This is a genomic window from Pseudoalteromonas sp. PAB 2.2 (assembly GCF_001938575.1).
Classification (GTDB): domain Bacteria; phylum Pseudomonadota; class Gammaproteobacteria; order Enterobacterales; family Alteromonadaceae; genus Pseudoalteromonas; species Pseudoalteromonas lipolytica.
Window position 1 is genome coordinate 1 of sequence record NZ_LYPI01000019.1, and the last position, 110,945, is coordinate 110,945.

General features: G+C 41.4%; 109 protein-coding genes, 5 tRNA genes, 2 pseudogenes and 1 riboswitch. Of the genes and pseudogenes, 74 read left to right on the forward strand and 42 right to left on the reverse strand.

The window, feature by feature from the left end; translation table 11 throughout:
- The 8 genes and pseudogenes from BWD47_RS16340 to BWD47_RS16375 form a co-directional block, all read left to right on the forward strand.
- A pseudogene (locus tag BWD47_RS16340) lies at positions 1 to 260 on the forward strand (elongation factor Tu); the annotation flags it as partial.
- A 419-nt stretch (positions 261 to 679) separates the two neighbouring features.
- Positions 680 to 2,269 (forward strand): alkaline phosphatase, encoded by a 1,590-nt coding sequence (locus BWD47_RS16345; RefSeq protein ID WP_075594313.1) that lies wholly within the window; start codon positions 680 to 682, stop codon positions 2,267 to 2,269.
- An 11-nt stretch (positions 2,270 to 2,280) separates the two neighbouring features.
- Positions 2,281 to 4,080 (forward strand): alkaline phosphatase, encoded by a 1,800-nt coding sequence (locus BWD47_RS16350; RefSeq protein ID WP_075594314.1) that lies wholly within the window; start codon positions 2,281 to 2,283, stop codon positions 4,078 to 4,080.
- A 70-nt stretch (positions 4,081 to 4,150) separates the two neighbouring features.
- Complete coding sequence (locus BWD47_RS16355) at positions 4,151 to 4,867, forward strand: hypothetical protein (protein WP_075594315.1); 717 nt, start codon at positions 4,151 to 4,153, stop codon at positions 4,865 to 4,867.
- Positions 4,868 to 5,036: 169 nt separating this feature from the next.
- Positions 5,037 to 5,702, forward strand: coding sequence for an SDR family oxidoreductase (locus BWD47_RS16360; protein ID WP_074989869.1), 666 nt, complete (start codon positions 5,037 to 5,039; stop codon positions 5,700 to 5,702).
- Between the two features lie 139 nt (positions 5,703 to 5,841).
- Positions 5,842 to 6,222, forward strand: coding sequence for a hypothetical protein (locus tag BWD47_RS16365; RefSeq protein ID WP_036971539.1), 381 nt, complete (start codon positions 5,842 to 5,844; stop codon positions 6,220 to 6,222).
- A complete protein-coding gene (locus tag BWD47_RS16370) occupies positions 6,219 to 8,555 on the forward strand; it encodes a fatty acid cis/trans isomerase (protein WP_036971537.1) in 2,337 nt (778 codons plus the stop codon). Before BWD47_RS16365 ends, BWD47_RS16370 begins: the two co-directional genes overlap by 4 nt.
- Before the next feature lie 99 nt (positions 8,556 to 8,654).
- Complete coding sequence (locus BWD47_RS16375) at positions 8,655 to 10,403, forward strand: response regulator (protein WP_065978251.1); 1,749 nt, start codon at positions 8,655 to 8,657, stop codon at positions 10,401 to 10,403.
- An 18-nt stretch (positions 10,404 to 10,421) separates the two neighbouring features.
- Here BWD47_RS16375 and BWD47_RS16380 read toward each other — a convergent pair whose 3' ends face one another.
- On the reverse strand, positions 10,422 to 11,045 hold the full coding sequence (locus BWD47_RS16380) for a DUF4097 family beta strand repeat-containing protein (protein ID WP_075594316.1): 624 nt from the start codon (positions 11,043 to 11,045) through the stop codon (positions 10,422 to 10,424).
- A 128-nt stretch (positions 11,046 to 11,173) separates the two neighbouring features.
- On the opposite strand from BWD47_RS16380, the gene modF reads away from it, so the two are divergent.
- Positions 11,174 to 12,631, forward strand: coding sequence for a molybdate ABC transporter ATP-binding protein ModF (gene modF, locus BWD47_RS16385; RefSeq protein WP_075594317.1), 1,458 nt, complete (start codon positions 11,174 to 11,176; stop codon positions 12,629 to 12,631).
- Between the two features lie 24 nt (positions 12,632 to 12,655).
- Here the strand turns inward: modF and BWD47_RS16390 are convergent, their stop codons facing one another.
- Positions 12,656 to 13,534, reverse strand: coding sequence for a TraB/GumN family protein (locus tag BWD47_RS16390; RefSeq protein WP_036971526.1), 879 nt, complete (start codon positions 13,532 to 13,534; stop codon positions 12,656 to 12,658).
- Between the two features lie 526 nt (positions 13,535 to 14,060).
- Here BWD47_RS16390 and ilvG point away from each other — a divergent pair.
- From ilvG to can, 7 genes are all read left to right on the forward strand, one after another.
- Complete coding sequence (ilvG, locus tag BWD47_RS16395) at positions 14,061 to 15,710, forward strand: acetolactate synthase 2 catalytic subunit (protein WP_036971524.1); 1,650 nt, start codon at positions 14,061 to 14,063, stop codon at positions 15,708 to 15,710.
- Positions 15,707 to 15,952: an acetolactate synthase 2 small subunit gene (ilvM, locus tag BWD47_RS16400; RefSeq protein ID WP_036971521.1), complete on the forward strand. Its 246-nt coding sequence runs from the start codon at positions 15,707 to 15,709 to the stop codon at positions 15,950 to 15,952. The genes ilvG and ilvM overlap by 4 nt, the downstream gene beginning before the upstream one ends.
- Positions 15,953 to 16,061: 109 nt before the next feature.
- The gene (ilvD, locus tag BWD47_RS16405; RefSeq protein WP_075594318.1) at positions 16,062 to 17,918 is read left to right on the forward strand and encodes a dihydroxy-acid dehydratase; all 1,857 of its coding nucleotides are present in this window, start codon (positions 16,062 to 16,064) and stop codon (positions 17,916 to 17,918) included.
- 2 nt (positions 17,919 to 17,920) lie between these two features.
- Complete coding sequence (gene ilvA / locus BWD47_RS16410) at positions 17,921 to 19,474, forward strand: threonine ammonia-lyase, biosynthetic (RefSeq protein WP_065978247.1); 1,554 nt, start codon at positions 17,921 to 17,923, stop codon at positions 19,472 to 19,474.
- Positions 19,475 to 19,562: 88 nt separating this feature from the next.
- Complete coding sequence (locus tag BWD47_RS16415; RefSeq protein ID WP_230236836.1) at positions 19,563 to 20,597, forward strand: ABC transporter substrate-binding protein; 1,035 nt, start codon at positions 19,563 to 19,565, stop codon at positions 20,595 to 20,597.
- A gap of 51 nt (positions 20,598 to 20,648) precedes the next feature.
- Complete coding sequence (locus BWD47_RS16420) at positions 20,649 to 21,827, forward strand: methyltransferase (protein WP_036971512.1); 1,179 nt, start codon at positions 20,649 to 20,651, stop codon at positions 21,825 to 21,827.
- A gap of 18 nt (positions 21,828 to 21,845) precedes the next feature.
- Positions 21,846 to 22,508, forward strand: a complete 663-nt coding sequence (gene can, locus BWD47_RS16425; RefSeq protein ID WP_036971509.1) for a carbonate dehydratase — start codon at positions 21,846 to 21,848, stop codon at positions 22,506 to 22,508.
- Positions 22,509 to 22,553: 45 nt separating this feature from the next.
- On the opposite strand, the gene BWD47_RS16430 is transcribed toward can, so the two are convergent.
- Positions 22,554 to 22,817, reverse strand: coding sequence for an accessory factor UbiK family protein (locus BWD47_RS16430; RefSeq protein ID WP_036971505.1), 264 nt, complete (start codon positions 22,815 to 22,817; stop codon positions 22,554 to 22,556).
- Positions 22,818 to 22,927: 110 nt separating this feature from the next.
- Between BWD47_RS16430 and rep the strand changes: the two genes are divergently transcribed.
- Positions 22,928 to 24,940, forward strand: a complete 2,013-nt coding sequence (gene rep, locus BWD47_RS16435) for a DNA helicase Rep (protein WP_065978246.1) — start codon at positions 22,928 to 22,930, stop codon at positions 24,938 to 24,940.
- A 24-nt stretch (positions 24,941 to 24,964) separates the two neighbouring features.
- Here the strand turns inward: rep and BWD47_RS16440 are convergent, their stop codons facing one another.
- From BWD47_RS16440 to elbB, 3 genes are all read right to left on the reverse strand, one after another.
- Positions 24,965 to 27,544 (reverse strand): diguanylate cyclase domain-containing protein, encoded by a 2,580-nt coding sequence (locus BWD47_RS16440; RefSeq protein ID WP_036971496.1) that lies wholly within the window; start codon positions 27,542 to 27,544, stop codon positions 24,965 to 24,967.
- Positions 27,545 to 27,746: 202 nt separating this feature from the next.
- A complete protein-coding gene (locus tag BWD47_RS16445) occupies positions 27,747 to 28,139 on the reverse strand; it encodes a cytochrome c5 family protein (RefSeq protein ID WP_065978244.1) in 393 nt (130 codons plus the stop codon).
- Between the two features lie 181 nt (positions 28,140 to 28,320).
- Positions 28,321 to 28,971, reverse strand: coding sequence for an isoprenoid biosynthesis glyoxalase ElbB (elbB, locus tag BWD47_RS16450; protein WP_075594319.1), 651 nt, complete (start codon positions 28,969 to 28,971; stop codon positions 28,321 to 28,323).
- A 511-nt stretch (positions 28,972 to 29,482) separates the two neighbouring features.
- On the opposite strand from elbB, the gene polA reads away from it, so the two are divergent.
- From polA to BWD47_RS16465, 3 genes are all read left to right on the forward strand, one after another.
- Entirely contained in the window at positions 29,483 to 32,218 is a 2,736-nt protein-coding gene (gene polA / locus BWD47_RS16455) for a DNA polymerase I (RefSeq protein ID WP_075594320.1), read from the forward strand.
- A 527-nt stretch (positions 32,219 to 32,745) separates the two neighbouring features.
- On the forward strand, positions 32,746 to 33,333 hold the full coding sequence (locus tag BWD47_RS16460; protein WP_075594321.1) for a YceI family protein: 588 nt from the start codon (positions 32,746 to 32,748) through the stop codon (positions 33,331 to 33,333).
- Positions 33,333 to 33,851 carry a DUF1285 domain-containing protein gene (locus BWD47_RS16465; RefSeq protein ID WP_075594322.1) on the forward strand — a complete coding sequence of 173 codons (519 nt, stop codon included), beginning with the start codon at positions 33,333 to 33,335 and terminating at the stop codon, positions 33,849 to 33,851. Before BWD47_RS16460 ends, BWD47_RS16465 begins: the two co-directional genes overlap by 1 nt.
- A 4-nt stretch (positions 33,852 to 33,855) precedes the next feature.
- Here the strand turns inward: BWD47_RS16465 and yihA are convergent, their stop codons facing one another.
- A complete protein-coding gene (yihA, locus tag BWD47_RS16470; RefSeq protein ID WP_065978240.1) occupies positions 33,856 to 34,515 on the reverse strand; it encodes a ribosome biogenesis GTP-binding protein YihA/YsxC in 660 nt (219 codons plus the stop codon).
- Between the two features lie 283 nt (positions 34,516 to 34,798).
- Here yihA and BWD47_RS16475 point away from each other — a divergent pair, with 283 nt between their 5' ends.
- The 3 genes from BWD47_RS16475 (at position 34,799) to BWD47_RS16485 (ending at position 37,296) form a co-directional block, all read left to right on the forward strand.
- On the forward strand, positions 34,799 to 35,431 hold the full coding sequence (locus tag BWD47_RS16475) for a cytochrome c (RefSeq protein WP_036971475.1): 633 nt from the start codon (positions 34,799 to 34,801) through the stop codon (positions 35,429 to 35,431).
- A gap of 750 nt (positions 35,432 to 36,181) precedes the next feature.
- On the forward strand, positions 36,182 to 36,784 hold the full coding sequence (gene yihI / locus BWD47_RS16480; RefSeq protein ID WP_036971473.1) for a Der GTPase-activating protein YihI: 603 nt from the start codon (positions 36,182 to 36,184) through the stop codon (positions 36,782 to 36,784).
- On the forward strand, positions 36,781 to 37,296 hold the full coding sequence (locus BWD47_RS16485; RefSeq protein WP_036971469.1) for a DUF2489 domain-containing protein: 516 nt from the start codon (positions 36,781 to 36,783) through the stop codon (positions 37,294 to 37,296). Before yihI ends, BWD47_RS16485 begins: the two co-directional genes overlap by 4 nt.
- 63 nt (positions 37,297 to 37,359) lie before the next feature.
- Here BWD47_RS16485 and hemN read toward each other — a convergent pair whose 3' ends face one another.
- On the reverse strand, positions 37,360 to 38,733 hold the full coding sequence (gene hemN, locus BWD47_RS16490) for an oxygen-independent coproporphyrinogen III oxidase (RefSeq protein ID WP_075594323.1): 1,374 nt from the start codon (positions 38,731 to 38,733) through the stop codon (positions 37,360 to 37,362).
- A 365-nt stretch (positions 38,734 to 39,098) separates the two neighbouring features.
- Here hemN and BWD47_RS16495 point away from each other — a divergent pair.
- Positions 39,099 to 39,175, forward strand: a tRNA-Ile gene (locus BWD47_RS16495).
- A gap of 223 nt (positions 39,176 to 39,398) precedes the next feature.
- Here the strand turns inward: BWD47_RS16495 and BWD47_RS16500 are convergent.
- The gene (locus tag BWD47_RS16500) at positions 39,399 to 39,827 is read right to left on the reverse strand and encodes a RadC family protein (RefSeq protein WP_054552851.1); all 429 of its coding nucleotides are present in this window, start codon (positions 39,825 to 39,827) and stop codon (positions 39,399 to 39,401) included.
- Positions 39,828 to 39,829: 2 nt separating this feature from the next.
- On the reverse strand, positions 39,830 to 40,267 hold the full coding sequence (locus tag BWD47_RS16505; RefSeq protein WP_054552850.1) for a DUF6641 family protein: 438 nt from the start codon (positions 40,265 to 40,267) through the stop codon (positions 39,830 to 39,832).
- A 161-nt stretch (positions 40,268 to 40,428) separates the two neighbouring features.
- Between BWD47_RS16505 and BWD47_RS16510 the strand changes: the two genes are divergently transcribed.
- The 8 genes from BWD47_RS16510 to BWD47_RS16545 all read left to right on the forward strand — a co-directional run bounded on the left by BWD47_RS16510 (position 40,429) and on the right by BWD47_RS16545 (position 46,951).
- Positions 40,429 to 40,614, forward strand: coding sequence for a hypothetical protein (locus BWD47_RS16510; protein ID WP_054552849.1), 186 nt, complete (start codon positions 40,429 to 40,431; stop codon positions 40,612 to 40,614).
- A 164-nt stretch (positions 40,615 to 40,778) separates the two neighbouring features.
- Positions 40,779 to 41,777 carry a hypothetical protein gene (locus BWD47_RS16515; RefSeq protein WP_054552848.1) on the forward strand — a complete coding sequence of 333 codons (999 nt, stop codon included), beginning with the start codon at positions 40,779 to 40,781 and terminating at the stop codon, positions 41,775 to 41,777.
- Between the two features lie 118 nt (positions 41,778 to 41,895).
- Complete coding sequence (locus BWD47_RS16520) at positions 41,896 to 42,552, forward strand: hypothetical protein (protein WP_054552847.1); 657 nt, start codon at positions 41,896 to 41,898, stop codon at positions 42,550 to 42,552.
- Positions 42,553 to 42,638: 86 nt separating this feature from the next.
- Positions 42,639 to 43,394 carry a hypothetical protein gene (locus BWD47_RS16525; RefSeq protein WP_054552846.1) on the forward strand — a complete coding sequence of 252 codons (756 nt, stop codon included), beginning with the start codon at positions 42,639 to 42,641 and terminating at the stop codon, positions 43,392 to 43,394.
- A gap of 74 nt (positions 43,395 to 43,468) precedes the next feature.
- Positions 43,469 to 44,008 (forward strand): hypothetical protein, encoded by a 540-nt coding sequence (locus BWD47_RS16530; RefSeq protein WP_054552845.1) that lies wholly within the window; start codon positions 43,469 to 43,471, stop codon positions 44,006 to 44,008.
- Position 44,009: 1 nt separating this feature from the next.
- Positions 44,010 to 44,522: a hypothetical protein gene (locus tag BWD47_RS16535; protein WP_054552844.1), complete on the forward strand. Its 513-nt coding sequence runs from the start codon at positions 44,010 to 44,012 to the stop codon at positions 44,520 to 44,522.
- 51 nt (positions 44,523 to 44,573) lie between these two features.
- Positions 44,574 to 45,377, forward strand: coding sequence for a bifunctional DNA primase/polymerase (locus BWD47_RS16540; protein WP_054552843.1), 804 nt, complete (start codon positions 44,574 to 44,576; stop codon positions 45,375 to 45,377).
- Positions 45,374 to 46,951, forward strand: coding sequence for a phage/plasmid primase, P4 family (locus BWD47_RS16545; protein WP_054552842.1), 1,578 nt, complete (start codon positions 45,374 to 45,376; stop codon positions 46,949 to 46,951). The genes BWD47_RS16540 and BWD47_RS16545 overlap by 4 nt, the downstream gene beginning before the upstream one ends.
- 116 nt (positions 46,952 to 47,067) lie before the next feature.
- Here the strand turns inward: BWD47_RS16545 and BWD47_RS20150 are convergent, their stop codons facing one another.
- Complete coding sequence (locus tag BWD47_RS20150) at positions 47,068 to 47,220, reverse strand: hypothetical protein (protein WP_178387095.1); 153 nt, start codon at positions 47,218 to 47,220, stop codon at positions 47,068 to 47,070.
- Positions 47,221 to 47,368: 148 nt separating this feature from the next.
- Here BWD47_RS20150 and BWD47_RS16550 point away from each other — a divergent pair, with 148 nt between their 5' ends.
- On the forward strand, positions 47,369 to 47,560 hold the full coding sequence (locus BWD47_RS16550) for a hypothetical protein (protein ID WP_075594324.1): 192 nt from the start codon (positions 47,369 to 47,371) through the stop codon (positions 47,558 to 47,560).
- Here BWD47_RS16550 and BWD47_RS16555 read toward each other — a convergent pair.
- From BWD47_RS16555 to BWD47_RS16580, 6 genes are all read right to left on the reverse strand, one after another.
- On the reverse strand, positions 47,552 to 47,812 hold the full coding sequence (locus tag BWD47_RS16555) for a hypothetical protein (protein WP_075594325.1): 261 nt from the start codon (positions 47,810 to 47,812) through the stop codon (positions 47,552 to 47,554). The two genes, BWD47_RS16550 and BWD47_RS16555, sit on opposite strands and share 9 nt — an antisense overlap.
- Complete coding sequence (locus BWD47_RS16560) at positions 47,802 to 48,887, reverse strand: site-specific integrase (protein WP_075594326.1); 1,086 nt, start codon at positions 48,885 to 48,887, stop codon at positions 47,802 to 47,804. The genes BWD47_RS16555 and BWD47_RS16560 overlap by 11 nt, the downstream gene beginning before the upstream one ends.
- Positions 48,888 to 49,013: 126 nt before the next feature.
- Positions 49,014 to 50,033, reverse strand: coding sequence for a tyrosine recombinase XerC (gene xerC, locus BWD47_RS16565; RefSeq protein WP_161804349.1), 1,020 nt, complete (start codon positions 50,031 to 50,033; stop codon positions 49,014 to 49,016).
- A 124-nt stretch (positions 50,034 to 50,157) separates the two neighbouring features.
- Positions 50,158 to 52,041: a Dam family site-specific DNA-(adenine-N6)-methyltransferase gene (locus BWD47_RS16570; RefSeq protein WP_200909090.1), complete on the reverse strand. Its 1,884-nt coding sequence runs from the start codon at positions 52,039 to 52,041 to the stop codon at positions 50,158 to 50,160.
- A gap of 140 nt (positions 52,042 to 52,181) precedes the next feature.
- A complete protein-coding gene (locus tag BWD47_RS16575) occupies positions 52,182 to 53,450 on the reverse strand; it encodes an MAG4270 family putative restriction endonuclease (RefSeq protein WP_054552835.1) in 1,269 nt (422 codons plus the stop codon).
- Between the two features lie 147 nt (positions 53,451 to 53,597).
- On the reverse strand, positions 53,598 to 54,482 hold the full coding sequence (locus tag BWD47_RS16580) for a GIY-YIG nuclease family protein (RefSeq protein ID WP_075594327.1): 885 nt from the start codon (positions 54,480 to 54,482) through the stop codon (positions 53,598 to 53,600).
- A 138-nt stretch (positions 54,483 to 54,620) separates the two neighbouring features.
- On the opposite strand from BWD47_RS16580, the gene BWD47_RS20335 reads away from it, so the two are divergent.
- The 3 genes from BWD47_RS20335 to BWD47_RS16595 all read left to right on the forward strand — a co-directional run bounded on the left by BWD47_RS20335 (position 54,621) and on the right by BWD47_RS16595 (position 57,857).
- The gene (locus BWD47_RS20335) at positions 54,621 to 55,007 is read left to right on the forward strand and encodes an AlpA family transcriptional regulator (RefSeq protein WP_305954744.1); all 387 of its coding nucleotides are present in this window, start codon (positions 54,621 to 54,623) and stop codon (positions 55,005 to 55,007) included.
- 483 nt (positions 55,008 to 55,490) lie between these two features.
- Complete coding sequence (locus tag BWD47_RS16590; RefSeq protein ID WP_143474504.1) at positions 55,491 to 56,459, forward strand: hypothetical protein; 969 nt, start codon at positions 55,491 to 55,493, stop codon at positions 56,457 to 56,459.
- 282 nt (positions 56,460 to 56,741) lie between these two features.
- Positions 56,742 to 57,857, forward strand: a complete 1,116-nt coding sequence (locus BWD47_RS16595) for a hypothetical protein (RefSeq protein ID WP_075594329.1) — start codon at positions 56,742 to 56,744, stop codon at positions 57,855 to 57,857.
- A gap of 127 nt (positions 57,858 to 57,984) precedes the next feature.
- Here the strand turns inward: BWD47_RS16595 and BWD47_RS20285 are convergent.
- Positions 57,985 to 58,422 (reverse strand): annotated as a pseudogene (locus tag BWD47_RS20285) (site-specific integrase); the annotation flags it as partial.
- A 79-nt stretch (positions 58,423 to 58,501) separates the two neighbouring features.
- On the opposite strand from BWD47_RS20285, the gene BWD47_RS16605 reads away from it, so the two are divergent.
- Positions 58,502 to 59,227 (forward strand): zeta toxin family protein, encoded by a 726-nt coding sequence (locus tag BWD47_RS16605; RefSeq protein WP_075594330.1) that lies wholly within the window; start codon positions 58,502 to 58,504, stop codon positions 59,225 to 59,227.
- Positions 59,228 to 59,581: 354 nt separating this feature from the next.
- On the opposite strand, the gene galE is transcribed toward BWD47_RS16605, so the two are convergent.
- On the reverse strand, positions 59,582 to 60,595 hold the full coding sequence (galE, locus tag BWD47_RS16610) for a UDP-glucose 4-epimerase GalE (RefSeq protein WP_075594331.1): 1,014 nt from the start codon (positions 60,593 to 60,595) through the stop codon (positions 59,582 to 59,584).
- Positions 60,596 to 60,825: 230 nt separating this feature from the next.
- On the opposite strand from galE, the gene BWD47_RS16615 reads away from it, so the two are divergent.
- The gene (locus BWD47_RS16615; protein WP_075594332.1) at positions 60,826 to 61,332 is read left to right on the forward strand and encodes a DUF3016 domain-containing protein; all 507 of its coding nucleotides are present in this window, start codon (positions 60,826 to 60,828) and stop codon (positions 61,330 to 61,332) included.
- A 143-nt stretch (positions 61,333 to 61,475) separates the two neighbouring features.
- Here the strand turns inward: BWD47_RS16615 and BWD47_RS16620 are convergent, their stop codons facing one another.
- Positions 61,476 to 61,766: a prephenate dehydrogenase gene (locus BWD47_RS16620; RefSeq protein ID WP_065978238.1), complete on the reverse strand. Its 291-nt coding sequence runs from the start codon at positions 61,764 to 61,766 to the stop codon at positions 61,476 to 61,478.
- A gap of 72 nt (positions 61,767 to 61,838) precedes the next feature.
- On the opposite strand from BWD47_RS16620, the gene BWD47_RS16625 reads away from it, so the two are divergent.
- Entirely contained in the window at positions 61,839 to 62,051 is a 213-nt protein-coding gene (locus BWD47_RS16625; protein ID WP_036971451.1) for a hypothetical protein, read from the forward strand.
- Positions 62,052 to 62,054: 3 nt separating this feature from the next.
- Here BWD47_RS16625 and epmB read toward each other — a convergent pair whose 3' ends face one another.
- Positions 62,055 to 63,068: an EF-P beta-lysylation protein EpmB gene (gene epmB / locus BWD47_RS16630; protein ID WP_036971447.1), complete on the reverse strand. Its 1,014-nt coding sequence runs from the start codon at positions 63,066 to 63,068 to the stop codon at positions 62,055 to 62,057.
- 41 nt (positions 63,069 to 63,109) lie between these two features.
- Here epmB and efp point away from each other — a divergent pair, with 41 nt between their 5' ends.
- Both efp and epmA read left to right on the forward strand, forming a co-directional pair.
- On the forward strand, positions 63,110 to 63,676 hold the full coding sequence (gene efp / locus BWD47_RS16635) for an elongation factor P (protein ID WP_036971443.1): 567 nt from the start codon (positions 63,110 to 63,112) through the stop codon (positions 63,674 to 63,676).
- Positions 63,677 to 63,739: 63 nt separating this feature from the next.
- Positions 63,740 to 64,714 carry an elongation factor P--(R)-beta-lysine ligase gene (epmA, locus tag BWD47_RS16640; protein ID WP_036971439.1) on the forward strand — a complete coding sequence of 325 codons (975 nt, stop codon included), beginning with the start codon at positions 63,740 to 63,742 and terminating at the stop codon, positions 64,712 to 64,714.
- Between the two features lie 146 nt (positions 64,715 to 64,860).
- Here epmA and BWD47_RS16645 read toward each other — a convergent pair whose 3' ends face one another.
- On the reverse strand, positions 64,861 to 66,981 hold the full coding sequence (locus tag BWD47_RS16645) for a TonB-dependent receptor (protein WP_075594333.1): 2,121 nt from the start codon (positions 66,979 to 66,981) through the stop codon (positions 64,861 to 64,863).
- A gap of 150 nt (positions 66,982 to 67,131) precedes the next feature.
- On the opposite strand from BWD47_RS16645, the gene BWD47_RS16650 reads away from it, so the two are divergent.
- The 9 genes from BWD47_RS16650 to BWD47_RS16690 all read left to right on the forward strand — a co-directional run bounded on the left by BWD47_RS16650 (position 67,132) and on the right by BWD47_RS16690 (position 77,587).
- Positions 67,132 to 67,521: a thioesterase family protein gene (locus BWD47_RS16650; protein ID WP_036971432.1), complete on the forward strand. Its 390-nt coding sequence runs from the start codon at positions 67,132 to 67,134 to the stop codon at positions 67,519 to 67,521.
- A 123-nt stretch (positions 67,522 to 67,644) separates the two neighbouring features.
- Positions 67,645 to 68,049: an META domain-containing protein gene (locus BWD47_RS16655; RefSeq protein WP_075594334.1), complete on the forward strand. Its 405-nt coding sequence runs from the start codon at positions 67,645 to 67,647 to the stop codon at positions 68,047 to 68,049.
- Between the two features lie 85 nt (positions 68,050 to 68,134).
- Positions 68,135 to 68,236: riboswitch (TPP riboswitch) on the forward strand.
- 150 nt (positions 68,237 to 68,386) lie between these two features.
- The gene (gene thiC / locus BWD47_RS16660) at positions 68,387 to 70,339 is read left to right on the forward strand and encodes a phosphomethylpyrimidine synthase ThiC (RefSeq protein ID WP_036971427.1); all 1,953 of its coding nucleotides are present in this window, start codon (positions 68,387 to 68,389) and stop codon (positions 70,337 to 70,339) included.
- Positions 70,340 to 70,414: 75 nt separating this feature from the next.
- Positions 70,415 to 71,419, forward strand: coding sequence for an FAD-dependent oxidoreductase (locus BWD47_RS16665; RefSeq protein WP_075594335.1), 1,005 nt, complete (start codon positions 70,415 to 70,417; stop codon positions 71,417 to 71,419).
- Positions 71,420 to 71,428: 9 nt separating this feature from the next.
- Positions 71,429 to 71,626, forward strand: a complete 198-nt coding sequence (thiS, locus tag BWD47_RS16670) for a sulfur carrier protein ThiS (RefSeq protein WP_036971421.1) — start codon at positions 71,429 to 71,431, stop codon at positions 71,624 to 71,626.
- Between the two features lies 1 nt (position 71,627).
- Complete coding sequence (locus BWD47_RS16675; RefSeq protein ID WP_075594336.1) at positions 71,628 to 72,410, forward strand: thiazole synthase; 783 nt, start codon at positions 71,628 to 71,630, stop codon at positions 72,408 to 72,410.
- Between the two features lie 13 nt (positions 72,411 to 72,423).
- Positions 72,424 to 73,953 (forward strand): thiamine phosphate synthase, encoded by a 1,530-nt coding sequence (gene thiE, locus BWD47_RS16680; RefSeq protein ID WP_075594337.1) that lies wholly within the window; start codon positions 72,424 to 72,426, stop codon positions 73,951 to 73,953.
- Entirely contained in the window at positions 73,950 to 74,696 is a 747-nt protein-coding gene (locus BWD47_RS16685; protein ID WP_075594338.1) for a HesA/MoeB/ThiF family protein, read from the forward strand. Before thiE ends, BWD47_RS16685 begins: the two co-directional genes overlap by 4 nt.
- A 101-nt stretch (positions 74,697 to 74,797) precedes the next feature.
- Entirely contained in the window at positions 74,798 to 77,587 is a 2,790-nt protein-coding gene (locus tag BWD47_RS16690) for a hypothetical protein (RefSeq protein ID WP_075594339.1), read from the forward strand.
- A 26-nt stretch (positions 77,588 to 77,613) separates the two neighbouring features.
- Here the strand turns inward: BWD47_RS16690 and BWD47_RS16695 are convergent, their stop codons facing one another.
- From BWD47_RS16695 to rsgA, 3 genes are all read right to left on the reverse strand, one after another.
- The gene (locus BWD47_RS16695) at positions 77,614 to 78,531 is read right to left on the reverse strand and encodes an SUMF1/EgtB/PvdO family nonheme iron enzyme (protein ID WP_075594340.1); all 918 of its coding nucleotides are present in this window, start codon (positions 78,529 to 78,531) and stop codon (positions 77,614 to 77,616) included.
- 126 nt (positions 78,532 to 78,657) lie between these two features.
- Positions 78,658 to 79,524 carry an archaetidylserine decarboxylase gene (gene asd / locus BWD47_RS16700; protein ID WP_036971409.1) on the reverse strand — a complete coding sequence of 289 codons (867 nt, stop codon included), beginning with the start codon at positions 79,522 to 79,524 and terminating at the stop codon, positions 78,658 to 78,660.
- 18 nt (positions 79,525 to 79,542) lie between these two features.
- Positions 79,543 to 80,601, reverse strand: coding sequence for a small ribosomal subunit biogenesis GTPase RsgA (gene rsgA, locus BWD47_RS16705; protein WP_036971407.1), 1,059 nt, complete (start codon positions 80,599 to 80,601; stop codon positions 79,543 to 79,545).
- A gap of 122 nt (positions 80,602 to 80,723) precedes the next feature.
- Here rsgA and orn point away from each other — a divergent pair, with 122 nt between their 5' ends.
- The 5 genes from orn to BWD47_RS16730 all read left to right on the forward strand — a co-directional run bounded on the left by orn (position 80,724) and on the right by BWD47_RS16730 (position 82,371).
- On the forward strand, positions 80,724 to 81,269 hold the full coding sequence (gene orn, locus BWD47_RS16710) for an oligoribonuclease (RefSeq protein WP_036971404.1): 546 nt from the start codon (positions 80,724 to 80,726) through the stop codon (positions 81,267 to 81,269).
- A 267-nt stretch (positions 81,270 to 81,536) separates the two neighbouring features.
- Positions 81,537 to 81,612, forward strand: a tRNA-Gly gene (locus BWD47_RS16715).
- A 203-nt stretch (positions 81,613 to 81,815) separates the two neighbouring features.
- A tRNA-Gly gene (locus BWD47_RS16720) sits at positions 81,816 to 81,891 on the forward strand.
- Positions 81,892 to 82,019: 128 nt separating this feature from the next.
- Positions 82,020 to 82,095 (forward strand) — tRNA-Gly (locus BWD47_RS16725).
- A 200-nt stretch (positions 82,096 to 82,295) separates the two neighbouring features.
- Positions 82,296 to 82,371 (forward strand) — tRNA-Gly (locus BWD47_RS16730).
- 77 nt (positions 82,372 to 82,448) lie between these two features.
- Here the strand turns inward: BWD47_RS16730 and BWD47_RS16735 are convergent.
- The 3 genes from BWD47_RS16735 to BWD47_RS16745 all read right to left on the reverse strand — a co-directional run bounded on the left by BWD47_RS16735 (position 82,449) and on the right by BWD47_RS16745 (position 83,850).
- Entirely contained in the window at positions 82,449 to 82,874 is a 426-nt protein-coding gene (locus tag BWD47_RS16735) for a secondary thiamine-phosphate synthase enzyme YjbQ (RefSeq protein WP_075594341.1), read from the reverse strand.
- Positions 82,871 to 83,338 carry a chemotaxis protein CheX gene (locus BWD47_RS16740; protein ID WP_065978232.1) on the reverse strand — a complete coding sequence of 156 codons (468 nt, stop codon included), beginning with the start codon at positions 83,336 to 83,338 and terminating at the stop codon, positions 82,871 to 82,873. Before BWD47_RS16740 ends, BWD47_RS16735 begins: the two co-directional genes overlap by 4 nt.
- Positions 83,339 to 83,415: 77 nt before the next feature.
- On the reverse strand, positions 83,416 to 83,850 hold the full coding sequence (locus BWD47_RS16745) for a transcriptional repressor (protein ID WP_036971396.1): 435 nt from the start codon (positions 83,848 to 83,850) through the stop codon (positions 83,416 to 83,418).
- 95 nt (positions 83,851 to 83,945) lie between these two features.
- On the opposite strand from BWD47_RS16745, the gene BWD47_RS16750 reads away from it, so the two are divergent.
- The 9 genes from BWD47_RS16750 (at position 83,946) to BWD47_RS16790 (ending at position 90,165) form a co-directional block, all read left to right on the forward strand.
- Positions 83,946 to 84,566 (forward strand): MarC family protein, encoded by a 621-nt coding sequence (locus tag BWD47_RS16750; protein ID WP_036971394.1) that lies wholly within the window; start codon positions 83,946 to 83,948, stop codon positions 84,564 to 84,566.
- Positions 84,567 to 84,661: 95 nt separating this feature from the next.
- Positions 84,662 to 85,141: a hypothetical protein gene (locus BWD47_RS16755; RefSeq protein ID WP_075594342.1), complete on the forward strand. Its 480-nt coding sequence runs from the start codon at positions 84,662 to 84,664 to the stop codon at positions 85,139 to 85,141.
- A 223-nt stretch (positions 85,142 to 85,364) separates the two neighbouring features.
- Positions 85,365 to 86,342, forward strand: a complete 978-nt coding sequence (dusA, locus tag BWD47_RS16760) for a tRNA dihydrouridine(20/20a) synthase DusA (protein ID WP_075594343.1) — start codon at positions 85,365 to 85,367, stop codon at positions 86,340 to 86,342.
- 241 nt (positions 86,343 to 86,583) lie between these two features.
- Positions 86,584 to 87,258, forward strand: a complete 675-nt coding sequence (locus BWD47_RS16765) for a PspA/IM30 family protein (protein WP_036971361.1) — start codon at positions 86,584 to 86,586, stop codon at positions 87,256 to 87,258.
- A 10-nt stretch (positions 87,259 to 87,268) separates the two neighbouring features.
- Positions 87,269 to 87,475: a PspC domain-containing protein gene (locus tag BWD47_RS16770; protein ID WP_036971358.1), complete on the forward strand. Its 207-nt coding sequence runs from the start codon at positions 87,269 to 87,271 to the stop codon at positions 87,473 to 87,475.
- Positions 87,476 to 87,484: 9 nt separating this feature from the next.
- Positions 87,485 to 87,811, forward strand: a complete 327-nt coding sequence (locus BWD47_RS16775) for a hypothetical protein (RefSeq protein WP_036971355.1) — start codon at positions 87,485 to 87,487, stop codon at positions 87,809 to 87,811.
- 80 nt (positions 87,812 to 87,891) lie between these two features.
- The gene (locus BWD47_RS16780) at positions 87,892 to 88,398 is read left to right on the forward strand and encodes a copper chaperone PCu(A)C (protein WP_075594344.1); all 507 of its coding nucleotides are present in this window, start codon (positions 87,892 to 87,894) and stop codon (positions 88,396 to 88,398) included.
- An 8-nt stretch (positions 88,399 to 88,406) separates the two neighbouring features.
- Complete coding sequence (locus tag BWD47_RS16785; protein ID WP_065978189.1) at positions 88,407 to 89,393, forward strand: DUF2333 family protein; 987 nt, start codon at positions 88,407 to 88,409, stop codon at positions 89,391 to 89,393.
- Positions 89,394 to 89,397: 4 nt separating this feature from the next.
- On the forward strand, positions 89,398 to 90,165 hold the full coding sequence (locus BWD47_RS16790; RefSeq protein WP_075594345.1) for a TIGR04219 family outer membrane beta-barrel protein: 768 nt from the start codon (positions 89,398 to 89,400) through the stop codon (positions 90,163 to 90,165).
- 17 nt (positions 90,166 to 90,182) lie between these two features.
- On the opposite strand, the gene BWD47_RS16795 is transcribed toward BWD47_RS16790, so the two are convergent.
- Positions 90,183 to 91,070 carry a TIGR03899 family protein gene (locus BWD47_RS16795; protein ID WP_065978187.1) on the reverse strand — a complete coding sequence of 296 codons (888 nt, stop codon included), beginning with the start codon at positions 91,068 to 91,070 and terminating at the stop codon, positions 90,183 to 90,185.
- The gene (locus BWD47_RS16800) at positions 91,039 to 91,545 is read right to left on the reverse strand and encodes an SRPBCC family protein (protein WP_075594346.1); all 507 of its coding nucleotides are present in this window, start codon (positions 91,543 to 91,545) and stop codon (positions 91,039 to 91,041) included. Before BWD47_RS16800 ends, BWD47_RS16795 begins: the two co-directional genes overlap by 32 nt.
- Positions 91,546 to 91,799: 254 nt before the next feature.
- Between BWD47_RS16800 and BWD47_RS16805 the strand changes: the two genes are divergently transcribed.
- Together BWD47_RS16805 and BWD47_RS16810 are read left to right on the forward strand one after the other, a co-directional pair.
- Entirely contained in the window at positions 91,800 to 93,995 is a 2,196-nt protein-coding gene (locus BWD47_RS16805; protein ID WP_075594347.1) for an EAL domain-containing protein, read from the forward strand.
- Positions 93,996 to 94,116: 121 nt separating this feature from the next.
- Positions 94,117 to 96,294 (forward strand): YgiQ family radical SAM protein, encoded by a 2,178-nt coding sequence (locus BWD47_RS16810; RefSeq protein ID WP_075594348.1) that lies wholly within the window; start codon positions 94,117 to 94,119, stop codon positions 96,292 to 96,294.
- Positions 96,295 to 96,334: 40 nt separating this feature from the next.
- Here BWD47_RS16810 and mgtE read toward each other — a convergent pair whose 3' ends face one another.
- The 12 genes from mgtE to BWD47_RS16870 form a co-directional block, all read right to left on the reverse strand.
- Positions 96,335 to 97,693: a magnesium transporter gene (gene mgtE, locus BWD47_RS16815; protein WP_036971332.1), complete on the reverse strand. Its 1,359-nt coding sequence runs from the start codon at positions 97,691 to 97,693 to the stop codon at positions 96,335 to 96,337.
- 215 nt (positions 97,694 to 97,908) lie between these two features.
- Positions 97,909 to 98,181, reverse strand: coding sequence for an HPr family phosphocarrier protein (locus BWD47_RS16820; RefSeq protein WP_036971331.1), 273 nt, complete (start codon positions 98,179 to 98,181; stop codon positions 97,909 to 97,911).
- Positions 98,182 to 98,190: 9 nt separating this feature from the next.
- Positions 98,191 to 99,039 carry an RNase adapter RapZ gene (gene rapZ, locus BWD47_RS16825; protein ID WP_036971328.1) on the reverse strand — a complete coding sequence of 283 codons (849 nt, stop codon included), beginning with the start codon at positions 99,037 to 99,039 and terminating at the stop codon, positions 98,191 to 98,193.
- The gene (gene ptsN, locus BWD47_RS16830) at positions 99,040 to 99,492 is read right to left on the reverse strand and encodes a PTS IIA-like nitrogen regulatory protein PtsN (protein WP_036971327.1); all 453 of its coding nucleotides are present in this window, start codon (positions 99,490 to 99,492) and stop codon (positions 99,040 to 99,042) included. It abuts the gene before it with no gap.
- A gap of 3 nt (positions 99,493 to 99,495) precedes the next feature.
- Entirely contained in the window at positions 99,496 to 99,783 is a 288-nt protein-coding gene (gene hpf, locus BWD47_RS16835; protein ID WP_036971325.1) for a ribosome hibernation promoting factor, read from the reverse strand.
- Between the two features lie 26 nt (positions 99,784 to 99,809).
- A complete protein-coding gene (locus BWD47_RS16840; RefSeq protein ID WP_036971323.1) occupies positions 99,810 to 101,306 on the reverse strand; it encodes an RNA polymerase factor sigma-54 in 1,497 nt (498 codons plus the stop codon).
- Between the two features lie 114 nt (positions 101,307 to 101,420).
- Positions 101,421 to 102,146, reverse strand: coding sequence for an LPS export ABC transporter ATP-binding protein (gene lptB / locus BWD47_RS16845; protein WP_036971319.1), 726 nt, complete (start codon positions 102,144 to 102,146; stop codon positions 101,421 to 101,423).
- The gene (gene lptA, locus BWD47_RS16850) at positions 102,143 to 102,664 is read right to left on the reverse strand and encodes a lipopolysaccharide transport periplasmic protein LptA (RefSeq protein WP_036971315.1); all 522 of its coding nucleotides are present in this window, start codon (positions 102,662 to 102,664) and stop codon (positions 102,143 to 102,145) included. The genes lptB and lptA overlap by 4 nt, the downstream gene beginning before the upstream one ends.
- On the reverse strand, positions 102,654 to 103,208 hold the full coding sequence (gene lptC / locus BWD47_RS16855; protein ID WP_065978180.1) for an LPS export ABC transporter periplasmic protein LptC: 555 nt from the start codon (positions 103,206 to 103,208) through the stop codon (positions 102,654 to 102,656). The genes lptA and lptC overlap by 11 nt, the downstream gene beginning before the upstream one ends.
- Complete coding sequence (kdsC, locus tag BWD47_RS16860) at positions 103,205 to 103,756, reverse strand: 3-deoxy-manno-octulosonate-8-phosphatase KdsC (RefSeq protein WP_036971309.1); 552 nt, start codon at positions 103,754 to 103,756, stop codon at positions 103,205 to 103,207. The genes lptC and kdsC overlap by 4 nt, the downstream gene beginning before the upstream one ends.
- Positions 103,757 to 103,758: 2 nt before the next feature.
- Positions 103,759 to 104,730, reverse strand: a complete 972-nt coding sequence (locus tag BWD47_RS16865; RefSeq protein ID WP_036971306.1) for a KpsF/GutQ family sugar-phosphate isomerase — start codon at positions 104,728 to 104,730, stop codon at positions 103,759 to 103,761.
- A 3-nt stretch (positions 104,731 to 104,733) separates the two neighbouring features.
- A complete protein-coding gene (locus BWD47_RS16870) occupies positions 104,734 to 105,702 on the reverse strand; it encodes a calcium/sodium antiporter (protein ID WP_036971303.1) in 969 nt (322 codons plus the stop codon).
- 248 nt (positions 105,703 to 105,950) lie between these two features.
- Between BWD47_RS16870 and BWD47_RS16875 the strand changes: the two genes are divergently transcribed.
- The 8 genes from BWD47_RS16875 to BWD47_RS16910 all read left to right on the forward strand — a co-directional run.
- Positions 105,951 to 106,769, forward strand: coding sequence for an ATP-binding cassette domain-containing protein (locus BWD47_RS16875; protein WP_074989679.1), 819 nt, complete (start codon positions 105,951 to 105,953; stop codon positions 106,767 to 106,769).
- The gene (gene mlaE, locus BWD47_RS16880) at positions 106,762 to 107,541 is read left to right on the forward strand and encodes a lipid asymmetry maintenance ABC transporter permease subunit MlaE (protein ID WP_036971298.1); all 780 of its coding nucleotides are present in this window, start codon (positions 106,762 to 106,764) and stop codon (positions 107,539 to 107,541) included. Before BWD47_RS16875 ends, mlaE begins: the two co-directional genes overlap by 8 nt.
- A gap of 13 nt (positions 107,542 to 107,554) precedes the next feature.
- A complete protein-coding gene (mlaD, locus tag BWD47_RS16885; protein WP_036971296.1) occupies positions 107,555 to 108,103 on the forward strand; it encodes an outer membrane lipid asymmetry maintenance protein MlaD in 549 nt (182 codons plus the stop codon).
- A gap of 2 nt (positions 108,104 to 108,105) precedes the next feature.
- Positions 108,106 to 108,783 carry a phospholipid-binding protein MlaC gene (locus BWD47_RS16890; protein WP_036971294.1) on the forward strand — a complete coding sequence of 226 codons (678 nt, stop codon included), beginning with the start codon at positions 108,106 to 108,108 and terminating at the stop codon, positions 108,781 to 108,783.
- Positions 108,776 to 109,069 (forward strand): lipid asymmetry maintenance protein MlaB, encoded by a 294-nt coding sequence (locus tag BWD47_RS16895; protein WP_036971292.1) that lies wholly within the window; start codon positions 108,776 to 108,778, stop codon positions 109,067 to 109,069. The genes BWD47_RS16890 and BWD47_RS16895 overlap by 8 nt, the downstream gene beginning before the upstream one ends.
- Before the next feature lie 5 nt (positions 109,070 to 109,074).
- A complete protein-coding gene (locus tag BWD47_RS16900; protein ID WP_065978178.1) occupies positions 109,075 to 109,332 on the forward strand; it encodes a BolA family protein in 258 nt (85 codons plus the stop codon).
- 15 nt (positions 109,333 to 109,347) lie between these two features.
- Positions 109,348 to 110,607 (forward strand): UDP-N-acetylglucosamine 1-carboxyvinyltransferase, encoded by a 1,260-nt coding sequence (murA, locus tag BWD47_RS16905; RefSeq protein ID WP_075594349.1) that lies wholly within the window; start codon positions 109,348 to 109,350, stop codon positions 110,605 to 110,607.
- Between the two features lie 133 nt (positions 110,608 to 110,740).
- Positions 110,741 to 110,945, forward strand: a 205-nt coding sequence (locus BWD47_RS16910) for a transposase domain-containing protein (protein ID WP_178387078.1), incomplete at its 3' end; no start/stop codon positions are given.

Consider the following 110,945-nt stretch of genomic DNA (forward strand, 5'->3'; position numbering starts at 1 on the left):
TATACGTACTTTCTAAAGATGAAGGTGGCCGTCATACTCCATTCTTCAAAGGTTACCGTCCACAGTTCTACTTCCGTACAACTGACGTAACAGGTGACGTACAGTTACCAGACGGCGTTGAAATGGTAATGCCTGGTGATAACATCAAGATGACTGTAGAGCTAATCGCTCCAATCGCGATGGACGAAGGTTTACGCTTCGCTATCCGTGAAGGTGGCCGTACAGTTGGTGCTGGTGTTGTTGCAACTATCGTTGAGTAATCAACTATAGTGATGCATTAAGCATTCAAGAAAAACCCGAGCTTAGTCTCGGGTTTTTTTATGGATGAGAAAATAGATATTAGATATTAGAAATTAGATATTAGAAGTTAGATATTAGAAGTTAGATACCGAGCGGGGGTTACTTACTGGTGTAATTAAACATCAAAAAGTTTGCTTGAGGCTAACGTGGCTTTATTTTGTTCTCGCTACTCGCTACTCGCTACTCGCTACTCGCCTTTATTAACCACCTTAAAACAGTGCTTCTTTCTTTTGGCTGTTAATCAGTTGTTTAATATTTTCGTCATTAAAAGTCACTTATTCAGTCATAAATACTTCCTACCATAAGCTCGCTAATTATCCATGTGCAGCTTAATTAGTCGCATACAATTCTTAAAATAACGTACTAACGGAACGTAACGATGAAAATTAATAAAATTGCCTCAGCAATTGGCTTTACGTTGGCATTGTCAGCGACGGCGAATGCCGGTGTGTTACCAGATAGTCAAAAACAAAATGAGTGGTACAGTGCCGCTGAAGCTAAATTAATCAAGAAAGAACAGGTAGCTCAGTCAGAACAGGCATTTAAAGCGAAGAATGTGATCTTATTTGTGGGTGATGGTATGGGGGTGTCGACACTCACTGCATCACGCATCATGGCAGGTCAAATGAGCGGTAAGTCTGGCGAAGAAGGTTTTTTAAGTTTTGAAGAGTTCCCTTACTCTGCGCAAATTAAGACTTACAACGTGGATGCACAAACTCCTGATTCTGCGGGGACGATGACGGCGATTATCTCAGGAGTTAAGACAGACGTTGGCGTGATTGGTGTTAATGAAAATATTGAGCGTGGCAAGTGTGCGACAGTTGCTGGCAATGAATTAATCACCGCGACTGAACTGGCTGAAATTAAAGGCCTAGCAACGGGGGTAATATCAACAGCACGAATCACACACGCGACACCTGCTGCAACTTATGCAAAATCGGCGGATCGTAACTGGGAAGATATTTCTGATATGCCGGCTGATGCCGTTGCAGCTGGTTGTGAAGATATTGCATCTCAACTTGTTAACTTTGAGAAGAACTTAGAGGCACGTTTTGTCGGTACTGACGTGGATGGTTTAGAGGTTGTGATGGGCGGTGGTCGTCGTCACTTTTTACCGAAAGATGCGGCATTCAATTCAGCTGATGCTGTTAGTGAAGTCGAAGGGGACCGCACAGACGAGCGAGACCTAACTGCAGAATGGAAAACACTCTACCCAGAGGGTCAGTATGTCACGGATCAAGCTGGTTTCGATTCACTAAATGCAGATACAAAACGCGTGTTTGCACTATTTAATGAGTCACACATGCAGTATGAAGCAGACCGTAGTAACGATATTGCGGGCGAGCCTTCATTATCACAAATGACCTCTAAAGCTATCGACATTCTTAAAAATAATGATAAAGGATTTTTCTTAACGGTTGAGTCAGGACGTATTGACCATGCTCACCATGCGGGAAATGCTTACAACGCATTAAACGACACCGTTGAATTTGCAAAAGCAGTGCAAGCGGCTGTTGAAAACACTAACCCAGAAGAAACGCTTATTTTAGTCACCGCAGATCACAGTCATGTATTTACCATTGCGGGTTACCCAAAACGCGGTAATCCAATACTGGGTCAAGTGGTTGCCGTTGGTAAAGAAACGCCGACTCTAGCTGCAGACGGTATGCCGTATACAACAGTCGGGTATGCAAATGGTTTAGGCTTTCGTGATTTAGGCGATGAGACTGATGCAGATGCGTCATATAACGACGCTGCATTTGCTGGCCGTGTTGACTTAACGGGTGTTGATACAACGACCCCAGGTTACCACCAAGAAGCCACTGTGCCATTAAGTTCTGAGACACATGCGGGCGAAGACATTTCATTGCATGCAAAAGGTCCAGGTGCGCAGTTAGCGCAAGGCGTTGTGGAGCAAAATGTAATTTTCCACATCATAAATCAAGCTCTAGAACTAATTGAAGAATAATGGCGATGACAATGAAAAAACTAAATTTAATTTCTCTTGCTGTAGTAGTGGCATTAGCGGGTTGTTCTGATGATGATGACAAAGGCCCAATTGAAACAATCACAGTTGAAAACACCTTAGCTGTCGGGTCTGAGCAGTGTGTAAATGGTGGTACTGAAACCGTATTGGGTGAAGATACAAACCGCAATGGTGAGCTAGACTCAGCAGAAATCACAGAGACAACGGTTGCGTGTAATGACCCAGCCACATCACTGACCGCACAGCAGCTTGCGCCACTGACGAGCAATGATTGGTTTAAAGCCGCAAAAGTTAAGATGGCGGCAAGCGAAGAGAGCATCGCTGCGGTTGCTAAAGAGTCAGGGAAAGCGAAAAACGTTATTCTATTTGTGGGTGACGGTATGGGGATTTCTACCGTGACAGCGGCACGCATTATGGCGGGTCAGCTTGAAGGCAAGCTGGGCGAAGAGCATCAACTGAGTTTTGAAGCGATGCCGTTTTCTGGTTTTGCAAAAACATACAACGTTGACGCACAAACGCCGGATTCTGCGGGTACGATGACAGCAATGGCATCTGGTGTTAAAACAGATGCAGGTGTTATCGGCGTTGATGAAGATATCGAACGTGGTAACTGTGCGACGGTTGCGGGTAATGAGCTGGTAACAGCAACAGAGCTTGCTGAAATGGCAGGCAAATCGACTGGGATTGTATCAACAGCGCGAATTACACACGCCACACCTGCCGCCACCTATGCAAAATCGGCTGACCGTAACTGGGAAGATGTATCTGATATGCCAGAAGCGGCTGTCGCTGCGGGATGTGAAGATATCGCCTCGCAACTCGTTAACTTCGAAGCAAACCTTGAAGCACGTTATGCGGGATTAGATGTTGATGGCTTAGAAGTCGTGTTGGGCGGTGGTCGTCGTCACTTCTTACCTAAAGATGCCGCGTTTAACTCTGCGGACGCTGTAAGCAGTGTTGAAGGTGACCGTACGGATGGTCGCGACCTAACTGCTGAGTGGAAAGCGAAATACCCAGCGGGTCAATATGTTATGGACCAAGCAAGTTTTAATGCTGTGAATGCAGACACAACTGAGCGTTTATTTGGTTTATTCAATGAATCACATATGCAGTATGAAGCCGATCGCGCTAACGATATTGCTGGTGAGCCTTCATTATCTGAAATGACCGCAAAAGCAATTGACGTGCTTGATAACAATGACAAAGGTTTCTTTTTAACCGTTGAAGCGGGTCGTATTGACCATGCTCACCATGCGGGCAATGCGTACAACGCATTAAGTGATACGGTTGAGCTTTCAAAGGCTGTTCAAGTTGCATTGGATAAAACCAGCATTGAAGATACTTTGATCATTGTTACGGCTGACCACAGCCATGTGTTCACGATTGCTGGTTATCCAAAACGTGGTAACCCAATTTTAGGTAAAGTCGTGCCTGTGGGGAGTGATGAGCCATCACTCGCAGCGGATAATATGCCATACACTACTGTAGGATACACTAATGGCGGTGGCTTTCGTGACTTAGGTGATGAAACCGATGCGGATGCGGGCTATAACTTTGCACCCGTGACTGGGCGTGTTGATCTCACCGATGTTGATACAACCACACCGGGTTTCCATCAAGAAGCGGTGGTACCGCTTAGTTCTGAAACACACGCAGCAGAAGATGTCGGTGTGTATGCAGTAGGCCCAGGAGCCCATTTAGTTACTGGTACGAATGAGCAAAGCCTTATTTTCCATGTGATGGATTATGCGGCTGACCTTGTGAAACAAGCTGATGCTAAATTAGCCCAATAAATGTTAGCAGAGAGCCCTTAGGGGCTCTCCTTACATCGAATACAACACCTTTAAAAGAAAAGAGACTCCCGTGAAAGCTGCGATATTAATTGCTTCATTACTTAGCCCACTTGCTGTTGCAGGTCAGTGCGATATAAACACCGGTTATGCGAAAGCAAACTATACTGTCACAACCGATGCTGTTGCTAACAAACAGCACACAGAAAACGCCTTTACGCTTTGGCGTACGCCTCATCAAGTGGCTAAGCAAAACCCACAATTTATCGAGTTGTGGCAACAGTTACGTAATCAGCAAATGCGACCAATCCGTTACTTTCAACACGCACAGCGTGGTATTGAATATCAGCCTTCTGAGGTTCAGGGCGAACAGGATTGGAGTGCCAAATATCAGTTGGTAAGTAATGCACTGCTCGAAAAAATGACTTTAAAAAACAGTGCAGGCGAAGGTTGTGAGCTGACTGAACATTATCAATACCAGCAAGCAGAGACAAAAATAGAGTTAACGTGGCTTGCTAATCAGCAGCTGGTTAAAGAAATGCGTATTTCATCGCCTTCTTATAGTCGCACAGTTGCTTTAACCACGGTTGAGCACAATAAAGACGCGGTAACAGCACAATTTGCCAAGTGGGATAACTTTCAAACGACAGATTATGCCGACATTGGTGACAATGAAAGCGACCCCTTTTTAGCCAAGATGATTAATTTAGGGTTTGTAGAGCATGGCGCGACTGGTTTTTATGATGCGCAAGGTAATCAATTGCAAAGTGAGCATCAGCACCATCATTAACATGCCTTGCTAAACGTTGCCGCTGAATGTATTAAAGCGGCACACCCTTACAGCATGTGTTTGGCTGTGCGATTTATCATTTAAAGTACACAGTTCAATAAGCACCAGCCCTTGGTTTTTTGTTATCAGTCCCAAGGTATAGGGTATACGCTAACGAAGGAGCAGACGAATGACAAAACATGTGGTTGTAACGGGTGCCAATAAAGGTATTGGTCTTAATTTCTGTAAGCACTATTTAGCACTAGGAAACCGTGTTACGGCGGTTGTTCGCACGCCAAGTGAAGAGCTAAAAGCGCTCGATGTGAAAATAATCAGTGATATTGATGTCGCTAATCCAGACGATGTAACAACACTTGCCAATCATCTTCATGGCGACAAAATAGATATTTTGATCAACAACGCGGGTATTTTTCATAACGAAACCCTCGATGAGATGGATTTTGCTGCAATTGAAAAGCAAATAAGTGTGAATGCCATTGCGCCTGTTCGTATTACTCACGCGTTATTACAAAACTTAGGGATTGATGCCAAAGTAGCGATGATTACATCACGAATGGGCTCAATCGCTGATAACGGCTCGGGAGGTTATATAGGCTATCGTATGTCAAAAGCCGCACTCAATGCTGCGGGAGTGAGTTTGGCTCATGAGCTTAAAGATAAGCAGATAGCCGTTGGGCTATTTCATCCCGGGTTTGTACAAACAGAGATGGTAAATTTTGCAGGTGATATCAGCCCAGAGACAGCCGCTGAACGTTTAATAAAGCGCATCGATGAGCTAAACCTTGATAATAGTGGTGGTTTTTGGCACTCAAATGGTGAAACTTTACCTTGGTAAAGAGTGAGAAAATAAGTCATTAACAGTAAAGCAGTTAGCAATAAAAAAGCGGTTAACTGCTGATAACTTTCGCTAATTTTTGCTCTTTTTGTTTGCTATACTTCTACAATGACAGCCATATTGATGTAGAGAACAGCACATGGAACTAGAGCAAAATAGCGATTTAACCCTTCCCCTTTTTTATTTCGATGAGCATCTCAATAGTCGTGACATTGAGTCGCCTGATTTACTTTTACACGTCACATTAGATGAAAATCTCCTTACCCAGCTTTGCCAGAATCCTGCTGTTGATAGTAGTGTGGCTATTGCCTTAACTGATTATCGACTCGAAGCATTGGCTGAACAATATCAGTCACTGATAAAGGGTGAGCACCATGCTCAGCTAACCCTTGTTCGTGGGCCACTATTAAGTGCAATGCTCAGCGCTGAGGGCGACAGCAGTTTTGTATCGCCTCAAGTCGATATGATGCCAACCTTTGACTTAGGTGATGACCTAGAGGATAGCGAGGAAGAAGGATGAAAAAAACCTTCACGACACTATTCGGCTTAATCTTATTAAGTGGTTGCGCTTATTTAGGGGCAGCGCACTATGATGAGCTATTTGGTAAAGAGCAGCCTCAACAGCGTGTTGTTGCAGCATCAACCCCACAAGGTGCTGAGTTTTTGGCAGATGTAAAGCCAGTGCTTGATAGTCGCTGTGTGGTGTGTCATGGCTGTTATGATGCGCCGTGTCAATTGAAGTTATCCTCGGTTGAGGGCATCGACAGAGGCCTCAGTAAAGAACGTGTTTACGATGGAACGCGCTTACTGGCCCAAGAGCCTAGCCGACTGCTGTTTGACGCACTCGATACCACTGAGTGGCGAGAAAAAGGTTTTACACCGGTGCTTAATGAGCGTGTGCAAACTGAAGAGGCAAATCTGGCTGCCAGTGTCCTTTACAATGCGTTAGTGCTTAAACAAAGTAGCCCGCTTCCGACACAAGCAATCTTAGGTGATGAATTTGATTTTAGTCTCGATCGTGAGCAAACATGTACAACCATGAATGAGTTCGATGCGTTTGCAAAAGACAACCCGCACAGTGGGATGCCATATGGTTTGCCGGGTATTTCAAGTGAAGAATTTCAGCGTTTAGCAAAATGGTTAAAGCAAGGGGGCTATCTGGCACATATTGAGCCGCCAGAAAAAAACGTACTTAAACAAGTTGAGCGCTGGGAAGCGTTTTTAAACCAAGAGGGTTTAAAGCATCAACTTGCAGCTCGGTATATTTATGAGCACTGGTATTTAGCCCATATTTATTTCCCCGAACAGGGAGATAAACACAGCTACTTTAAACTCGTTCGCTCATCAACCCCACCGGGCCAAGACGTTAAAGTGATTAGTACGCGTCGTCCTTACGAAGATCCCAAGGTATCTCGGGTTTATTATCGTTTGATGCATGACCGTTCAACTATTTTGGCAAAAACACACCTTCCGCTTGCTCTTAATGATGAAAAACTTGCGCGTTTGCACGCTCAATTCATCGAAACAGAGTATCAGGTTGATAAGCTGCCAAGCTATAAACCGGATGTTGCTTCAAATCCATTTAAAGCATTTGCGGCCATCCCGGTAAATTCTCGTTATCAGTTTATGCTTGATGAAGCTGAACTGATCATTATGGGGTTTATTAAAGGCCCTGTATGTCGTGGTCAAATAGCCCTTAATGTTATTAACGATCAATTTTGGGTTGCCTTTGCAAAACCTGAAATGGCAGCAACCCCTAAGGTGGGTGAACTGTTATTACAGCATGAAGATGCACTGGCATTGCCCGCTGAAGAAGAAAGTAACGCACTGCCTATTTCAAGCTGGGTGAAATACTCAAAGAGTCAAAATAAGTATCTCTCTGCTAAAGTGGCTTTGGCCAACAAAATGTTCGCCAATGGCCAGCACTTAACCACCGATTTACTGTGGCGTGGCGATGGTCATAATCAAAATGCGGCACTCACCGTTTTTCGTCATTTTGATAGTGCAACCGTGGTTAAAGGCTGGATAGGCCAACAGCCTAAAACAGCATGGGTGCTTGATTATGCTTTGTTTGAGCGCATTCACTACTTGCTGGTGGCTGGCTTTGATGTGTATGGCAATATAGGCCATCAATTATTAACGCGTTTATACATGGACTTTTTACGCTTAGAGGGTGAGGGCAATTACTTAGCGTTACTACCAGAGAACAAACGAGAAGAAATCAAAGCCCAATGGTATCGTAAATCACCGCCAAGTCTCACGAGCTTTTTTGAAGATGAACTGTCCTTTAGTCAGCCATCGGGCATTGAATATAAAACCACAGACCCACAGGCAGAGTTATTCAACATCCTTAAAGCAAAGTTAAAGCCTATATTGAGTACGCGTTATGATTACACGCAAGTACCAGAGCCTCTCTCGCAGATTAATGAGTTACCGGTAAAAGCGATTAACTTATTGCCACAAATTTCATTTGTGTTAGTGAAAGAGGGGGCGGATGCGCATAAGGCATACACCATTATTCACCATAATGCTCATTATAATATTTCGAGCTTATTGAACGAAGAAGGTCAGCGTGCCTATGATGAAGATACCGTGACGATTGTGCCTGGTTTTATTGGTGACTACCCTGAAGCGATTTGGTACTTACACAATACTGAGCAAGTTAATGCGTTCGCATCAGGCCTTGCTAAAGTCACTGATGAAGCAGCGTACAGAGACTTGAAAAGTGAGTTTTCCATTCGTCGAACGCACCCACAGTTTTGGCAATACAGTGATATTTTGCACCACGTTGCCAAGCAATATCGCGGTGTTGAGTTTGGGCTATTTGATTATAATCGGCTCGAAAATAGATAAAGTAATTGATAGTGTTAACCGATAGTTTAAAGCCCACCGAGAGTGGGCTTTATTGTGAAATGTGAACTACAATTATGCTTAAAAATAAATGAGTAATACATGTTGAAGCTAGTTAAGGATATCCGACAACGATATCGGTGGGGGTTATCAGCCATTGCTATTTTGATAACCATCTCTGCTGCCCTAATGCAGACTCTTTTTTATGTGCAAAAAGGGGATGCGAAGGTGATCAACATTGCCGGTAAGCAGCGGATGCTTTCACAAAAAATAGCGCTGCATGGAAATGCCTTGATCTATCAGGATTCAGAGCGCCTAAAAGAGCAACATCGTAGGTTGTTACAGCAGGCTGTAGAACAATTTGTGTCAGGACATCAGTTTTTACTTGAACAAGACAATGGCGAATTTATTCATTTAAACTCTGCACTCGAAGCGCATTACTTTTCTCCTCCAAACCAACTTGATGCGCATGTTAAGCGCTACGTAAGTCAGGCTCAGCAGTTATTAAATAGTCGCACTAACTCCAGCAATATAGACAGTTCTATTTTTGTGAGCGAACAATTAGAGGCGCTGCTAACTAAGTTAGATCAAGCGGTAAAATTACTCGAGCAAGAATCGGTGTATAAAGTCACTATTATCTCGGTACTTGAGGTGGTGTTTTGGCTTGCTGCTATTGTGTTGTTAATCATAGAGCTTATTTTTATTTTTAAACCTATGGAAAAGCTGATTGCAAATACCATTCAGAAATACCAACAACAAAAAGAGTATGCAGAGCGGGTTAATAAAAATAAAGAGCGGTTTATTGCGCGAACAAGTCATGAGTTCAGAACCCCCTTGCAAGGTCTTACCTCGTCGATAGAAGCGCTTGATATTAGCGATAATCAACAACTGACGAAGCAACAAGCCATATACTGCGTTAACCGTTTGGTCGCTATGCTCGATGAGCTACTCGATTTACAACAGCTATCATCAGGCGACTGGCAGCTAAAGCCACATTCAAGCAACTTACTAACCACCTTGAATCAAGCTATTGCGCCTTATAAGTACGCGTGTAACGATAAAAATATTACGCTCAGTGTGAATATGTCTGAGGCATTAGACAAAGACGTGGTGACCGATCACGCAAGGCTACAACAAGTGCTTTCTGAGCTTATCAATAATGCGGTTAAGTTCACCCCTAAACAAGGTCGAATTGCCGTGAATGCGATTTGCAAAGGTCACAAACAGGTTATTCTGGAAGTGCAAGATAATGGCACCGGTTTTGAGCATCCTCCTGCTGAGCTGCTTGACTTTGAGCATGATAGCGAACAGCATTTTCAGGGCTTAAAAACAGGCCTTTTACGGGTTATGCATATTGTAAAAGCACTGAATGGCAAGATTGAGTTTCAAAACGTTCAGCCTCATGGGGTTAAAGTCGTTATTCATTTGGATCTCGAAAATGCCCCCAAATCTGAAATGCCAATGCAGTTACCAACAAACCTGCATTGCTTAATAGTTGAAGATAATCCTCTCAATGCCACAATTTTAGGGCGTATTATTAGTCAGTTTGACTTTAGTTATGACATTGCGAGTAATGGCTTAATTGCGACAAGTATGACAGCTGAAAAAAAATACGATGTGATATTTATGGATTTAAACATGCCAGTTATGGATGGTTTTAAGGCAACAGATATTATCCGCAATGAACAATCGCTATTAACGCCGATACTTGCCGTAACAGCCAACACCTCGAATGAGGACTTGCAACGAATTTATGACTTAGGCGCCGATATGCATGTGTATAAGCCGATTTCAGTCGAGTCAGTGCAAAAAGCCCTCGGCGCATTATTCACAGAGGGCAAACAGGGATAAGTTGTTTAAAATGAAGAGTTAGTGTCTAACTTTTATGTCACCAACGCCGACTTCTACGTCAATGTTGTACTGACCGTTGCCTTGGTAACTTGACTGTGAGCTCACCACTTTACGGTGCGTGTTAGCCTCATTTTTTAAGCCACGAATTTTGGTATCACCAACACCTGACTCTAATTCAATGCGTTTGTAGTCATCAAGTGCACTATCGATCCGCACTGCACCGACACCCAGTTCAATCTCAACCGAATTGCTCAGTTCATTAATCTCAATGTCACCCACACCTAATTCAACATCAATCGCCATTGATTTTGGCATTTTAACTAACCAATTTTGTTGAATGTCATCGTTATCTAATTTCAAACTTAATAGATTAGCGCGTTGAGAGTGGTTCAGTTCGATGTCTGACAAGTCAATCTCTGAGCCAAACCAGCCTTTGTCATTTTTTGGCTCAATACGAATGGTGACGTGTACTTCGCTGCCGTCATAGCTTTGTACTTCTAAGCTGCCCACCGGAAAGTCGATATCAAGCTGACTGGCATTATTAATCGCAAACGTGTGATTGAGTTCACGTGAATCTTTTGCCATTGCTTGTGAGGTTGTCAGTATTAAGCCCACTGCTGCTACACCCAGTAATTCTTTCATTGTATGTTCCTGTTAATGACCTTTTATACCTTAGTCGCAGCGGTGATTAAAAAAGGTTTAAACGGTTTTTAATTTTTTATTGAATGCGGTAACGTCGAACTAAACATAACGTGGAATGAGGGTTCAAAGTGCAACAAACGCAGTTGGTTAATGTTAAAGCCAGCCTAAAAGGGCAGGGCAATGATGTATATTGTGTAGACAATTTAAGCATGACAGTATCAGCATCGCAGCACTGGGTGTTACTAGGTGCAAATGGGGCCGGAAAGTCGGCAATAGCGGCTGTTATCGCTGGGTTTGCTACTATCGAACAAGGCCAGTACACAAATAGTTTTGAGCGCGTCGCGCTGGTATCGCCAGATAGACAAAAGCAATTACTTGCAGAAGAATTAAACAAAGATCAGGATGATATTATTGAAGGGGTGTCTTCATTCAGTCGTGTCAGCGACCTCATTTTAGCAGGTCGAAGCCCTCAACAAATCGACAATCAGCTGCTCAATCAGCTATTAGGGACCTTTGATTTTGAAAGTAAACTACATAAAGCGTTTCGTGATTTATCGACCGGTGAAACACGTAAATTAATGCTGATCCAAGCGTTAATAGGTCAGCCTGAGCTATTGATACTTGATGAGCCCTTTGATGGCTTAGATGTAGCAGCGATGACTGAATTGAACCATCAGTTAGCAAAGTTAAGTGAAACAACAACGATGGTTTTTGTGCTTAATCGCTTATCTGAGATTCCAGACTGTGTTGATCATTATGCGTTTATAAAAGACGGTAAAGTTACTCATCAATTAGTGCAGCCAAGTGCTGAACAGCGAGATGATTTACTTAAACTATTGCATCTAACACACACCGATTTAGAGATACCAGAGGCTGATAGTGACCATCAAGCGCCACCGCTCATTGACCCTATCCTGGTTAAACTCACGAATGCGTCGGTCAGCTTTGGCGGAAAAGCTATTTTTGAAAAGCTTAATTGGCAAATTAATCAAGGCGAGCATTGGCAATTAACCGGCAAAAACGGTTCTGGTAAAACCTGCCTATTAAACCTCATTACTGGCGATAACCCACAGTGTTATAACAACGACATCAAGGTATTTGGTTATCAGCGGGGGAGTGGCGAAAGTATTTGGCAAATAAAGCAGCATATTGGTTATATTTCTAATGCGTTACACATGGACTACCGTGTGGGTACTTCGGCGTTGAATACGATTATTTCTGGTTTTTATGACAGTATTGGCCTTTATCAAAAAGCGAGTGATAAACAGCTGGCTATAGCTAAAAATTGGCTAGCACTACTTGGCTTAAGTGATAAACAAAACAGTTCATTTACTCAGTTGTCATTTGGTGATCAACGCTTGTTGTTGATTGCCCGCGCGATGGTTAAGCATCCTAACTTACTCATTCTCGATGAGCCATGTTTAGGGCTTGATGAGGCAAACAGACAGCGGGTTTTATTATTAATCGAAAAAATTTGCAGCGCAAAAACCAGTACCGTGATTTATGTTAATCACCATGCAAGCGATCACATTGCTGGAATAGCGCATTATTTAGAGATGGAAAATGACATAAAAAAAGCGCCTTAGGCGCTTTTTGGACATGCAATTGATTTAAATGCGTGTCACCGTAAAGCCTTTATCGGCTAGCTGTTTAAGTAAACCGTGCTGCTCAGGCAAATGCAGTGCCCCGACTGCTATAAATAGCTTTTCTTTACCGATACGCTTAGATAATTGCTCAACCCAGTTGTTGTTGCGATCAATTAGCATCACTTGTTCACTGAGTTCACCATACTGTGAGTCATCAAAACTTTCGTTATAAAACTGAGTGAGTGTTTCCATATCACCCGACTTCCACGCGTTTATTAAACCAAAGAAATAGGTGTCGGCATCGGCGAGTTGCGCGAAAGTTTCTTCAATCATTTTATCATTCATGATTGCTAAGTGTTCAAACATTTCCATTTGTCGTTCTAGCGTTTCAAGCTCACCCACTGAAATTTTATGGTCTTTAGCGTAAGCAAGGACTTGCTTGTCAATTCCGTATTGGTCAGAAAACCCCACTTTTTGAAACTCCATTTGCATCATGGTTATCATGACGGCCCACGGTGCTAAGTTTTTAAACATAGCAATATCTATGGACTTATCTGCAAAGTATTTTTGCAGTTTGGCATAGTTAGCTTCAGAGAGTTCTGACTGTAATGTTTTGCCGTCTTTTAGCATCATAAAAGGCAATGAGCGACGTTGCATATCGACAGGAGATATCGCACTGATATCGACTTCAACGATGACTTTATCGGTCTTATCAAGTGCATTGGTTACTTTGCTTGGCAGTCCTTGCATACTTTTATCACCGACATGCACCGTGCCGAATAAATATGAGGCAATGCCGTTTTTCTCTACTTTCCAAAGTCCTGGTTCAGCAAATACTTGCTGGCTAAAGCCCAGTAGTAGTAGAACAAAAAACAGGGCATTAATACGCTGTATGAATTTCATAACTTTCCTTTTCATGCTGTTGTTGTTTTCAATACTAAACTAATTTTCACAGAGAGGTTTAATAAAATGAGAACAACCCGAAAAAAATCACCTATGAAAGCTAAAAATTAATCAATCATTTAATTGGTTATAACGAGGTATGAAATTTCAATAGCTAGCTATATGTGAATTTTTAATCTTAAATATAGTTAATTTTAGATATTTATTTCTTTAATTTCGTTTTTTGTGATGTTTTTTGAATTGATTTTTATGTTGACTTGAAGGGCTGGGCGCGGTACTAATAGAAAAAGGCAGCGGGATGGCTAGATTTCCGCAACAAATGACACGAATTTGGTATCAGTAAATGCTTACAAATAAACTATCTCTAATCCTAATTAACGTCGTGGTGATTATTATTACCGCGGGGGCTACTTAGTGCTTAGAGAAAAGTGAAGCATTAAAAAAGCCCCCCGCACTTAACAGTCCGGGGGGCTTTTTGTTTTAACCGCAAAAAATACACAACGTCACTGAGGAATGAGGATTTAAGATGACAGGCGCAGAGTTAACAATCGATTTATTAGCCAAACATGGCGTAAAGGATGTCTTTGGTTACCCGGGTGGTGCCATCATGCCTATTTACGACGCTTTGTATGGCGCGCCCGTCAAACATTATTTGACCCGTCATGAACAAGGCGCTGGCTTTGCCGCTGTAGGTTTTGCACGTAGTACGGGTAAGTTGGGAGTGTGTTTTGCAACGTCAGGCCCGGGTGCGACTAACCTTATCACGGCATTGGCTGATGCGATGATGGATTCGGTGCCATTATTGGCGATAACGGGGCAAGTGCCTACCGCAGCGATTGGCTCAGATGCATTCCAAGAGATTGATGTACTCGGTATGTCGTTGTCTTGTACAAAGCACAGCTACATGGTTGAACGCCCTGAAGATTTAGCTGAAATACTGCAAGAAGCCATCCACCTAGCGCAAACAGGGCGTCCGGGTCCTGTGTTAGTCGATATTCCTAAAGACATTCAAATGGCACAGGTGCCATTCCATCCTTGGTTAGCGGCAGAAGATACGTTGCCAAAACTTGACCCCAACCAAGTTGCCATTGCGAATCAAATATTAAGTGAAGCACAACGACCCGTTGCCTATGTGGGGGGCGGTGTACAAGCCGCAGATGCACAAAACGAGCTTATGCAGTTTTTAGAAAAAACCCACATGCCAGCGGTAACAACGTTAAAAGCGTTGGGGAGTGTGTTACCTGATTACGAGTACGACCTTGGCATGCTAGGTATGCACGGTGGCAAAGCGGCTAATTTAGCAGTACAAGAATGCGATGTTTTAGTGTGTATTGGTGCGCGCTTTGATGACCGAGTTACGGGCAACCTAAGTAAGTTTGCCGCCAAAGCTAAAGTTATTCATTTGGATATCGATGCAGCAGAAATCGGCAAACGAAAGCCTGTAAAAGCGTCTCTCGTCGCTGACTTAAAAACGTCTCTACCGCAACTCGATTGCTTTGTAACCCCAGATGAGTGGCTTTTGCATATTGAAAGTATGATGAAAGAGCATGCGTGGCGTTATGACTATCCGGGTGAAAAAGTATTTGCGCCTTACCTGCTAAATCAACTGAGCCAAAAAATGCCGAAGACCGGTGTGGTGTGTTGTGATGTGGGCCAGCATCAAATGTGGGTTGCACAGCATATGAAGTTTTCGCACCCCAGCAATCATTTAAGCAGTGGCGGGGCGGGTACGATGGGCTTTGGTTTGCCTGCGGCAATAGGTGCACAAGTGGCACGCCCAGACGATTTTGTTATTACGGTCTCGGGTGATGGCTCAATCATGATGAACATTCAAGAGCTGGCGACAATTCGCCGTAATAATTTACCAGTAAAAATACTTATCTTAGATAACCAGCGTTTAGGCATGGTACGTCAATGGCAGCAGTTATTTTTCGAGGGGCGTTATTCTGAGACCAATCTTTCAGATAACCCTGATTTTGTTCAACTCGCTGCAGTGTTTGGTATCCCAGGTCAAACTGTGACAAGAGCGGATGAAGTTGACACGGCGATTGATGCACTTGTGAATAGTCAAGGTCCTTACATTTTACATGTCTGTATCGATGACAAAGAAAATGTATGGCCGCTTGTACCACCCGGTGCAGCCAATGATGAGATGATGACGGAGACAGTAAAATGAAACACACCCTAACGATTGCACTCAAAAATCAAAGTGTCGCTGTTGAGCGCTTTTTACGCGTTGCCCGTCATCGCGGTTTTGACCTAACAAAAATGAACTTAGAAATGGCAGAAGATGCATTCAGAGTGACTATGACAGTGGTTAGCGATAAACCTATTCATTTATTAACGTCGCAGTTAAATAAATTGGTCGATGTAAAGCATGTGACGCTTGAGAGTCAGCTGCAACAGCAAGCAATTTAATCACAGACAAATTCAACAGGTAACTAGAGCAGCACAGACTATGCTTTAGTAAGAAATAAATTAGGAATGAGGAAGTCAGTGGCACGCCACTGCAACAACAGAGGTAACTATGGCTAAATTACGAAGTGCAACAACAACAGAAGGTCGTAAACGCGCAGGCGCACGTGCATTGTGGCGTGCAACAGGAATGACAGATAAGGACTTCGGTAAGCCAATTATCGCTGTTGTGAATTCATACACGCAGTTTGTTCCAGGGCATGTTCATTTAAACCAACTCAGTGAGCTAATGGCCGAAACGATTACTGAAGCGGGTGGTGTGCCAAAAGAATTTAATACCATTGCGATTGATGATGGGATTGCGATGGGCCACGGCGGTATGCTGTATTCGCTACCTTCTCGCGATCTGATTGCTGACTCAGTAGAGTACATGGTTAACGCGCATTGTGCCGATGCGATGATCTGTATTTCTAACTGCGACAAAATCACCCCAGGTATGATGCTGGCTGCATTACGCTTAAATATTCCGGTTATCTTTGTGTCAGGTGGACCGATGGAAGCAGGTAAAACCCGCCTTGCTGATATCGACATTAAACTCGACTTAGTTGATGCCATGGTGAAAGGTGCCGATAGCTCAGTCAGCGACGAAGACTCAGACAAAGTAGAGCGCTCAGCGTGCCCAACGTGTGGTTCATGTTCGGGGATGTTTACGGCTAACTCAATGAACTGCTTATTAGAAGCAATTGGTTTGGCATTGCCTGGTAACGGCACAACACTTGCCACTCATAAAGACCGTAAACAGTTATATGTTGAAGCAGGCGCACGCATCGTTGATTTATGCCGTGAGTATTATCAAAAAGATAATGCCGACGTATTGCCGCGTGCCATCGCCAATCGCACCGCTTTTATGAATGCAATGGTGGTGGATATTGCAATGGGTGGCTCATCAAACACGGTGTTACATTTATTAGCCGCAGCCCAAGAAGCGGGTGTCGATTTTGATATGTCGCATATTGATGAGCTTTCACGCAAAACGCCTTTTTTATGTAAAGTTGCACCTGCCACAAGCAAATATCACATTGAAGACGTGCACCGCGCTGGTGGCATGATGGCAATTATCCGTGAGCTAGGTAAAGCGGGATTAGTTGATTTGTCTGTGGATCACGTTGCAGGGATGAAGATGGCGGAGTTAGTTGAGAAGTGGAATGCCACAGATCCAAACAATGCTGTTGCACAAAAGTTCTATAAAGCAGGCCCAGCGGGTATCCGCACTACAAAGGCGATGAGCCAAGAATGTCGTTGGCCTGAACTGGATAACGATCGTGAAAATGGCTGTATTCGCAGTGTTGAAAATGCGTTTCGTCAAGATGGTGGCTTAGCGGTGCTGTCGGGAAATTTAGCGCTGGATGGTTGTATTGTTAAAAGTGCCGGTGTTGTTGAAGAAATGCTGCATTTTGAAGGCCCAGCAGTGGTTTACGAATCACAGGATGATTCAGTTGAAGGTATATTAAATGGTGAAGTAAAAGCGGGTGATGTTGTGGTGATCCGCTATGAAGGGCCAAAAGGGGGCCCAGGTATGCAAGAGATGTTGTACCCGACCAGCTACTTAAAATCGGTAGGTTTAGGTGAAAAATGTGCATTGATCACTGATGGCCGTTTTTCGGGTGGTACCTCTGGTTTATCGATTGGTCATGTCTCGCCTGAGGCTGCCAGCGGGGGAGCAATTGCGTATGTAGAGAACGGCGATAAAATTATTATTGATATCGCCACCCGCGAAATCACCTTAGCCCTGAGCGATGAAGAGCTTGAAGCACGTAAGCAAAAGCAATTAGCACGTGGTAAAGAGGCCTTTAAACCACGCGATCGTGAGCGTTATGTATCATCGGCACTAAAAGCGTATGCATTATTGGCAACCAGTGCAGACAAAGGGGCGGTCCGTGATTTAGCTAAGCTTGAGGAGTTAAGTTAATCATGGTTTCACAGGAGCTCGATTATTTTCGCGCTATCATCCAAGCAAATATGGAGCCGCTTGCAAAGGTTACTGAGGTCAGTGAAATGGCCGAACTTAGCGCAAGGCTCGGTAATCATGTGTGGTTGAAGCGTGAAGACCAACAACCGGTTTATTCGTTTAAATTGCGCGGTGCATTCCATAAGTTGAGTAAGTTGCCAAAGGGCTCTGATGTGGTCACTGCATCGGCTGGCAACCATGCTCAAGGCGTCGCGTTAAGTGCATCGTTTTTAGGGCACAAAGCGACAATTGTTATGCCGGTAACCACACCCGAAATTAAAGTGAGTGCAGTGCGCGCGCTAGGTGGTGAGGTTGTATTACATGGTCATCACTTTGATGCAGCAAAAGCCCACGCGTTAGCGCTAACAGAGCAGCGCAATGGCGTATTTGTGCCTCCTTTTGATGACCCCGATGTCATTATTGGTCAAGGCACAGTTGCGCGAGAACTGATGCAGCAGCTAAACGACCTTGATGCCGTTTTTATTCCTGTTGGCGGTGGTGGCTTGTTGGCGGGAATGGCTGTGTACATAAAATCATTGCGACCTGATATCAAAGTAATTGGTGTTGAAGCGGATGAAAGTGCGTGTTTAAAAGCAGCATTAGAGGCGGGGAAACCTGTGGAGCTTGACCGCGTTGGTAGTTTTGCTGATGGCGTAGCGGTAAAAATAATCGGCACCGAAACGTTCCGCTTAGCACAAAAGTTTTGTGATGAAGTTGTGACCGTGAGTGGCGATGAGATTTGTGCTGCTATGCAGGATATCTTTGTTTCTACTCGTGCAATTGCTGAGCCTTCAGGGGCCTTATCGACAGCGGGTTTGAAAAAATGGTGTCAGCAAAGCGGTGTAAAAGGCTTAAATGTTGCTGCTATTTTATCGGGCGCGAATTTAAATTTTGATCGTTTACGCTACGTTGCTGAGCGCACTGCGTTGGGTGAAAAGAACGAAGCATTACTCGCCGTCACCATCAAAGAAGAAAAAGGCAGCTTTAAGCAATTTTGTGCTTCGTTAGGTGGCCGAGCTATTACAGAGTTTAATTACCGTTATGCAGGACCGGGTGAAGCACAAATATTTGTGGGTATTGCACTTCGCCAAGGTCAGCAAGAGCTAGATGAGTTAAAAGCAGTACTCACTGAAAATGGCTATACATTTTGTGACCTGTCAGATAACGAATTGGCTAAATTACACATTCGTTATATGGTGGGTGGAAAAGCCCCAGCGCAATTACATGAGCGATTATTACGTTTTGAATTTCCTGAATACCCAGGTGCATTAGCGCGATTTTTAGATACGTTAGGCAGTAACTGGAATATTACGTTATTCCATTATCGCAATCATGGTGGCTCTGTAGGTAATGTACTTGCTGCATTTGCCATCGAACCGAGTGATTACGACGTATTTAACGAGCATTTAAATCGTCTTGGTTATAATGTTCAGGATGAAACCAATAATCCATGTTTCACGCAATTTTTAACGACTCAAGGTCAAAAGTTGAGTGAAGCTAAAGCTGCCAATCAATAAACTGGGCTCCATCGAGGAGCCTTGATTTTTTGCATATTTTTCCTATAGTTATTGCACGATTGTAAAGCAAGGATGATGCGTGCGAGGAATGCGTTATTACTTAGGGTTACTCTGTTTAATGCTAAGCATAAGTGCCAATGGCTCTGACAAGGTGACCTTGCAACTAAAATGGACTCATCAATTCCAGTTCGCTGGCTATTACATGGCAGCAAAAAAAGGCTTTTATAAAGACGCTGGACTTGATGTCACTATTTTACCCGCAGATCCTAACAACCCTAACACGTTTGATCAGGTGTTAAATGGTCAAGCCGACTTTGCTATTACGCATTCTGGTATTTTGCAACAACGTGTGCAAGGTGCCCCCGTGGTTGCCTTAGCGGCTATGCTGCAGTTCTCCCCCTATTGTTGGATGGTTAAAAATAACTCTGATATTTTCCAGCCGCGTGATTTTGCGGGTAAAAAACTCAGTAAAATTAGCTCACTTGAAAACGCAGAGTTGTTAGTCATGCTGCAAAGGGCGGGGCTTGATTATCAAAGTTTAATGGCTGCAAGCCAAAAAGGCGGAATAGAGCAGTGGTTAGCTGGCGAACTTGATGCCGTGCAAGTGTATGTAACTAATGAGCCGTATACTTTAACACTGCGTGGTGTTGGGCACCGATTAATTTGTCCACAAAAATTTGGCCTGAATGTGTATGGCGATATTTTATATACCTCGCAGGCTATGCTTAAAAATAAACCGGATATAGTTGAGCGTTTTTATCAAGCAAGTTTAAAGGGATGGCGTTATGCACTGCATAATATGAATGAGAGTATTAATGTCACTCAGCGTGATTATGCCCCGCACAAAAGTATGCAGGAACTTGCTTATGAAGCCGATGTACTCGCTAACTATATTCAGCCACCGGGCAGCAAGTTGGGGGGCATGTCGATGGCTAAATGGCGACTTATCGCTGACCTTTACAACATCGATCAAGACGAATTTGATCATGCATTTTCAGGGTTTATGTATGATCAACAGCAAAGCGAGGGCATAGAGTTATCTTGGATGCTTATTTTAGCGATAATATTGAGCATTGCATGTGTTCCTTTGTACATTGGTCTAATAAGCAATGGAAGGCGTTAAACCTCTTAAAAACTGTTATACTCACTTTTATTTTTTGTCGTTTTTGTAGTTATGACACTTGCCCAGCACTTTGCTGCTTTAGATACACTGCTTTATTCAACTCGCCAATACTGGCAATGCACGGCATTTGACTTTGATGATATTCCATGGCCTGAATTAACGTCTTTATTATGGGCGATTGATGACAGCCAAGTGAGTGAACTTGATGCCGACCAGCATGCTTTATATCAATACTTTTGCGATGCTATAGACGGTGTTGATGAACTTAATGCCTTATGCGAACTGCCCACAACAAAGTTGCCAAGGAATGAGTTTCCATTTTGGATCAGTAATGGCATCAAAGGACGCAAGTTTGAGCAGTTACAAGATTTTGTTGCAGCGATCAGCCAAAATTCACAGCAACACCCTGTTTTAGAGTGGTGTGCAGGCAAAGGACACTTAGGGCGGATGCTGGCATTTAGTGGCGCACCCTCGGTACACAGTATTGAACTACAAGAGCACCTGTGTGAGCAGGGAGCTCATAGTGCTAAGCAGCAACAATTAGCCATGCAGTTTTCACAAGCGAATGTATTAACGGATAACACCGATGCATTTTTTAAAACAGAGCAACATGCCGTCGCTTTACATGCATGTGGTCGTTTACACCAAACATTTATGCAGCAGGCAAGTCGGGCCAAAACCCAGCAGATAAGCTTTTCACCCTGTTGTTATCACTTATTTACCGACGATGCCTACCAAGCAATGAGTGAGCATGCACAGCATAGTCAATTGACGCTAACCCATCGCGATTTAAAGCTGGCCTTGCAAGAAACCGTGACCGCACCAAGTCGGGTTGATAAAGTGAGAAAAACAGAAGTCGAGTGGCGACTTGGTTTTGATGCATTACGTAAATCAATTACCGGTGTTCAGCACTATGTGAGTGTGCCTTCCGTGAATAAAGCGGTATTTTCTGATTCATTTAGGTCATTTTGTTTGTGGGCAGCTGATAAAAAGTCACTACATATACCAGATGATATTGATTACAATGCATTTTTAGAGATAGGTAAGCAGCGTAAAAGGGTCACAGAACGCATTGAACTCATCCGACATGTGTTCAGAAGAGCAATTGAAGTTTGGCTCGTGCTCGATCGTGCTTTATATTTGCAACAACAAGGCTATCAGGTATCAGTAAGTACGTTTTGTGAAAAACAGCTCACACCAAGGAATATCTTGATCCAAGCTAATTATTAAAAATCGTAAAGAGGCGCAATGAGAAAGTTAAAAAATTTATTCGAAAATAATAGACGTTGGGCTGCGCGTACGAGTGAAAGTGATCCTGAGTTTTTTAAAATTCTATCAATGCAACAAAATCCCGAGTACTTGTGGATTGGCTGTTCGGACTCACGTGTACCCGCTAATGAGATAGTTGATTTATTACCGGGTGAGTTATTTGTACACCGTAACGTTGCAAATGTGGTTGTGCATACTGACCATAACTGTTTATCAGTCATGCAGTACGCGGTTGAAGTACTTAAAGTTAAGCACATTATGGTCGTTGGACACTATGGCTGTGGGGGTGTTCAAGCGGTTTTAAATGAAGCACGCTTTGGCTTAATTGATAACTGGCTACGTCATGTTGGTGATGTAAAAGAAAAACACATCGAACAGTTAAACGCATTACCAGAAAAAGAACGTTTAAACAGCCTGATTGAACTCAATGTAATTGAGCAAGTACGTAACGTGTGCCGTACGAATATCGTGCAAGATGCGTGGGCGAAAGGCCAAGAACTTACGATTCATGGTTGGGTGTATGGTTTAGCAAATGGTCATTTAAATGACCTTGAATCCGTGGTGACCTGTGCAGAAGAAGCCACAGAGACATACGGTACTGCGGTAAAACGTGTTTTCGAACGTATTGCAGAGAAAAGTTAAGACTTAAATGGATAGAAAAAAGGTGAGCTAAGTAGCTCACCTTTTTTATTGTTCGTCTTGTTTGCTAGCAAGTTGCTGTTCAAGTAAGGCAACCTTTTCTTCTAGCTCCGTGAGTTTTTCACGAGTTCGAATAAGTACTTGGCTTTGAATATCAAACTCATCACGGCTTACAAAGTCCATCTCAGCAAGTTTGTTTTGGATAGCTTGCTTCGTTTTACCTTCAATGGTGTCGGCAAGGTTTTTCACGCCTTGTGGCATGTTATCAGTGATTTGCTTTGCGATTTCTTCAAGTTTTGCTGGGTTGATCATCTTCGTCCCTTGAGTCACGTAAAAAAACAATCTTACCTTATTGGCTAGGCGTAGTGTAGTGATTACGGTAAAATTGCCGGTTCTGTCTTTGGATAATTTCTTAGGGGCTTATGAAACTCAACCCAAAACAAGATGAAGCGGTAAAGTATATCAGTGGACCGTGTTTGGTATTAGCTGGCGCAGGCTCAGGTAAAACGCGTGTAATTACCAACAAAATCGCTTACTTGGTGCAAAAGTGTGAGTATCAAGCACGTAACATAGCAGCCGTTACCTTTACTAATAAAGCGGCAAAAGAGATGCGCGAGCGTGTTGCACAAACGCTTGGTAAGCAAGAGTCTAAAGGGTTATGGGTTTCGACATTTCATACCTTAGGTCTTGAGATCATCAAAAAAGAATTAACCACATTAGGCTTTAAGCCAGGATTCTCATTGTTTGATGATCAAGATACTAATCAATTATTAATCGAGCTTACAGAAGACGAACTAAAAAAAGACAAAGACTTATTAAACCTGTTAAAAATGCAGATAGGCAGTTGGAAGAACGAGCTTATTTTACCCGAACGGGCGATTCGTGAAGCGCGTGAGCCACAAAAAGCACTGTTTGCCCAGTTGTATGCCCGCTATCAAAATCAACTACGAGCTTATAATGCCCTCGATTTTGATGATCTGATCATGATCCCCACCTTGCTACTGGGACAAAATGCGACAGCACGTGAGCGTTGGCAACAGCGTTTTCGTTATTTGCTGGTGGATGAGTATCAAGATACGAATACGAGCCAGTATCAATTGGTTAAGTTATTAGTGGGTGAACGTGCTCGCTTTACGGTGGTGGGAGATGATGACCAATCAATTTATTCGTGGCGTGGTGCTAAACCACAAAATCTGGTGTTATTGAGTAAAGACTTTCCGGGTTTGCGTTTAATTAAACTTGAACAAAACTACCGAAGTGCAGGGCGTATTCTTAAAGCAGCCAATATTCTTATTGCTAATAATCCGCATGAGTTTGATAAAAAACTGTTCAGTGAACTAGGTTATGGTGAACCGATTAAAGTCATTGGCTGTCGTGACGAAGAGCATGAATCTGAACGCGTTGTTGCAGAGATCATTTCGCATAAGTTCATGAAGCGGACCAGCTATAAAGATTACGCCATTTTATATCGGGGGAATCACCAAGCGCGCGTATTCGAAAAAGCGCTGATGAGTAACCGTATCCCATATAAAATTAGTGGCGGAATGTCGTTTTTCTCACGTTCAGAAATTAAAGATATCATGGCGTATTTACGCTTGTTGGTTAATCAAGACGACGACAATGCATTTTTACGTATCGTGAATACCCCACGACGAGAAATAGGTACCGTCACTCTCGAAAAATTAGGCACACTTGCCAACGAAAAGCACATTAGTTTATTTGCTGCCTGCTTTGAGCCTGAACTTGCACATCGTTTAAAAGGGCGGGGCTTTAATGCGTTAGCAGGGTTTGCTCGTTGGGTGGTTGAACTGTCTGATAATGCAGTGCGGGGTGACACGCTCGAAGCGGTAAAAGAACTGGTCAGGCAAATTAATTACGAAGCGTATCTTTACGAGTCATCGCCTAGCGCAAAAGCCGCAGAAATGCGTATGAAGAATGTGTCGGAGTTATATCGTTGGATCACCGATATGCTGACCGGTGATGCCGATAACCCCCCGTTGAATTTAGCAGAAGTGGTGAGCAAGTTAACGCTGCGCGATATGCTTGAGCGCAATGAAGAAGAAGATGAATCTGATGCGGTACAGCTCCTGACTTTGCATGCTTCAAAAGGCTTGGAATACCCGTATGTATTTATGGTGGGAATGGAAGAAGGGTTATTACCTCATCAAGTGAGCATCGACGAAGATAACGTTGAAGAAGAACGTCGTCTTGCTTACGTAGGTATCACACGAGCCCAGCAAGAGTTGGTTATGACATACGCTAAGCTGCGCCGTCAGTTTGGTGAAACATCGGATACAGAGCTGAGTCGTTTTGTGCAGGAGTTACCACAGGATGATTTGGCCTTTGAAGCAAAGAAACCGCCTTCTTCTCAAGCAGAGCGAATGGAAAAAGGTCAAGCACGTGTTGCTAACTTGCGTGCCATGCTTAAAAAGTAACGCCGTTATGCTCAATGCACATGTTTAAATATTTAAATCAAGCGGTATTGTCGAGTGTGTGCTTGTCGTCTCTTTATTGAAGGGCGCAAGTGCATGCTGTTTGCCAATAAACAGCGATAAGCCGTGTTTATCTAACAGGGTACGGTAATTAAAAATCGATGGGCCTTTGGCTATGACTTGAATGTTTTGAATATGGGTAATAGCCAGTACACCTTGAAGCTGTAAATGATAGTTTTCTTGTTGTAGCACACGCTTACTGAAAGTTGAGCTTAATAATAAGTAATCGAACTTAAATTCGGTCAGTAAGTTCAATTCACAGCGATCTTTTGCAAACTCATTCAAACCTATCGAGAATCCTTGTGCCACAAGACTTTTTAGGTTTTCTATTTGTACAGCCGATGCATAACGAATTTCTTGTTCATTAAATAATAAACATATCTTTTTAGCATCATGCGCTTTGAGAAGGTGACATAGCGCTTTAAAGTTGATGCGTTCAAGCACTAATCCTGAGCATGGAAATAACACCTTTTGTAACTTTGTTTGGGCGGCTAATGAAAAAGCTTGTTTGAGTAAACTCAGCTCAACTTCGAAATGCTGAATACGATCAGTGGCAAACTTCTTGAGTACTTCAAAGCTGGTACTGCCAAGTACAGGGTGTTCTCCAAACGCCTCTAATAGCGACTCAGCATGTGCTGACTCGTCAAGCGTAATGATTTCTGAGCTTCTAAAATGCATTGGTAAATCATCAAGGTGATGCATATTTTCAGCTTCATGCTGTGAGGTCGTCGCATTGAGTAAAGGATGAAAACACTCAAAGCGGTTGCGCCCTGCGTTTTTAGCATAATACATGGCCGCATCAGCATCACGAATAATCTCATCGGTGTGCTTGTAACTCGTTTTTGAGTAGGTAATCCCTATACTTGCACCGCTTTGAATACATTGACCTTTCATGCAGAAAGGTTTCTTCATGATTTCAATAATGCGTTTTGCAACATCTTCTGCTTGCTGCGGCTCTGTTAAATGCGTGAGCAAAACAACAAACTCATCGCCGCCTAATCGTGCAAGTAAATCATGTTCTCGAATACAGTGAGAAAATGATTCTGCGACACTAATTAAAAACTGATCCCCAGCTTGGTGACCTAATTGATCGTTAATATCTTTAAATTTATCTAAGTCGATAAACAGCACTGCAAATTGTTGCTCTGGATAGCGTTGATAATGCTGCAGCGTTTTTTCAAGCTGTGTTAAGAACAAGCTTCGATTCGGTAAGCTGGTGAGCGAGTCATGATGTGCATCGTGATATAACTGTTGTTCAATTTTTTTACGCTCTTCCATTTGCATTTGTAAGTGCATATTGGCTTGGCGCAATTCTTTGGTCTTTTCAGCAACGCGATGTTCAAGCTTTTGGTGGCTTTGCTTAAGTTCTTGGTTAGCTAAATGGGCTTGGATTACATTGGCGATTTGGTGTGAAACGAAGGTGATGAGTTCACAATCATCTTGGCTAAATTCATGTTTATTGTTATATGCTTGGCAAACAATTAAGCCAATTACCCCTTGTGATGTCTTTAGTGGCGCTCCTAACCAGCTGGTGGCAGATTCTTCGGGCGGAATATCTCTAGGCCTTTCTATGACACCCAGTTTTATGAGGCTTTTCGCGCGCTTTGCATCAATCACTTGGCATTTTTCGGTACTCAGTACCAACTCACTGTAGCCTTTAGCAAATGGCCGAGGTTCGGCATTATCGCTGTATTCATCAACGCAGTAAGGAAAGCTTAGCCAGTGAGATTGTTGGTCATACAGCGCAATATATAAGTTATCTGCGTACGTAATGGTTTTTATTATTTTGTGTACATGCTGATATACGTCTTCTAGATTTTCACTCAGTGTTGCAAGCTCAGAGATCTTAAACAGTATTTGCTGTCGTTCTAATGCTTTTTTTCGGTGTAATATTTCTTCATTGAGTGCCTGGTTACTTTGCGTCAGTGCGCGGGTGCGAATTTTGACTTCGGACTCAAGAAGTTCGCGCTTTTTAACGCGTTCTATAGCAGTTGCAAGGTAAAGTGACATCACTTCTAACAGTTCAATTTGCTGCTCAGAATAGCTTTGCGCTTTATCGTAGCTCTGCGCCACCATCACGCCAATGATGGTTTTATCACGATAGACCGGTACGCCAACCCAGTGCTCTGCGGGGGTCCCTAAAGCTTTAAATTGACCCTTTTCAACAGCTTGTTGGGTTTGTTCTTTAGTAAAGTAGCTGGTTTTACCATGTTTGAATACATGACCAGTTAACCCCTCTTTGAAGTGTTGATCGTATTTTAAGGGAACAGAAAGCCCATCTTTTTCGTCTGCAAAATACGACAGTTCTAAAAGATCGTTCACAGGGTTGTGCAGCACAACGTAAAAGCTTTTACTTGGGATAAAGCTTTGCAATATATCGTGAATAGCGGGGTAAAGAAGGGTTAATTCGGCAACAGTGCTTGCTTGCTCTGATAACTGTAATAGAGCATGTTGCAAGTGATGAGATTGCTTATATTTTTGTATAAGCGATTTTAAGCGAGCATTTCTACGGACTAGCTTATCAATGTGTGTTGCTGAATCTTCCAATGATTTAGAACCAGTTTTTATTATTGTTTAAATATTGTTCTTTATAGTTCCACTTTTTTCGTAGATCGTCAAGTAGCAGATAGGCTAATTAAGGGGTTATATAGACAATGTTACTAGTACTAAATTATTATTTTCGTGTGTGTTTCAGGCATAAAAAAAGGGCCTAATAAATTAAGCCCTTCGTATTATGTGTTTATAACTGTTATTTGCTTGTCATAAAGTCGATAGCAGCACTGATTTCTTCATCAGAACAGTCCATACACGTACCTTTAGGAGGCATTGCATTGAAACCATTTAAGGCGTGATTAAGTAAAGTGTCTTTGCCTTTAGCGATACGAGGAGCCCAATCATCAGCTGATTTAGGTGCGCCTAATGCGCCAGTACCGTGACAAGCGAAACATGATGCTTGATACACCTGCTCGCCAGAACGAGGACCAGTAGGTTCAGCAGCCGCAGCAGCTTTATCACCTTCTAGATATACAGAACCAATTGGCGCTAGACGCTTCTTAATTGCGTCTTCAGTCAAAGAGTTGTCATACGCTTGTGCGTATGCCGTTGTTGCTAGCAGTAATAATGCAGCTGATAGTTTTTTCATTTTGCCTTGCTCACTTCGATTTGAACGTGATCAATCACGATATCTGACGGAAATTAGAACGATTATAACGCTAAGCCACAATTTATAAAATGATCTGAAAGGCTTTTTCTTGATAAAAAAAGCCATTTTTTGCTCCAGCGCAATAAAAATCAGCTTTATGTGCTGAATCGCTACAGTGTTATTATGCCAGTTCTAATACTTTACTGACTAATTTTTCAATCCCAGCATCAGCCTCTAAAATGCTTTGCGCAAGCATATATGCAGGGGTTGTAACCACTTTATGTTGTTCATCTACAACAATGTCGTCAACGGCACAGCACTGGTGATCGCCGCCTAGTTGTTGAATAGCCGCTGCGGTATCTTGGTCGTTACCAATGGTTGTTTTTACGCCTTGGCCATAAATAAGTGGCAGCATGGCAGGTGCAATACACATATATCCCGCTGCTTTATTTGCTTTAACAAACGCAGTACACGCATGGAGTACATCATCTTGTACTTGAGCATCTGCGCCTTTTACAGCAAAGTCAGATAAGTTTTTTGCCGCACCAAAGCCGCCGGGTATGATGAGTGCGTCAAATTCATTCACGTTTAGTTCTGTGATAGCTTTTATTTCGCCACGCGCAATACGTGCTGCTTCCACTAAAACATTACGATTTGGCGTCATCTCTTCACCGGTTAAGTGGTTAATGGTATGCAGTTGCTCAATGTCAGGAGCAAAACATTGATAGCGTGCACCTGCTTTGGCTATGTGTAGCAAAGTTAATACTGCTTCATTGATTTCTGCGCCATCGTAAACACCGCAACCCGCTAAAATTACAGCCACTTTTTTCATTAGATATTCCTCCTTAATGCAACTTTGGTTAGTGTATCAATTATGCGTGTCAGTCGACAAAATAAAAAAGTTTTCTGGGTCGACTGCTCGAGACGCTTGGTAAATTGCTGTTTATGCCTTTTTATAAAATACAAACGTACAAAAAAGTATAAAGGATCGCTATGATCTTTGATCCATTGTGCTAGAATACTCCTCCGGTTATGAAAAGGGATATTTATTCATCGTTAAGCAAGCAATGGACATGAGTAGCTAAAACCGTTTTCCACATCGGATAAAAATAATAAAAAAAGAACCTCGTATTATCTTTTTTAAATCAAAACATGTGCTTACAGAAAATTCCTAAATGTTTTTACATTTTGGGAGAATTGCTCGTGGGTTTTATCTACAAAGTTATCCACAGCTTGCTATTTATGAATGTGTTACTGCTCAATAATTCACAGTCGTTTTCTTCATAGCCTTATGGCATGCTTACAATCAATTTATTGTTATTCATTTAGGATCCAATTTCACCATGGCTCAGATCCCTGAAAATCCACTTATTCTTGTTGATGGTTCTTCCTATTTATTCCGCGCATATCATTCACCTCCTCACCTAACAAACTCGAAAGGAGAGGCTACAGGGGCTATTTATGGCGTCGTTAATATGCTTAAGAGTCTAATCAGACAATATGATCCGTCGCATATGGTGGTGGTGTTTGATGCCAAAGGTAAAACCTTTAGAAATGATATGTACAGTGAATATAAAGCGAATCGTCCACCTATGCCGGATGACTTACGCACACAAATAGCACCACTTCATAATATTATTAAGGCGATGGGTTTTCCGCTTATTAGTATTGAAGGGGTCGAGGCTGACGATGTTATTGGTACATTTGCACGCATTGCTTCTGAGCAACAACGCCATGTGTTGATCTCTACAGGTGATAAAGATATGGCGCAGCTTGTGAATGAGCACGTCACACTTATTAACACCATGACCGATAGTATTTCAGACCCTGACACGGTGGTTGAAAAGTTTGGTGTAGGCCCTGAATTGATCATCGACTACTTAGCGCTGATGGGCGACAAGGTTGATAACATTCCTGGCGTTGATGGTTGCGGCCCTAAAACTGCGGTGAAATGGTTACAAAAGTATGGCTCGTTACAAGGCGTAATCGATCATGCCGGTGAGATCAAAGGCAAAATAGGCGAAAAGCTGGCAGCTGCGCTTGATCATTTACCACTGAGTTACGAACTGGCAACGATAAAATGTGATGTAGAGGTTGAATCTGACCTAGAAAGCTTCAAGTTACAAGAGCCTAATCGAGATGAGTTAATTGCTTTATACGGTGAGTGCGAGTTCCGTCGCTGGTTAGCTGAATTACTCGATAACCCGAAAGACGCAGATACACATTTAGATGTACCAACCGAAGAAAATGAATTGCCACAAGTGAGTGATGCTCATTACGAAACCATTCTTACTGAGCAACAACTTGATACGCTAGTTAAGCAGTTAAATGAGGCTGAGTTATTTGCCTTTGATACCGAAACAACCAGCCTTGATTACATGCAGGCACAATTAGTTGGTATGAGCTTTGCGGTTAAGGCCGGCGAAGCGGCGTATATTCCGGTTGCTCACGATTATCCCGATGCGCCAGAACAATTAACACTCGACACGGTAATGGCAAAAATTGGCCCAATTTTAGCCGACGAGCGCAAAGCGAAAGTGGGGCAAAACCTAAAATACGATAAAAGTGTACTGGCTAATGCTGGGTTTGAATTAAACGGTATAAAATACGACACGATGTTGGAGTCGTATGTATTCAATAGTGTGGGCAGTCGTCATGATATGGACTCGTTAGCACTTAAATACCTAGGGCATAAAAATATCAGTTTTGAAGAGATTGCTGGAAAAGGCAAAAAGCAGCTGACTTTTAATCAAATTGAACTTGAAAAAGCAGCGCCATATGCTGCTGAAGACGCTGATATTACATTACGCTTACACGAGGTGTTGTGGCCGAAGATTGAAGCTGATAGCCAACTTAAATCAGTATTTGAAGAGATTGAGTTACCGCTTGTCTCTGTACTTTCAGATATTGAGCGTACTGGTGTCGCGATTGACAGTACCATGTTAGCTGCGCATAGCCAGCGATTGGGTGAACGTTTACTCGAGCTTGAACAAGAAGCATATGACATGGCGGGTGAAAAGTTTAACTTAGGCTCACCTAAACAACTACAAGCAATTTTATTTGAGAAGCTTGAACTGCCAGTAATTAAAAAAACGCCAAAAGGGGCGCCATCTACAGCAGAAGAAGTATTGCAAGAGCTGGCGCATGATTATCCTTTACCTAAAGTAATCATTGAGCATCGTGGTTTATCAAAGTTGAAATCAACTTACACAGATAAGCTGCCATTAATGGTGAATGAGCGTACCAAACGCGTACATACCTCGTATCATCAAGCGGTAACGGCAACAGGGCGTTTAAGTTCAACAGATCCTAATTTACAAAATATTCCGATCCGCTCGGAAGAAGGGCGTCGTATCCGTGAAGCATTTATTGCGGCTGCGGGCCATAAAATTGTGGCTGCCGATTACAGCCAAATTGAATTACGTATTATGGCGCATTTATCGCAAGATAAAGGCTTACTGACCGCCTTTGCCAATGGCTTAGACGTACACAGTGCAACAGCGGCAGAGGTCTTTGGTGTTAGTCTTGAGGACGTCACCAGCGATATGCGTCGTAAAGCGAAAGCTGTCAATTTTGGCTTAATTTACGGTATGTCGGCATTTGGTTTATCTCGTCAATTAGATGTGCCTCGCCACGAAGCACAGCACTATATTGATAAGTACTTTGAGCGTTTCCCTGGTGTACTTGAATACATGGAAACGACGCGTCAAAAAGCGGCGGATAAAGGGTATGTAGAAACCATTTTTGGTCGACGCTTACATTTACCTGAGATCAATGCGCGTAATGGCGCACGACGTAAAGCGGCAGAACGTGCTGCTATTAACGCGCCAATGCAAGGCACTGCCGCCGATATTATTAAAAAAGCAATGCTTAAAGTGCATCAGTGGGTAAATGCCCAAGCCGAAGGCGCAGTGAAGCTACTTATGCAGGTACACGATGAATTAGTGTTTGAAATTAAAGAAGAGTGTGTTGATGAGTTCAAAGCTGAAATCTGTAAGCTGATGTCAGAAGCTGCGACCCTTGATGTCCCCCTTATTGTTGAAGCAGACAGTGGGGATAACTGGCAGCAAGCTCACTAGTTTTGCTGATTTTATGCCGAATATCTTGCTTAATGCTGGGTATTCGGCAATGAGGATAACCTGCACATTAATACCGCCCATGTTTTAACCCGCCAAAACGTAAAACGAGCACTTTGAATCTTCACCACACAGTTATTTTGATCATACAAAGTGAGCGTGTGTTCCATTAAAAATGACCTCTTATGCCAGTTGAACGAGCACTTGTTTTGTAAACTTGAGGTTAACAAGAAAAGACGGTTTTAGAGTTTCGTTATATGTTTATCAATTAATGGTCTTTTGCTGCATATTTAATTTATTTTTAGGTGGGTATTTGCTAAAGTCCGCGCCGTCCTCATCCTGTAGGACATCCTGTTGATGATGCATCTGAAAAGATGCAACGTATTGATAGCTTCTCCCCAGTTTGCTATACCGGCTCACTCTTTATTGAGTGAGCCGTTTTTTCTTGTTCTTATCATACAATTCATTGCACAAATTAGCGCAGGTGATACCATCAAAGTGATTCTTAATTACTTTCGAAGGAATGCGTTATGTTTAAATCTTTGGCTATTACAGCCTTATCATTATCAAGTTTATTTGTTGCCCCATTGGCGAGTGCTAATTGGCAAGTTAATAATGAACAAAGCAATGTAAGCTTTGTTTCAATAAAGAAAAACGCAATCGCTGAAGCTCATCATTTTAAAAACGTATCAGGAACCTTAAACGAGCAAGGTCAATTTAAGTTAATGATCGACCTGACGTCTGTTGAAACGCTGATCCCCATCCGTAACGAGCGCATGACTAAGCTCCTGTTTGAAACAGCCCAGTTTCCTAATGCCGTATTAACAGCTGATTTAAGCCAAGCTTTATCAAAGCTCGTGCCTGGGCAGCATGTATTAAAAGGTCTTAAAGCTGAACTAGATTTTCATGGTAATAAGAAAGAACTAACACTTGATGTACTTGCTAATATGTCGCCAACGGGTGATGTAACTGTGTCATCGTTTACGCCCGTGATTATTAATGCTGCTGATTTTAAAGTGACTGAAGGTATTGCTGAATTACAAAAACTGGCTGGTTTACCGTCAATTGCTACTGCCGTTCCGGTTACATTTTCACTGACTCTTGATAAAGAAAAGTAATGCAGTCACTTGCTGAGCTAGAAACCGCACTTGCACAGCCAGACAAACCATTTGATAAGTGGCAACCAACCCATTGTGGTCAGTTGCCAATTAGCATTGATGTGCATGGCGTGTGGTTCTTCGCGGGCAGTGAAATAAAACGAGAAGCGATGGTTAAGCTGTTTGCCTCTGTTCTTTGCAAAGAAGCAGACAGCTATTATCTAAAAACGCCTGTCGAGAAAATGGCTATCACCGTGGCCGATGTGCCTTTTATTATCGTAGATTGGCGCTTTGAAGAAACAGAGCAAGGAAACGCGTTGTGTTGTATTGATAATTTACAGCGCACTTGGTTAGTCACTCCGTGTCAGCCACTGCAACTGCGTGAATTTGAAAACGTGACGGTACCATACCTTAAATTGCCGCATGGACTGGCTGCCAGAGTATCGAGGAATGTGTATTATCAGTGGGCTGAAATAGCCAGCTCTGATGAGGATGGCTATTTCATTGAGTCATTGTCCAAGCACTACTACTTGGCTTAATAACTTAAGCGTCTGGTTGTTGATCCGATTCTGATTCAGACTCTGCTTCTTGCATTTCAATAGGCCCTAAGAACCATTCGTCTAGCTTTTTAGCAACTTCAGGTAAGCCTGTCCCTTTCAATGATGAAAAGGCATGAACTGTAATATCGCCCTCTAAGCTGCTTAGTTCACGACGAACTTGTAAAACTTGCGCTTTGCGTGCACCTTGCTTTAGTTTGTCGGCTTTAGTGAGTAACGCAAGAACCGGAATTTCACTCCCGACCGCCCAGTCGATTAAGTCGCGGTCTAAATCTTTAAGTGGGTGACGAATATCCATTAACACAACAATGCCTTTAAGGCTTTGGCGTTTTTGTAAATATTCACCTAATGATTTTTGCCATTTCTTTTTCATTTCAATGGGGACTTTCGCAAAACCGTATCCCGGTAAATCGATTAGGCGCTTGTCGGCATCGAGCTCAAAGGTGTTTATAAGTTGCGTACGACCAGGTGTTTTTGAGGTACGTGCTAACTTTTGGTCTGTTAAGGTGTTAAGAGCACTTGATTTACCGGCGTTTGAACGACCGGCGAACGCGACTTCAATCCCCGTATCAGCAGGTAAACGAGAGATATCAGGTGCGCTGGTAACAAAGGACGCAGTATTGTATTTGATACGAGATTTGAGCACAGGCTCTCCTAATCTTTTATAAATAATAACAGTCAGTGGTCGAAAACCACTCAAGGCACGTATTTTATACTATTAAAGCAGCATTCAAAAGCGTATTTAAGCGTGCTAACTTGGCTTTGAACAAGGAAAATTGCTAGGTAGAAACTTAATCTAAGTCAAATCCCTATAAATTATAAGCTTAATGTGGGCAGAAAACGTGCCAGAGAATTTATTATCGTGTAGAATATAGAAATCACAACATCCATATTGTAGATGATACAGGGTCGGAAACAGAGAATTCACCATGAAAAAAATAGCACTATCTTTAACTATATTGCTTGGTGCGTTGTCAGCAAGCAACGCAACAGCATTTGATGGCGATGTAAACGCAGGTAAAGAAAAATCGGCAACGTGTGCGGCCTGTCACGGCCCAGACGGTAATGCGCCGGTTAATATCTACCCTAAGATTGCAGGTCAACACGCAGATTATATCTATAAACAACTACAAGAGTTTAAACTAGGTATGACATCGGGTGGCAAAGAGGGCCGTATGGACCCTGTAATGAGTGGTATGGCTATGCCGCTTAGCGATCAAGATATGAAAGACCTAGCAGCTTACTTCTCTTCATTAAACATGTCTGAGGGTGTAACACCTAAAGATGTTGTTGAAGTTGGTCAACAGCTTTATAAAGCCGGTGATGCAGAGCGTGGAATCCCAGCTTGTGCAGCGTGTCACGGTCCGCGTGGTAACGGCACATCGCTTGCTAAATTCCCTAAAGTTTCGTTTCAGCATCCTGAATACATTAAGTCGCAACTTGAAAAGTTCCGTGATGGTACGCGCAATAACGACTTAAATGGCATGATGCAAGACATTGCTAAAAAACTAACAGACAAAGACATCGAAGTACTTTCAAAATACTTAGGTGGCTTACACTAAAGTCTGATTGCTAGCTTAAATTACTAGCATTATAATTTAGACAGTTTACAAAAAAGCAGCGCAAGCTGCTTTTTTTACATTTGCAGCATGCCGTAATTTCCTACTTTCTTGTGAGACATTGACCATATCCAACTGTAAGCTAAGTCTTATTTTTATTTCTTCATTTTATGTAAGTCTTTGTTATTATTTAAGATTATATTGTTACAAACTCTTCGTTGTAAGAAAAATTATATAAATTAGTTGTAACAAAATTATTAATGGGTAAATTAACCACTGTCGCTGAGACAGCAAAACAACATGGACAATGTAATAAGGAAAGTGACTGCGGCAAATCTTTAGGGGAAGACACTGATTAGTGTCCTAAAGGAAATAACAAAAAAGTGTCAGGATTGACCGAGAATAATAAAAGCTCATGGAAGTTTAATAATAAAAACAAAATGGAATGCTACATGGAAGGTAAAAATAACAACAAAATGGAAAAACAATAATAATAAAAATAATAAAGACTAAAAAGTCGAAGGGAGAAGTGTCCAGTTAATTGGCGCTCAGATTAGTAGGCGGTAGAGATGTTTTCTCTACCGCCTTTTTATTTGTCCTGTTACAATAGCCACCGTTTGTACTATAAGTATGAAAAGTGCGCAGTTCGTCAAGTTGACCAACCTCATCCGCACACCGAATTCTTCTGGTTATGCCAGCATTACAATGCCATTAAGGTGTTGTGCACAACCTCTTAAGTGAGATGATCAATATATGAGTAGAAAGAAAAAGTCGCGTAAAATTCCATCAAATGGTCCAGTACGTCTAAGTAAGGAAAAGCTTAGAGAGATGCGCGCACTAAAAGAGCAGCGAGTTAAGAAAACCAAAGGGGCTAAGCCTGGTTCACGTAATGCGCCAGATGCTCAAAAGGGTGATAAAGCTGCTACAAACAATCAATCGCAAGATAAGCGTGTTGGTAGTAAAAAACCGGTTTCATTAGTGGCGGTCAAGGCTGATCCTAAAGTCGAAATGAAACGTAATTTACAACCAATGGTTGAATTGAAAAAAGTGTCAGAGCCAGAGCTAACACCAGAGCAAGAGCTTGAAGCGTTAGAAAATGATGAGCGTTTATTAAAGTTGGTTGAACGCCATGAGCGTGGCGAGTTATTGACTGGCAAAGATGCGAAGTACTTCAATAGCCGTATCGCTCGTCACCAAGCATTGTGTGAGCTGCTAGGAATCGAAGACGAAGATGATGACTACGAAGACGACTTTGAAGATGACTTTGATGTTGAAGGCGGCTCTGATTTCGATAAGTACCTATCTGATGACTTAGCAAATGAATGGTACGATGACGAAGATGAGGATGATAGATGAGCACAACCTTGATTATTGCCATTGTTATTGGGGCGGCAATTATCGCAGGACTGGCTTTTTATGCAGGGCAATTACTATACAAGGTAAATGCTCAAAATAAGCTTATCGCAAAAAAACAAGCTGAGCATGAGCAAAAGCTTGCCGCGTCAAAAGCGACTCGAAATGCTAAGTTAGCGGACAGCATTCATTTAATTGCGCGTGCAATGAATGAAGAGCAGTGTGAATTTTCAGAAGGTTGCTTACGTATTTGGGTTCTTATTTCTCAATACAGCTTCGCAGAAGAGTTTGATTTACGCGAACGCTACCCTGGCATTTATAAAATGTACAATGTCGTAAAAGACATGCCAACGCATGATGCACGTAAGAAGTACTCAAAAAAAGAGGTCTTCAAGATGGATTCCACGCGTTGGCGTGCTGAAGAGCAACACAGCGATGAAATTAAAGCGGACTGTGTTAAGTTAATAGACGAGTTTAAAGCCGCGCCAGGCAGTGAAAACGTCGTATTTAACTAGCTTTCAACATAAAAAAGCAGAGCCTTCAAAGCTCTGCTTTTTTGTATGAGCATGATTGATATATCAAATAACCCGCGAAAAACGTGTTTGTTTGATTTGTTGTTGTAAGTGCGCATCAAAGCACATACAAATAATACGAATAAACAAATTGCCTCTCGCTGTAACCGTAATTTTATTGTCGCTTACTTTTATTAAGCCATCAGCAAGTAGGGGGGCAAGTGCACGTAATGCATCACTAAAATACTCGTTAAAGTCGATATTAAATTGCTGTTCAACAGCCGGCATATCAAGTTCAAACTGACAAATTAACTGCTTAATAACCGCGGCACGTAAAATGTCATCATCGGTGAGCATAATGCCTTTACACAACGCACTACCAGCGTTTTCTTGAACTGCTTTGTAATAATGCTTCAGTTCTTTTTCATTCTGTAAAATAGCATTACCAATCTGCGAAATAGACGACACGCCTAAACCAAGTAAATCACATTGACCATGCGTGGTATAGCCTTGAAAATTGCGATGTAATTTGCCCTCATTTTGCGCAATAGCGAGTTCATTATCCTTACGAGCAAAGTGGTCCATACCAATAAATTGATAGCCAGCCGCTAACATTTGTTCTAGCGTATTTTTAAACATCGTGAGCTTATCGCCCGCAGAAGGTAAATCCGCATCCTTAATTTTCCGCTGAGCCGCAAATCGTTCTGGTAAGTGTGCGTAATTAAATACCGATACTCGGTCAGGATTCAATGCTATAAGTTGATCAATCGTTTCTTTAAAGCTCTCAGGCGTTTGTAGCGGTAAGCCATAAATCATGTCGGCGTTTATTGATTTAAAGCCAAGCTCACGCGCTTCACTAATTAAACCTTTTACAGAGTCCACACTCTGCGGGCGATTAACCGCAAGCTGCACTTCGTCGTTAAAATCTTGGATACCAAACGATACGCGATTAAAACCAAGTTGGCGCAAGTGCGGAAGCATGCCATCCGCCAGCGAACGTGGATCAATTTCGATACCGCGCTCAGCGTCATCGGCAAAATTAAAATGGTGTTCAACTAAAGCCATTAAACGGCTCATTTGCTGCGCAGATAAAAAGGTAGGGGTTCCGCCGCCTAAATGAAGTTGTTCAACATGGTAATCAGCAAATAAGGTGGCTTGTTCAGCAATTTCAATTGCCAAGTTATCTAAATAGATATCCGCTTTTGATTGGTGACGTGTAATAACCTTATTACAGCCACAGTAATAACAAAGCTGGCTGCAAAAAGGGATATGGATATACAGCGACAAAGAGCGGCTTTTAGATGCCGTAATCGCGTCAATCATACTTTGTTGGTTGTAACCATCAACAAGAGACAATGCCGTCGGGTAAGAGGTATATCGTGGTCCAGAAATATTGTACTTGTTGATCAGAGATTGATCCCAGCTAGGTAAATTTATCACAGTCAGCACTCCGCAATTGATTAAGAGGCCATTTTAGCGAGTTTAGGCATTTTGCTATTTGATCTAGAACAATGTCGGAGGCTACAAACTAAGTGGCATGCTTTAAGGTAACTGAAAAACCGAAAAGTTTACTATTTGAGCAGTTAGTTTACTGATTGTTAAAATAAAGAGTTTTGCTAGTGACAAGGTTAAAAAAAGTTTTTATACTGCAACCCGCTTTAGAGACTTAACATCCTAAACGCATCACAAAAAATTAGCTTCGGCTAATACAATGGCCCCTTAGCTCAGTTGGTTAGAGCACACGACTCATAATGAGCGGGTTTAAGTGGTAAGAGTAGAAAAGCAAGTCCAAGCTTTAAAAATGTGGCCCCATAGCTCAGTTGGTTAGAGCATCCGACTCATAATCGGCAGGTCCCCTGTTCAAGTCAGGGTGGGGCCACCATCTCCACTAAATACGTGGGCTAGATGGTGAATAACTTCTCACTATTTTCTGTTTTACCAGATAAGTCGCCAATCCCGACCAAGGTCAACTAGGACCACCTAGATTTTCCCTAAATTTCATTTTAAAAAGTAGCCACGTTTGATTGGGGATCGCCCCTAGTAACGAAATTCGTGTAATTTTTTGGTAACTATGAATTTGGTTGAAACCCTGATTTTAACAGGGCTTAATCTCTGACAGCTCTATCAAAACGCTCATATCCAATAACAACATGGTCAAGCACATCGATACTGAACATCTTTGCGGCTTGTTTAATTTGTTCGGTAAAATGAAAATCTTGCTGACTTGGTTTTGGATCACCTGATGGATGGTTATGAATTAGAATAATCGCTGGTGCGTTAATTAAAATGGCTGTTCTCAATACTTCAGCCGGACGAAGTGATATCTGATTTACCGTGCCAATCGCTATAACTTCATAATTGATGATTTGATGCTGGCTGTTCAAGTTTACCACGATAAAACGCTCTTTGGTTTCATGTTTCAAATGCTTAAACACTTGATAGACCTTCTTTGGACTATCAAGTGTTACATTCAAAATGTCATCATCTACTTCCCTAAAGGTATAGACACAGCTTATTTCACGTAATATAGCCACGCCTAGACCTTTGCTTTTCTTGGTCCAGTAACGGCTTTTAGCTGAGTATCTAACTCTCCTTTTTCAACAGCCTGAATTAAGGTGTCGATTGTTGTTAGTAAATTTTCTTGCTTACCCACTTCAATCGCAACTTTGCCTTTCTGTAATTCCAATGACTTGTTGCCATACTTTATTTCAAAGAACCAAATATCATTCACTTGATAGAACCACTGTCTTAGCTTCTTAGGTTGCTTTACTCGTTTCTTCTCTCCGGTAATACCATCGGTTATCCGAACCTCTTTATAAGCGGTATACACCTCATTTTCCAATAAGCAAGCAACCATAGCACATTGTTCGTTTAAACGAGCAATCAGTTTTTCGCGTTTAACTTGAATTGGCTGGATAGCAGGAATAATAGGACGGGTGGTACATATCAGTTTTGTTAGTGTTGATTGACTCATTACTTCACCTGTTGGTTAATTAAGACCCAATAACCATCCAGCGATTAACCTATTGTTGGCAACGGCAAATTTCGTTATTTAGATGACGCCTTTTTACTGTGCTCCCGTTGTCTATTGCGAGAAGGTGCAAGAAAGTTAATTAATACTAACAAGGAGGCACTATGCTAACGCAGAAACAAATCAACCAGATCGCTGAAATGATAAATGAATCAGATATCCATAACGATGATATTGGCGAACACATTGGTTTAATTTTAGAGAATGTTGCTGGTGTAGAGCTTTTAAACGACGAACAACTTAATACGCTTCACTCCAAAATTGAGCAAGCAGTAAAATCACTAAAATAACCATTTAAAGCCCACCAACTTAGCTTGAACCCGAATAATTCAGCGCTGAGTTTATTTCACCTGACAGGATATCCAGATCCGCTTACTTTTTTCTATGCATCAGGTAACGACTTTGCTCTCAGTTCATGTAAAATCCGCTTAAGGTTCCCTCGTTAGTGCTACTTATGAAAGCAGCTGGTTATTTAGCGTTATTAATAGAAAATAAAAAGTTAGATTCTTTTATTGCATCATCGAATTCGTCAGCAAAATCAATATTATCAGGAATAATTAAGTCGGCCCTTAATACACTAAAGTCGAAAGATTATTTGTGGGATGATGTATTTTTAGATAAAGACGTACTAGTGCATTTAATTAATATGGTAATTACGAGCGAGAAAACTGGTGATAATTCTTTTTTTGCGGCTATTGATGAAATAAAAACGCGCCTTCACCAAAATGACAATAATTGGCTTAAAAAAGATATAGCTGCAATTCTAGATGAAGGAACAGTTATTGCCGAGAACTTTGCTATGGGCGCATTTGTTCACTCAATTAACGGGTTGATGACAGATGACCCGTTTGAGTTATATAAAGCAACGCAATATGAAAGCTATATAGTATTTGCCGAAGTATCATTTGCATCTCTTTTACGCAGTGAGCAGGCTGAAGTGACGAGAGCACAGGGAAGACTCCGATCAAAACAAATTCGTACAACAAAATCTAATATTGAAAATGCTATTGATAAGATGGCACTGAAAATATGGAAAGAGTATCCAACAATAGGTGTATTGCCGTTAGCGATTGCGATTCACGGTCAACTGGAAGAAACTCTTAATCGTTTTCGTATTAACGGCTGTCGAGCCTTTTATGAGCATGGCTTATATGAAGAACAAGATGCCAGTGACGAGCTAATGGGTTACCAAATATTAAATAACAGGAAGCAAAATTTTCACTCGCTTCCTGAAGAAGCTCATAGGCTTTACGCTATTGAGCACCCTGAAGATAAAAAAAAGGTTTGTATTCCAGCTCAATTGAAAAAAGCTGACACCATCAGGCAGCAAATAAAAGTTTTAAAGCCACCTAAGACTACATGTAAAAAACCTATCGACAAAAAAGATATCGAGCAGAAACTAATAGACGCCTTTAAATGCAGTGACCAAGACTGCAATTGCGATAAAAATTAGTTGAAATTGGTATTTGGTTACCAGATACCAGCACCCCAATTCCCTTCAATTTATCATCATCTTCGAAGTTTGGGTGGTCACTCACCACCTTTTTAGTTTTAACTTACGGAGATACACAATGACTTTATTAAACGAACTTTTCTCACGTTGCACGAACGAAATTTCTGATTTTGCCGAGCAAGAGAGTTATCTCATCAAAGAACCTGTAGCTTACCTTGTAGGTGACAGGACCTTTGATCCTGAAGCTTGGCAAAGACGAACGGTAGCAGATGCAGATATTGCTAAATTGCCTGTTTTTCAGCAAATGAATGATGATGAGTTTATCATCTTGGAGCGACCAGACGTATGTAATGGTGAACATATCGAAGCTGTAATTTTTGATAATAACGGTATAGGTTGGATTTACTCTATTGATACATCATTACCTGAAGAAGGATTTATGTGCGCAGCTTACGCGCTACCAACAACGGATGGGCTTGCTGGATTTAGGCCAGACGAAGCTTTCTCAAGCCTCTTTGCTGCCAGAGATTTAATAAGTGCTTCCACAAAATTTGCAATTGAAGAACAGCAAGCTCTTTTAGAAGAATTAACGGCATTTCTTGATGGGGTGTGGGTGTTTATTAAGCGCATACTTCTGATCGATGTTGCTGATGACATTTTACAAGATGAAATGCTTCTGGTCACCGCTGAATTGGAAAGGTTGCACCCTAAAATGTGGTCTTCTCTTACTGCACACAAAACGTGTGACTTTGACCTATCAAAACTAAACGGATAGTCGTTTAACCCCTCTTAAGATTTTATTAACAAATTATTAGGGCGCATCATGCGTTATGGCTAGGTGCGCGCTTAAGGAAGTGATTTATGAAAAAACGTTATTTTTCATGCGCGGCTAAGAAGCAGGCATTAACAAGTGTTGAAGGTCATCATAACTCATCGAGTCTCAGCGTTGAGCGTTGTCCACCTATTGAAAAGCAGGTTAAGGCGGCAGCACTGCCTGCTAAAAAGCACTATAAGTATTGTACTCCGTACGATCTAACCGCTAGATTTATCGCAAAAGCCGTTCACTGGAATGTTAGTTCCGTAAACGACTCATCTATTGCTGATGTTTCTACCTTTAATGGCGCGATTCATGATGGCGCGGTTGTCATTGAGTTGATGCATCCCGATAGGTATGTCACTGATAATGCCTTACAAGATGTGTATTTTGTCAGGCTTTCTAATGCGGCACCAGAATACTGTGAAGTAACCTCATGGTGCGCTAACGGAGGTATCGAGCTCAATACTTTTACATTACCAACCACAAGTGGGTTTAGAAGTCATGTATCAACTGTCACATGTTTGAATTTACTACTCGCTTGTCAAATCGCAATAAAAGCATCGACTAAGTTGAGCCAGCAAGACAAACAACGAGTTTTGAAACAGATCAAACGAGATCATGGTTATGTGCTCAACTTTATCAAGCGTATACCGAAGTCACCCAACAAAAGCCAAAAAGCGTGGTTACAACGCCAAATCCCCAAAGTGACTGATGCACTGTTAGCTAACAGTCGTCATTACTGGTCGATTATTCAGCGCCATAGCATCACTGATTTTAAGTTTAAGCACCTAAGCGCGTAATAAGTTACAACTACCTAAAAACTAAAACAGGGTGCAGTGTGCACTTAGACCAGACTCACCCTTAAGGAATTGAAATGAAAAAAGAACTCGTTATCCCTGAGCCTTGGAAACACCATGCCATACAAGCGTGTATATCATCGATAGATATGCACTTTTATGTTGATGTGTTAACTCTCACGCAAGCAGAAGATGGAGCTATTGAGATTAACATTGTTCTGTTACCGAATAATCGCCTTGGCTTTGCAATTAAGCAAGGTGAAAACTGGCATCGTTATGAAAATCTTGATGCACTAGCGGAGAGCGGTTGTGGCATTGAAATTATTCAGCATGTGTATTTTGGCCTTTTTAAATTATGGCAATGCTTAACACCATCAAAAGCAAGAAAAATGATACTTCGCAATAAACTGTATCAAGAAACTATCGGCGATGCGGCAAAAGATAAAACGTCGTCAATTTATTTTGACAGACTCGCTTATGTTACAGGTCACCTATACCGTTTTATTAAAAGCTTATTACAAAAGAAGTCACCCAATTGGTCAGTGATAGCTGCACCTATAATTTATGACTACACCCCGCCTACTCACCAGAAAACGCTTAATGATGCTGAGGCTTAATATGAAATATTTAGAGAATTACGTTTGGCAAAAGCAGTCACTATCCATTGCATATATCTTTGGTGATATTGGTGTCAGTGATGATGTTTGTGTAGACGCAATAGCACTTAAGGGCGGTGATTTCGGTGAAATTGCGATTATCAATAGAAAGCAGCGAGAGCTATTGGTGGCATATAAAAAAGTTAGTTACCAAACAATGCAAGTAGAGGATTGTGATCCTGCACGGTCAGAACCAATTAATATCAAAATACCTGACACTAAAGGACAAGCATCGATTAGCAATCTAGAAGATTGTTACTGGCTCTACCGTGATGTCCCGTTCACTCATGCAGTATTAACCGGTGTATTTCGATTAGCACAAACCTTAGGTGTATTAAAAGGTCACGCTTTAATCGAAAAAGCAACACGCATTAATAAGTTAATAGAACAGTACATTGGGCAAGAACCTTGTACCGACTACCACCAAACGCTGTTTAATGAGCTAACTTATCTTGCTCGTATCATTCGTCATTAACTTCAAACGATAAGCACGCTGATATCGTCAGCGTGCTTTTAAGGAATCATTATGAATAAAGTTACAGCTGCACTGTATTTTGCAGGCATGGGTATTCATGTTTTTCGGGTAAAAGAAAACGGTAAGACACCGTTAAACACTGGCTGGCAAAAAGAAGCAACAACAGACATTAATACACTTAAAAGCTGGTTTAACAGTGGCAAATACAATCTTGGCCTTGCTACAGGTGAAATATCAAAATTTAACGCCATTGACGTTGACGTTAAAAACGGTGTTGATGGTCGAAAGTCACTAAAGGAGCGGTATGGACAGATTGTCAGTCAATCCCCAATTTTACAGTTTAAAACGCCAACGGGCGGTTACCATATTCCTGTTAAGTGGACACCTGAAACTGACGTGTCTATTGGCTCAAGAGTTTGTGGTTTGGATGGCGTTGATGTTCGTGGTAACGGCGGATATATCGTGGCTGCACCTTCTACGCGTGTTATCAATGGCAAACTTGTCGAATACGAAATTAATGATCCGAATTTACCAATGGCCGAACCTATGGGCTGGATGAAGGATCTACTGCTGAGCCATAAAAACAAACAGTTGGATAAGTTTAATCCAATACAAGTGATGCGGGGCTTGTCTCAGGGAGAACGCAATGAAACCCTATTTCGTTATGCCTGCCACTTACGTGCATTTGATATTGACCAAGTATTACTTATTGAGTTCGTTCTAGAAGCAGCCAGAAGGTGTACTCCACCGTTTCCTGATGATGAAGCTATGCAAGTGATCAAGAGCGCCTATAGCTATCCTACACAAGCAAAAAAAACTAATAAACCACTTACTTTATCGGAGGTATTATCATGAGCGAGACTATACAGCCGCGCGATACATTATCACTGGCAATATCAGGTCAGTTGGACGCCATTGAAAAACTAGATTTTAATCAAGTAAGGGAGCTTTGCTATTTAGACCCCGATTTTGATTATACCGACTCTGGTAATGCAAAACTTCAAGTTGAGTTAGTAGAGAATAAAGTCGTTTGGGTAGATGAGCTTGGCAATTTTGCTTTTCATGAAGGGCGTTGGCAACAAGACGTTAATGGAGCGACAATTCGATTGGCGGACTTGTTGTTGCAACGAAGAAAGCAAGAATTATCTGTCTATCGAAAATTAGAAAAAAAGCTTCAAAGTTTTGGTGATGAATTCAATACTAAGCCTGTTATCAGGATGGTTGAAGCTCGTATTAAAGAGTTAGTACAGCACTGTAAAAAGGTACAAAGCAAAACTGCTATATTTGCCATACGTGAGCTATTTAAAGCGCAAAAAGGAATTACAGTGCCACTAGCAACCTTTGATAGTAAAGCGCATTACATTGGCGTAAAAAACGGAATTGTAGATTTGAGAAATGGTAATTTTATTACTAATAAACCAGAATATCTGATGATGAAATCGATGGCTGTTTCATTTGATAAAGATGCTACTTGTCCGCGCTTTGAAAAGTTTGTCAGTGAAATTATGTTGGGCAATAAAGAAATGGTAGCATTCATCCAGCGGCTTGTTGGGCAAATGATATTGGGCATTTCCAATAAAGATAAGTTCGTTATATTAATTGGCTCAGGGCTTAACGGTAAAAGCGTTTTAATTGATTTATTGGTACAAATACTTGCCGATTACGCTGAGCAAACTGAATCCGATATCTTTACCGATAGGCGTAATAACAAGGAGTACTTTAAAGCGGAGCTTGTTGCAAAACGTTTAGTATCTATGAATGAATCAAGCCGTGGTGACAAACTTGACAGTGCTATGATTAAGTCGTGTGTACGCAGTGGTAAAGTGGTTGCTCGCTCTCCGCACGGTAAACCCTTTACTTATCAACCAATGTTTACACCAGTATTATCAACAAATTTCCTATTGGATATACCTCAAGATCCAGCGGTATGGGAGCGATTATTAATAGTACCATTTGATTATGTCGTGACTGATAACAAACGGGATCCAAAGCTCAAAGAAACACTGTTTAAAGAAGAAGGTGCTGGCATCTTAAATTGGATGGTAAAAGGTGCTCAAATGTTTCTAAACGAAGGGCTCAATGTACCTGAAGAACTTTTAGCGAAACAAGATGGTTATCGACGTAAATCTGATAAAGTTGCACAGTTTTTAACCGACAGTTGTACTGAAAATGTATCAATTAAAGACGCCCTATATTTACAAGCAAGCTATAATCAACTGCGTGATGGTTTTTTTATCTGGTGTAAGCAGAATAATTACCCACAACCAACTAGTGGTGAATTTAAAGAAGAACTCCGTAAAAAAGGTTACAAAATCGGTAAAGATAATAAAGGTAGTTTAGTAGTAAATGGCGTATCAATAAGCGATTTTACAACGTATATCTCACTTAAATTACACGACCCGAACATAGAATCAGTAATAGGGCTTTGATTCTAAAAGCTAGCAGATGATACAGACCAAGTTTCAGGTGACAATATTGTAAAAACTATAAGCTGAATTAGTTTTTATATATTTTTACTTAAAAAGTGGTCTGTTTGGTCTGTATATCACTTAACTTGCTTACTTTTTATTTTTTGGTAATACGTTGAAGCCCCAGCTGGAGTTAAACCACAAGTGTTAATAAATTCAGCAATAATATCTTTACGTCTGACACCTTCCTGATTTCTCATTTTCAAATAAACGCGTGTGGCTTTATCCATCTTGGTTTCCGTTGATTCACTCTTGATTATATCCACAATAGTTCTCCATAAATCTTATTTTAGTATCTACGTTTAACTGGGTATCCAGCAACAGTTGAAAAACAACTAACCCTTGTTGATGATTAATTAACTAAATTACGAGATGTTTATGATGATTGAAAAACAAATACGATTACCTAGTGGACAACTGATTGGACGAATTACTGATGTTGGTAATCGTATTGAAGCAAGAAGAACAGACGGTGTATTACTTGGCTGGTATTGTAAAGCTTCGGACAATACCCGTCTGGCAAACGGACATTTATATTGCTGGGGTAATGGGGTTCAAATGTTACTTTGAACCCTTCTTATTTTTATCAACTTTCACTTTTGAATTACTGTTCAAATGTGTTTGTATTGGTGACTGATTAGCGGCTCTAACACGATATTCCAAGTAAATAACATGTTCTCCTGATTTCTGATCAAACACTTGTTTAACACGCTTCAGCTTTGAATTACCGCCAGATTCGAAACCGAACAGTTTATCAAGTATATACAGCGCCTTATTCCACCAGTCAGCTGATGATTCATGTAAAACATCATTAAGCAACATGGTTATCTCCATTTGGTTGTAATCGTTCCAAAATATCACGTGCTTTAGCTGTAATATCTTTTCGTTCAAGGTGTGCATAAATTTGAGTGGTTTTTATGTCTGTGTGACCAAGCACTTCTTTTACTTCATAAAGGTTTAAACCAGCTTGTACTAATCGACTTGCACAGGTATGACGTAAATCGTGAATTTTGAAGTTCTCAATACCAGCTCGTTTTATAGCCGCTCTAATCCCCTTGGCTTGATAACCTCTTGGCTGTCCTGTTGAGTTCGTAAAAACAAATTCTTCAGATAACCGATTTTGAAATCGACGCTTAAAAATCTCTTTAACACGGTTTGTCATGTAGATAATTGATTCGTTTCTAACCTTGGGTCGCCATAGGTTTAATGTACCTTCGTCAATATTTATTGAATCCCATTTAATAGCTGCAATTTCTGAGTATCGCGCTCCAGTATCTAGAAGGCAGACAACCAAATCGTAATTATCTTGATATCGACGGTTTTCTTCCGCTGTTCTGTACTCATAATCAGGGCGAAACGGGCGTTTGCGCTTGGGGTCTAATTCGGTAAGCAATCTTGCTTCTTCTTCGTGGGATAAGTAACGTAAACGATGCTTAGGTAACTTAATTTTAGGGAACGAAACTTCTTTCACACTGTAACCATGCTCTTTAGCCCAATTTACAGCACTTCTAATCGCTTGAAAGTTGTGTTTAATTGTTTGCGGTGCTATACCTTCTTTTTCACGAGACACCTTAAATTTAGTTAAATCCGAGTCACGAATCTGGTCTACGTAAACATCGACATTAACTCGCTCTGTTACTGTTTTGACATTGGTAAATGCATAATTTTGGCTTCCAGTACCTTGCTTTTCGTTAAGGTAACCATTCAACGCATCACGCAATGTAATTCTTGGTCGTTCACCTAATTCATCAATCTTATGGAGTTCATCTCGCCATTCTCGCTCCATACGCTCAGCTGTACGTTTATTGGTCGTCTTTGAGCTTTTACAGTAAGTTTTTCCGTTGAAATTAAACTGGATGTAATAATTACCAACACCGTTTCTTTTAAATACACTCATAATCATAAATCCTATCAAATTGACTCTTACCGAGTCGTTTAGCTTCATAGTTATTTATGCTTGAGTTCAACGGCCTTACCAGATCTCGGCGAAACTTTTATCAGTGTTCAGTGCCAAGTTAAGTTATTAATTGTTATTGAGAATTTCAACTGCTTGATTTGCTATAGCTTGTTGCTCTAAATGAGAATAACGCTGTGACATAGAAATATTTGAGTGACCTAGAAGTTTAGATACTGCGAATAAGCTCATACCACTTTTTACTAGTTTAGAAGCTGTTGAATGACGAATGGAGTGAGTGCAAAACCCTTCCAAACCAAGCTCTTTATATACGTTTTGAATAGATTTAGGTGTAGTTCTGCGCAAGCCACCTTTTTTTGATGGGAATACGAATTTTTTTTGGGAACTTGATTCATATCGGCGTTTTAAAATATTTAATGAGCGTTCTGTAAGTTTAAGGACAGATGCCGTATTTGTCTTAGTTCGCCACAAATGAAGTTCAGCTGCTTCTAAATCAACAGATTCCCAATGTAATTGTTGGATTTCATTTAATCTAGCCGCAGTGTCCAGCAATAAAACAACCAGATCATAATCATCTGGATTTTTGTTCAGTTTCAATCGTTCGAGTAGCTGAACTTCTTCCTGATTAGACAAGGTTCTAGTTCTTTGATTATTAACACGTAGCTTAGGTATTACGAGATTTTCTGGTTGCAAGTAACCGGCTAATTTTGACCAATTAACAACCCCTTTTAAAGTGGTAAGCATTAACCTGATAGTGCCTTCTGTAACCCCATCTTTGCGTCTAAGCGATACTAACCTCGTTAAGTGCCCACCATTTAAGCCATGTAAATCCGCTTGGAGTGAATACACACGGGATAGTTGAGCATTCAGCGTTCTAATTTGTGAATCAAGGTTTTGTTTATTGACCGAGCCACTCTTGCTAGTTGCATATTCCAGTATTGCTTCAGCTAAAGTGATAATCGGTCTATCACCTAATACGTGCTGCCTATACAGCGTTTCTCGTAGTTGACTCTCAAAGCGCAATGCTAGTGACTTTTTAGTAGTTTTAGTACTGCGAATTACCGTCTTGCCTTTTATATTGATTTCACAGTAGTAGAACTTAGAGTTTTTTCGCTTGTAGACTGACATTTGAAAGACCGTTAGCACCATTTAAGGTTACTATCCGGTCAAAAAATTGTAGAGACAAGGCTTAAATACCGATCAAAAATCAACAAAGGCGAAAACGTTGAACTTCATTTAACGAGCGGTTACATCAGTAATTTATTACTAGCACCTCTTTTCTCTTAACTTTCAAATTGCCTTCAATGGTAATTATTTTGTAACTACGGTTATTCAGCCACTCTTTAATTTCATTATTGTGGGAATCACCATGTTCTAAAACGTAAGACAGCATAAACTTAATACCCTTTTCATTTATGCTATCAATAAACTCTATCAATTCTTGCTCTGCGCTCATACACCAGCCCTTAAACCCCCTTTTACCGTCATTATATGAGCCTAATGTTAGACGGTAAGGAGGATCCATATAAACAAAGTCATCCGTATTGAGACTATAAAGAAAATCTTTATAGTGTTGACTTAGGAACTGTATATTTTTTTGCTTAACGACTCTAGAAAAACTAACCAACTTTTCTAAAACCTTGTCATTAAACCACCTCATTCCTACTGGATTATTAAATTCATGTGCACTATTAAATCTTATTTGTTGATTAAAACCATACAGAATTAACGTATATAGTAACTTGGGATCGCGCTTATTAGGAGGAAGTGAGTTATAGTAATCCCTAAATTTCATATAACTTTCCGAGTTTTCAGCTTCCAGCCCGAACTTTTTTATATTCAACTTTACAAATTGAATATACTTATAGGTATCAAAGTCTTTGAACGACTTTATTAACTCTGCCACATAATGATTTAAATCATTGTAAACAATTTCCTTACAACCCAAATTAATTGCAACATTCCCTCCCCCACCGAATGCATCTATAAATTTAGGATAACTCTTTATCTCATTAGGAAGGTTCTCTTTTATTTCTTTTATCATATTGGCTTTACTACCAATATAATTTAGAGGAGAAGAGAACTCTACATCATCCATTTCTTTTTTTTCAATGAAAAACAAATATTCAAAATGATCATTTGTTCTTTTGGTTTTGAAGTTTCTATATTTCTTATAGGCTATTTTTTTACAGATGTAAGTTTCAGGCTTACCGTAACGCTTGAGGCTAGCTTCGATAAAGCTCTTAGACATAATGCCATCAATGCTGTAGCTAAATACTATATACTTGGCTTTTGTTTTGGCTAACACCTCATCAAATAGAATGTGTGCTTTATAGTCTTTTGACCAATCTGACCTCATAGGGCCCGTAGGTCGGGAGCCTGTTATCTTACTCATTGTGGGGTTATCGTTTAGAACCAGCGTCTCTAAAAGATGGTACTGAGTCCCATATTGATTTTGAGTATAAGGAGGGTCAAGATATAGGATGTCACATTCTACTGATTCAATAATTTTTTCAACTTTATCATTGAAAAAAGTTAACTCGGAAGAACTTTCAACTTTGTTACTAAAGAAACTTAACTGTTTATCATTCTTAGTATCTGTATGCCCCTTAACAAACTGGATATTTTTTTTTGCTCGAGAATCCCAATGTTTGAGAAATGCACCGTACACACCAGCAGTATTAGAAACTAGAGAGACAGATTCAATTAGGCAATAAATTAAATAACTGTATTCGTTTTCGTCGATTTCATCTTTATTTTTCCATTCTTCTATGGTGGTTCTAAAGTAATCTATTCTAGCTGCATTATCTTCGCTAAAGTACATTCTTTGAGAACCGCCTGGCGAATAGTTATTGTAAAAAAATCCTTTTATTTTTGTGTTGTTAGTATTAAAAAAAACAAAGGGGTCAAATCCTAATTTACTAAAACTGCAAGACTCAGAAACTAAACGCCCCCGAGTATACTCAACACTCCAAGACAAATTGTCGTTTGCGATAATATTAAAAGCACCTTTCAAGGCGTCAGATACGGCTCCCGTGCCACAAAACGCATCAAAAAGCCTTAAATTTTTGTTTACTAATTTTTTTTTATCTAAAAGATTGTATATCTCAGATACGATTAAATCTTTACTGCCCAAGTACCGCATTAGTGTATTTTCTTGTCATGAAGTTAAAAAACGCTTCATATGATACCTCGTACTTAGCTGCTACTCTACCGTCACAACTAAGTACAAGCAAAAAAAAACCTAAGCCATTGATTTAATTTAACCAAAATCAACTATAGATGTCTATAGAGAGTAAGGTCTACATACTCGTATCGTTTTTGAAGGTAGAACCTAAATTCATCGGTCAATATTTCAGCATCAATTTGTCGTTTTGTGATCGTCGCCCTTAACTCATCAATGATTTTTCTACTAATCATTGTGTTATAAATTATGTAACCATTTTCATCGATGAGTAAGGTGTTACTGTCGAAAGGACGGTGGTGTTCCGTACACAACCACAAACCATTGTGCCCGTCTGAAGCAAAATCCCACAAAACTCTATTGTCATCATTCTCAATAGATAATTGCCGCAGTTTGTGAACATCCCAAACATGGGCAGCTTGAATGTCTCGAGGATCGTCATTATCACAGAATGCGCATATTTCTTGACCACAACGTTTTCTTACATTCACTCTATAACGCGGGGTGCGTAAACTAGGAGGAAACATGATAACAGGGGCACGATGTTCATCCATTCCCTTCTCAAGAGAGTAACATTGGACTCTACCTAAACTACATTGCTCTATATGATTTTGTGCCCAAACAGGAAGCCCTGTGAGCTCTCCCTCTTCAAGCTCTCTGATTCTTATTTCTTTATTTTTTTCAATATTTATTGCTGCGAGTGCTAAGAAAAATGACTCATATTTACTAGCTCCGTATGTTTTCAAAAACAAGTAGAACGCATCTTCATTGGAGTCAAAATAAACATATGATGCGTTATTGTTATTCTTAGACAACCTATTTCTTGCTGCAATTAATTGTTCGATATTTTGAAAACGTCTAGGCTCATTTCTTAGTAACTCTTGCCAGTTTCCACCTATGCCTGCAGCATGAAGAACCGAGTACATGAAGTGATGATACAGAGTGAAAACCTTTCCGTAATTTTCCGGTCTCTCGATAGGCAAAGCATAAAACATGAAACTTTTATTATGTGAACTATCTTCCAAAAAACGTCTGTAAGCTGGGCCTACTTGCTGAAAGTACGAGTTTCTACCATCGTTATAGGGGTTAGCAAATGTAATATAGGTAATTTTTCCCTTATACGCTATGGTTACTATATTACCGACATTGTACTTATAACTGTTACCTCCTACGAAAATTGGCTGATCTTCTTCTAACCAAATTAAGGTATATTCTGATTCACCTGTAGCTAAAGTACACATTTCTACGAGGTCTTGCTGTGATATGAAATCAGGCCAAAAAATTCCGTTTTGCCCTATATTAGCAGCTCTTGACTTCTGACTATGGGGGTGGATTGTTATTATTGGCTTGGTGTGTTCCATCTTGCACCTATACTGAATGTGGTTGTAAAGTATAAGTATGCCTATAAGAAATTTATCTGTAAATACAGAAAGTTAAGGATGTTGATCTGACGCATGTTAGGGGAAGTGTTAGCGGAGTTGGCCTTTTACAAGTAAAAAGGCCAATTTTTAAGAGTTGGTTTCAAGTTCCTTTAAGCTAATACCGTTAGAATCTAACCAGTGATTTCTCCCATTGATTGCATAACCTACAAGAACCGCAGCAGCTTGAGATGGACTAGTAAACAAATAATTTTGAGTGAAGACTAAAGTGTTACCGTTATCAATCACAACACCAGAATCGATAAGCTTTGTTCTCAGCTTTTTATACCCATTTGACAAACTATCTTTGACAGATTTACTGGCGAAGGAGCCTTCTATAACAACTATTCCTTCGTCATTTAAAATGGCCTGAGCTTCTAGCCCTTTTATATTTAAAAATAGTTTAGTTTCACTAGCTGGTTCATCTAGTCTTTCAACTTTATTATCAGCAGAATCTGAAGGTTTATGAATTAATGGCTCGAGTGTTTTATGCCCTAAAACGCCTAGTAATGTTTTAAGGTTTTGAAAATACTCCTTCATTGATGCTTGCTCACTTCTAGGTAAAGAAGGCTGATTTGGTGTATTACCGTTTAAAAGCATCTGTCTATTTGCATCTTTAGCCGCTTTCACTAACTCAGACTCTAAAAACTTTACATGCGATTTCGTCAGGTTTTCATCTTTACTGGTGAAAAAGACTATTTCATTCCAGAAGTCTTTATTAGCTAAGTGGTTAAGAACTCGATCATAGACGTTTTCAGCTTCTCCTATATAAACTGCTGCTTCACCAGATTCATCATCAACGCCATATAAAAAATAACACCCCGGCTTCTTAGATTCTGGCCAGTCATTCAGGCTTTTAACATGCTGCCTTGGACAAGATATCGCTTGTCCTGTCCAATTAACTATCTCTGCGTGCTTAACTCCCGTTACTGAACCGTCATCTAAATAGATTCTAATTGTTCTTCCTAAACTCATATTCTGCCGCTTAATTAACTGATATATGGCAATTAAATTAACACTTTATTGTTCCTCTAAAAAGCAAAACATACTTCTAGTACTTAAGTATGTTTGGTTAGATGGTTTGGGAAAAGCAACCAAATGTAAGGTCAACAAATGAATAAACTTGAGTATGATTTACTAGAAAAGTACCTAGAACAACTATCTTTCAGAACCAATAACGCCATACGTGAACTTCAGCAAGTTCAACGCCATCTCGAGTCATTTCAATCGCAGATATCAAAACGCTCGTTTGTCTCACAAACTATGCCAAAACTTAATTCAAATCAGTCAAATACACACGCTGATAAATTCGAAAATAAAAAACCCAGTGATCTAATTAGAATGAAAGAAGTAGTTCAAATGACAGGATTATCGAAATCTACCTTGTATCGTTTACAACAAATGGAAGAGTTCCCAAAAGCAGTTAAACTAGGATGCAGATCTTTTGCTTGGGTTAGAAGTGATATCAATGATTGGATTAGAGAAAAAATGCAGCAATAGCATGGTACGAGTGAGTGGTAACTTTTGAGGATAACCTCTCTAAAATAACCTTGATTAAGACGTTACCAGTAAATGTGACCACTCAACGATTCACTGGTAACGAAACTCGTAAACTAATGGTCAGAGCCAGTTTCAAAGCTGCATTAACTGAGCGATTACAAACTTGCCAACGGGGCCTCATAATCGTTAGGTCCCCAGTTCAAGTCTGGGAGGGGCCACCATTTTTACAAGCTTCCCAAGTAAACACCTACTAACAGAAATTACCCTGTGCTACCTCTGTGCTACTTTTAGTATAGCGGAAAACATCTCTATATGCTTGATATGATTAATCCCTTACCTTTTACTGAGCTTCACTTCTAAGCGGGAAAGCTTGTTGCTATATGATTGGACATTGTTTTGCTTGATAGTGGTCAACATTCAGGTAAATCATTTTTCCATCAAGTAAATGCTATAATATTCATCGTTCTAAGCAATAGGAAGCGAATGATGGATACTAACGAATACTACTTTCTAAAGAGCTTTTTAAAACCTAAAAGCTTATCGAAAGTGTTGAGAATGAGAGATTGGACTAGTTACTTAGGATGTGATGCAGAGCTCGCTTTAAATAAATTTGAAAAAGAGGGGGTTTTACAGTCAGCTAATACTCAGGAAGTTGTCACAGCGACTTATTCTGCTCCAAAGTTAAAAAGTATTTCTCAAAACCTTAACCTGCCAACTTCTGGTACAAAACCTGTTTTAGTTCGTAGGATTTTGGAAGCAGCACCAAATTATTTTAATGGTAATTCATTAGAACATGATTTTTTGGTTTGTTCCTGTGAGGGAGCGAAACAAATTGAAGCTAAAGAAAAAATCATCAAAAATGAAATGTTTGCTGCAATTGAGGTATCAGTAAATGCAGCTCTAAATAGAAACTTTGAAGATGCTTTTGAGCCAGTTAGGAAACATCAACTGAGTTTACCATTTCCATCAGGCTTAGGAGTTGACTGGTCTAATTTTGGTGGTTCAAGAGAGGTTTTTATAATTAATAATATTCTTGATGATTGGCCACTCATTCTTTCTGAGATACAGCCTGATTTAAAGCCTCTAGTGCGTCAAGGAGCAATTAGTATGTTTCTTTGGGGGTTAAAGTTGGATAATGAATTAAGAAAGAAATTAGCTAGCAATGGAACTCACTTGGACCCTGATGGCGTATGTCGCATGATGTTATTCTTTGCACAAAACAAGTTTCGTATATTTGATGCTAAATTAAAGTCTCAAGAACTTGGTATGCCGTATATCATGAAAACTATGCGGTTCGAAGGGGATTTTTGCTCTGCATGTGAAAAGCATAGAGTTGGGAATTATAGTCTAAGCGAAGTTCCGGAAATTCCGTTAGCTGACTGTCGGTGTAAAGGTGGTTGTACCATATCACTATCTGAGGCTCTTGATATAAACAAAATCACTACAATGTGAAAGACCTCGAAGATGAGTTAATGTGTAGTAGCTCATATTTAATCCGACAGTGCTAGTTGACAGGTTTCTCCTGTATCAAAGCAGATTGCTTTGAGCGAGATATAGACTTTATTAATATGCAAAATGTCAGTCAGATTCATTTATGTACGTAATTAGGGAAAGAAGATATCTCCTACTTTTCCTAATTAATAGAGACAAAACTTTATCTAAACAGTATGTTAAAGCCGTATAAGATCTAATTCGGGCACTACTATAAATTAGTATAAAAAGAAGGAGAAAAAATTGAGTTATTGGCCTATAGCATGGAGGGATGTACATTTCTTAGGTGGTATTCACGCAATTAACTTGCCATCATCTAATAAAGTTAAAATTTACCCAAGCACTACAGATGACAAGACTGCAATAATAACGATTCCAACATATCAGCAATTATACGTAGGCTTAGATCAATTAGGGTTAAATGAGCTAGTTGGTACAGAGTTTTATACTGATATATCTCAAATTGATGGCAGTGCTCCATCTGAGTGGAGAGTTCATACAGCTTACAAATCTAAGTCATGGTCACATATCGAAGCTATTTGGCATTGGTCACATATATCAAATCAAGGATATAAATTAAAAAATGCGTTCTTGTGGGATATAGCTAAACGAATATCGCACCAAATCAGTACATTAAATGAGTCTTTTAAAGTTTTGTCTCGCAGGTATAGAGATCAGCTAATGGGACGATGTATACAAGAAAAAATTGAAATTGGGAGTAAGTTTGAAGATAGGTTTTCAAAAGATATTTATAACTCCTTTCAACACTTTTTATTTGATGCATGCACTTTGAGAGATTATTTATCCGAGTTTATTTTTCACTTCATACTATCTGATGAAGAAAAGTCGGGAGTAAAACATATGAACATGACATCACGTATTTTCAAAAAATATTTCAAAGATAAAAGTCAGCCTACTGCATTCAGAAAAAACTTTAAAAGTGCTTGTGGCAAAAACGGATGGCTAAATATATTAGGATCGTATAGAGATCTGGTTACACATGCATGCCCAATGTCTATGGCTGGTGGTTACTTTTGGATTCGTGTTGAAAGTTTAGAACTGAATGATGGCAAATTACTACCTAAAATTGTTGCGCCGATTCCATTAAACCCTGAAGAAATAAAGCTGGAAAGAAATACACTAGAATCATTTGAGCGATTTGATCAAAAATTAAAGGAGTTTTTTGGTAAATCAAACGATGAAAAACAGTCAGTTGATATTTTAACTTACTCAAAAGCTGTTATGGGTAATTTTTCAAGTTTCATTTGGGAACTGGCGGAAGAAAGTCCATATAAAGGTATAAAGCATACAATTACAGATGATGAGATTGTTGGTAAGATAAAAATAGTAAATAGGTAGTTTATATGCCAAGAGTAGACTAATCATTTAGTAAGGATCAGGTTTTGAAATGTGTATAGTGCATGAAACTGCCGACCGCTGGCACATAATAGCTATTAACTCTAATTTGCAGCAACGTAAATATGGTTTACCTTAAATAAACCTCAGTAATTTGAGCCCTGAAGTGCCCTAGCTCTTGTGATACAGTTTCGAGAGCTATAGCCCTACTTAAACCGAAACTCCTTAGCTCAGCCATTCTCTCTTGTGCGTAGCTATGCCTGAGGCCATGACCGCCATTTGAAAAGAAGAGTGTGCGGCTAGATGCTTTTGAGAATGAGCATGACCATTTATGACCACCACCAATATCATAACGTTGTAAATAGTTAATTTCCCTATCACGAACCGTTATAGGCTGCGCTAAGCGCCTTTGTTCTAGCTGTGTAGCCAGTGCGTTAGGTATTAGTACATTACGGATTAAGGCACCTTTGCCTTTCACTGTGTAAATACGACCTTCTCGACCAAGCCATTTACTGTCTAGCGCTGGGCGGCTATCAGCTTTACGCTCTGATACTCTGGCAATCGTTAAAGCTTATGGGATCTCAGCCTTAATCACTTGCTAATAGGCACTTAAGTGACATAATGAAAAGAGAATCATAAGGCTTTATATGACACCAGAAGAACTAGAGCGGCAGGCAATTACCTACGCTAAAAGTAATAGGACTCGTATAGCTCGCGAGTTAACAGACAAAAGTCAGTTTCCTCCCGATACAAGACCAGTTTCTGTTTTTATGGCAGGTTCGCCTGGTGCTGGAAAAACTGAAACTTCAAAAGCTTTTCTAGAAGAAATTGGTGCTGATAATGTACTCAGACTTGATCCAGATGAGTTTAGAGAACTAATACCTGCTTACACAGGTGATAACTCTTATTTATTTCATCGTGCTGTATCTCTTATTGTTGAGAGAACACTTGATCATGCTTTTAAAAACAAACAGTCATTTTTGTTAGATGGTACCTTGGCAAGTTATGATGTTGCTGAAAAAAATATTGAGCGTTCTATTCGTAAAGGCCGAAAAGTGCTTATTTTGTTTGTATACCAAAAACCAGAATATGCATGGGAATTTGTTGAAGCCAGAGAGAAGTTAGAAGGGCGTAGAATTTTGCCAAATACTTTTATAGATCAATTTTTTGCATCACAAAATGTTATAAAGGAACTTAAATTAAAGTTTGGAAGTCAGATTAAAGTAGATTTATTAGTTAAGAATAATAAGGGTCGAACACGTTTTTATCATGATAACGTTCAGGCAATTGAGCATCATTTAGATGAAATATTCACTAGAGAAGATCTAGCGAGCCTGATAGAATCATCGTCCAGCTCAAAAAACGAGCTTTAGGAGTGCCTATGTTTTCAAATTTAATAAAGCCAAAGCAAGCTCAAAACTCGAAACTTTCAGACTTTGTGCTAAATTCTAGCTCTAGTGAGAAAAAGCGAGTTTATAACCAAGTTATTGAGCGAGCAATTTCCTCTCAAGTACAGGTAGTAAACAAAGCAACTGTAGGCCAAAGGTAATTAATAAAAAGTCCCGCATAGGGACTTTTTTGATTTAGAAAAATATTTTATAAATATCGACTTAACAAAGTAATCTTCAACTCAACTTTCTATTCTTTAGCTTAACTTGCTAACAAACGTTTAATTTCACTCATTTTATCGTCAGGCTTTTTGAACATGTATAATTAAGTTACTTTGCTTATTTATAACCATTAGGGTTGTTGCTTTGCCAGCGCCACGTATCTTGCATCATTTCATCAATGCCACGTTCGGCTCGCCAACCTAATTCGTTAAGCGCTTTCTCTGGCGCTGCGTAACACGCTGCAATGTCACCTGCTCGACGAGGTGAGATTTGATAGGGCACAGCCTGACCACTGGCTTTTTCAAAGGCTGTGACCATTTGCAGCACTGAATAACCATTCCCTGTGCCAAGGTTAAATACATGAGCACCAGTATCGTTTTTAATGCGGTTGAGTGCTTTTAAATGGCCAAGTGCTAAATCGACAACGTGGATGTAATCGCGCACACCTGTGCCATCAACAGTGTCGTAGTCATCACCAAAAACCCCCAGCTTTTCTAACTTACCAACGGCTACTTGTGAAATATAAGGCAGTAAGTTATTTGGAATACCATTCGGGTCTTCGCCAATTAAGCCTGATTCGTGAGCCCCTACAGGGTTAAAGTAACGTAAAATAACAAATGCAAAGCGCTCGTCTGATTTGGCGATATCTTGCAGCATCATCTCTACCATTAATTTAGAGGTGCCATAAGGATTCGTTGTGCCACCAACGGGGAAGTCTTCGCGAATAGGCAAGCTTGCTGGGTCACCATACACTGTAGCAGAGGAGCTAAATACTAACTTGAAAACACCTGCATCGCGCATTGCATCAACGAGTGTTAACGTGCCTTGTACGTTGTTTTGGTAGTACTCAATAGGTTTAATAACCGATTCACCAACCGCTTTTAAGCCTGCAAAGTGAATGACGCTATCGATCGTATGTTCACGGAAAATGTTATCTAGGCAGTCTCTATCAAGAATATCGCCTTCATAAAAAGTAACGTCTTTACCTGTGATTTGCTTAACGCGAGTCAACGACTCATTTGATGAATTGCTTAAGTTATCAAGCACAACAACCTCTGTGCCTTGCTTTAATAACTCTAAAACGGTGTGAGAACCGATGTATCCGGCTCCGCCGGTGACTAAAATGGTCATAAAATTTCCATGAACTAATACCTGTTTGAATTAGTCTTATTTCATCATATTCCGTGCAAAATTTCATAAATAAATTGTTATTTTTGAAAATTAAGCAAAAGCGGGGTAGCTTGTTTTTGGTTACATTTTGCACCATATTGGTAACACGAAAGTGAGGGAGTATTAAGCTATAGTTAATCCTCAACTGCTAGTTTTTAACTATTGGCTCAACCTGTAACGTGGAGAGAAAGATGAATACAGTAAAAAAAATTGCCTTGGCTATGGTTGTTGTTCTACCTGCTTTTGCTCACGCAGGTGAAGCAAAAGTAAAGTGGCATGATTTTAATGACTACAGAGATGTGCGCCCAGGAAATAACTCACCGAAAGGGGCGTTTCATAAAAATGTAGCGAAAAACTTTGAGAAACATTTTAAAAAATTAGCTGAGCAGCTTCCTGAAGGATACACTTTTAATGTTGAGGTAACTGACCTTGATTTAGCGGGAGATGTCCAGTTTGGTGGTATGAATGAACTTCGAATCATTAAACCTATTTATTTTCCGCGTATTGATTTTAATTACTCAGTTACAGATAAAGACGGCAAGGTGGTTAGCGAAGCGAGTGATGTAAAACTCAAAGATATGGGCTTTATGGATCGCATTAAAATGGGCCGTGACGAAGCGTATTATTACGATAAACGTTTAATTACTGATTGGTTTGAAGATGAATTATTACCTTCATTAAATAGTGCACAGTCGTGATGTTTGTAGTTGTGGAACTTGGTTAGCACGTTGTACGCTTTTTTGAACCACTGAGGCACAGAGAAATAGTGTAATCTGTTTTGTCACGTGAAGTGACTTGGTGTCCTCGGTGGTTCAAGTATGTATTTATAACGCGTGTTAATCTACTTAAACGTCGCTAACAGCTGTAATAACTGTTGAAGTTTAATTACGGTTTTTTTCAGCTTTTCTTCATCTAAGCCATCATTACTTAGGCTCTCAACATCGGCTGCAACGTCGAGTACATATGGCTTAAAGCGTTTTGCTTCAAAATCAAAGCCGGCATCTTTTGCAAATAAGGCTTTGAACTTGCCATGCCCTTGCTGCTGTAAGTCATCTAATTTTTTATCAGCATCAAGTGCCTGACGGTAAACGATTTTTAAGTTAGCATTGAGCTGTTCAATGATTGAATCCATTTTTTTCCTAAAGCTTTAGACTGCAATGCCGATATAGTACGTGGATTGTAATAAAAAGTCAGGTAGTGAACTATGAATATATCAGGATCAAGTTTACCGGCGATGAGTGGCGGCGGCGAAGGCGCTGAAGTTTACAGCGCATCACTTGCTAAAAAACAGCAAAAAGCTGATGGTGCTGCGGCACTTGCACTTATCGAAGGCGCAGCGATGAATACAAGCGCTGCACAGACACCCGCTAAATCGGTGACTGCGACACTCGGTAATAACGTAAACGTTTACGTTTAAGCGTTAAACTAGGTTGAGATCGATAGGCGTTTTACTTTTCTCGCCGCCGATCTCACGAACTAGTTTGGGTACTAAAAACCCTGGCAATGCTTCGAGCATGTGTGCCACTATTTCGCGTGCGCGCTGCTCAGTAATATCAAAATGGCTCGCACCTTCTACTTTATCAAGTAAATGTAGGTAGTAGGGTAAGATATCAGCCTCGAACAATGCTTCACTCAAGGCTATTTGAGCATGGCTCGAGTCGTTAACATCCTTTAATAATACAGCTTGGTTTAATAACGTGACGTTAGCGGCTTTTAATTTTTGCATCGCAGCTTTAAAGTCAGCATCAATTTCGTTCGCGTGATTAATGTGATTCACTAACACCACTTTTAAAGGCGAACTTGCAAATCGTGCGCACAGCTCATCGGTAATTCTTGCTGGGATCACCACTGGCAAACGACTATGAATACGCAAACGTTTTATTTGTGGTAATTGTTCAAGTTCATCCATAAACCAGTTAACAGCATCATCTTTGGCCATTAATGGGTCGCCACCACTTAAAATGACCTCATTGATATTTTTATCGGCTTTTATGTAGGCTAAAGCGTCAATTAAGCTGCGTTTATTTAATTGGTTTTCTTGATACGGAAAATGGCGTCTAAAACAATAGCGGCAATTCACGGCACAGCCGGTTTTAAACATGACCAAAACACGAGAGCGGTACTTATGTAATAACCCCGGTTGGTTATTATCTTGCTCTTTTAACGGGTCTTTATCGTAGCCTGTTTGCGCTAAAAATTCTTGGTGACGTGGCATCACTTGTAGCAAAAGTGGATCGTTTATATCACCAAAACGCATTTTTTTGATAAAAGGCAGAGGCACACGTACAGGAAAAAGACTACGAGCTTGGAGGTCTTTTTCGTCTACTACACTTGATAAACCTAGCATTTCTAGCAAACGTTCAGGGCAGGTGACAACATTTGCTAATTCTTTTTGCCAGTTTTTATGCAAATTTACTTCATTTCTTTGTATCATTGACACGTAGATTACTCGAAATTATTTAGACAGAGGAAACGATGGCGAATTATAGCACCAATGAGTTCAAGGGCGGCCTAAAAATTATGTTAGACGGCGAGCCTTGTAGCATCCTAGAAAATGAAATGGTAAAGCCAGGTAAAGGTCAGGCGTTTAACCGTGTTCGTATTCGTAAACTTATCACAGGTAAAGTACTAGAAAAAACATTTAAGTCGGGTGAAACGGTAGAAGGTGCTGACGTAATGGATACCGATCTAGCGTATCTATACACTGACGGTGAATTCTGGCATTTCATGAACAACGAAACATTTGAGCAAATCGCTGCTGACGAAAAAGCACTAGGCGACAATGCTAAATGGTTAGTTGAAAACGATGTATGTACTATCACGCTTTGGAACGGTAACCCAATTGCTGTTACTCCACCGAACTTTGTTGAACTAGAAATCACAGAAACGGATCCAGGTCTTAAAGGTGACACAGCCGGTACGGGCGGTAAACCAGCAACATTAAGCACGGGTGCGGTTGTACGCGTTCCTCTATTTGTACAAATTGGCGAAGTGATCAAAGTTGATACTCGCAGCGGTGAGTACGTAAGCCGCGTTAAGTAATAGGCTTTAAAAAGTTTAATTGATAAAATCCCAGCTTCTGCTGGGATTTTTTTTGGAGACTGTATGTCCACTGCTGTTTGGCAACCAAGCGCTGATATTGCTACTTTACGCGAGCGAGCTGCGATCATTCGCCGTATTCGCGAATTTTTCTATGAGCGTGAGGTGATGGAAGTTGAAACACCGACTCTTAGTGCGGCCAGTGTTACCGATGTACACCTAGCCAGTTTTAGTACCGAGTTTGTGGGCCCAGGTCATGCAGGTGGTTTGCCGTTATATTTACAAACCTCGCCTGAGTTTGCGATGAAACGATTATTGGCGGCAGGATCGGGTGCTATCTTTCAATTGTGTAAAGCGTATCGCAACGAAGAAGCGGGTAGTCATCATAACCCTGAATTTACCATGCTTGAATGGTATCGCCCAGGTTTCGACGAATTTGCGCTTATGGATGAAATGGACGAGCTTATGCAGCTTGTACTGGGTGTTGACGCGGCTGAGCGTTTAACTTACCAACATGCGTTTATAAATGCATTAGGTATAGATCCATTAACTGCTGACATGAGTACGTTACAGCACGTAGCAAGCGAACAAGGGTTTGCTGATATTGCCGCGCATGAAACGCATCGCGATACGTTGTTGCAGCTGTTATTTTGCATGAAGGTTGAGCCAACTATCGGCCAAGAAAAGCCATGTTTTGTTTACCATTTTCCAGCTTCGCAAGCGGCACTTGCGCAAATTTGTCAGCATGACAATCGCGTTGCTGGGCGTTTTGAGCTGTATTTCAAAAATATGGAGTTGGCTAACGGTTTCAATGAACTTACCGATGGAAAAGAGCAAGCCGCGCGTTTTAATGAAGATAATCAATATCGCCAAGCAAATGGTTTAAAACAGGTACCGATGGATACGCGCTTGATTGCAGCGCTTGAGCATGGCTTACCACAATGTGCAGGTGTGGCGCTGGGGGTTGACCGTTTAATTATGCTTGCAACGAACAAGCAAAAGATTAAAGACGTGATCACCTTTGATGTGGAACGAGCTTAAATGCAGGAACCTTTAACTCACACCGAATAATTCATTGAGTCGTGATATTCGCGGTTGAACCCCTTGTTACATGATTATGTAGAAGCAGATTCATCCGCGAAAATCAGGTGATAATAAGCGCTGGTTAAAACCAGCGCCTTCACGACTTACAGTTCGTAAATAAATGTCACACCGGCCACCATCGGTTCACCCAATTGTGTGTATGTGTGAGTGGTGTAACCATCCAGTGGGTCGTTACCAAACTCAAAACCACGGGTTGGTACATCTTCATCAAATAAGTTTCGTGCCCAGGCATTGATGCTCCAGTTTTCACTTTCATAACCTAACGATGCGTTCACTAAGTTAGAGCTCGGTGCTTTTGAGTTATGGCTATCTGAGAAGTAATAATCATCTTTGCCTTCAACACCAATCGATGCATAAAGTGCAGGGGTAAAGTTATAGCGTGCCGTAAATGCATATTGATACTTCGGTGCTTGTGCTTGGTCGCGGCCATCTTGATCAATTGGCTCTTGCCATAAACTCGGACGAGCAACGTAATCATTTATTTCAGAGTGCAGGTAACCGGCGCTACCAGAGATAAATAAATTATCTGTTAGCTGATAACTACCTTCAATTTCCAGACCATAGTTTTCACCTGAGCCTGCATTATCAAAGAAACCTGTAAAGTTTTGCCCCTCGACTTGCCATGATTTCAACTGCATATCTTCACGGTACATGTAAAATGCTGCCAAGCGCAGGACGAATTTATCGTCAAGTGAGCTGCCTTTTACACCAAACTCACCACTCCAAAGGTATTCAGGGGCGAATGAGGTGTGGTTAGCAAAAAAGTCAGCGTCAAGATTTAAGCCTTCATCTTTCGCTTTTGCTAACGCCTCAGAGTTAATGCCGCCAGCTTTGTAGCCACGAGTAATACTGGTGTAAATCATGGTGCGGTCAATGACTTGATATTCAAGAGCAAGCTTACCACCGATCATTACATCGTCGGTGCTTTCTATGAAACCATTACTATCGGTGTAATCTCCTTGATATTGTTCAATACGTAAGCCTGTAACTAACGTCGTTTTATTATTTATAGGAGTAGATAATTGCCCATATGCAGCAATATTGTTTACATCATAAGTTGAGTTAAATAGTTCGTATTCAGAAAACTTTCTTCGGTGTCTGTTTAGCTCTACGTTGCGGTCTTGATAATAAATTCCAGCGACCCAATCTCCTGCTTTACCATTAAACTGTAGCTCTCCAGATTTATCTTTTCGATCACGATAGTAGGCATCAAAATAGCTATATCCATCAGGGTGTAACCCAGCTGCACACAATTGTGGCTGTGTTTCATCGTTACAAACCCAGTCTTCGTCATAGCTGTATAACAGTTCGCTGTCGATGCCAGATACGTTCAGACTGACATCAAACCAATCAAAACCGGTATAAATATTTGCAAGACCCACCGCAATGCTTTCTTGATTATCTTCACCAGGCTCATCGGCTACACTGTAGCGGCTGTTATCAAGGGTGAAAGCATCATAGCCATTATTAATATCGATATAATGCACACTTAGCTCTGTGCGTAAGTTATTTGTAAGTTGGCTGTGCAGTTTAAAGCGAGAAACAAGTTCATCTTGCTGTTGCGTATCTTTATTTAAATATATATTTTCAACATAGCCATCAGACTCGCGTTGATAAAGACTTGCGCGTACGCTTGTATCGTCAGTAATACCTGTACCTGCTGCAATGCCTGCTTCGTAGCTATTATAATTACCTGCACCGAGTTGCACTTTTACACTCGGATTGAGCGTTGGCGCAGCTGATTCCATTTGAATCATGCCTGCTAAAGCATCTGCACCAAAACGTGTCCCCTGTGGGCCACGGTATATTTCGACTTGGTCTATATCAAATAACAGTGAGCTACCCCCTAGGCCAGAGTAGTTTATGCCGTCAATCACTAAGCCAACAGATGGATTAATGGGATCAACAAATTGTGAGCGTAAACCCACACCACGAATTTGCACAAAACGACCGCGTGATGCACCCGAAGTAAAGTTTACATTGGCTGCACTGGCTAGCATTTCATCTAAAAATTTCGCTCCACGCTGATTAATTTCATGGTCTGAAAAAAGGCTTGCGCTGGCACTTAACGTTTGAATACTTTCTTTTTTGAAATCGCCCGTAACTAAAATAGTTTCAAGCTCTGTGTCTTCAGCGTAAGCAATCGATGAAGCTGCAAATAATGGCAAAATAGCAGCTGATAATAATGATAAACGTCGTTTCATGCGGTTCTTAACTCCATTTTAGGGACTGCTATTCTAGCAAGCCTACTGGCCAAATGAGTATTTATACCTAAAAAAGTGAATCTTTAGCTTGTTTAGGTATTTATGATATAAACGCAGGCAATTATACGTAAATTGATTAGGAATACGACTATGACCTTTAAAGTTGACTTTAAAGTGCGAGACTATGAGTGCGATCTGCAAGGAATTGTTAATAACAGTGTTTACTTTAATTATTTAGAGCATGCCCGCCATGAGTTCCTACATGCTAAAGGGGTCGACTTTGCAAAGCTTGCGCGAGAAAAAATTAACCTGGTGGTGCTTCGCAGTGAAATGGATTACAAAGCATCTTTAGTGCCGGGCGATGAATTTTATGTGGCCGTTGAGCCGCAGAGAGTGAGTCGTTTAAAGTTTGCTTTTAAGCAGACCGTTTACCGTAAACATGATGATAAAGTGATGCTAAGCGCTTTAGTAATAGGCACCTCTGTTAATGAAAAAGGGCGTCCTTTTTTACCAGAAGAAGTCGATAACTTATTTAAATAACACCCGTTGTTCTATTAAGAGCTAGCTTAGAACATTTTTTTACAGATAAAACATGTTTTTTTAACGATCAAAGTCGTTAAATGTTGTTATTATTATCGCATTGAAATTTTGGTCGTAAAAAATATGAAGTTAGTAGCCTTGCCTATTCTTTTTGTACTATTTTGCATGGGCTGCTCATCGACAGGGAAGGTCACCAGTGAGCAATTAAAATATACACAGTGGCAATTATCAAAAGTTAACGGGTTAGCCATTAGCGTATCGCAAAAAGCGTCAATGCGTTTTATTGAAGCGATGCAAGTTAATGGGTTTGCTGGTTGTAACAAGTTTTTTGGTGAAGGTCAGCTTGTTGAAGATACCTTAACAGTGAAAAAGCTAGGTATGACACGTAAATCGTGCGGTGATCAACTTGATGAACTTGAAAAGAAACTGCTGTCGACGCTAAAACAAGGCGCGGTCATTTCGCTAAATGGCGAGCAGCTTACTTTGCAAGGGGCGCACCATTTTACTTTCATTAATACGGCTCCCTAATAAGGCGAATTAGTATTAAAACTAAAGCGCTTGCAGCGAATTTTTAACTAACGTACACTGATTACGTTTTTATAAAACAACGAATTTATACTTGTCGGAGTGCCTTTAATAAGGCTGAGATCGCGAAAGCGGGATCCGTGAACCTGATCAGGCTAACACCTGCGTAGGGAACAAGCTGCCTCATAGGGCGCTTGTGCGCCAAAAAATGGGGCATAAGTTGCTAAGCTTAGGCTGCAATTGTAAGTGAAATAACTTACTAACGATCCAATGGCGTTTGCCACTCTCTATTGCACCTGCAATATCTGACAAGACAATCCTTAAAGCAATGAGGTAAGTCATGTCAAACACTACAACTAAACCGTCTCGCCGCGAAATTCGTGCGGCTGCATCTGATTATATTTATAACTTAACAGGGCAACCTTTCCCTAATTCGCACAAAGTATATGTTGAAGGCACGCAAGAAAACGTGCGTGTCGGAATGCGCGAAATAACCCTCAGTGATACCTTTATAGGTGGAACCGAAGAAAACCCCGTGTTCGAGCCGAATGCGCCAATTCGTGTGTATGATACATCGGGTCCATATACCGATCCTGATTTTAAACTCGACGTGCGCAAAGGGCTAGAAAAGTACCGCGAACAGTGGATAGAAAAACGTGGTGACACGGAAATTCTTGATTCAGTTACCTCGCAGTTTTCGCAGCAACGAATGGCTGACGAAGGTTTAGACCATATTCGCTTTGAGCACCTCCCAAAAATACGCCGTGCGAAAGCAGGTAAAAATGTGACGCAAATGCATTATGCACGCCAAGGCATTGTAACGCCTGAAATGGAATACGTGGCTATTCGTGAAAATATGGGCCGTGCAAAAATTCGTGAAGAGCTCCTTGCTGCACAGCATAAGGGAGAGTCATTCGGAGCCAGTATCCCCGATTTTATAACCCCTGAATTTGTGCGCGATGAAATTGCCCGTGGCAGAGCCGTGTTACCTAACAATATTAACCACCCTGAAACCGAACCAATGATCATTGGCCGTAATTTCCTTGTAAAAGTGAACGCGAATATTGGTAATTCATCGGTCACTTCGTCTATTGAAGAAGAGGTCGAAAAAATGGTTTGGTCGACTCGTTGGGGCGCAGATACGGTGATGGACTTATCAACGGGTCGTTATATTCATGAAACCCGTGAATGGGTCGTACGTAATTCACCCGTGCCAATTGGTACCGTACCAATCTATCAAGCACTTGAAAAAGTAAATGGGGTTGCCGAAGACCTCACTTGGGAGATTTTCCGCGATACTTTGATTGAACAAGCGGAGCAAGGTGTCGACTATTTTACTATCCATGCTGGTGTGTTACTTCGTTATGTGCCAATGACTGCAAAGCGTGTCACGGGTATTGTATCGCGCGGCGGCTCAATCATGGCAAAGTGGTGTTTAGCACATCACAAAGAAAACTTCTTATACACGCACTTTGAAGAAATTTGTGAAATTTTAAAACAATATGATGTGTGTTTTTCATTGGGCGATGGTTTGCGTCCAGGTTCAATTGCCGATGCCAACGACGAAGCACAGTTTAGCGAATTACGTACACTAGGTGAGCTGACTAAGCTTGCATGGAAGCATGATGTACAAGTGTTTATTGAAGGCCCAGGTCATGTGCCAATGCATATGATTAAAGAAAACATGGAAGAGCAACTAAAGCATTGTGAAGAAGCACCTTTTTATACGCTTGGCCCATTAACGACTGATATTGCACCGGGTTACGACCATTTCACCTCGGGTATTGGGGCTGCACAAATTGCGTGGTATGGCTGTGCCATGTTGTGTTATGTCACCCCTAAAGAGCACTTAGGCTTACCGAATAAAGAAGATGTAAAGGAAGGTCTCATCACCTACAAAATTGCCGCACACGCAGCCGATTTAGCCAAAGGTCATCCAGGGGCACAAGAGCGTGATAACGCGTTATCGAAGGCGCGCTTCGAGTTCCGTTGGCACGACCAATTTAACCTAGGTTTAGACCCTGAACGTGCCCGTGAGTATCATGATGAAACTCTGCCACAAGAGTCTGGCAAAATAGCCCATTTTTGCTCTATGTGCGGTCCTAAATTCTGCTCGATGAAAATAACCCAAGAAGTACGTGATTACGCGAAAGATCTAGAAGCGCGAGGTATCGACCCTAACAATGTAGGCGATGCTATCGAAATTAAGATGGTCGATGTTGAAGCAGAGATGAAAGCGAAATCCGACGAGTTCAAAAAAACGGGTTCTGAAATTTATCATAAAGCAATTTAACCAAGGAGCTAGGTGCTAGAAAACGAGGCGCTAGAATGATTATCTCGCGCGAATTATCTAGCACCTAGAACGTTTATGTCTTTAAAAATAGCAATTTTGGGATTTGGTTTAACAGGACGACTTACTGCTTTAGCACTCTCTAAAGTGCATCAAGTCAGCGTGTATGAGCAAGATGATCAACACGCAGCAAACAGTGCCGGAAATGTTGCGGCGGCTATGCTCGCACCGCTGGCTGAGTCGGTATTATGTGAGCAAGATATAGCGCTGCAGGGGCTGGCGAGCATTCAACGCTGGCAGCAGGTTATTAGTGAACTGGATGAGCCTGTGTATTTTCAGCAAGCGGGCAGTTTGGTGGTTGCTCATCAGCAAGATAAAGGCGATTTACACAGTTTTATTAGCCGCTTAAAACCATTAGCCGAGCATACAGCGGACACAGTGAGCAGCGCGCAAATAGCAGATCTTGAGCCTGAGCTTGCTGGACGCTTTCACCAAGGGGTGTATTTACCCTGCGAAGGCCAGCTCGATAACCAGGCCTTCTATGCTGCGAGCTATAAGCAATTAGTTGCTCGTCAAGTCAGCTTTAATTGGCACTCACACATTACTTTAACTGGTCATAAGGTGAATGGACAAAGTTATGACTTTGTTTTTGATTGTCGGGGATTAGGGGCAAAAACAGCTTTACCTAGCCTTCGTGGTGTGAGGGGGGAAGTGGCACGCTTATATGCACCAGAAGTAAACCTGTCTCGGCCAGTACGCCTTATGCATCCGCGCTACCCCATTTATATTGCACCTAAACTGAATCATCAGTTTGTGATTGGCGCGACTGAAATTGAATCGCACGACACAGGTAAAGTCACCGTGCGCTCAGCACTTGAGTTATTGTCGGCGGCTTATACGGTTCACAGTGGTTTTGCTGAAGCGCGTATTGAAAGTTTGCAATCAGGGCTTCGTCCTGCATTTGCAGATAACCGTCCACAGGTGACCCGAGAAGGGAGAGTTATAAGCCTTAATGGCTTGTATCGTCATGGTTATTTGTTAGCGCCTTATGTTGTCGATGAAGCAATTAGCTTAATGACTTAGGGGGTCATAATGAAAATAGTAATAAATGGCCAATCAGCTGTTGTGGCTGAGCAAATATCGCTTAGCGAGGCGTTGGCAAACTATGGGGCTAGGCCGCCATTTGCTGTGGCTGTAAACGGCGACTTTGTACCACGCAGCCAATGCGAAATAAAAACTCTTAACGAGGGTGACAGCATTGAGCTTTTGTCACCCATTCAAGGAGGTTAGCATGGATAGTTTTACTATTTATGGTGAACAAATACGCAGCCGCTTACTCATTGGTTCTGCATTGTATCCTTCGCCCAGTATAATGACAGAATCAATTGTGGCCTCTGGGGCTGACATTGTTACCGTGTCATTAAGGCGTCAACAAAGTGCGCAAGCCGGCGATGATTTTTGGCAGTTAATAAAAAACACCGGGCTTAAAGTGCTCCCAAATACAGCAGGGTGTCACAGTGTGAAAGAGGCAGTTACTCTGGCTCAAATGTGCCGTGAGGTTTTTGCCACTGATTGGATCAAGCTTGAGCTGATTGGTGATGAATATAATTTGCAGCCCGATCCTTTTGCGTTACTCGAAGCAACAAAAATACTATTAGATGAGGGCTTTAAAGTACTGCCTTACTGCACCGATGACTTAGTGTTATGCCAGCGTCTTGCTGATTTAGGCTGTGAAGTGCTGATGCCTTGGGGTGCGCCTATTGGAACAGGTAAAGGGTTACTGAACCCCTATAACCTAAGAATGATCCGAGAGCGTTTACCTAGTCATACCTTAATCGTTGATGCTGGATTAGGGTTACCTTCGCATGCCTGCCAAGCCCTTGAATTAGGGTATGATGCGGTATTATTAAATTCGGCAATCGCTGGAGCTGGGTGCCCAGTTACAATGAGCCATGCATTTCGCAGTGCCGTTGAGGCAGGCAGATACAGCTATTTAGCCAAAGCGATGCCCGAAAAAGACGTAGCCAGCCCATCAACACCTACTATGGGCATGCCATTTTGGCATCAAAATTAAAGAAGAGGAAAACATGAATCAGGTTGTATGGAGCATAGCGGGATCTGATTCCGGCGGCGGGGCTGGAATTCAAGCTGATATTAAAGCGATGCAAAGCTTTTCAGTGCATTGCTGCACCGTGATCACAGCTTTAACAGCACAAAATAGTTTAGGTGTTGAGGCCTTAAATCCCATTTCAACGGAGGTGATTGAATCTCAATTACAAGCTTTAGTAACCGATATGCCCGCCACGGTGATAAAAATCGGCATGTTGGCGAATGTGCAGCAAATTCAGTTAATAAGTGAACATTTAAAACATTATAAAAACACCTGGGAAGTGCCGCCTTTGGTTGTCTATGACCCTGTGGCGATAGCTTCCAGTGGCGATTTACTCACAGAAGAAGATACCGTGAGTGCAATTAAAGAGTGTTTATTACCGTGGGTAGATGTTGTTACACCCAATACTCACGAAACGCAGTTACTGACCGGAGTGTATTTAATTGGCCCAAGTGCAGTAAAAGAAGCTGCGCAAAAGCTGCAAAGTTATGGCGCAAAATCGGTCATCATCAAAGGTGGTCATTGGGACTACCCAAGTGGTTATTGCATCGATTACTGCCTGCAAGATACACACGAATACTGGCTTGGAAATGAAAAAATTCAAACACCGCATAGCCATGGCACCGGGTGTAGTATGGCCTCAGTGATTGCTGCTTGCCTAGCAAAGCGTTATCCACTGAAAGACGCATTTATTCTCGCAAAAGCGTATATAAACCAAGGTTTAAAAGCGGCAGTGCGTTACGGTGAAGGAATTGGCCCTGTTGCACACACTCATTTTCCGGTTAATTTAGCAGATTACCCACAAGTGATTGAAGCGGGGAGTTGGCTTGGTGATGAACTCGACTTTGATCACCCTAGCAATTTTACTATGGCGGCTGGTTTTGCTGAGTGTCAGTCTAAAAAGCTCGGCTTATATGCAGTGGTCGACAGTGTTGATTGGTTAGAAAAGTGTTTAGCTGAAGGCGTTAAAACCGTACAGCTACGAATCAAAAATACAGATGATGCAACGCTAGATGAGGCCATTGCCAGTGCTGTTATGCTTGGTCAAAAATACGATGCGCAGGTGTATATTAATGACTATTGGCAACTGGCGATTAAGCACGGTGCTTATGGAGTTCATTTAGGCCAAGAAGACCTACAAACGGCTAATTTAATTGCTATAAAAGAGGCTGGCTTGCGTTTAGGCGTCTCGACCCATGGTTTTTATGAAATGCTGCGCGCCCATAATTATCGCCCGAGCTACATGGCATTTGGTGCAATTTACCCAACCACCACAAAAGACATGACAGGGCAAATTCAAGGCCTAGAAAAGCTTGAAAAATTTGTCCCATTAATGGCCGACTACCCAACAGTTGCGATTGGTGGCATTGATGTGTCACGTGCAGAGCAAGTGGCAAATACCGGGGTAGGCAGTGTGGCTGTGGTGCGAGCAATTACCGAAGCTGAAGATTACCCCGCAGCGATTGCTAAACTCAAGCAATGTGTTGAAGGCGACTCAGAAGCATGAGTGCGTTAAGCGATAAAGAGCGCATACGTTACAGCCGCCACTTAATGCTTAAAGAAGTGGGATTGGAGGGGCAGCAAATATTAAAGGCCGCACATATTGCGGTAGTAGGTGCTGGTGGGCTTGGCTCACCTGCGCTACTTTATTTAGCTGCGGCTGGGGTGGGTAAGCTCACGTTGGTTGATAACGACAATGTCGAGCTTTCAAATTTACAGCGACAAATTTTGTATAAAGTTAATCACTTAGGGCAAGCAAAAACACAGGCAGCCTCGAAAGTGTTAGCAAGCTTAAATAACCAAATTAGTATTGAGCCCATTTGCCAAAGACTTGATGAAAAAAACCTTGCAGACGTTTTACAAGGGGCCGACATCGTACTCGATTGCAGTGATAACTTTGCCACTCGTTACTTAATTAATCGCTATTGTTTAGCGCACACAATCCCGCTCATTTCAGCTGCTGCGATTGCCACACAAGGGCAACTAATGTGCTTTGACTTTCGCAATTCCGACAGCCCCTGTTATGGCTGCGTATTCCCGCAAACTGATGATCAACCAGTATTAAATTGTGATAACGCGGGTGTAATAAGCCCATTACTGGGAGTTATGGGCAGTATGCAAAGCTTACTGGCGGTTAATATACTGTTAGGCCATAAAACGGGCAGCGAGTTTATTCAATTTGATGGGCTGACACTTAATCAGCAAAAATTCACGGTAAAAAAAGATACGTTTTGTTTAGAATGTGGATAATTTATACGTAAATATAGTGAAAAAGAGCATAGAGTGTATTATTTAATCAGGTTCCGTATTAAAATCGAAGTGAATCATCTCAGCAGCAAGGAAGCGTAAAAGTGGGATCTTTAATACAGTGGAATCGATTTAGGCAAAACTCAATTAATTTCCAGCAGGATGAAGAACTATCAAACCTGTGCGAACCTGATGAAAGCCGAATTTCTCAAGTTACTTTACCTATGAGTAAAGTGCCAAACAAAATTTTAACTCAGCTTAAACCTCATCGGTCTGATTATGTAAGAGTTAACTTGGATGATGCCCGCTACTGGCATGTTGGGAAAAGCCAATATGAGAATCAGCAATTATTTTCCTATGCCAATAATCAAGTTGAACGCATTAGTAAATTATCACAAAATGATACGAAGCAGATTTATGCGTTTGTTAAAAAGTCAGTATTCTTAACGCAAATTCAGGGTCAAGAAATAAGCCCTGGCTGTAGTGCCTCTAATATAGGTTCATCTTCATCATTAGAAGATAATCAAAATAAAACTGTTAAAAACAGAACGACGCATTCCACACTAAAAGAACAAATTTCTAATACGATCTCACCTGCTGTTATTATTGGTCAACCTACTGATAGTAGTGTTATTACATTAGAACAAGGGGGGTTAACTAAAAGGCGTTTTGCAACTCATACATTAGGTCCGGGAGAAACGCTTGATAGTATTGTCCTTTTCTACACTGGTACTCAAGACTTAAGCTTACTTTATGACTTTAATTATCCAACATTCACACCGAAAAAACCTCCACAAGTTGGTGATAATGTAAAAGTTTGTACCGGCTTTGATGTATTTCTAAAAGGGCAATTTTATAATAGCCGCAGTGTACTCATAACTTGGTATGGGCCAGTTTCTGGTTCGCAACAAGCTACTTTAGAATCAGTTGCGGGCGATTATAAAGCTGATAAAGGTTATGACTGGGAGCTTATTTTACCTTTAGTTGCAGGTGATTATAGATTAACCGCTGAATCTGAAGGTGCACGTCATATGGTTAATTTTTCTGTTAGTGAGTCTGACACTCAACAGCAAATTATCGATTTTGTATATCTTCCAGAAGAGCATTGCTTTATTGCTGTAACTCAGTCACTAGCAGACATACTCGATAGTGAAATGGCAGCCCTTAACTCACCAATAGAACAACTGAAACAAAGCTTAACTCGAGGGAAAAATAATCCCGAAGAAAGTAAGCAGATCACCGAAGCCAAACAGGCACTAAATAAAACACTAAAACCTTTAGTAAAAGGCCCTAGTGCAAATAACATCACCGAAGTTATTGGTTATAAAGGACGAAAGTACACTTATGTACGCAGCGATAAAATAGCAGATCACCGTCGAAGTTACCGCTTAGATACGGATATTCGTGATGGCAGACGTTTTAGTGACAACAATGGCCGTTTAAATAATAGTAAACTAAAACAAGCCCTTAAAAATGATCTTAGCAAATTAAAAACAAGCTTTAAGTTCGACGAAAAGATCATAGATACTTATACAACGGTTTGGGGAGAGTGGGCTAAAGAGTTTAATAAAGATCTTAATATTAAAGGTTTTGAAAAAAGCGATTACTTTGATGCAAGTGCTGAGGCTCAGCTAATGCGTTACACTCACGGAGCTAGTCTCGCTGCTACATTTAGCCCAAAAGATGGAGTTTTTGCATTGCAAGGTGATTTTAAAATTGACTTTGCTGTTGCTGAAGCAAAAGCCGTTATGAGTGGCTACTTCCCTAATAAAGTAGGGTACGAATTAATATTCTCCATGCCCCTTAAAAATAGCACACAAGAAAAAACCTTTAACCTTGGCGCAATACGCCTTACTGCAACAGTGAGTGCATTTGGCTATGCAGGGGCTAAGTTACAAGGCTCGGCAAATATGGGGTGTACAGTAAAGCAAGGTCAGTTAATGCTTGATGGCCTCAATGAAGCCGAACAACAAACTATGCAGCAAAAAGATAAACGTTTTCAGCCAGTAAAAGCAGAAGTGAATGCGTTTGTAGGTGTGTCTGCAGGCTGTGAGGCAACAGGTGCAATTCAATGGGACAACCCAGAAAAAGTCGGAAACACGTCATTTTGTGACTTGGCCAAACTAGGCTCAAAGTTATCAGGCAGTATAGGAGCTGGGGCTCAAGCTGGCTTTTATCTCGGTTACGATACGGGGAAATTTGTGCTTCGTGCAAAAGCAGGGCTGGTATGGGGAGTTGGCGTTGGGGGAGAGTTAGTTTGTGAAGTGGGTGTTGACGAAATTGTCACATTGGCGCAATTTGTGTATCACCAGCTTAAAAATAATGATTATGATTATTTAGAGTTTATACAAGAAGATGCATTTAAAGTGCTATATAAAGCGGTGGCAATGCATATTGCAACAGGGCAAGAAATTGTAGAGTTTGTTGGAAAAAGTGTGCGTCAAGTTGACATGTTGTGGCGAGCTGAGGTGCTTGCTCATCAACAAGCTAAGCGCATTATTAGCCGAATTCAGCATCAGCCCGAAATATTAAAGTTTACAGTGCCTGAAGCAAAAGGCGCGTTTTTACATTTGCTTGCCAACCCGAATTTAGCAAGTTTAATTGATTTTGACACGTACACATGGTCAGGATTAAATGAGCAACGCGAGAGTGCCATAATCACCATACTTAAACATATTCTCTGCACAGAAGAATTAGATGAGGTATTACAACACATGGGTGAGGGCGGTGCTAAATGCTCCCGCGAAAATGGCCTTTCTCAACTTAACCGTATTTTAGAAGGGTCACAGCAACGTGAATTTGATGCATGGCAACGTAAATTACCAAGCCGTGCACGTTCTGGATCTGTCGCTATGGCAATGATAGATGCAGAGCCATTTATGGCATTGGCTTAATTGGTAATGTGCAACCAGAGTAAACCTTACTCTGGTTGCTGTGCTAATGGCGTCGCTTGGTTAAGCACGCAGCGAAAGCCTATGGCACGGTAGGCCTCGCCCAGTTCATTAGATTCTTGGCGTGTATACACGTTACTACCTCGGGGAGATTCTAAAAACATTCCGCCGCGCATTACTTTTTTTGTGCCTTTAGAGGGGCCCGTTGGGTTATGCTCAGGAGAGTGCCGATAGTAATCTTCAGCCCACCAATCATTAACCCATTCAATCATATTACCACTGAGATCATAAAACCCTAATGGGTTGGGAGGGTAAGTGCCGCTAATGTATGGGCGTGCAGGGCTTGTCGCGGGGGAATAATTGACACTGAGTTCAAGCATTCCCGTATTGGTCGCAAATAAAATGTTTTCTCCCCGATTACGGGCTGCGAATTCCCACTGAGCCTCTGTGGGTAAATCAAAGGGGAGCTCGGTGAGTTTAGCCAGCCATAAACAGTAGTTYTTTGCRCCATACCAACTTACTCCCGCAGGGAATTCAGGGGCCCGCCAAACCTCATCTCTATCCCATTTTGTCCACATGGTTTTAGGCTGCTCATTCACCGTTGTGTATAAATCAAAGTCGGCATAATTCACTTCATACGCGCCCATTGAGTAGCTGGTTAGGGTGACTTTATGGGCGGGTTTGTTGTCAGTCGCTATTGTCCAAGGTAAGTTGGTTGGTCCTCCACCATCTCCCATCATAAAGCTCCCGCCTTCAACAAACACCATGTGGGCTTTAGTGCGCTCAATAAGAGCATGTACTTGCTTGTCTTGCTCTCCAGTGAGCTTATCTATGTTATTTTCGATATCGCAGCCACTTAGTAATAAGCCGCAGATAATAATAGGAGAAAGCAAGCTAAGTACGTTGCGAGGTGTAAAAGTCGTGCCTGAGCCAAGGTATTTATCCATAAAAAAGAGTCCATGTACAGTGTGTCTGTTAACGGTACTTAAGTCAGTGTTAGTATGATTAGTAAAGAGAGAAAAGCGAGTGAATACATCGCTTTTCTTTGGCATTTATTATGCGGTGTGCGATGGTTAGTCTTTGATTGTCGCAAATGGTGTGCCCATGCGAGTGATTGTTTCTGGGTGTTGGTCAGATAAAAACTCAGCTTGGTTTGCACCCCAGGCTAAAATCACGGTAGACCCTAACTTAAAGCGACCCATTTCTTCGCCTTTTTTCAAAGTGATTGCGTTATCACCTTTGGTAGGGTAGTTCCAGCTGAATACATCTTTACCGGCAGGTGGTGTAACGGTACCTGCCCATATGGTTTCGATGCTGGCTACAATCGTTGCACCTACCAGTACCATCGCAAGTGGGCCTATGTCAGTTTCGAAAATTGCAACCACACGTTCATTACGCGCAAATAAGTTAGGGACGTTTTGCGCCGTAAGCGGATTCACTGAGAATAAATCACCTGGTACATAAATCATTTTACTCAGCGTCCCATCAATCGGCATGTGAATACGGTGATAGTCTTTCGGTGCTAAATAGATTGTTGCGAACTTACCACCCAAAAATGGCACGGTATCGTCTTCGTTACCACCTAGTAATGCCTGTAAGCTGTAGTCGTGCCCTTTAGCTTGAATTATTTGACCATCTACTACGTCACCTAATTGGCTAATCGCACCATCAACTGGGTGAGCAATAATGTCTTTTTCTTCTGCAAGTGGGCGAATACCTTCCTTTAAAGGGCGAGTAAAAAATTCATTAAAGGTTTTGTAATGAGCTGGATCGGGGTATTTAGCCTCACTCATATCAATTTTATATTGTTTGATGAATAGCTTGATTAACGCCGTGGTTAAGCCACCCGCTTTCGCTGCTGCTAACTTGCCGACCATGCGCGAAATGAAATGTTTTGGCATGGCATACTGCATGGCAATTTTGAATTTATCTAAACTCACTTGTTATTTCCTAAATAGTTATACGCGAGGAGCGCGTGCACCCGCACGGCCATCGGCCATAGTTTCTAAAATTCGGTGGTAACTGTCAAAACGAAGTTCTGAAATATCTCCATCATCAACCGCTTGGCGAATGATACAGCCCGGATCATTTAGATGTTTACAGTCACGAAAACGACAGCCGCCAATAAAGTCACGGAACTCTTTAAAGCACCAAGTTACGCGTTCAACATCTAAATGCCATAGGCCAAACTCACGGATCCCTGGTGAATCAATAAGATTACCGCCAGAGGGTAAGTGATGTAAACGTGATACGGTTGTTGTGTGTTGCCCAAGACCACTATTTTCAGAGACTTCCTGAGTTAAAATAGCGGCGTCGGGTAAAACAGTATTAACTAACGTTGATTTACCCACACCACTTTGACCCACAAAGATGCTGTTTTTATCTATTAACGTTTGTTTAAGCTCATCAATACCTTGGCCTGTTTTATTACTGACGAGTAATACTTGATAGCCCAGTTCACGATAAATATCGAGAATTTCATTAATATAGGCGAGTCCTTCATCGTCAATTAAATCGATTTTGTTGAGCACTAAAATCGGCTCTATGCCCATGTCTTCACAGGCAACTAAATAACGGTCGATAATATTAGGAGTAAACTCAGGTAATACCGCTGACACCATTAAAATTTGGTCGATATTAGCTGCAACGACTTTCACTCCGTCATAAAAATCTGGACGTGTAAGCTGCGAGCGACGTTCGTGAGTTGCTTCGATGACACCGGCTAAGTCACCCTCACTCACTTTGGCGCGACGAAATATCACTTCATCCCCGCAAACAAGGCTTGATACAGTGCGACGAATGTTACAGCGCAGCACATCACCAGAGTCCGTTTCGATATCTGCATGTTGTCCAAAACGGCTTAATACAACGGCATTTTCAGCAGGGCCTAAATTGTCGTTTTGCCATTGCACGGCTGCGCCCTTGTCTTGCTTTTTATCAGCATTAGACAAACGTTTTTGATGATTGGCCTTAATCCGACGAGACTGGCCTTTACTTAATTTCTTTTGTTTTGCCACTTTTGGCCTATAACTTGATTAAATGTCGGGCTTTTTGAAAAAAAAGCTTTAGGTCGACTGATGATACTAATATGATATATCTAAATGCGTTGGATCTAAAGGAAAGCACCGCTAAGGTAACTATGTCTTTTCATAAATCAAATCTTATCTGGCTCGACCTGGAAATGACTGGCCTCGAACCAGCAACAGATAAAATACTCGAAATTGCCACTGTTGTCACCGACAGTGAGTTAAACATCTTGGCTGAAGGCCCTGTTATTGCTATTCATCAAAGCGATGAATTACTTGATGGCATGGACGAGTGGTGTACGACCCAACATGGTCAATCAGGTTTAACAGCCCGCTGCAAAGCAAGTTCTTTCACTGAGCAAGATGCCATTGAGCAAACATTGGCGTTTTTGAAGCAGTGGGTACCTGCTGGCGCATCGCCTATGTGCGGAAATTCAATCGGCCAAGACCGTCGATTCATGAATAAGTACATGCCGGAATTGGAAGACTATTTTCATTATCGCAACCTTGATGTAAGCACTATTAAAGAGCTTGCGCGCCGCTGGAAGCCTGAGGTTCTTGCTCAAGTGAATAAAAAAGGTTCACACCTTGCCCTTGATGATATAAAAGATTCAATTATGGAATTAAAGGTTTACCAAGAAAAATTCTTTAATTTGTAAAAAACATTTGCAAACACATCGGATTATTGTAGAATCCTGCCCCGCTTAAGACGTTAACCCTCGCGGGGTTAGTGTGTCTTTAGCTAAACTTTATAGTTGAAATTTGTGGCACTAGCTCAGTTGCCAGAACGTTTTACCGCAAGCTTTAGGTTGTGCATCAACGGACAAATTACTGACTATTTGAATGCGGCACTAGCTCAGTTGCCAGAACGTTTTACCGCAACCTTTAGGTTGTGCACCAACGGACAAATTACTGACTATTTGAATGCGGCACTAGCTCAGTTGGTAGAGCGCAACCTTGCCAAGGTTGAGGTCACGAGTTCGAGCCTCGTGTGCCGCTCCAATTTCTCACCAAAAGAAATTGTTATAAAAAATTTAAATTATACGGCACTAGCTCAGTTGCCAGAACGTTTCACCACAACCTTTAGGTTGTGCACCAACGGACAAATTACTGACTATTTGAATGCGGCACTAGCTCAGTTGCCAGAACGTTTTACCGCAACCTTTAGGTTGTGCACCAACGGACAAATTACTGACTATTTGAATGCGGCACTAGCTCAGTTGGTAGAGCGCAACCTTGCCAAGGTTGAGGTCACGAGTTCGAGCCTCGTGTGCCGCTCCAATTTCTCAGCAAAAGAAATTGTTATAAAAAATTCAAATTATACGGCACTAGCTCAGTTGCCAGAACGTTTCACCACAACCTTTAGGTTGTGCACCAACGGACAAATTACTGACTATTTTGAATTGAATGCGGCACTAGCTCAGTTGGTAGAGCGCAACCTTGCCAAGGTTGAGGTCACGAGTTCGAGCCTCGTGTGCCGCTCCAATTTCTCACCAAAAGAAATTGTTATAAAAAATTCAAATTATACGGCACTAGCTCAGTTGCCAGAACGTTTTACCGCAACCTTTGGTTGTACACCAACGGACAAATTACTGACTATTTGAATGCGGCACTAGTTCAGTTGCCAGAACGTTTACCGCAACCTTTGGTTGTGCATCAACGGACAAATCACTGACTATTTGAATGCGGCACTAGCTCAGTTGGTAGAGCGCAACCTTGCCAAGGTTGAGGTCACGAGTTCGAGCCTCGTGTGCCGCTCCAAATTCTAAACTATTCTTTATAAATAACTCCCAGTTAAAAAACATTTCAGCTACGTCACGCCTGTTTATTTATTTTTTTTATAGTTGACCTTGGACTGTGGCAACAATGCGTCTTGAACCGCCTTGGTCGCGATGCTCACCTAAATAAATACCTTGCCAAGTACCGAGTTGAAGGCGTCCTTGATGGATTGGAATTGTCAGTTCGCAGCCTAATGTACTGCTTTTTATGTGTGCAGGCATGTCATCGTCACCTTCATAATCGTGGCGATAATAACTCTGCCTTTCTGGGACAAAGTGGTTGAAGTGGCTTTCCATGTCCATACGCACTGTCGGATCTGCATTCTCATTAATAGTTAAACTGGCAGAAGTGTGCTGAATAAACAAATGCAATAAACCGACTTTATACTGGCTGATTTCAGGTAGTTGACGAAGTAACTCGTCATCAATGATGTGAAAGCCTCGTGTGCGAGGCTTTAGTTGAATGGTTTTTTGTTGCCAACTCATAGCTTATCAAAACTAACTTCTATATTGGCATTCCCGTCCTCTGAGGTGAACGGAATGAGTACTTTAGCACCTTCACACTTATGTGTAATGGTGTGTCCTTTACCTGATACAACAATCGGTGTTGCCATATCAAATTCATAGCCCTTTTCGCCCAGAAGGTTTTTAGCGCCCCCGGTGACCATGTTGGTTATTTCGCCTACCATATCAGTCACTTCTTCGTTAACTGAATCTGGTCGCTCTCCCAGCATTCTTTCCATAATAGTTAAGGCCAAACTTTCATCAAAGGTGATTGAAAGTGAACCTTTAGTTTGTGGGCCAACCATACCGATTAAACCAGAGACATCGCCGCGCGCAATCTCATCTTTTTTGAGGCTAGGTTTACCGGGTTTTAATTCTGTTTGAGCCATGGTGCTCAATACATTGAGTAAAGACGATAAAAAAGGGTTGATGAACTCCACATTCATTGTTTATTTTCCCTTAGGTTATTGCAGCGAGGCTGCTGTTCTAACTTTAATTGTAGTGGCTGTATAAAACAGTGCACTTAATCTTTGCAATTTTCACATTTTCCGTGTGCTTCAATTGTTTGTCCTGAGACAATAAAGCCGCTTTCAGCTGCTAAGTTATTAAGCTCGTGCGAAATAACAGTAGAATGCAGCTCTTTTACATAACCGCAGCTATCACAAATTAATAATTGTACTGGATGAATGTGATCAAAATGATGGCACAACATAAATGAGTTTGTGCTTTCTATTTTGTGAATAAAGCCCAGTTCCGACAAAAAGTCTAAGGCGCGATAAATTGTTGCTGGTTTTGCTCCTGACTCAGTTAATTTGAGTTGTTCTAATAAGTCATAAGCACCAACACCACCTTGCGCGCTCGCTAGCAGGCGGAATACTTTTTCACGGATAGGTGTAAAACGTGCACCACGATTATCACATACTTGTTTTGCTTTACTGACGAGTGATTCTGTATTCATCTTCTCTTATCCTTACGCTACCGTGATATACTATCATACTGTATTGTAGTTGCAGCGTTTTTATTCGCTAGCAGGTTTTCTTGGGAGTTTTCGGTATGAGTGAATTGCTTGCTGCGTTCATTTTCTTTTTTGCTGTCATTGATCCAATTGGTACTGTGCCGGTCTTTATCGCGGTTACACGAGGCGAAGACGCTAAGTTTAAACGTAAAGTAGCATTAAAAGCGGTGGGAGTGTCGGCACTGGTTTTATTGTTTTTTGTACTCGCGGGTGAACTACTTTTAAACGCAATTAAGATTCCTTTGTCTGCTTTTCAAATTGCCGGCGGAATTGTGTTACTAATATTTGCCTTGTCGATGATTTTTGGTGAAAGTAAGCCTGAAAGTGAAATCAAAAGTGTCCGCAATAGTACCGAAACGGCTATTTTTCCACTCGCTATTCCGTCAATAGCAAGCCCCGGAGCAATGCTTGCTGCAGTACTAATGACTCGAAACAATGAATACACATGGCTGGAGCAGTTAATCACGTCATCAGTGATGTTATCGGTGTTGATTATAGTGCTGGTTTTACTGTTACTTGCAACGCATGTACATAAACTCATCGGTGATAGTGGTGCAAGTATCATAAGCCGTGTGATGGGATTAATTTTATCTTCGGTTGCGGTAACAAATATTCTGGGTGGCATTGCTCATTATTTTGGCTTAACGGTTGCGGTATAGTAAAAATTAAAGCGCATTTTCAGTCATTTAAACTTTGAATTATTGCCTTCTATTATCTAACTTAAAAGGAGGCAATATAATTTAAGGAACAAAGAATGCGACTCAAACATGTTGTTTTATCTGTTTTTCTGCTTTTTAGTTTAGCTGCTTGCATGGAGCCGACCTATGATAGTGGCAAATTAAAAGTGATCGAAGTGACAGATCATGACTTTAAAATCAATGATGAAAGTGCAGTAACCTTGATCATCGGTCATGCCAATGTAGCTGAATATAGCTTTTCACTTCGCAAGAGCGATCTTAAAAAAGGCACTCTGTTGCAGTCGGTGTCTGACAGTAACCCGAATGTGCGCGCTGATGGAACATTCTTCAGTGAATATTATGTGCAATCAAAAGATCATGACACGCACGCATCAATTGAAATTGTAGAAATCGATCCTGTTGAGAAAGTGGCACGCATTGCTGTGGGTGCTAAGCTCGTTAATCTAAAAAATGAAGATTATAAAGAACTCGAAATTACACTATTTGAACTTACCGGCCAAAATTTAGAAAATCTCTTAAATAAAGTAGAGATTTAGTCATTACTTTATTTCTTCCCAGATGAAGTGTGTTAGTTACACACTTCTTCATTATCTGATCTACGATTAAGTCATGCCGTCAGCTTTGTTAAGTGGTATAATCACGCAAACTTTATTTTTATTGTGATGGCTAATTATCTTAGCCGTTACTGCTTTAATAAGCGTTAATGTATTAGGTAATCAAGTTGCAAGTGAACGCATTGATATTTAAAGGGGCCATACTATGAGCACGACGACATTAAATCGCCGTTTGTCGGTGGCACCCATGTTAGATTGGACTGATCGTCATTGTCGAACATTCCATCGTAAAATGACAAAACATGCTGTGCTTTACACCGAAATGGTGACAACAGGTGCTATTTTATTTGGTAAGGGTGATTACTTACACTTTAATCAACATGAAGGTCCTGTTGCGTTGCAGCTGGGTGGGTCTGACCCTGACGCACTTGCTAAATGTGCTAAGTTAGCGGCAGAGCGCGGTTATGACGAGGTTAACCTTAATGTAGGATGCCCATCTGATCGCGTGCAAAACGGTCGTTTTGGTGCGTGTTTAATGGCTGAGCCAAAGCTTGTTGCTGAGTGTGTCGCGGCGATGAAGGCTGAAGTATCGATTCCAGTGACCGTTAAAACACGGATCGGAATTGACGAGCAAGATTCGTATGAGTTTTTATGTGCTCTGATTGAAGCAAGCCACGATGTAGGCTGTGATGACTTTATTATTCATGCCCGTAAGGCATGGCTAAATGGGTTAAGCCCGAAAGAAAACCGTGAAATTCCGCCGCTTGATTATCCGCGAGTTTATCAACTCAAAAAAGACTATCCGCAACTGCACTTGAGTCTAAATGGTGGCGTGAAAACGATTGCTGATACAATTACGCACCTTGATTATGTTGATGGCATTATGATTGGTCGTGAGGCATACAGTAATCCATTCATTTTAAGTGACGTTGACGAAAAAATTTACGGTGATACCCCGTTTACTCTTAATCGTCATCAGGTTGTGCGAGCTATGTATGATTACATTGAAGATGAGATGAGCCAAGGCGCGAATTTTTGGCATATTGCTCGCCATATGTTGGGTATTTTCCAAGGCCAGCCGGGCGCGCGAGGCTTTAGACGCCACCTTTCAGAAAATGGTCATGGCAAAACGGCCGATTTAAGTGTTATGGATAAAGCATTGAGCTTTGTACCAGAAATTTAATGTTCAAATTGGAACAGAAAAAAAGCCACTCTTTTGTGGCTTTTTTTGATCCTAAAATTTGGTTTAAAAGTTAGTTTTTTAGTCAAATTAGTTATTTTCCATTCAGCTTAAAGTCAGTGTTTAGTTACGTGAAAACTAATTAACCTTATGTATTTTAATGGTTATTTTAAAATTTTTTGTAGTTGGCATAAGAATTGGAATCTCCTCGGTGTATTAACCCAATTATCAACAGGAGAATCACATGGGTGTATTAAATCGCGTAAACGACATTATTCAGGCTAATTTATCTGCTGCACTCGATAAAGCAGAAGATCCTGAAAAGCTGCTTAATTTACTCGTGCAAGAAATGCAGGATGCACTTAATGAGTGTCGTGCAACCGCTGCAACATTCTTAACTCAAGAAAAGCAAATAAAGCGTGAAATTGCAGCAAAACAAGCAAAGCAAGCTGATTGGCAAGCGAAAGCTGAAAAAGCACTTAGTAAAGACAGAGATGATCTTGCTAAAGCAGCATTAATTGAAAAACAGCGTTTAAACGCAGAGATTGAAGCGCAGCAACGTGAAATGGATAAAGTGGCTGACTCATTAGCGAAGTTAACAGACGACTGTCAGCGTTTGCAAAATAAGCTTGCAGATGCCAAAGCAAAGCAACTGACTTACATGCAAAAAGAGCGCGTGGTTACGGCACGCTTAAAAGTCAAAGAGCAGCTTCATAGTAACAAAGTTGCGGATGCGTTAGCGCGATTTGATTATTTAGAGCAGCGCGTTGAAAACATCGAGTCGCAAGTTGAAGCCTATGAGCTTACACACAGTGATGCTGCAAATTCGACAGCGGCGCAAATTGCTGCGTTAGAAAAAAATGATGCTATAGACAAAGAGCTGGCCGATTTAAAAGCCACAATGAAACAGTCGGCTTAGGAGGAAAACGATGAATACTTATCATACATCATCACGTTGGTTTAGAGATTTAACTAATAAGAAAATCTCTGGAGTGTGCAGCGGTTTAGCTGCTCGATTGGGCTTCCCTGTATGGTCAACGCGTTTGCTCATGATCATACTGTTTTTACATATGCCCTTCATTGTTGGGGTGGGTTACCTTGTTGCACATTGTAGCTTGCCAGTAAAAGGTTATTAGGAGCTGGTCATGAAAACGTTAGCTATTATTGTCTTAGCAATTTTACTACTGTGCACAGATACATTTGCATTTGTATCCTTTGATTCATGGCAGCTGCCTTTATCAATAGCCGATATGAGCTGGGCTGGGCTTGAGGTGGTTGGTGCACTTGTCGCTGTTATTGCTCTAGTTGCTGGGGTTGCTTTATTTACCATAGGCTTAATTGGTGCAGGTGTGGTTGCTTTAGTCGGGGTAGTGCTTGCGTTTTTATTTGGTTCTGTGGTGATTGCATGGCCCTTGTTATTAATTGCAGCTTTGTGTTGGCTGATTGCTGATAACAAGAAATCACCAGCTTAAGGTACGAATAAACTGCCTTAATAAATAAAGTATGCTAAATTTAGCGGGTAAGTTGATGTCTTAACAAGGATTAAAACATAATGAAACTGTTGCCCGCATTCTCTTTTCTTATCACAAGTTTATTTTATAGTACTTTTTCATCTGCCCACAGCGGTCATGACCATAACGATGTTGCAGAAGTAACCGTGAGCAATGCCCAAGTTCGCGAATTTTTACCTGCCAGTAAGGCCAGTGTCGCTTATTTTACGATTACCAATCCGAGTCAGCAGGCTACAACATTAACAAAGGCAACACTGGATGGTTTAGGGCGCGTTGAAATTCATCAACATACCCATGTTGATGGCATGATGAAAATGGAACAGGTTATTTCGTTAGAGATAGATGCTCACAGCAGCATTGAATTCAAACCCGGTGGTTATCATTTGATGGTGTTTGACCCTGAAGATGAGTTAAAAGCAGGGCAAGAACGAAAACTCACGCTATATTTTAAAGATGGCAACCGAGTATTTACTCAAGCCAAAGTTGTCTCTTTACATGATATGTCTAAAGAGGCATCACAAAAAAGTAAAGAGCACTCACATCACTAGGAGGTACCATGTCTGAGCATAAAGGAAAAATAGCCAGTGCATTACTTATTATCTTAATTATTTTTTACGCGGTTTCGGTTTACTGGAGTAGTGAACCTGACCGTATGGATGTTGTAGGTAAGGCAAAGCAAGAAGCACAAATGCGTGGCGAAAAGTTTGTCACGGGGTACACCACTACGACAACGTTAATTAATGTAGCTAGTACATTATTGAATAAGCCCGGTGGTTACTTGTCTAACGATATTATGCCACCCAGTGTCATGATGGATAATATGCCTGCATGGGAATATGGGGCGCTTGAAATGACGCGTGACCTTGTATTATCAATGCGTAAGGACTTTAGTCGTTCTCAGTCTCAATCAACAGAGCATGAAGCACTTAAAAAAGCGCAGCCGCAGTTTAACATCAGTTCCGAAGCATGGGCGTGGCCAAGCGCTGAAGCTGAATATCAAAAAGGCATTGATTTACTTGTTGTTTATCGCAGCCAAATTGCCGACCAAAATGACAGAGACAGTCAATTTTATGCACGCGCTGATAATTTACGTGGTTGGCTAAAAGAAGCCGAAAAGCGCTTAGGCAGTTTAAGTCAGCGTTTAAGTGCAAGTGTTGGCCAAGAACGCCTAAACACTGACTTGGCCGGTGATACGGCTGCCCACCAAGCAACTTATGCACCATTACAAAACCAAGTGAAAACGTCGTGGTGGGAAATTGATGATGTATTTTACGAATCAAGGGGAGCCACGTGGGCGCTGTTACACTTTTTACAGGCTGTTGAATACGATTTCGCAGATGTCTTAGAAAAGAAAAATGCCCGTGTTAGCCTACAACAAATTATTCGTGAATTAGAAGCCACACAAGAAACGGTGTGGAGCCCAATGATTTTAAATGGCAGTGGTTTTGGTTTTGTTGCCAATCATTCACTGGTAATGGCAAATTATATTTCTCGAGCCAATGCGGCTCTAATTGAACTTAGCGAACTTTTAGCGCAAGGATAAAATGATGAAAAAGTACTGTTTAGCGGCCGCGCTTTCGATGGCCTGTTTAGCTCCTACAGCTCAAGCTGACACTCTATTAGGTTTATACCTTGGGGTAGATGGCTGGCAATCAGATAATAGCGGTAGCTTTGCTCAAGACGGTAATTTACAAAGTTTTAATTTTGAAGATGAGACTTTCACAAGCTACTATGCAGCACTAGAGCACCCAGTGCCTTTAGTGCCTAACATCAAATTAAAATACACAGAGCTTGAGCTGAATGGTTCAACCATGTTGGATGAGTCATTTAGTTTTGGTGGTTCAGATTATGTTGTTGGTACACAAGTAGGCACTGTCAGTGATCTTTCTCACGTAGATTACATTCTTTACTACGAAATTTTCGATAATGATTTAGTGTCGATTGATTTAGGTGTGAACGCCAAGCAATTTGACGGTGATATTGTCGTGACAGGTACCTCGCAAGACGGGGGCCCAAGCACAACAGAACGTGTTGATTTCTCTGGTTTTGTTCCTCTTGTATACGGCCGCGCAGAAGTGGGTTTACCGTTTACAGGTTTAAGTGTTTTCTTTGAAGGCAGCTTATTAGCGATTGATGACAGCAAAGTACAAGACTACCAAGCCGGTATTGCGTATGCGTTGCTTGATAATCTTGCTATCGATTTAGATGTTAAAGCGGGCTACCGTTCAATGACATTAGAATTGGATGATATTGATGATATCTATACGGATTTAGATGCATCAGGCCCATTTGCGGGTATCCAAATTCACTTTTAATTGAGTATGCTGGCAGGTTATTTTGTAGCTTGCCAGCTTATTTCAAACTCATCGTCTAATGAGGTTGTTAGTATTTGCTTATAAGCCTTATTGATAGGTGAGACGATCAGTTTTCTTAATTCATCCCCCGTTTGTGTAAACTTATAATAGCTCAATACAAGGTCATTACTTTTTGCTTTTAAAATGAGTCGTTGATTCATAAAGCTTAGTGAGAGTTCTTGGCCAGCTTTCAATACTGCTGACTCTATTTCTTTACGATACAATAAGTTGATATCCATCAACGTTAAAATATCAGGAAAACTAACAGGGGTTTTACCCAAATTAAGGGAGACTTTGTTACCTTTTCTGAGTAAATCAAACAAGGATGGCTTTTTATAAAAGCCTAACAAAATTAGGTGACTGTTGTCTTTTTCGTTGTAGCCACATAGCGACGTGCTGCGTTGCAGTGCATCTGCTTCACGTTGTGTCATGTACTTCAGCGTTTGCAAACTCTTGATTGAAAATGTGCCAGGTGAGACGGTTTCACCAGCCAGTATTTTAGCCCATAGTTTTTGCATCGAGATGTTTGCGGTGTCTTCACATAAGCTAATAAATCGTTCTATCCAGTCAGAATCAGGCTGTTGTTGGCCTGTAACATCTGGGCAAAATGCCATCGCCATTGCCATGATGGTTTCAATATTCTCTTGGCGCTTAATAAATTGAATTTCTTGGCGTGTTTGCGCTCGTTGCAGTAAGCTGGCTTCTGCATTTATTTTATACGCTAACTGCTGCTGCCCTTGTGAAGAGTAGCTGTCATCGCTGGGACTGTTGATTTTGACAGTCGATGACTTATGAATGGGATAACCAAGCTGGTTTTCAATGATATTAGCAAGATTAACTCTTGCCTGAGCCGCTTTGACTGTCATCGGGAGCAATGGCCTTGTTGTTAGTAGCTAACTGCGCAGTGGTCTTAATATTATTGAGCGCCAGTTTAACCGTGTTGTTAAGAATATATTGGCTTAGCAAAGCGAGGTAGCCGCCAATAATAGGGGTATTTACTTCACCATGTAGGGTGCAGATAATCTCAACTTCACTGCCTTTACCAACATAGCTTATCGTACCTTGGGCGATATGTTCCTGATTAAACAAAATATTGAAAGTCATTTTATCTGGACTTAACTGGGTGATTGTCATTTCACCTGAGCCAAACTTACTTTGCCAAAATTGATGAGCTCCAACGCCTTTACTTGGCTCAGCGACAGTAAACTTAATACTGGGATCAACTGCTTGCCATGGTTGCCAGCGTGGCCATTGTGTGAAATCGCTCACTAAGCTGGCTATTTCATCCGGCGCTGCTGTGACGTTAACCGACTTATTAACGGTGTATTTTTGTGACAGCATTAGGCCAATTACCAAGGCGATTAGCGCACTGATAAACAGCGATTTTAGGCATAAAATGAATAATTTAATGATCCCACCTCAGGCAATAATTTGATAGCTTTCATAACATTATACGTATCATAGACTATAATCTACACAGTATAAGTTATCACTAATGTATCATAGCCGAATAAGTGATAGAATTTTAAGCAACACTGTAAACCGGAATTGAGCCATCGTTACTGTTTTACGCTGATTTGTCTAAGGAATTATTAATGGCATCAGAATCTAACGACTTTTTGTTTAGTGACCAAGATGATGAGCCACTATTGAGCGAAACAGCCTCAGAGTTTTGGGATGTCTTAATTGTTGACGATGATCCAGAAATACATTCAGTAACAAAGTTGGCACTCTCAGGCGTTGAGTTTTGGGATAAAGGTCTGCGTTTTCATCATGCGTATTCCGGAGCAGAAGCACTTTCTGTGCTTAAAGATAATCATTCAATTTCCGTTGTATTACTGGATGTAGTTATGGAATCTGATGATGCGGGCTTGCAAGTTGTGAAGCAAGTTAGAGAGTCCCTCAATAATCATAATGTGCGCATTATTTTGCGCACGGGTCAACCAGGCTACGCACCAGAAGAAAAAGTAATTCGTGAATACGACATAAACGACTATAAAACAAAAACAGAGCTTACCCGCAGTAAGCTTATTACTGCGCTCGTGACGGCGATTCGTTCTTATGAGCAGGTCTGTCAGCTGGAGTTTCAAAGTCGAGCACTCAATAACATCCTCTATGCCTCAAAAGCTATTTTAGGTTTCACAGATATCAAAGCGTTTACCATGGCGGTAATAAAGCAGCTTTCATTTATTTTAGAGTGTGAGCCACAAGGGTTGCTATGCGGATCATTAGACGATGATAACCAAGTCTGTGTGCTTGGTGGTTGTGTCGAATACAACGAGTTTATTGGCCAAGGTGTTGAGCAGTTAGACAATGGGCGTATCATTTTACAGGTGAAAAACTGTTTAGAGCAGGACACACATCAACACACTGAAATTGATAGCACTTACCTACTAAAAAGTAAAAATCGCCAAGCCGCTATATACTTAGAGACCGCACATATCCCGAGTGAGTCGCAGTTACAATTTGCAGAAATATTTCTCACCAATGTGAGTGTGGGACTTGATAATGTGCGTTTGTTTAACCGTTTACGTGATGCGGCTTATAAAGATACGTTAACCGGCCTTTCTAATCGCAATGATTTTATGAACAAGGTCGAGCGTTTTTATCATCCTGGTAAAAATGATTATGTTTTTTTACTGATCGACGTTGCGCAGTTTTCAGATATTAACAATGGGTTAGGCCAAGAAATTGGCAATTTAATACTCGTTGCTATCGTTGATAGGTTACGTCAAGAGTACCCTCAAGCTGAGTTGATATCGCGAATTGGTGCCGATGTATTTGGCTTATTACTGCCAAAAGAGCAATGTGACATTGAGATGTTATGTGAGCATTTAAGCTTGCCATTCAATGCGGGTGAGCACATTTTGCCGATCAATTTTAAAATTGGTATGTGCTGCCAAGGGGATTTCAAGCCATCAGGTATCGAAACCCTAAAGCTCGGTTATATTGCATTAAACCAAGCAAAAAAACAGTCAATGGAGGCTGTTATTACTTATACGCCTGACATGGAAGAGCAAATGGCATGGCGGTTAGGCATTATCAGACAGCTTCGCCAAGATTTTGAACAGCGTAAACTCGAAGTGTGGTTTCAGCCACAACTCGATTTGAAAACATTAGACATCATAGGATGTGAAGCTTTATTGCGATGGCCCTCAGGTAATGGCCAGTACATTTCACCCGCCATATTTGTGCCGATGGCTGAAGATGCGGGTTTAATTGTCGAAATAGGTCAATGGGTATTAGAGCAAGCATGCATGCAGCAAAAGCGTTTGGAGCAACTCGGTTTTGCAATTAGCATTGCAGTTAATGTCTCGGTGCCGCAATTTAAAGTGAAAGGTTATGCGCAGCGTGTAAAAGACACCTTAATTAATTACCAAGTTGAACCAAAGTTTATTGAGCTTGAAGTAACCGAGAGCGTTGTAATGGACGAACTTAGTAATGTTATTACGACGTTGCAGGAGCTTAAAGACTTTGGGATCGAAATTGCTATCGATGACTTCGGTACGGGCTTCTCATCATTAAGTTATTTACAACGCTTACCACTCGATCGACTAAAAATAGACAGGGCATTTATCAAAGACCTTCCCGGTGAAGATTGTGAAGCCATTGCGGCGTTAATTATTTCTTTAGGCGCAAGATTAGGGTTGAAAACGATTGCTGAAGGAGTTGAAACACAAGCCCAAGCAGACTATTTGAGTGAACTTGGTTGCGATGAAGTGCAAGGCTTTATGTACGCTAAACCTATGCCAGAGAAAGAGTTAATTACGTATTTACAAGCTAAGCACTAATTGGCTTTGATAAAACTCAACGATTTAAAAGCGCCCTTCCATTTGAAGGGCGTTTTGTTTTCTATAATAATCCTTAAGAGTGGGGTATAATTCGCCCCTTTTTGGTAGCAGAGTACATTTTATGAGCGCATTAAAAGCCGAGCGTGGCCTGTTTTCTTACCCTAAGTATTGGGCCGAATGCTATGGCGCAGCGCCATTTTTACCAACCACCCGAGCAGAGATGGATGCGCTAGGCTGGGACAGCTGTGATGTTATTATTGTCAGTGGTGATGCCTATGTAGACCACCCAAGCTTTGGAATGGCTGTTATCGGGCGCATGCTTGAATCACAAGGTTTTCGCGTTGGTATTATTGCCCAGCCAGATTGGAATTCTAAAGATGCTTTTATGACACTTGGAAAACCAAACCTCTTTTTTGGGGTGACTGCGGGCAATATGGACTCAATGATCAATCGTTATACTGCCGAAAAACGTATGCGTCATGACGATGCTTACACACCTGGTAATGTTGGGGGAAAGCGTCCTGACCGTGCAGTTGTTGTTTATAGTCAGCGTTGTCGTGAAGCGTATAAAGATGTGCCATTAGTGATTGGTGGTATTGAAGCGAGTTTACGCCGTATTGCGCATTATGATTACTGGCAAGAAAAAGTGCGCCGAAGCATATTGTTCGACGCCAAAGCTGATATTTTGATCTATGGTAATGCTGAGCGTCCATTGGTCGAGGTTGCTCATCGTATTGCAGCCGGTGAGAGTGTCGATTCAATTCAAGACATTCGTGGTACTGCGGTTATTCGTAAAGAGCCATTACCAGGGTGGCGCGGCAGTGATTCAACAGCCATCGATAAAATTGGCAAAATTGACCCGATCCCTAATCCGTATGGTGCGGATGATGTTGGCTGCAGTAAATCTGAATTTAAACAAGCCGGTATTGATTTAAGTGCTGAGGCGGCAAAGCCGATAACAATTCAGCCAGCGCGTCCTAAGCCTTGGGAAAAAACCTATGTTAAGTTGCCAGCTTATGAGCAAGTAAGTGTAAACAAGCCTTTGTATGCGCATGCATCGCGTATTTTACACCAAGAAACAAATCCCGGATGTGCACGTGCATTATTTCAGCGCCATGGCGATCGTTCTATTTGGGTCAATCCGCCGGCTTTTCCGCTTGAAACAGAAGAGATGGATGGCGTTTTTGGTTTGCCATATCAACGTATTCCACATCCAAGTTATGGTGATGAAAAAATTCCTGCTTACGAGATGATCAAAACGTCCGTGAATATCATGCGAGGCTGTTTTGGTGGGTGTTCATTTTGTTCGATTACTGAACATGAAGGACGTATTATCCAAAGTCGCTCAGAACAATCTATCATTGACGAAATTGAACAAATTCGTGACAAGGTGCCAGGGTTTACAGGGGTTATCTCTGACTTAGGCGGCCCAACAGCGAACATGTATAAATTACGTTGTAAGAGTAAAAAAGCAGAAAGTACATGCCGTCGTTTATCGTGTGTTTACCCTGATATTTGTAAACATATGGACACCGACCACACGCCGACGATTGAGTTATATAAAAAAGCACGTGATGTAAAAGGGATTAAAAAGATCTTAATTGCATCGGGTGTGCGTTACGATTTAGCCGTTGAAGACCCTCGCTATGTTAAAGAGCTGGTCACTCACCATGTTGGTGGTTACTTGAAAATCGCACCGGAACACACCGAAGATGGCCCGTTATCGAAAATGATGAAGCCAGGTATGGGCGCTTACGACAAGTTTAAAGAGTTGTTTGATAAATACTCGAAAGAGGCAGGTAAAAAGCAGTATTTGATCCCGTATTTCATCTCAGCTCACCCAGGCACCAAAGATGAAGACATGGTGAATATGGCGCTGTGGTTAAAATCGAATGACTTTAAGCTTGATCAAGTTCAGAACTTTTATCCTTCACCCATGGCGAATGCGACGACAATCTATCATACCGAGATGAACTCGTTGCGTAATATTAAAAATAACACGGAGCAAGTACCTGTTCCAAAAGGGGCACGTCAGCGTCGTCTGCATAAGGCAATTTTGCGTTACCATGATCCGGCTGGTTGGCCGATGATCCGTGAAGCTCTTAAAAAAATGGGTAAAGCGAATCTCATTGGTAAAGGCCCTCATTGTTTAGTTCCTGAGGAAGGGCGCAATGAAAAGGCTGCTAAAGGGAAAGGGCGCACAGGCCGAGCTGCACTAACCCGACACACAGGTTTTAGCCAATTTAAGAAGGCGAACACCAAACCGCGTGTTGGTAAAAATAAGCAACGAGCAACATAGATTATACAAAGCAAAACGGCCCACAAGGGCCGTTTTTAGTTTAAATAAGTAACCAAGTCGCAGTGCCTAAAAAGGCAAAAATACCCACTATATCTGTCACCGTCGTAAGCACTACGCTGCCTGCTAATGCAGGGTCAATTTTCATTCTCTTTAAAATAAGCGGAATACTGGCCCCTGCAATACCTGCTGCCACTAAGTTCATGAACATAGCAAAGGCAAGCACCGCACCGAGTTTAAAGTCCCACTGCCACAGCGCGACAACACCCGCGATTAAAATAGACCAAATTACCCCGTTTAGCGCGCCGATAGCGAGCTCTTTGAGTAATAAAAAGCGTTGGTTGGTTTGGTTTATATGGCCAACAGCAATACCACGAATAACAAGTGTAAGCGTTTGGCTGCCTGCTACGCCTCCCATTGAGGGAACAATACCATTTAGTACAGCAAGAATAGGTAAGATAGCTAATGTATTCTCGAAAAAACTAGCGACTATTGCAGCGAGTAAAGCGGTTAATAAGTTGACTCCTAGCCAAATAGAGCGGCGCTGCGAGCTTTTCAATACGGGAGCAAAAGTATCTTCTTCATCATCAAGACCCGCTAAGCTTAATAAGCTATGTTCGGCATCTTCACGGATAACGTCAACGATATCATCGATGGTAATACGCCCTAGTAAGTGCGCGTTATCATCTACAACGGGGGCTGAAATCCAGTTATGGCGTTCGAATAATTGTGCCACGTCGCTTTCATCCATCGATATTAAGATAGATTCACAGTCTTCATCCATCAGGTCGCGAACCACTTTATCTGAGGGATTGGTCAACAACGTCGTTAAAGATAATGCCCCTAAAAAGCAATTATGTTTATCAACGACGTATAAATCATCGGTGCCTTCAGGTAAATCGCCGCGTAAACGCAGATAGCGTAAAACAACATCTAGTGTGACGTCTGGGCGAATGGTTACCGTATCGCTGTTCATCAAGGCACCAGCTGAGCGCTCTTGATAAGACAGGGCTTGGGTGGCTCTTTCTCTATCTTGCGAGTCCATGGCGCCGACAACGTCTTGGTAGACTGTATCAGGTAGGCTACGAAGAACCTCACCTAAATCATCGTCGTCCATGTCTTCGGTTGCGGCAGCAATGTGCTCAGGTTCCATTTGGGCAATAATGCCTAAACGTACATCTTCTGAGAGCTCTTCTAATACGTCACCACGCACATCAGGGTCTACCAGCTGCCAAAGCATACGGCGAATTTTATGCGGAGATGATTCTAAAAGGAGTGCGGTATCACACGGTGCTGTTTTTGCTAACATGCCGCGCACTTGAACAAATTGACCACTATTGAGTGACTTGGTCACCTGTTTTAGTTGTTGTAGCGGGTAATCTTGTTCAAAGGCTTCTGGCATTGGCGTCCTTACAACTGAAAAAATAGCTTAAAATCTGACTCAGCAAATACAGCATAGTTGCTAAATTTAGTATTTGCAGGGATATCGCCGCACTGAGATAAATTTACTAAGAAAAATGTATTTTAGAGAAGCGAGCGATATAAAAGTAGGATATTTAACAGGAATTTTAAATACCCAATGCAAGTTTAACGTAAACAGTCAAGGCTTAGCAAATGCTATTCTTGTTCATGAAAGCGTTGTGCAATTAATTCGCCTATTGCATTGAGTGCTGCGTCAGCATCGGGGCCTTCACACACCACACGGACTTCTTTGCCTTGGCTGCTCTCGAGTAACATTAAGGCTAATACACTATCGCCTTCGGCTTCTTTATCGTCTTGGTAAAGGGTTATTTTAGCATCGAATTGCAGTGCAAGTTGTGCTAAAACCGTGGCTGCTCGTGCATGTAAACCTAGCTTATTTTGGATTAAAAAAGTGTCTTCAGCATGCATCGTCGTTGCCTATTGGGTATCTTGCTCGCGGTGGCGTATTTTCACGTTTGCGTGACTTTTCGAAAAGCTCTCACCAATGGTTTGCGCTAAGTAAACTGAGCGATGTTGTCCACCTGTGCAGCCAATCGCAATGGTTAAATAACTGCGATTATTTCGCTCTAGGTGAGGGAGCCATGTTTGTACAAAGGTTTGAATTTGCCATGTAAACTTTTGCACTATGCTGTGACTAGCAAGGTAATCTTTTACTGGTTGGTCTAAGCCTGTCAGTGGTTTTAGATCCGGTTCCCAGTGTGGATTCGGTAAAAAGCGAGCATCAAATACGTAATCAGCTTCTTTTGGAATACCGTGCTTAAAGCCAAACGACATAAAAGTAATAATGAGCTTTTTGTCTTTTTTACCCAGTATTTTTTCGCGAATAGATTCGGCAAGCTGATGCACGCTGAGATCGGTCGTATCAATCATAAAATCGGCACGGGTGATCAAAACATCCAGTAATACTTTTTCTTGTTTAATCGCTAAATCAAGCGGCAGCGAGTCAATCGATAATGGGTGTAAGCGGCGTGTTTCAGAGAATCGTTTGATCAGTGTTTGATCATCACTATCTAAATAAAACAACGTAGGTTTTGCAAAGCCCGGTAAATACTCAAGAATATCGTTAAATTCTTGCTGTTCTTTCGGCAGGTTACGCACATCGATACTTACAGCAATTTTGTCGTAATTATCTGACACACTGCGTACTAACGAAGGAAGCAGGTTTACAGGAATATTATCAACGCAGTAATAGCCTAAGTCTTCAAGTACTCGTAAAGCGACTGATTTACCTGAACCAGAGCGACCGCTGATAATAATTAATTCCATTTATGCCTCTGATGCAATGACTTTAAACAGATCACTATCTGTTTTAGCACTGCGTAGCTGTTTACAAAATTCTTTGTCTTTAAGTCTATCAGCAATTGTTGATAAGGTCTTTAGATGAAGCTGACAGTCACCATCTGGTACGATGAGTGCGACAAAAATATCCACTGGACGATTATCAATTGCATCAAAATTTATAGGTGACTCACTCACAATTACAAATGCGTGTGGCTGATCTGCACCGCTCATACGACCATGTGGAATCGCAATACCTCGGCCAATACCCGTGCTGCCCAATTTTTCTCTGTTCAATAGGGCATTGAGTATATCTTGCTGAGATAAATGAGGGAGCTGCTCATGAGCCAGTTCGCTGATAAATTCGAGAATTCTTTTTTTGCTATTAAAAAGGACCGCAGCTTTGCTGCAGTCCTGGTTAGTAAGTGAACTAAGTTTCATAATTTAGTGTCGAGCTAATTTCTCTTTGTGTTTAATTACTTGACGATCAAGTTTATCGATTAACGAGTCGATGGCTGCATACATATCTTGGTGTTCAGTAGAGGCAAATAACTCGCCTCCGTTTACATGTAAAGTTGCTTCTGCTTTTTGGCTTAGTTTTTCTACATCTAGAATGACATGAACATTATTAATGTGGTCAAAATGCCTTTCTAGTTTCGCAAACTTGGTGTTTACATAGTCTCTTAATGAATCTGTGATTTCTACATGACGACCAGTTAAATTTAGTTGCATAAGCATTTTCCTTCTATGTAAAACGTCTAAATCAGACTCTTACGCTGATTCGACGGAGGTATTGCTAGAGACTCTCGATATTTTGCTATTGTCCGTCTAGCTACTTTAATTCCTTGCTCAGCCAATATATCTGCAATTTTGCTATCACTCAATGGTTTAGCTGTGTTTTCTGCGGCGATTAGCTTTTTGATTAAAGCGCGAATTGCCGTAGATGAACACTCACCCCCATTTTCAGTGCTTACATGGCTGGAGAAGAAATATTTCAACTCAAAAATTCCCCGCGGGGTATGCATGTATTTTTGTGTTGTTACTCGCGAAATTGTTGATTCATGCATTTCGACCATTTCTGCGACATCATTTAATACCATGGGTTTCATGGCCTCAGGACCATGTTCAAAGAAAGCCTGTTGTTGTTGAACAATACAGTTAGTCACTTTTAATAACGTGTCATTACGGCTTTCTAAGCTTTTAATAAACCATTTTGCTTCTTGTAAATGAGAGCGAATAAATTGGCTATCACTGCTTGATTTTACAGAACGTGACATCGCCGCATAGTGGCTATTCACTCTGATTTTCGGCATGCAGTCTGGGTTTAGTTCAACTACCCAACGGCCTTTTATTTTTTTTACGGATACATCGGGTATCACGTATTCAGACTCTTCTCTAACAATGGTATCCGCAGGCTTTGGATTTAAGCTGTGGATCAATGTCATGACTTCTTTCAGCTCACTTTCTTTAAGCTTAGTCTTTTTCATCAAAGTGCGATAGTCACGACTCGCTAATAATTCAATATGTTCTGATAACACCATTTTAGTTTCAGCTAAATAGGGGGTGTCAGCATCGAATTGGCGTAATTGAATACACAAACATTCTTGTAAACTACGGGCGCCAATACCGACAGGATCGAATAATTGGATTCTTTTTAAGACAGCTTCGACTTCATCAAGTTCGATTTCTTCTTCATCGTTATTTTGATTGAAGCTTTCAACAATGTCTTCGCAGCTTACGGTTAAAATACCCGAATCATCAATTGCCTCAACAATCGCAACGGCAATCGCTTCGTCTGTTGGGCTGAATGGAGTCAGTTGTAACTGCCACATTAGGTATTCGTGGAGAGTTTCGGTTGATGCGCCTTGGTAAATTGATTCATCTTCAGGCATTGGACCTGAGGAACTTGATGGGGCAGCACTCATGTACTCATCCCACGTAACATCCATTGCTAAGTCGTCACTTACGGTGTCTTTGTTGAGGGCATCACTGCTTTCTTGCTCGTACTCGCTTGCAGCTTCGTCAGCCGACGCGCTTAGTTGGGTATCGTCAGATTCGGCTTTCTGCTCGTTCTTGCCAATACTCTCTTCTGCATAATCTGCTTCTTCAACTTCAAGCAAAGGGTTAGAGTCTAACGCTTCTTGAATTTCTTGCTGGAGATCCAATGTACTGAGCTGCAACAAACGGATAGCCTGTTGCAGTTGTGGAGTCATTGTAAGTTGCTGGCCCATGCGCAGCTGTAATGATTGCCTCATGTATCCCTAACAATCCTTTTTAGTCTTATCAAACAATAGCACGATGCCGTTAACTATTTATTTGATTTATTGTCATTGTTATAAGTCTAGCAGATGCTCTAGTCGGTGGCGTATTTAAAGCCTGAATTGCTCGCCTAGATACACATCGCGTACAGTTTGGTCGGCTAACACATGTTCAGGTGTACCTGATGCAATTAGCTCCCCATGAGAAACAATGTAGGCTTTTTCACAAACATCAAGGGTTTCTCTCACATTGTGGTCAGTAATTAATACACCAATACCACGATTTTTTAAGTGCTCAATAATTTTCTTTATATCTAACACTGAAATAGGATCAACACCAGCAAAAGGCTCATCGAGCAAAATAAATTTAGGGTCAGCGGCCAGTGCGCGTGCTATTTCAACACGACGGCGTTCACCCCCTGACAATGCCATACCTTGGCTGTCACGAATGTGTTGAATGCTAAATTCATCAAGTAAGCTGTTAAGTGTTTCTTCGCGGCCTTGTTTATTGAGATCTTTACGGGTCTCTAAAATGGCCATTAAGTTTTGATAAACGGTCAGTTTTCTAAAAATCGATGATTCTTGTGGCAAATAGCCAATACCTAAGCGAGCGCGGCTGTGCATTGGCAATAAGGTGATATCGTTATCATCAATGCTTATTTTACCTTTGTCACTGGGCACTAATCCCACAATCATGTAAAAGGTGGTTGTTTTACCTGCGCCATTTGGCCCAAGTAAACCGACAATGCTGCCAGCTTCTACCTCAAGGCCTACATTTTTTACAACTTGGCGACCCTTATAGCTTTTAGCTAATAGCTCTGCTTTTAGTGTGCTCATGGCTGGCCTTCATCGTTCTTTTTGTTATCAACAGGCACTAAAATAGTGTGTACACGATCGGTCGAGTTTTCATCTTTCTCGGCACTTATCAGTTGCTGTTCCATATCGTATGTAATGCTCTTGGCACTGACTTTTTGGCCTGCTTGAGTCACTTGTGCATTGCCAACGAGTGTTAATAAGCGTTTAGCAACATCGTAACGAACTTCTTCAGCACTGGCGCTCATAATAGTGCCGTCAGCTTGTTTTTCTTCAAAGTAAGCGGGCTTTCCTGTGGCAATAATTAATTCAACCGTGCCTTCAACTTCACCTGCATGTGCTTCGAGTCGATCCGCTGTAATACGACGGTTACCATGTATGATCTCGACATTATCTTCGAAGATACCAATGCCATTTTTTAGCTGACCTTCTTGGCGATCAGAGCTAATGCTGATTGGTGTGCCAGCCTGCTCAGCAGCTGCGCCAGAAAACGCAATCAATAAGCTTGGGATCAGGAGTAATTTCTTAAGTTTATTGGTCATAGTATATGGTTCGTGTATGGTTAGTTAACTCAACAATTTCGGCTTTTAAATCGGCTTTTAAACCTTTACCGGTAATTTTTAAATTCGGTCCTGTCAGCGTGACAGGTTGCTTAGAAAACATGGTCATTTTGTCAATGTCGATGTTAATGTTCTCAGCTTTAATATCTTCGATCATGCCATTATGGGTAAGGTTTTTAGCAACTACATCCCCTTCGAATACAAGCTGATCGTTTTCATATAACGTGGCTTCTTTGGCTTTTACTTGCCAAACTTGCTGATCACCGTAAATGGTGAAAATGGGTTGCTCAAAAAAGGTGAACCCGAGCTGTTGATACAGCTCCATTTTAGCAGCGGCCACTTTATGACTGATTTTACCTTGATCATCATAGGCTGTTTGCTTTAATGCGATTGCGGTATAATCAGGTGTAGCGATAATCTCGTCTTCACTGAGCACTGTGTTTGTCGGTTGATTAAAGTACGGATACCATAACCAAACCATGCTACAAACAAAAACAACACTTAGTAAAATACGGGCTATATTCATGCGCTCGTTCCATCGCTAGTTAGCGGTTTGCCATTTTCTAGCATTAATAAATCAGTTAGTTCACGCACAGCTCCAAAGCCACCAGGTAACAGGGTGGTGTAATGAGCCAGTTTTTTGATTAATGGATGAGCATCATTAACAGCAACGGCAAATCCGACTTTTTCCATAACCGGTAAGTCTGGACCATCGTCACCAATATAGGCAATTTGCTCATCTGTTAAGCTAAGTTTATCTTTTAACTCTTGATAAGCAATGAGCTTATTTTCTTGGCCCTGATAAATATGTTGTACCGTAAGGCTAGTCATTCGCTGCTGAACTATTTGTGAATGGCGTCCCGTGATAACGGCCACCTGAAAACCACTATTGATAAGGGCTTTAATGCCGAATCCATCTTTTGTATTGAAAGCTTTAAGCTCTTCGCCTTGATTGCCTAAATAAATACGGCCATCTGAAAAAACACCATCAATATCACAAATAAGCAGTTTTATTTTTTGAGCACGTTGACTCACGTCTGTGCTTACTGGTTGGTAAAGCTCAGCAAATGTCATGCTTAAAGTACTCCTGCTTTTAAAAGGTCTTGCATGTTAAGCGCGCCAATGGGGGTGTTGCTTTTGTCGATTACAATCAGACCATTAATACGTTTACGTTCCATAATATTAAGCGCTTCTGCGGCCAGCATATCAGCGTGTGCAGTTGTGCATGAGCGAGTCATTACTTGGCTAATTGCGGTGCTGTGAATATCAACCCGTTGCTCTAAAATACGTCGTAAATCACCATCAGTAAAAAGTCCCGATAGTGTGTTGTCATCACCAACAATTGCAGTCATACCGAGGCCTTTTGCCGACATTTCAATTAATGCATCTTTGATACTTTGCGATTCATTAACAATGGGAGTGGCCTCACCTGCGTGCATAACATCACTAAGACAAAGCAATAAACGTTTTCCTAAGCTTCCGCCTGGGTGAGAAAGTGCAAAATCGTCTGCTGTAAAGCCTCTTGCCTCAAGCAGTGCTACAGCCATTGCATCGCCCATGACTAGCGTTGCCGTTGTGCTGGCTGTTGGCGCAAGGCCCAGTGGGCACGCTTCTTTGCTTACTTTAATACACACATGTACGTCAGAAAGCGTGGCCATTGTTGAGTCTGGGTTGCCTGTTAGCGAAATCATTTTTGCGCCAATGCGCTTAATGACAGGAATAATACTGACAACTTCGCTCGTTTCCCCTGAATTTGAAATGCACATAACCACGTCATCACGGGTAATCATACCAAGGTCACCGTGGCTTGCTTCACCTGGGTGAACAAAAAATGCAGGTGTTCCTGTGCTGGCGAGTGTGGCAGCAATTTTATTACCTACGTGGCCTGACTTGCCCATGCCAATAACGATAATTCGCCCAGTACATTGGAACATTAATTGACAGGCATTATTGAAATGCTGGTCAATGTATTGATCAATTTCTTTTAATGCTTGCGCTTCAATTTCGAGTACGCGCTTGCCTTGCGCGATAAAGCTATGTTGCGTCATTGATTATCCTATTTGGCTGAAAATATAGCCTTGATATGCAATAAATGCGACTAACAAAAAGCCACCTTCAATTCTATTGATACGACGTGCACCTTTTAAGTTCAATGACATGGCAATTAACACAATGGTGGCCGCTATCATAATAAGTGCATCGCGGTTAGCGGCTGATGGGTCGATAACCGATGGATTAATAATACCTGCCAGTGGCAGTACAGCCAGCAAATTAAAAATATTTGAGCCAACAATGTTGCCCAGTGCTAAATCGTCTTCATTTTTTAAGACACCTGCAATACAGGCAGCAAGCTCAGGTAAACTGGTACCAATAGCAATAATTGTTAAACCAATAACCAGATCAGAAAGACCAAAATATTTGGCAATATCAACCGCCGAACCCACTAGAAAGTGTGAGCTAATTGGTAGCAAAATCATGCCGACCACAAGCCATAATACTGCCGAACGCGTGCTGACATTATCGGGCACATCTTCACAGGCTTCACTAACAAAAGGGTCATCTTGATTTTTTGCTCGCAATGAAATGATCACTAATCCGGCAATAAATACGGCAAAAGCAAGTATTAAAGCAATCCCTTCGGCGAATGAAAAATAGTTGTCTGAAAATACATACCACGCGCCAATCGATACGATTAACACAAGTGGCATTTCGCGTTTTAGCGTCATTGAAGAAACAGACAGAGGACGTAATAGGGCCGTGACTCCCAGTACAAGCAGAATGTTGGTAATATTAGAGCCAATAGCGTTTCCGACAGCGGTATCCGTTTTGTTTGCAAGTGCTGCAGATGCCGACACCATCATTTCAGGTGCTGATGACCCCATAGCCACAACCGTTAAACCGATAATTAGGGTGGGGATCCCCATATTTTTTGCCAGCGCGGCTGCCCCATAAACAAAACGATCGGCACTCCAAACGAGTGCTGCAAAACCAATAATTAAAATGACAAAAGAAGTCACCATTGTGATACGCCAATATTACTTAAACAGATGACTGCAAATAGTAACAAAACCGAACCTGAAAGTATAAGTAAAAGAATGAGCTGGCAATGATTAAGGGCGGTGTTGTTACAATCTTAATTTAAGCGGGGGTTAAGCCATACGTTATTAGTCTTAGATTCATTTGATAGTAAATATTACAAAATTTTACGATTTGTTTTTTCCATCTTGACTAAAAAACCCTTAAAATGGCAGAACTAGTGAAAAAAGTTATGGAGAGCGACTTGTCGCAATCAATAGTAGAAATCAAGGATGTAACCTTTTCACGGGGCGATAGAATCATATATAAAAATATGAGTTTTAACATTCCGAAAGGCAAAATAACCGCTATCATGGGACCCAGCGGCATTGGTAAAACCACCATGTTGCGTTTAATTGGCGGTCAACTTAAGCCTGATTCTGGTGACATTTTATTTGAGGGCAACAGTATTCCAAGCATGTCGCGCAAGGAGCTGTACGCTGCCCGAACCAAAATGAGTATGCTGTTTCAAAGCGGCGCTTTATTTACCGATATGTCTGTATTTGACAATATCGCTTTTCCTTTGCGTGAACATACTCAACTTAGTGAAGATCTTATTCGCCTTGTCGTGCTCATGAAATTACAAGCGGTTGGTTTGCGTGGTGCGCAAGACTTAATGCCTTCAGAGTTATCTGGAGGAATGGCACGCCGTGCGGCGTTAGCGCGCTCTATTGCGCTTGACCCCGAACTTATCATGTATGATGAGCCATTCGCTGGCCAAGACCCAATTTCAATGGGGGTGTTGGTTAAATTAATAAAGTCATTAAACCAAGTGTTAGGTTTATCTTCATTAATTGTGACGCACGATGTGACAGAGGTACTCAGTATTGCTGATCATGTCATTATTATTGCTGATCAAGGCGTGATTGGTGAAGGCTCGCCTGAGCAAATGCTAAATCATCAATCAGAGCTTGTTCAGCAGTTCTTAAAAGGGTTGTCGGATGGTCCTGTCCCATTTCATTATCCTGCTCCTGCGTATGAAGAAGAGTTGTTAGGGGTACACCATGCTTGATCTATTACAGAGGTTAGGTCACAAAACGCTAGGGCGTTTTGCTGCGCTTGGTCGCTCTACGCAAATGCTGTTTGGTGCTTTGGTGAGTGTGCCAAACGTTAAAAAAGGCACGCCATTACTGATCCGCCAATTGTATATGGTCGGGTCACAGTCATTACTCATTATCATGGTATCTGGCTTATTTATCGGTATGGTGCTCGCGCTGCAGGGCTACACCGTATTAGTTGGCTATGGCGCCGAAGACAGTTTAGGTCCCTTAGTGGCGCTGAGTTTGCTTCGTGAGTTAGGGCCTGTTGTCACCGCTTTGTTATTTGCAGGTCGAGCAGGCAGTGCGCTGACCGCTGAAATTGGTTTAATGAAAGCTACAGAACAATTATCAAGCTTAGAAATGATGGCGATAGACCCACTGAAACGCATTATTGCACCGCGTTTTTGGGCGGGTTTTATAAGCATGCCATTGTTGGCTCTTATTTTTTCTGCCGTCGCTATTATTGGGGCGCATTTAGTGGGGGTTGATTGGCTAGGTGTTGACTCAGGTAGTTTCTGGTCGATTATGCAATCGCAAGTGTCATTTCAAGAAGACATTGTAAATGGCATGATTAAAAGTTTTGTTTTTGCCATGATTGTGACGTGGATTGCGCTTTACAAAGGCTATGACTGTATTCCTACTTCTGAGGGGATCAGCAAAGCGACAACAGAAACCGTTGTGCACTCGTCACTGGCAGTTTTAGGTTTTGACTTTATTTTAACAGCGGTAATGTTTACCAGCTAATTAGGGTATAAAGATGAATTCACGGAAATTAGAAATTTTAGTTGGCTTTTTTGTAGCCCTTGGTATTGCTGCGTTTGCTTTATTAGCATTTAAAGTGGCTAACGCTGGCATTAGTGGTAACGGTGAAACTTACCAACTGAATGCAAAGTTTGAAAATATTGGCTCTTTAAAAGCCCGTGCCCCAATTAAAGTCGGGGGCGTGGTGATTGGACGTGTTGAGTCTATTTCAATTCACCCAAAAGAGTTTGTGCCAGTGGTTAATATGGCCATTGACGCCAATTATTTATGTAAGTTTTCAGACACAACGTCTATCTCTATCTTAACATCAGGGATTTTGGGTGAGCAGTATTTGGGGATTAATCCTGTTATTGCACCGCAATCTGCTGAACAACGTTGTATGGGTGAAGATGTGACTGTGGATGAGCAAGATGCAGGATTGGATGATTTGTTCGGTGTTGAAAGTAGAGCGCTCGCCGATGGTGACTTTATTACCGATACAAAATCAGCGTTAGTATTAGAAGAGTTGATTGGTCAGTTCTTATTCAACCAGGGTGGTGAATAATTATGTTTAAGAAATTTTTAATCTGTTTGGCTGTGGTATTTGCGTTTAATACACAGGCCGCTGAACCCGCGGTTGATTTAAAAGACCCTTATAAAATGGTGCGTAAAGTGTCTGACAACACTTTTGCAAGAATCACCAACGATCAACCACTAATAGAGAAAGACAAAGAGTATCTTCGTACTATTGTTGAAGAAGAGTTAATGCCCTACATTGATTACAAATACGCGGCATTGCGTGTATTGGGTAATCATGTCTCAAAAGTGCGTGCGATTGAAGATAAAGAAGAAAAAGCCAAAGCGATTAAAGAGCTTCAGCGCTTTATCGATGTATTTCAAAAATATTTGATTGCCACATACGCCGGTGTGTTTACTCAGTACACCAATCAAAGTGTCGAGTTTGCACCTGCGCAGCCGTTTAAAGGCCAAGATGTTGTCGTTGTAAAAACGAAGATTGTTGAACCAGGTAAACCTGATATTAAAATCGATTTTAAAGTACGCGAAGACAGAGATGGAAATTGGCGTGCATACGATATGATTGCTGAAGGTATCAGTTTACTAGATGCTAAGCAAAGCGAAATGCAAGGTATCCTTCGCCAGCAAGGTATTGAGTATGTGAGTGACTTACTTGAGCAAAAGAGCCAGCTACCTGTTCAGTTTAGAGGCGAAGGTGGTGATGAGTAAAATATCGATTACTCAGCTTGAAGATAACCAGTTTCGAGTCAGTGGTGAACTGACTCGAAATTCAATCGGCCATGAACGCCTTCTTAACGCTAAGCCAGAATCTAAGCATAAAACATGGTATTTTGACCTTTCTGATGTATCGAGGGTTGACACAGCGGGCTTAGCTTGGTTAATTCACTCTTTCGCAGAATTAAAGCAGCAAGGTATTCGCCTTGAACTGCAAAATACACCTGAGCAATTGCAAAAGTTAATGCAGTTGGGGCAGGTCACAAACTTATTTGAGTGAGATTTATGGAAACAAGCCAAGTCGAAACGTTATTACGCGACGAACTAAAATTAGATGAAGTCATTGTTAAAGCAAATGGTAGCCACTATGAAGTGATTGCAGTGGGTGAGTGTTTTGACGGTTTAACTCGCGTTAAAAAACAGCAATTGGTGTATGCCCCGTTAATGTCAACTATCTCAGACGGTACAATTCATGCGGTGTCAATTAAAGCATTCACACCCACTGAATGGAAACGCGAACAAAAATTCATTTTACCTCAATAGTCGTAGGCTCCACTTATGGATCAATTCGTTATTCAAGGTGGTACCTCACTGGCAGGTGAAGTTACTATCTCTGGCGCTAAAAATGCCGCTCTTCCAATTCTTTTTGCTGCGCTTTTAGGGCAGGGTAAAAGTACTTTTAGCAATGTGCCTCGTTTACGCGATATTGGTACCACAGAGGCTTTATTAAAGACCTTAGGTGCTAATGTTGAATGGCAACAAGATGCGCTGGTTATCGACGGTGCAACCGTTAATAAAACACTCGCTCCGTATGAGTTAGTAAAGCAAATGCGTGCATCAGTGCTTGCACTTGGCCCGCTTGTGGCACGTTTTGGTGAAGCACAAGTATCGCTGCCTGGCGGCTGTGCGATAGGTGCACGTCCTGTTGATATCCATATCCAAGGCCTTGAGCGTATGGGGGCGGTTATCAAAGTAGAAAACGGCTATATTAACGCCAAAGTAGACGGTCGTTTGAAAGGCGCTGAAATTTTCATGGAGATGGTAAGTGTAGGGGCCACAGAAAATTTATTGATGGCAGCAACACTGGCTGATGGCAAAACGGTGCTTGAGAATGCAGCACGTGAGCCTGAAATCATGGACCTTGCTAACTGTTTAATTGCCATGGGGGCAAAGATAACCGGAGCCGGTACGAGCCGAATTGAAGTTGAAGGTGTCGAATCACTGTCAGGCTGCGAGTACAGTATTTTACCTGACCGTATCGAAACGGGCACTTTTTTGGTTGCTGCTGCGATGGCCGGTGGTGAAGTGCTTTGTAAAAACACCGATCACCATAGCCTTGACCCTGTTATTGAGAAACTGCGTGCGACAAATGCATTCGTAGAAGTAACCGATAACAGTATTTACTTAGATATGCGTGGCCGTGAATTAAAAGCAGTGAATATTAAGACCATGCCACATCCTGGCTTCCCAACAGACATGCAAGCACAATTTACCGCGCTTAATGTCGTAGCGAAGGGCAGTGCAACAATTACCGAAACGATATTTGAAAATCGTTTTATGCATGTCCCTGAGTTACAGCGTATGGGAGCCAATATCCGCTTAGAGGGCAACACGGCGATTTGTGGTGATACCGAAAGGTTATCGGGTGCACAAGTGATGGCGACGGATTTACGTGCGTCAGCCAGTCTTATACTGACGGGGATTGTGGCACAAGGTGAAACAATCGTTGATAGGATCTATCACGTTGACCGTGGTTATCAACGCATAGAAGATAAGCTCAGTGCATTGGGTGCTAATATTAAGCGTCGTTCGAGTTAAGAGCAGCACTGCTTGTTTAAAAAGGCCTATATTATATAGTAATGCCGATCAGTTAAGACTTTAATCGGCGGATCAGTTGAATGATCCCCTCTATATGTAAAAATCCGATAGACCCTGTTTATCGGATTTTTTTATGCACGTATCTCAAGCCCTCAACATTATTAACAGTTACAAACCAAATCAAGTTGAAACACTCGCAGACCTTTTGCCCATTGAACTTATCAATAGTGCTTACGAACTCACTGATACGGTTACTCTAAGAAAGCGAAAGCTCACTTTAGAGTCGATGGCATGGCTACTGGTTGGAATGGCAATCTATAACGATAAGTCCATGGCTG

Coding starts and splice junctions, on each gene's coding strand:
- BWD47_RS16345 (WP_075594313.1), top strand. CDS start 680: ATGAAAATTAATAAAATTGCCTCAGCAATTGGCTTTACGTTGGCATTG.
- BWD47_RS16350 (WP_075594314.1), top strand. CDS start 2,281: ATGAAAAAACTAAATTTAATTTCTCTTGCTGTAGTAGTGGCATTAGCG.
- BWD47_RS16360 (WP_074989869.1), top strand. CDS start 5,037: ATGACAAAACATGTGGTTGTAACGGGTGCCAATAAAGGTATTGGTCTT.
- BWD47_RS16365 (WP_036971539.1), top strand. CDS start 5,842: ATGGAACTAGAGCAAAATAGCGATTTAACCCTTCCCCTTTTTTATTTC.
- BWD47_RS16370 (WP_036971537.1), top strand. CDS start 6,219: ATGAAAAAAACCTTCACGACACTATTCGGCTTAATCTTATTAAGTGGT.
- BWD47_RS16375 (WP_065978251.1), top strand. CDS start 8,655: ATGTTGAAGCTAGTTAAGGATATCCGACAACGATATCGGTGGGGGTTA.
- BWD47_RS16380 (WP_075594316.1), bottom strand. CDS start 11,045: ATGAAAGAATTACTGGGTGTAGCAGCAGTGGGCTTAATACTGACAACC.
- BWD47_RS16390 (WP_036971526.1), bottom strand. CDS start 13,534: ATGAAATTCATACAGCGTATTAATGCCCTGTTTTTTGTTCTACTACTA.
- ilvG (WP_036971524.1), top strand. CDS start 14,061: ATGACAGGCGCAGAGTTAACAATCGATTTATTAGCCAAACATGGCGTA.
- ilvM (WP_036971521.1), top strand. CDS start 15,707: ATGAAACACACCCTAACGATTGCACTCAAAAATCAAAGTGTCGCTGTT.
- ilvD (WP_075594318.1), top strand. CDS start 16,062: ATGGCTAAATTACGAAGTGCAACAACAACAGAAGGTCGTAAACGCGCA.
- ilvA (WP_065978247.1), top strand. CDS start 17,921: ATGGTTTCACAGGAGCTCGATTATTTTCGCGCTATCATCCAAGCAAAT.
- BWD47_RS16415 (WP_230236836.1), top strand. CDS start 19,563: ATGCGTTATTACTTAGGGTTACTCTGTTTAATGCTAAGCATAAGTGCC.
- BWD47_RS16420 (WP_036971512.1), top strand. CDS start 20,649: ATGACACTTGCCCAGCACTTTGCTGCTTTAGATACACTGCTTTATTCA.
- can (WP_036971509.1), top strand. CDS start 21,846: ATGAGAAAGTTAAAAAATTTATTCGAAAATAATAGACGTTGGGCTGCG.
- BWD47_RS16430 (WP_036971505.1), bottom strand. CDS start 22,817: ATGATCAACCCAGCAAAACTTGAAGAAATCGCAAAGCAAATCACTGAT.
- rep (WP_065978246.1), top strand. CDS start 22,928: ATGAAACTCAACCCAAAACAAGATGAAGCGGTAAAGTATATCAGTGGA.
- BWD47_RS16445 (WP_065978244.1), bottom strand. CDS start 28,139: ATGAAAAAACTATCAGCTGCATTATTACTGCTAGCAACAACGGCATAC.
- elbB (WP_075594319.1), bottom strand. CDS start 28,971: ATGAAAAAAGTGGCTGTAATTTTAGCGGGTTGCGGTGTTTACGATGGC.
- polA (WP_075594320.1), top strand. CDS start 29,483: ATGGCTCAGATCCCTGAAAATCCACTTATTCTTGTTGATGGTTCTTCC.
- BWD47_RS16460 (WP_075594321.1), top strand. CDS start 32,746: ATGTTTAAATCTTTGGCTATTACAGCCTTATCATTATCAAGTTTATTT.
- BWD47_RS16465 (WP_075594322.1), top strand. CDS start 33,333: ATGCAGTCACTTGCTGAGCTAGAAACCGCACTTGCACAGCCAGACAAA.
- BWD47_RS16475 (WP_036971475.1), top strand. CDS start 34,799: ATGAAAAAAATAGCACTATCTTTAACTATATTGCTTGGTGCGTTGTCA.
- yihI (WP_036971473.1), top strand. CDS start 36,182: ATGAGTAGAAAGAAAAAGTCGCGTAAAATTCCATCAAATGGTCCAGTA.
- BWD47_RS16485 (WP_036971469.1), top strand. CDS start 36,781: ATGAGCACAACCTTGATTATTGCCATTGTTATTGGGGCGGCAATTATC.
- BWD47_RS16505 (WP_054552850.1), bottom strand. CDS start 40,267: ATGAGTCAATCAACACTAACAAAACTGATATGTACCACCCGTCCTATT.
- BWD47_RS16510 (WP_054552849.1), top strand. CDS start 40,429: ATGCTAACGCAGAAACAAATCAACCAGATCGCTGAAATGATAAATGAA.
- BWD47_RS16515 (WP_054552848.1), top strand. CDS start 40,779: ATGAAAGCAGCTGGTTATTTAGCGTTATTAATAGAAAATAAAAAGTTA.
- BWD47_RS16520 (WP_054552847.1), top strand. CDS start 41,896: ATGACTTTATTAAACGAACTTTTCTCACGTTGCACGAACGAAATTTCT.
- BWD47_RS16525 (WP_054552846.1), top strand. CDS start 42,639: ATGAAAAAACGTTATTTTTCATGCGCGGCTAAGAAGCAGGCATTAACA.
- BWD47_RS16530 (WP_054552845.1), top strand. CDS start 43,469: ATGAAAAAAGAACTCGTTATCCCTGAGCCTTGGAAACACCATGCCATA.
- BWD47_RS16535 (WP_054552844.1), top strand. CDS start 44,010: ATGAAATATTTAGAGAATTACGTTTGGCAAAAGCAGTCACTATCCATT.
- BWD47_RS16540 (WP_054552843.1), top strand. CDS start 44,574: ATGAATAAAGTTACAGCTGCACTGTATTTTGCAGGCATGGGTATTCAT.
- BWD47_RS16545 (WP_054552842.1), top strand. CDS start 45,374: ATGAGCGAGACTATACAGCCGCGCGATACATTATCACTGGCAATATCA.
- BWD47_RS20150 (WP_178387095.1), bottom strand. CDS start 47,220: ATGGATAAAGCCACACGCGTTTATTTGAAAATGAGAAATCAGGAAGGT.
- BWD47_RS16550 (WP_075594324.1), top strand. CDS start 47,369: ATGATGATTGAAAAACAAATACGATTACCTAGTGGACAACTGATTGGA.
- BWD47_RS16555 (WP_075594325.1), bottom strand. CDS start 47,812: ATGTTGCTTAATGATGTTTTACATGAATCATCAGCTGACTGGTGGAAT.
- BWD47_RS16560 (WP_075594326.1), bottom strand. CDS start 48,887: ATGAGTGTATTTAAAAGAAACGGTGTTGGTAATTATTACATCCAGTTT.
- xerC (WP_161804349.1), bottom strand. CDS start 50,033: ATGTCAGTCTACAAGCGAAAAAACTCTAAGTTCTACTACTGTGAAATC.
- BWD47_RS16575 (WP_054552835.1), bottom strand. CDS start 53,450: ATGGAACACACCAAGCCAATAATAACAATCCACCCCCATAGTCAGAAG.
- BWD47_RS16580 (WP_075594327.1), bottom strand. CDS start 54,482: ATGAGTTTAGGAAGAACAATTAGAATCTATTTAGATGACGGTTCAGTA.
- BWD47_RS20335 (WP_305954744.1), top strand. CDS start 54,621: ATGAATAAACTTGAGTATGATTTACTAGAAAAGTACCTAGAACAACTA.
- BWD47_RS16590 (WP_143474504.1), top strand. CDS start 55,491: ATGATGGATACTAACGAATACTACTTTCTAAAGAGCTTTTTAAAACCT.
- BWD47_RS16605 (WP_075594330.1), top strand. CDS start 58,502: ATGACACCAGAAGAACTAGAGCGGCAGGCAATTACCTACGCTAAAAGT.
- galE (WP_075594331.1), bottom strand. CDS start 60,595: ATGACCATTTTAGTCACCGGCGGAGCCGGATACATCGGTTCTCACACC.
- BWD47_RS16615 (WP_075594332.1), top strand. CDS start 60,826: ATGAATACAGTAAAAAAAATTGCCTTGGCTATGGTTGTTGTTCTACCT.
- BWD47_RS16620 (WP_065978238.1), bottom strand. CDS start 61,766: ATGGATTCAATCATTGAACAGCTCAATGCTAACTTAAAAATCGTTTAC.
- BWD47_RS16625 (WP_036971451.1), top strand. CDS start 61,839: ATGAATATATCAGGATCAAGTTTACCGGCGATGAGTGGCGGCGGCGAA.
- epmB (WP_036971447.1), bottom strand. CDS start 63,068: ATGATACAAAGAAATGAAGTAAATTTGCATAAAAACTGGCAAAAAGAA.
- efp (WP_036971443.1), top strand. CDS start 63,110: ATGGCGAATTATAGCACCAATGAGTTCAAGGGCGGCCTAAAAATTATG.
- epmA (WP_036971439.1), top strand. CDS start 63,740: ATGTCCACTGCTGTTTGGCAACCAAGCGCTGATATTGCTACTTTACGC.
- BWD47_RS16645 (WP_075594333.1), bottom strand. CDS start 66,981: ATGAAACGACGTTTATCATTATTATCAGCTGCTATTTTGCCATTATTT.
- BWD47_RS16650 (WP_036971432.1), top strand. CDS start 67,132: ATGACCTTTAAAGTTGACTTTAAAGTGCGAGACTATGAGTGCGATCTG.
- BWD47_RS16655 (WP_075594334.1), top strand. CDS start 67,645: ATGAAGTTAGTAGCCTTGCCTATTCTTTTTGTACTATTTTGCATGGGC.
- thiC (WP_036971427.1), top strand. CDS start 68,387: ATGTCAAACACTACAACTAAACCGTCTCGCCGCGAAATTCGTGCGGCT.
- BWD47_RS16665 (WP_075594335.1), top strand. CDS start 70,415: ATGTCTTTAAAAATAGCAATTTTGGGATTTGGTTTAACAGGACGACTT.
- thiS (WP_036971421.1), top strand. CDS start 71,429: ATGAAAATAGTAATAAATGGCCAATCAGCTGTTGTGGCTGAGCAAATA.
- BWD47_RS16675 (WP_075594336.1), top strand. CDS start 71,628: ATGGATAGTTTTACTATTTATGGTGAACAAATACGCAGCCGCTTACTC.
- thiE (WP_075594337.1), top strand. CDS start 72,424: ATGAATCAGGTTGTATGGAGCATAGCGGGATCTGATTCCGGCGGCGGG.
- BWD47_RS16685 (WP_075594338.1), top strand. CDS start 73,950: ATGAGTGCGTTAAGCGATAAAGAGCGCATACGTTACAGCCGCCACTTA.
- orn (WP_036971404.1), top strand. CDS start 80,724: ATGTCTTTTCATAAATCAAATCTTATCTGGCTCGACCTGGAAATGACT.
- BWD47_RS16735 (WP_075594341.1), bottom strand. CDS start 82,874: ATGAGTTGGCAACAAAAAACCATTCAACTAAAGCCTCGCACACGAGGC.
- BWD47_RS16740 (WP_065978232.1), bottom strand. CDS start 83,338: ATGAATGTGGAGTTCATCAACCCTTTTTTATCGTCTTTACTCAATGTA.
- BWD47_RS16745 (WP_036971396.1), bottom strand. CDS start 83,850: ATGAATACAGAATCACTCGTCAGTAAAGCAAAACAAGTATGTGATAAT.
- BWD47_RS16750 (WP_036971394.1), top strand. CDS start 83,946: ATGAGTGAATTGCTTGCTGCGTTCATTTTCTTTTTTGCTGTCATTGAT.
- BWD47_RS16755 (WP_075594342.1), top strand. CDS start 84,662: ATGCGACTCAAACATGTTGTTTTATCTGTTTTTCTGCTTTTTAGTTTA.
- dusA (WP_075594343.1), top strand. CDS start 85,365: ATGAGCACGACGACATTAAATCGCCGTTTGTCGGTGGCACCCATGTTA.
- BWD47_RS16765 (WP_036971361.1), top strand. CDS start 86,584: ATGGGTGTATTAAATCGCGTAAACGACATTATTCAGGCTAATTTATCT.
- BWD47_RS16770 (WP_036971358.1), top strand. CDS start 87,269: ATGAATACTTATCATACATCATCACGTTGGTTTAGAGATTTAACTAAT.
- BWD47_RS16775 (WP_036971355.1), top strand. CDS start 87,485: ATGAAAACGTTAGCTATTATTGTCTTAGCAATTTTACTACTGTGCACA.
- BWD47_RS16780 (WP_075594344.1), top strand. CDS start 87,892: ATGAAACTGTTGCCCGCATTCTCTTTTCTTATCACAAGTTTATTTTAT.
- BWD47_RS16785 (WP_065978189.1), top strand. CDS start 88,407: ATGTCTGAGCATAAAGGAAAAATAGCCAGTGCATTACTTATTATCTTA.
- BWD47_RS16790 (WP_075594345.1), top strand. CDS start 89,398: ATGAAAAAGTACTGTTTAGCGGCCGCGCTTTCGATGGCCTGTTTAGCT.
- BWD47_RS16795 (WP_065978187.1), bottom strand. CDS start 91,070: ATGACAGTCAAAGCGGCTCAGGCAAGAGTTAATCTTGCTAATATCATT.
- BWD47_RS16800 (WP_075594346.1), bottom strand. CDS start 91,545: ATGCTGTCACAAAAATACACCGTTAATAAGTCGGTTAACGTCACAGCA.
- BWD47_RS16805 (WP_075594347.1), top strand. CDS start 91,800: ATGGCATCAGAATCTAACGACTTTTTGTTTAGTGACCAAGATGATGAG.
- BWD47_RS16810 (WP_075594348.1), top strand. CDS start 94,117: ATGAGCGCATTAAAAGCCGAGCGTGGCCTGTTTTCTTACCCTAAGTAT.
- mgtE (WP_036971332.1), bottom strand. CDS start 97,693: ATGCCAGAAGCCTTTGAACAAGATTACCCGCTACAACAACTAAAACAG.
- BWD47_RS16820 (WP_036971331.1), bottom strand. CDS start 98,181: ATGCATGCTGAAGACACTTTTTTAATCCAAAATAAGCTAGGTTTACAT.
- rapZ (WP_036971328.1), bottom strand. CDS start 99,039: ATGGAATTAATTATTATCAGCGGTCGCTCTGGTTCAGGTAAATCAGTC.
- ptsN (WP_036971327.1), bottom strand. CDS start 99,492: ATGAAACTTAGTTCACTTACTAACCAGGACTGCAGCAAAGCTGCGGTC.
- hpf (WP_036971325.1), bottom strand. CDS start 99,783: ATGCAACTAAATTTAACTGGTCGTCATGTAGAAATCACAGATTCATTA.
- BWD47_RS16840 (WP_036971323.1), bottom strand. CDS start 101,306: ATGAGGCAATCATTACAGCTGCGCATGGGCCAGCAACTTACAATGACT.
- lptB (WP_036971319.1), bottom strand. CDS start 102,146: ATGAGCACACTAAAAGCAGAGCTATTAGCTAAAAGCTATAAGGGTCGC.
- lptA (WP_036971315.1), bottom strand. CDS start 102,664: ATGACCAATAAACTTAAGAAATTACTCCTGATCCCAAGCTTATTGATT.
- lptC (WP_065978180.1), bottom strand. CDS start 103,208: ATGAATATAGCCCGTATTTTACTAAGTGTTGTTTTTGTTTGTAGCATG.
- kdsC (WP_036971309.1), bottom strand. CDS start 103,756: ATGACATTTGCTGAGCTTTACCAACCAGTAAGCACAGACGTGAGTCAA.
- BWD47_RS16865 (WP_036971306.1), bottom strand. CDS start 104,730: ATGACGCAACATAGCTTTATCGCGCAAGGCAAGCGCGTACTCGAAATT.
- BWD47_RS16870 (WP_036971303.1), bottom strand. CDS start 105,702: ATGGTGACTTCTTTTGTCATTTTAATTATTGGTTTTGCAGCACTCGTT.
- BWD47_RS16875 (WP_074989679.1), top strand. CDS start 105,951: ATGGAGAGCGACTTGTCGCAATCAATAGTAGAAATCAAGGATGTAACC.
- mlaE (WP_036971298.1), top strand. CDS start 106,762: ATGCTTGATCTATTACAGAGGTTAGGTCACAAAACGCTAGGGCGTTTT.
- mlaD (WP_036971296.1), top strand. CDS start 107,555: ATGAATTCACGGAAATTAGAAATTTTAGTTGGCTTTTTTGTAGCCCTT.
- BWD47_RS16890 (WP_036971294.1), top strand. CDS start 108,106: ATGTTTAAGAAATTTTTAATCTGTTTGGCTGTGGTATTTGCGTTTAAT.
- BWD47_RS16895 (WP_036971292.1), top strand. CDS start 108,776: ATGAGTAAAATATCGATTACTCAGCTTGAAGATAACCAGTTTCGAGTC.
- BWD47_RS16900 (WP_065978178.1), top strand. CDS start 109,075: ATGGAAACAAGCCAAGTCGAAACGTTATTACGCGACGAACTAAAATTA.
- murA (WP_075594349.1), top strand. CDS start 109,348: ATGGATCAATTCGTTATTCAAGGTGGTACCTCACTGGCAGGTGAAGTT.